This window comes from Mycolicibacterium anyangense (assembly GCF_010731855.1).
GTDB lineage: Bacteria > Actinomycetota > Actinomycetes > Mycobacteriales > Mycobacteriaceae > Mycobacterium > Mycobacterium anyangense.
Genome location: NZ_AP022620.1, coordinates 228,158 through 340,103, shown reverse-complemented (window position 1 = coordinate 340,103; position 111,946 = coordinate 228,158). Strand labels below are relative to the sequence as shown.

Here is a 111,946-nt window from a genome sequence, read left to right as displayed (position 1 = left end):
TGCGGCCAGACTCGGTATGCGCATGCGTCATTCCTCGCGCTGTGGAACGGCCCCGGCGCCGTCGCCGCCAGCGTACCCGTGCTCCGCGGTGGCGGCCGATGCTCTGCACAGGAAGGCCACGGTGCGCTCCGAGGGACCAGCCCCGATGCGGGTGATCACCAGCGATATCGGCAGTGCCCCAGCGGGTCTGAGCCTGCGCCGCAGAGCATCGGGGTCCACATCCACCCCGCGCACCAGGATCTCCAGCGGACCGCAATCGTGCCGGGAAAGGGCTTGACGCAGAACCTTTTCCCGCAGGGGCAGCTCGTCAAGCACCTCGAAGCCCCGCAGCCCGGGTGGCAGCTCGTCACCGGTCAGATAGGCGATGTCGGGGTCCAGTTGCCACAACCCGTGCCGAGCACCGTAGTGGCGTACCAGCCCGGCGCGCACCACGGCGCCGTCCGGGTCGACGATCCAGCGGCCCGGCGGCCCGGCCGGGCAGTCGTCCGGGTCGGCGTCGGTGATCTGCTCGCCGCGGTCCAGCAGCGACGCCCGGCGCCCGACTCCGGGCGTGCCCAGCGGCGCCGACCACAGGCAGGCCTCGCGCACCGACCCGCCTGCCGAGGTCACCTCGATCTCCCCGTCGAACCCCAGGCCGCGCACCGAGTCGAAGTCGATGCCGGGGGCGCACTTGATCACCGTCGCCCGGTCTCGGTAGACGTCGAGGACCTCGTCGAGCGGCGGGGTGTAAGCCCGTGGGTCGAATCGGCGCCGTCCCCCGCTACGCCGGGCGGGGTCGATCAACACCACGGTGTCGCGACTGACCGGTCGCAACGCGTCGGCCCGGCACACCGGCACGTCGGCAACGTTGTTACGGGCCATGGCCAGCCGGACCGGGTCGAGGTCGCTGCCCATCACGAACGCCGTACTGTTGCGCAGGGCGGCCAGTTCGGTGCCGACCGAGCAGGTGGCGTCGTGCACGTCGGCACCGGCCAGTCGGGTGGCACGATGCCGGGCCACCGGCGCCGCGGTGGCCTGCTGCAGTGCCTCGTCGGTGAACAACCACTCCGAGACGTCGGTGAGCCCGGCGAGCTTGGCGGCGGCCTTGCGGCGCAGCAGCGTGGTTTCGATCAGCACCGTGGTGCGCTCGCCGAATCGCCGGCGGATGGCCGCCACGTCGGCGAGCCGATCGGTCAGCGGGTAACCCGCGACCTCGCCCAGCGCGGCGCGGCCGGCGTCGCCGGTCAGATAGGCGACGTCGGCGGCCGTGAAAGTCAGGACGGTTTGACCCCGGTGATCATCACGTTGTAGTACCAGCCCTTGGGCACCACGCGACGCCACAGGTTGTCGTCGACCCAACTCAACGTGATCCAGCTGTTGAACGCGAACTTGGCCCAGCCCCAGCCCAACCGACCGGGCGGCACGGCCGCCTCCAGGGTGCGCAGCGGCCAGCCCAGCATCGCGGCGGTGAATTCGGTGGTGGCGGTGGACACCTCGCGGGCACCGGCATTGCGCGCCATCCGCTCGAGGTCGGCCGGGTCGAAGGTGTGCAAGTCCACCACGGCCTCCAACGCTGCGGCGCGGGAGGACTCGTCGAGCTCGGCCTGCGGCCGGCGCCAGTCGCCCAGGCCGGGCAGCTTGGTGACGTTGGTGGCGACCCGCCAGGTCAGGGTGGACAGCGATCGGGCGTAGGTGTTGCCGACGGTGGTCGGCTCACCGGCGAAGACGAACCGGCCGCCGGGCTTGAGCACCCGGACCACCTCGCGCAGCGACTTCTCCACGTCCGGGATGTGATGCAGCACGGCGTGCCCGACCACGAGGTCGAAAGTGTTGTCCTCGTAGGGAATACCTTCGGCGTCGGCGACCCTGCCGTCGATGTCCAGGCCCAGGTTCTGGCCGTTGCGGGTAGCCACCTTGACCATGCCCGGGGACAGATCGGTGACCGAACCCCGGCGCGCGACGCCGGCCTGGATCAGGTTGAGCAGGAAGAAGCCGCTGCCGCAGCCCAGCTCCAGGGCACGGTCGTAGGGCAGCTCACGCAGTTCCTCGGGCGGCACGGTGGCGTCGAACAAATCGCGGGCGTAGTCCACGCAGCGTTTGTCGTAGGAGATCGACCACTTGTCGTCGTAGGTCTCGGCCTCCCAGTCGTGATACAGGATCTGGGCCAGCTTGCTGTCCTTGAGCGCGGCCTCGACCTGTTCCGCGGTGGCGTGCGGATTGGGGGCGGGGACCCCCGGGTCAGTCGTCGTCATGCAGGGCAGCCTAACCGCCCGCGCCCGCGGAGAAGACCTCACCGTAGCGCTGTGCCTGCTCACCAGCATCGAGTCCACCGTCGATCAGTGCTTTGGCGCCCGCGATGGCGGCCGGCGGAGCATCGACGAACCGGCCGGCCCAGGCGGCCGCGGCGTCGAAGACGTCATCGGGGGCCACCATCTCGTCGATCAGACCGAGCGCCAGGGCCTCCTTGGCGTCGGCGAACCGCCCGCTGAACGCCAACTCCTTGGCCCGGGCTGCTCCGACCGCGCGGGCCAGCCGCTCGCATCCCCCACCGCCGGGCACCAATCCGGCCAGGATCTCGGTGGCCCCGAACTTGACGTTGTCACCACTGACCCGCCAGTCGGCGGCCAGCGCCAGGCTCAGCCCGCTGCCCAACGCGTAGCCGGTGACAGCCGCCACGGTCGGCTTGGGAATGGCAGCCACGGCGTCGATCGCCGCACGGCGCACCCGGTCGGCGGCAACGGCCTCGTCACGGTTGAGGGTGCGCAATTCCGGGACGTCGTCGCCCGTGCAGAACACCTGGTGGCCGCCGTAGACGACGACGGTGGCGATGTCGGCACGCATCCCCACTTCGGCGGCGGCCGCGGCCAGTTCCCGGTAGGCCTGCCGGGTCAGCGCATTGGTCGGGGTTCGGTCCAGCAGCAGCACCCCGACACCGGGGTACTGGTCACCGACGTGGATGCTGACAAACTCACGCACCGCTACTCACTCCCCGCCGCGGACCGGGCTTCGCCGGTTGCGGGCCGCGTTGTAGCGGTCGCTGTCGAAGAACTCGATCTCCCAATTACCCTCGTGCATAGCAAGATTCGGCTGAACTGTGACGATCTGCCGCTCCAGGGCCAGCACCTCATCCACGGTGCGGCCACTCAGCGAGTCCAGCTGCGTCCAGGTCGGGGGCAGCAGGAACGAACGCCCTGCGGCGAAGTCCTCGATCGCCGCCTCCGGGCGAGACCAGGCGGCGTGGTCGGATTCGGTGTTGTGACCATCGGCCCGCTGGCCCTGCGGGAGGGCGCCGACGAAGAAGTAGGTGTCGTAGCGACGGGTCCGCTCCGCCTCCGGGGTCACCCAGTTGGCCCACGGCCGCAGCAAGTCGGCGCGCAGTACCAGGTTCTCCGAACGCAGGAAGTCGGAGAACGACAGGCTGCGGTCCACCAGGTCCGCCCGGGCCCCGTGGTAGACGGAGGCGTCGGCGACGATCCCGTCGGGATCATCAGCCGGGCCGGCGAACAGCACACCGGACTCCTCGAAGGTCTCCCGCGCCGCCGCACAGACCAGCGCCTCGGCGAGGCCCTCATCGATGCCGAACCGTCCGGCCCACCAGTCCGGGCTCGGCCCGTACCAGTCGATATCGGAGTTGCGGTCGCGGTCGTCGACCCCGCCGCCGGGGAACACCATGACGCCGCCGGCGAACTCCATCCCGCGGTGGCGACGCATGAGGAAGACCTCGACACCGCCCTGCGGGGTGTCCTGGATCAGCATCACGGTCGCCGCCGGACGTACCGGGAGCGGTTCGGGCTTGTCGGTCATGCTCGCCTCCTGTGCGCCGCGCGGGTCCGCACCCGCCGCGCGAAGTACCGGCCGTCGATGGTGTCCAGGGCGATGGACTGACCGAACGCCGCCGACAGGTTCTCGGCCGTCAGCGTGTCATGCAGCAGCCCGGCGGCCACCACCTGCCCCTCGGACAGGATCAGGCAATGGCTGAAGCCGGGCGGGATTTCCTCCACGTGGTGAGTCACCAGCACCATGGCCGGTGAATCCGGATCCGCGGCCAAATCGGCGAGCCGGGCCACCAGTTCCTCGCGCCCGCCCAGATCCAGGCCGGCGGCCGGCTCGTCGAGCAGCAGCAGCTCCGGGTCCGTCATCAGCGACCGGGCGATCAGCACCCGCTTGCGTTCGCCCTCGGACAGCGTGCCGTAGGTCCGCTCGGCCAGATGCTCGGCACCGACACTTTCCAGCATGTCGACGGCCTGGGCGTAGTCGACGTCCTCGTAGGTCTCGCGCCAGCGGCCCAACACCGCGTAGCCGGCCGAGACCACCAGGTCGCGGACCACCTCGTCGTCGGGCACCCGCTGCGACAGCGCGGAGCTGCTCAGGCCGACTCGCTGCCGCAGTTCGGACATGTCGACGCGGCCCAGCCGATCACCGAGCACGTAGGCGGTGCCGGACGACGGGTGCTCCATCGCGGCGGCGATACGCAGCAGCGAGGTCTTGCCGGCCCCGTTGGGTCCGATCACCACCCAGCGTTCGTCGAGCTCCACCTGCCAGGTCACCGGCCCGACCAGGGTGCGCCCGCCGCGGCGCAGCGAGACCTTCCGGAAGTCGATCAGCAGGTCGGGATCGGTGTCTTCTACCTCGGCGTCTGGCCTGTCGACTGGCACCCGCTCATCGTAGTCACGCCGATATCGACCAGCCGTGCGCGCCGTTGCCGATCACCCGGTCGGCCACGGCGGCGCTGCTCGCCACCAGCTGCGCGTTGCGTTCGTCGACGGCCTCGACCCAGTCCCGGGCATCTGGGGGGCTCTTGCCGAACTCGACGTGGCGCGCCACCAGCCGGCTGGTTCGCACCGCCTGGTCGGCCGTGACGAGCCACACCTGGTTCATCGTCGCTCTGGCTCGCGACCACAGCGGATGGTCCAGCAACAGGTAGTTCCCTTCGGTGATCACCAGTTCGGCCGACGGCGGCACCACCAGGGCAGCCGACAACGGCTGTTCGAGGTGCCGATCGAAGCCGGGCGCGTAGATCTGCGAATCGGGCTCGGTGCGAACCCGTTCGAGTAGATGGGCGTATCCCAGGGCGTCGAAGGTGTCCGGAGCACCCTTGCGGTTCAACCGCCGCAGACGGCGCAGTTGCGCGTCGGCGAGATGGAAGCCGTCCATCGGCACGTGCGCGACCCAGCCCGGACCCTGCCGGCCTGCGATCCTGCGCAGGAGTTCCTCGACGAGCGTGGACTTGCCGGCCCCGGGACTTCCGGCGATGCCCAGGATCGCCCGCGATGGCGGGCCGGCGATGCCGATCGCATCGTCGGCCAGGCGGTCCAGGACCGCGTCACTGGTCATCCCGCGGTGCTCTCCCTCCGATCGGCCGCTGCGCAGGCATGGGCGAGTCTTACTCCCTCAGTCTGTACCCGGCCGGCTCCGGCGCGGCGCTGGGCCGCGTGCACCGCGGCCCAGCCGCTGACCGCAAGCAGGCGCGGCGGAACCAACCGCAGCACCACCGCAACCAGTGGACCAATGCCGAACGCGTACACGATCGTGCCGACTCCGACGCTGCCACCCAGCAGCCAGCCCAGGCACAGTACGGTGGCCTCGATCCCGGTGCGCACCAGCCGAACCGAAAGCCCGGTCCGCACAACAAGTCCCGTCATCAAGCCGTCGCGCGGTCCCGGACCCAGCCCCGCCCCGACGTAGAGCACGGTGGCCACGGCATTGAGCACCACCGCGGCGACCATGAGCCCGACCCGGCCCGGCAGCGACTGCGGTACCGACAAGATCGCCAGACCGGCGTCGACGGTGACCGCGATGACGATGACATTGGCCACCGTCCCGATACCGGGCCGGTTGCGCAACGGAATCCAGGCCAGCAACACGACCACTCCCACCACTGCCGACGCCATCCCGATCGTCATCGGCGTATGCAGCGACAGGCCCTGGTGGAAGACGTCCCACGGATCCAGGCCCAGGCCGGCGCGGACCATCATCGCCATCGACAGCCCGTAGCAGCACAGCCCTATCAGCAGGGCGCTTGCGCGGGCCAGTGCCGTCATCGGTGGTCGCTGAAGCGCACGCGGATGGCGTCGAGGTCGGCGTGCTGGCGGCGAAGGTCCGCGTCGACGTCACCCCACTCCCGCGATGTCGGGTTCCAGGGGCCGACGGAGGGATCGAGGAGGGCCGCCAGTCGCTCGGCCACTCGGGAAAACCAGGTACTCATGTACACCATGGTTCTGCGGGACTGGCTTGCCAATCAATAGCCAGTTAGCCGATACTGGCCTTCAAATGACGACCTCCATGGCAGCCCGAGCCCTCGATCCGGACCTCTTGGCCCGGGAACTGGGCAACTGGCGTACGTCCAGCCGCAGTGGACCCAGTTATCAGGCCCTCGGCGACGGACTGCGCATGCTCATCGTGGACGGTCGCCTGCCGGTCGGCTCGCGACTGCCCAGCGAGCGCGCACTGGCCGACGCACTGCGGGTATCCCGCACCACGATCACGGCGGCCTACACGGACCTACGCGACACCGGCTACCTGCACGCCCGCCGCGGCGCGCGGGCCACCATCGCATTGCCACACACTCCGGTCGCCATCCCCGCCGAGTCGGCACCGACGGTCAACCTGGCCGTTGCGGCCCTGGCAGCTCCAGCCAGCGCCGTGCAGGAGGCCTTCACTGCCGCCACCCAGCAGGCAGCGGGCTATCTGCAACAGACCGGTCACGATCTGCGCGGCGTGCTGGCACTGCGGTCGGCGATTGCCGAACGGTATTGCGCCAGAGGCCTTCTGACCGATCCCGAACAGATTATGGTGACCAATGGCGCCCAGCACGCCATTGCGCTGATCCTGACCACCTACACCCAGCCCGGTGACCGCGTGCTCGTCGAACAGCCTACGTATCACGGTGCGCTGACTGCGATCTCGACCGCCGGCGCCCGCCCGGTGCCGGTGGCGCTGTCCCGCGACGGCTGGGAACTCGACGCCCTGCACGCTGCGGTTCGCCAACTCGCCCCGACGCTGGCCTACCTGGTGCCCGACAACCACAACCCGACGGGCATGTCGATGTCGGCGGCTGATCGAAAACGGTTGGCGGACATCATCTCCGAGACCCGTACCCGCACCGTCGTTGACGAGACCATGACCGATGTCTGGCTCGACGAACCGACACCGCCGCCGCTGGCCGCGTCGATGCGCTCGCGGACCGATCTGATCATCACGATCGGGTCGCTGTCGAAGTCGTTCTGGGCCGGTCTGCGTATCGGCTGGATCCGTGCCGAGCCGAGCACCCTGGCGACCATCCGCGCCATCCGGCCCGCCATCGACCTGGGTACCTCGGTGATCGAACAGCTCGCTGCTGCATACCTTCTCACCGAACGCGCCGAGGACGTGCTGCCGGAGCGGCGCGAGATCCTGCGGGGCCGTCGCGACCTCCTGCTCAATCTGCTCGACGAACACCTACCGGAGTGGCAGCCACTGCCCGGGGGTGGCGGGATGTCGCTGTGGGTGCGGCTGCCCGCGCCGGTCAGTTCGGCGTTGTGCGCCTCGGCATCCCGGCTCGGGGTGGAACTGCCGCCCGGTCCGCGATTCGGGGTGGACGGCACCTTGGAGCGCTTCGTCCGGATTCCGTTCACCCTGCCCGAGGACCAGCTGACCGAGGCGGTGTCGCTGCTGAGCCGAGCGTGGCGCAGCGTCACCGGATCGGCTACCCCTGATCCGTCGGCTGTGGTCGTGTAGGGCGCTGCGCCCTCCCGCCGAAACCGACACTTCGCAGCGAACGTTCGAGTAACCGCATGCAAAAAGGTCGATCTCGGCATCGTCGACTCGACTACTCCGGACTGTCTCGCTCCTCCTCCGCCTCGTACCTCGGCGGCATCGTCGACTCGACTACTCCGGCGGGATCTCGACCCTGCGCAGCACGCCGTCGACAGCGTCTGCCGCCTCGATCTCGGCGCGGGTGATGCCCAGGATGAACAGCACAGTGTCCAGGTAGGGGTGGCTCAGCGAGGTGTCGGCGACTTCACGCAGCGCAGGCTTGGCATTGAATGCCACGCCCAGCCCGGCGGCGGCCAGCATGTCGATGTCGTTGGCGCCGTCGCCCACGGCAACGGTCTGCTCCATCGGTACCCCGACCGCCTGCGCGAAATCTCGCAGCGCCTTGGCCTTACCCGCCCGGTCGACGACCTGCCCGACCACCCGGCCGGTGAGCCTGTCGTCGACGATCTCCAGTTCGTTGGCGGCGACGAAGTCGAGCATCAGCTCGTGCGCCAGCGGCTCGATCACCTGACGGAAGCCACCGGACACCACACCGCAGTGAAAGCCCAAGCGGCGCAAGGTTCGGATGGTGGTGCGTGCGCCCGCGGTGAGCTCGAGTTGTTCGGCGACGTCGTCGAGCACACTGGCAGGCAGACCGGCCAGCGTAGCCACCCGGGCGTGCAGGGATTCGGCGAAGTCCAGCTCGCCGCGCATGGCGGCCTCGGTGATGGCGGCGACCTTTTCGCCGGCACCGGCCCGATCGGCCAGCATCTCGATGACCTCGCCCTGGATGAGGGTGGAGTCCACGTCGAACACGATGAGTCGCTTGGCCCGCCGCTCCAGGCTGTAGTTCTCCACCGCGATGTCGACGCCCTGCTCGGCGGCTACGCGAGCCAGCACCGTGCGCAGCTCGCCGCCGACACCCCGCGGCACCGACACCCGCAGTTCCAGACCGGTCACCGGATAGTCCGAGACGCCGCGGATGAAGTCGATGTTGACGCCCAGGCCGGCAGCCTCCCTGGCCACCACCCCGAACGCCGCCGCCGTGATCGGCCTGCCCAACACCACGATCGTGTGGGTCGACGGCTCGCCGATGACCGGCACGTCATCGCTCGGCTCGATACTGACATCGAGGCCGACGCGGTGGATCGCCTCGGTGACGTCGGAACGCAATGCCGCGCCGTTGGCCACATCAGGTGATCCCGAGACCAGGACGCCTAGCGTCAACCGGCCCCGGATCACCACCTGTTCGACGTTGAGGAGCTCCACCTGATGCTGGGAGAGCACCTCGAACAGCGCCGAGGTAACCCCGGGCTGATCGACACCGGTGACGGTGATCAGCACCGACACCTTGTGTTTGGTCATACCTGGGGCGCGCTACCTTTCGTGCTAGCTGCGGACGTTCTCGTCCAACCGTGTCACGTCACCGTCAGAGGGACCGTGGGCACGGCCGATGTGCGCCTCGGCGCGCATCCGCTCCACCATATGCGGGTAGTGCAGTTCGAACGCCGGACGCTCCGAACGGATCCGGGGCAGCTCGGTGAAGTTGTGCCGCGGCGGCGGGCAGGACGTGGCCCACTCCAGGGAGTTGCCGTAACCCCACGGATCGTCGACCGTGACGACCTCGCCGTAACGCCAGCTGCGGAAGATGTTCCACAGGAACGGCAGCATCGAGATGCCCAGGATGAAGGCGCCGATGGTCGAGACGATGTTCAGCGTGGTGAACCCGTCGGAGGGCAGGTAGTCGGCGTAGCGGCGGGGCATGCCCTCGTCACCGAGCCAGTGCTGCACCAGGAACGTGGTGTGGAAGCCGATGAAAGTCAGCCAGAAGTGCAGCTTGCCGAGCCGCTCGTCGAGCAGGCGGCCGGTCATCTTCGGGAACCAGAAGTAGATGCCGGCGTAGGTGGCGAACACGATCACGCCGAACAGCACGTAGTGGAAGTGCGCGATGATGAAGTAGCTGTCGCTGACGTGGAAGTCCAGCGGCGGGCTGGCCAGCAGCACGCCCGACAGACCACCGAGCAGGAACGTCACCAGGAAGCCGAGCGAGAACAGCATCGGCGTCTCGAACGTCAGCCGGCCCTTCCACATCGTGCCGATCCAGTTGAAGAACTTGATGCCGGTGGGCACCGCGATCAGGAACGTCATGAACGAGAAGAACGGCAGCAGAACGGCTCCCGTGACGTACATGTGGTGCGCCCACACCGCGATGGACAGGGCCGCGATCGCGATCGTGGCGTAGACCAGGGTGGTGTAGCCGAAGATCGGCTTACGGGAGAACACCGGGAAGATCTCCGAGACGATGCCGAAGAACGGCAGCGCCAGGATGTAGACCTCGGGGTGGCCGAAGAACCAGAACAGGTGCTGGAAGAGCAGGACGCCGCCGTTGGCGGGGTCGTAGATGTGCGCACCCAGATGGCGGTCGGCAGCCAGACCGAACAGTGCCGCGGTCAGCAGCGGGAAGGCGACCAGCACCAGGATCGAGGTGACGAAGATGTTCCAGGTGAAGATCGGCATCCGGAACATCGTCATGCCGGGGCAGCGCATGCAGACCACGGTGGTGATCATGTTGACCGCACCGAGGATGGTGCCCAGACCACCGACGGCCAGACCCAGAACCCAGAGGTCGCCACCGGCGCCCGGTGAGTGCATGGCATCCGACAGCGGGGTGTAGGCCGTCCAGCCGAAGTCGGCCGCACCACCGGGGGTGATGAACCCGGCCAGCGCGATCAGCGCACCGAAGACGAACAGCCAGAACGACAGCGCGTTGAGCCGCGGGAAGGCCACGTCGGGTGCACCGATCTGCAACGGCAGCACCAGGTTGGCGAAGCCGAACACGATCGGCGTCGCATAGAACAGCAGCATCGCCGTGCCGTGCATGGTGAACAGCTGGTTGTACTGCTCGTTGGACAGGAACTGCAGACCCGGTACCGCCAACTCGGCCCGGATGAACAACGCCATCAACCCGCCCATCAGGAAGAAGGCGAAGCAGGCGACGCAATACATGATGCCGATCAGCTTGTGATCGGTCGTGGTCAGCAGCCTGTAGATCAGGTTGCCCTTGGGACCCATGCGCGTCGGAAACGCACGCTTGGCCTCGAGTTCTCCCTGTGAAGGCACAACGGCAGTCAACAGTCCTCCAAAATTCCGTACCCGGTTAGCACCCCGAGAACATGGTGAAGATCCTAACCTCACCCGGGCCTGGACGGAGGGTGGGTCCTACATTGCGTCGTAATACCGTCATGACTACGTCGCGCGCAGCTCAGCGGCGGGTTTGCGGCCAGGTGTTACGGTCGGCGGCGTGCGGTTGCGCAGTCTTCCCCCGGGTGTGGTGATGTCGGCGGCAGCGGTGCTCACCGCCGCCGTGATGACGGTCGTCAGCGGGTGTTCCGGATCCTCGCAGAGCCCGTCTCCTCAGGCCAGTCGCAGCGTGGTGACCAGCACCACCAAGATCGCCAGCGCAGGTGTCCTCGGTAACCAGCGCCGGCCCGACGAATCGTGTGCACCCGACCCGGCCCGGCTCGATCCGGCGCCCCCGCCGCCGGTGCGGCATGCCGCGGGCGAGACGGCGGTGGTGGCCGATCCGCAGCGGATCGTGGTGCTCGCCGGTGACGAGCTGGACGCACTGTGCGCGCTGGGCTTGCAGTCGCGGATCGTGGCCGCCGCGCTGCCCGACGGCGCCACCGGTCAGCCCTCGTATCTGGGGACCGTCATCCACAACGTGCCCGGTGCGGGCACTCGCACCGCACCCGACTTCGCGGCCATCGCCGCGGCCAAACCGGACCTCATCCTGGGCTCGGCGGGGCTGACCCCGCAGGCCTACCCACAACTGGCGGCCATCGCTCCGACGGTGTTCACCGACGCTCCCGGAGCCAGGTGGCAGGACAACCTGCGCACCGTGGGCGCGGCGACGGGCCGCAACGACGCCACGGGCGAATTACTCGCCGGATTCGCCGACCGTGCCCGCCAGGCCGGTGCCGCTAATGACGCGGCGCACTTCCAGGCCTCCATCGTCCAGTTCACCGACACCACGATGCGGGTGTGGGGTGCCGATAACTTCGCGGCCAGCGTCTTGACCGATGTCGGCGTGGATCGCCCTGCGGCACAACGGTTTACCGACAAGCCCTATGTCGAGATCGGGATCACCGATGCCGACCTGGAGCGCTCCCCCGACCTCTCGGCCGCCGACGGCGACATCGTCTACCTGTCCTTCACCTCTCCGGCGGCCAAGGACAGGGCACCCGCGGTGCTCGACAGCCCCGCATGGCGCAAGCTCTCGGCCAACCGGGACAACCGCGTCTTCGTGGTGAACAACGAGATCTGGCAGACCGGGCAGGGCCTGGTCGCCGCCCGCGGGATCATCGACGACCTGCGGTGGCTCAACGCCCCGATCAACTGAGGCGCTCCGCCGTCGAATTTCACGTTTCGCAGGCAAAGTGCGAGTACAGGGCGGCAAACGTGAAACTCGACGGTCCCAGGTAACGTTCGTGTCGTGTTCCATGTGCTGACAATCACGTACGAGAAGCCCCTCGACGAGGTCGACCAGACCCGGCCGGCCCACCTGGCCTTCCTCAACGACGAGGTGGAAGCTGGCCGGCTTCTCCTGGCTGGGCGTAAAGAGGACGGTAGCGGCGGTGTCCTGATCACCGGGGATATCAGCACCGAAGATGCCCAGAGCATCATCGACCGCGACCCCTACACCCTGGCGGGCGTAGCCAGCTATCAGCGGTTATCGTTCAATGGCGGGGTTCGCGCGGCCGGTTTGTAAACCTCGTCACGTCGGGATTACTGACGCGCCCCGGCGGCGTTGTGCACCAAGGTCGCAATGTCGCGGCACCACCTGCATTCACGACGCTCGACTCGATGGTGCTGCCTGAAACGCAAACAAAGAGGACGCGAGGACTACTTATGAGCACAGTTACCGCTTATGCAGCGACATCGGCCACCGAGCCGCTGACCAAGACCACCGTCACCCGCCGCGATGTCGGCCCGCACGACGTCCGCTTCGACATCCACTTCGCCGGCATCTGCCATTCCGACATCCATACCGTCAAAGCCGAATGGGGCCAACCGAATTACCCGGTCGTACCCGGTCACGAGATCGCCGGCGTGGTCACCGAAGTGGGTAGCGATGTCACCGCGTACAAGGTCGGCGACCGGGTGGGCGTGGGCTGTTTCGTCGATTCCTGCCGGGAGTGCGACAACTGCAAGGCCGGTCTGCAGCAGTACTGCACCGGCACCGGAATGGTGGGTACCTACAACGCCGTCGGCCGTGACGGCGAGCCGACGTATGGCGGCTACAGCGGTGAGATCGTGGTCGACGAGAATTACGTCCTGCGTATCCCGGAGGGCATCGGCCTGGACGCCGCAGCGCCGCTGCTGTGCGCCGGCATCACGCTGTACTCGCCGCTGCGGCACTGGAACGCCGGGCCCGGCAAGAAGGTCGCCGTCATCGGCCTCGGCGGTCTGGGGCACATGGGCGTGAAGCTCGCGCACGCCATGGGCGCCGAAGTGACCGTGCTGAGCCAGTCGCTGAAGAAGATGGAAGACGGGCTTCGGCTCGGCGCCGACGCCTACTACGCGACCAGCGATCCGGCTACTTTCAAGAAGCTCGCCGGCCATTTCGACCTGATCCTGAACACCGTGTCGGCAAACCTCGATATGGGCAAGTACCTCGGGCTGCTGGCAGTCGACGGCACGCTGGTCGAACTGGGCATTCCAGAGAAGCCGATGGCGGTACCGGTGTTCCCGCTGGCCGGCGGGCGTCGGAGCCTGTCCGGATCGATGATCGGCGGCATTCCGGAGACCCAGGAAATGCTCGACTTCTGCGCCGAGCACGGTGTCGCCCCGGAGATCGAGGTCATCGAGCCGGACTACATCAACGAAGCCTACGAGCGGGTGTTGGCCAGTGACGTGCGCTACCGGTTCGTGATCGACACGGCATCGCTGCGCGAGGCATAGCGAGTTCTCCTGCCTCGGCGCCCGACGTTCAGCTCAGATCCGGGATCGACGCACCGGTGGCAAGCTCGGCGTACTGCCGCATGAGCCGAAATGCGGTGGTACGGCTCAGTTGTGGATCCCGCGCGACGATTCGGTAGCCGAAGTAGTCCTCCATCGACATCAGCGTCATCGCGATGTCGTGGGCCGGGGCACTGAGGTGAAACACAGCGGCTCGGGCGCCCGCCTCGAGGAGTTCGGCGTAGAGGCCGACCTGCCGGTGGTAGATCCCCTGCACGTCGCGGCGGGTGTCCAGATCAAATCCGGCCGCCAGCACGGCTCGCCAGATGGCCCGCCATTCGGCGTCTTCGGGGCCGGTGGGTAGACCGGCGGCGATGGTCTGGGCGAGTTGGCGGCACGGATCGTCGCTCTCGGTACGCAGCCGAAGCCGGTCGTCGTAGAACCGGACATCGGAGCGCAATGCCAGCTCCGAGAGCAGTTCTGCCATGTCCTTGAAGTAGTACCGCACCGCATTGGTGGTCAGGCCCAGTTCGGCGGCGACATCCGCGAGTTTGAGGGTGGCCAGGTCATGACGTTCGATGAGCCCGATCGCGGCGTCCATGATGTCGCCACGCCGTTCAGCCTGCCGATTCGGACGTGCCATTGCGCGCATCACTCCTGTCGTCGGGCCGATGGGCTCACCTTATTTTGCCTTTCCTCTTGCGTGCTACGTCACACGAGCGCATAGTTCTTTTCCAATCTGGAAAAAAACTATCGGCAAAGCGAGTGTGACCAATGCGTGCCAGAGACCTCGGCGTCGTGATCGGGGACCATCCCACCGGTCCGCACAACGCCATCACCGACGTCATCGGTGTCCAGGTGGGCCATACCACCATCACCTCCGATGACCCCCACACCGTGCGCACCGGAGTGACCGTCGTCATCCCCCATGACCGCATCTGGACGGAGCCGGTGTTCGCCGGCGCGCACCGCCTCAACGGCAGCGGCGAACTGACGGGCCTGGAATGGATTCGCGAGTCCGGCGAACTCACCTCCGCGATCGGGCTCACCAACACCCACAGCGTCGGCGTGGTCCGCGACGAGCTGGTGGCGGCCCAGGTGCGCGCCCGCGGCGAAGGCGCCTACTGGTCACTACCGGTGGTCGGTGAGACCTACGACGGTCTGCTCAACGACATCAACGGTTTTCACGTGCGTCCCGAACATGTGCGGGCCGCGCTGGACAGCGCCTGCAGTGAGCCTCCCGCAGAAGGCAACGTCGGCGGCGGCACGGGCATGATCTGCCACGGCTTCAAAGGCGGCATCGGCACCGCCTCGCGGATCACCGACACCGCCGCGGGCCGATACACCGTCGGCGTCCTGGTACAGGCGAACCATGGCCGGCGGGAACGACTTCGGATCAACGGCGTCCCGGTCGGCGAGCGAATCGACGCCGAAGCCATCCCGCTGCCCGAACTCCCCGCGCGATATGAACCGGGGTCGGGCTCGATCATCGTCATCGTCGCCACCGACGCCCCACTGCTCCCCCACCAATGCCGCCGGGTTGCCCAGCGTTCGGCGCTGGCGGTGAGTCGACTCGGCGGCAGCGGCGAGCAGTACAGCGGTGATCTGATGCTGGCGTTCTCGACCGGCAACCGGGGTATCCCGCCGTACGCGTGGGACGAGGATCCGGCAACCTCGCGCCCCGAGGTCCCGCTGCGAATGGTGGCGCCGCAGTTGATGACTCGATTGTTCGACCTGACCATCGAGGCGACCGAGGAGGCGATCGTCAATGCGATGGTCGCCGCCACCACGATGACCGGTCTCAACGGCTTCACCGCCCACGCACTGGACCATGACCTGCTTGGTCGCGCGATGTCCCCCACTACCCCAACATTTCAGGAGGTCTCATGACCACATCCACCACCACAGAGGGGCGCCGCCTGAGCGGGCGTCTCGGTCCGATCGGCATTGTGTTCATGGTTGTCGCGGCGGCCGCCCCACTGACCGTCATCGGCGGCAACATGCCCCTGGCGATGGGACTGGGCAACGGCGCCGGTGCACCCATGGGATTCGTGATCGCCGCACTGGTGCTCCTGGTCTTCAGCGTCGGATTCGTCACGATGACTCCGTACGTGCCCGAGGCTGGTGCGTTCTTCTCTTATGTGACAGTCGGTCTCGGTGAACGGATGGGCAAGGGCATCGCAGTCGTGGCGCTGATCGCCTACACCGCGATCCAGATCGGCATCTATGGCTATATCGGCTGGGCCATCAACGACACCGTCACGCACTTCCACGGACCGGTAATCCCATGGCCGGTGTACTCCTTCATCGTGCTGGCCATCGTCGCGGTGCTGGGCTACCGGCACATCGAGCTGAGCGCAAAAGTGCTCGGTGTGGCCCTGGCCCTCGAGATCGGCATCGTGGTCATTCTGGACCTGGTGATGGTGTCGCACCCCAGCCCGGCAGGCATCACCTTGAGCTCATTCGATCCCGCCGTGTTCACCGACGGGACGCTGGGCATCGCCGTCCTGTTCGCCCTCACCGGATTCATCGGATTCGAGGCCACCGCGGTGTTCCGTGACGAGGCGCGCGATCCCGAGCGCACCATCCCGATCGCCACCTACGCCGCGGTCATCATCATCGGCGCGTTCTACACGATCACGGTGTGGGCGTTCGTGGTGGCCCTGGGACCCGATCAGGTGGCGGGGGTCGCTCAGAAAACCCTTGCCGGAGAAGGCAATATGCTGCTGGATACCACCGGCGACATGCTCGGGACGATCGGCCGCGACATCGTCAACGTGCTTCTGCTGACCAGTCTGTTCGCCTGCGTGCTGTCATTCCACAACGTGATCGCACGCTACCAGTTCGTGCTCGCCGGAAAGGGTCTGCTGCCGGCCCGACTGGCCGGGGTCCACGACAACCACGAGTCGCCGGCCTTCTCCTCGGTGGTGCAGACCGTCACCGCCGCCGTCATCGTCGGGGTCCTCGCGGTGCTGGGCATCGATCCGCTGGTCGGTGTGTTCGGCTCGATGGCCGGTGTCGCCACGGTGGGCATGGTGGTGTTGATGCTCACCACGTCGATCGCGGTGCTCGCGTTCTTCCTGCGCGGCCGCGCAACGGGATCGTTCTGGGCCACGCGCCTGGCACCGGCACTGGCGGTGCTCGGGCTGCTGGAGAGCCTGTGGCTGGTGCTGTCGAACTTCACCTTGGTCACCGGCGGCAGCGCTACGTTGAGCGCAATCCTGGCCGCGATCCCGTTCGTCGGATTGGTCGCCGGCGCACTGGCGTGGCGGTCCTCCCGACCGTTGGCCTAGCTCTCGGTATCGCCCAGCTCGACACCGGCCAGCGGCCATCCGGCGGCCGCCAGTTTGGCAGCGACCCGCTGGATGTTCTCCGGGCCGGCGTCGTGGTGGGCCACATCCTGGATGAACGTCGCGATCTCGTCATGGTCGATCTCGTGGCCGGCTGGCGCGGAGGCTTCGGCCGCGGCGATCTCGCGCACCACTTCCTTGACCTGCTCCTCGCTTAGCGGGCTGTTACGGAGCAAGGCCAGCAGCGGGACGCGGTCCGGCCCGGGCACACCGCTGGGGTAGCCGGCACGCAGCCAGTTGAGAACCTTCTGGACGAGCGAGGGCGAAGTCACGCTGACAGTGTCGTCGCCGGGGCGTTGGGGCGCCAGCGTCAACCGCACAGTTCGGTGGCGATTCACCGAGCGTTCACCGCGTGTGGGCACCCCGGTCCTCAACGGGAGAAGCACTTCGGCGGCATCACCTGGGGCCGAACGGCCCTAGAGAGTGTTTCCGCACGCGAGGACCTTGAGCTAGGTGGGACGACGACGATCCGCCACGGGCAGGCACCCGTGACCTACCGCGCCGTCTTCCCAGGAGTCGTGCGCGCACTGGAGCGTCCGATGATGGTGTTGAGCCGCATCGGCGACCAGGCGCTGTTCTACGGCAAGGCCATCGGCGGCATCCCTTATGCGGTGCGCTGGTACCGCACCGAGATCATCCGCCTCATCGCCGAGATCAGCATGGGCGCCGGTGTTCTGGCGATGATCGGCGGCACCCTGGTGGTGGTCGGGTTCCTCACCGTGGCCACCGGCGGCACGCTGGCCGTGCAGGGTTATAGCTCGCTGGGCAACATCGGCATCGAAGCGCTCACCGGCTTCCTCGCGGCGTTCATCAACGTACGGATCTCCGCACCGGTGGTCGCCGGGATCGGCCTGGCGGCGACCTTCGGAGCCGGAGTCACCGCCCAACTGGGTGCGATGCGGGTCAGCGAGGAGATCGACGCCCTCGAGGCAATGGCGATCCGGCCGATCGCCTTTCTGGTCAGCACCAGGATCGCCGCCGGGATGACGGCCATCGCACCGCTGTACTCGGTCGCGGTCATCCTGTCGTTTCTGGCCAGCCGCTACACCACAGTCGCGTTGCTCGGCCAGTCGGCGGGCCTCTACGACCACTACTTCTCGACGTTCCTCAACCCGATCGATCTGCTGTGGTCGTTCACCCAGGCCATCCTGATGGCATTGGCAATCCTGTTGATCCACACCTACTTTGGCTTCTTCGCCTCGGGGGGACCCTCAGGCGTCGGAGTCGCCACCGGCGACGCGGTACGCACCTCGCTCGTCGTGGTGGTGTCGGTGACGCTGCTGGTGTCGTTGGCGATCTACGGCCGCGGCGGCGGCTTCAATCTCGCTGGATGAGTCTCTCGGATCGCCAATTGCCGCTGCGCGGGCCAGACTTTGCATACTTGCCAGCCCTGCCCCGGTGGGAGGATCCCGTGAGCCCCAGCAAGCCTGTTGTCGAGTCAGCCGCCGGGACGTTCGTCGGCGTGCAGCACGGACTGATCGCACAGTTCTTGGGCATCCCGTTCGCTCAGCCCCCGATCGGTGAGCTGCGTTTCGCCCTACCCCAGGCGGTGGCGCCGCTGCGCGGGGAATTCGACGCCACGCGATTCGGACCGACACCGCCCGCGTCGATGGAGCTTCCCGAGCCCTTCACCTATCCCTCGATCGAGGGTGACGACTGGTTGACCCTCAACATATGGACGCCGGCGCCGGTGGCTCACGACGCACAACTACCGGTGTACGTATGGTTCTACGGCGGATCCTTCGCGATGGGCAACACCGCGGAAGACATCTTCGACGGCTCGACGTTCGCCCGGGACGGCATCGTCTATGTGTCCGCCAACTACCGGGTCGGCATCGAAGGCTTCACGCACTTTCCCGATGCCCCCGACAACCGCGGGCTCCACGATCAGATTCTGGCGTTGCAGTGGGTGCACGACAATATCGCCAGCTTTGGCGGTGACCCGAATCAGGTGACCATCGGTGGTGAGTCGGCCGGATCGATGAGCGTATCCACCTTGGCGACGACGCGATTCGCGGGAAAGCTGTTCCAGCGGGTGATCTGTGAATCCGGAATCGGCATCGCTCTCGAGCGCGCAGATGCGGCCAAGGCAACCGACTTCGTCGCTGCCGCGTTGCACAAGCTGCCCACCGCGAAATCGGTCGGCACCCTCGAGGCGCGCGAGGCAGGCCGCCGAGTCGCCGACAAGCTGCGAAAGCTGAGTCCGCACAACATCTTGACGGTCTTCGCGCCGGTGATCGACGGAGATCTCCTGCAGGAGTCGCCGGTGGCGTCGCTGTCCGAGCGTCAAGCACCCGTCACGATGATCATCGGCCACAACAAGAGGGAAGCCGACTTCTGGCGGGTGTTCGGCGAGTTTGCGCCTCCCGACGGGGTGCTCGACGCACTGGCACTGGCCCTCACGCCATTTCGGGCCACCCGAGAACTGACCCAGGCCTATGTGGACGCCTATGGCGATACGCTGTCCAAACAGGAGATCTTCGTCGAATTCCTCTCCGACGCAGCGTTTTGCGCACCGAGCCTGGCGGCACAGCGCGGACAGGCCACTACGTGCTATGCGTACCTGTTCACCTGGCCGTCGAGCATCCACACCCGGACCGCGATGCACACCCTCGACCTCGGGTTCGCATTCGACAACATCCACGCTCCCGGTTTCGTCGCCTACGCTGGTCCCGACGCGCCGCAATCCCTCGCCGACGAGATTCACGGCAGCTGGGTCCGGTTCATCAAAACCGGTGTGCCAGATGATGATTGGCAGCCCTACAGGTCGGAGGCAGACCTCAAGATCTTCGGGCCCGCGGGTCAGCGCAATATCGACGTGCTGTCAGCCTGGAAGTATTGACAGCCGCCGCGGACTGAAACCTTAGAAGTCCCAGTCCTCGTCCTCGGTGACCACGGCCTTGCCGATCACGTAGCTCGACCCCGAACCGGAGAAGAAGTCGTGGTTCTCATCGGCATTGGGTGAGAGCGCCGACAGGATGGCCGGGTTCACCTCGGTCTCGTCCTTGGGGAACAGCGCCTCGAAGCCCATGTTCATCAGCGCCTTGTTGGCGTTGTAGCGCAGGTACTTCTTGACGTCCTCGGTGAGCCCGACCGCGTCGTAGAGATCCTGGGTGTACTCGATCTCGTTCTCGTACAACGCGAACAGCAGCTCGTAGGCGTAGTCCTTGAGGTCCTGCTTACGCTCGTCGCTCTGGGTCGCGTAGCCCTTCTGGAACTTATAGCCGATGTAGTAGGCGTGCACCGCCTCGTCGCGGATGATCAAACGGATCAGGTCGGCGGTGTTGGTGAGCTTGGCCCGGCTCGACCAGTACATCGGCAGGTAGAAGCCGGAGTAGAACAGGAAGGCCTCCAGGAACACCGAGGCGATCTTGCGCTTGAGCGGGTCGTCGCCGCGGTAGTAGTCCAGGATGATCTGCGCCTTACGCTGCAGATTGACATTCTCCTCCGACCAGCGGAAGGCCTCGTCGATCTCGGCCGTCGAGCACAGGGTGGAGAAGATCGAGCTGTAGCTCTTGGCGTGCACCGACTCCATGAACGTGATGTTGGTCAGCACCGCTTCTTCGTGGGGCGTCAGCGCATCGGGAATCATGCTGACCGAGCCGACCGTGCTCTGGATGGTGTCGAGCAGCGTCAGGCCGGTGAACACCCGCATCGTCAGCTGCTTCTCGGCGTCGGTGAGGGTGTTCCACGACGGCATGTCGTTGGACAGCGGCACCTTCTCGGGCAACCAGAAGTTGCCGGTCAGCCGGTCCCAGACCTCGGCGTCCTTCTCGTCAATGACACGGTTCCAGTTGATCGCCGTCGCCCGGTCGATCAGCTTCGCACCATCGCTCACCGAAACCCCACTTCACCACGATGTTTTGTCCGTTTCCGGCTGACGCCCAAAACACTACCCCTGGGGTCGGACAACACGTGGCAGCACAACAAGTTGTGTTTCGCCGATCTCGAACGCACAGGTCGGCAGCCCGCCGCGACGACACTCGGCGTGTCGGGGTGGCTCAGTTCGCCGCGGCCCGCCGCCGTAGCCCGAACCGCCGCCGTCGGCCCACCCCGGAGAACCGGTATTCCGATCGTTTGAGCGAACGCGTCGCCAGCCAGTACTGCCACGTCATCCCGCTCCACAGCGTGCGGTTCTTGCCGTGCTCGTCGAGGTACCAGCTGCTACAACCGCCGGTGTTCCACACCGAGCGCTCCAGCGCTTGGTGCAGTTCGTCGTTGAACGCATCTTGGGCCGCGCGCGTCGGCGCCAGCGCCTGAGCGCCGGCCTTGTCGACAGCGGCGATCGCCTGCCCGACATAGCCGATCTGCGACTCGATCATGAACACCACCGAGTTGTGCCCCAGCCCGGTGTTCGGTCCCAACAGGAAGAACAGGTTCGGCATGTCGGCCACCGCGATGCCGCGGTGTGCCTGCACGCCCTCGGTGTTCCACCGATCCACCAGATCCTCGCCGCCGGGCCCCTTGACGTCGACGTAGGTGTAGGAGTCGGTGACGTGGAAGCCGGTGGCGAACACGATGACGTCGACCGCTCGCTCGACGCCGTCGGCGGTGACGATCCCGTCCGCGGTGATGCGGGCGATCCGGTCGGTCACCAGCTCGGACCTGGGCCGGTCAATAGCCCGGAAGTACTTGTCGGAGAACAACACCCGCTTACAGCCGACCCGGTAGTTCGGAGTGAGCCTGCGGCGCAGCTCCGGATCACGGACCTGGTGGCGGATGTTCCACTTGCCGGCCAGCTCGCCGAGGGTGAGTAGTTCGGGCCGCTTGGTCATCGCAAAACCGAGCGCCTCCTGGAACCAGTAGATGCCGGTCCGCAGCGCCGCGCGGGTTCCGGGCACCGTGGCGAAGGCCGCACGCAGCCGGGCCGGGATCGCGTCGTTGCTGCGCGGCAGTACCCACGCCGGAGTGCGCTGGTAGAGCTGCAGCTGGCCGACCTGGTCGACGATCTGCGGCACGATCTGGATGGCGCTGGCGCCGGTCCCGACGACGGCAACGCGCTTGCCGGTCAGGTCGACGCTGTGGTCCCACTGCGCGGAGTGAAAGGCCGCACCACCGAACTCGTCGAGACCGTCGATGTCGGGAATCGACGGGATGTGCAGGGCGCCGGCACCGGAAATGAGGAACTGTGCGACATATTCCTGACCGTCCTTCGTGAAGACGTGCCAGCGGTACTCGGCCTCATCCCAATGCGCCCGGTCGACGTGGGCGCCGAAACGGATGTAGCGGCGCAGTCCGTACTTGTCTGTGACGCCTTCCAGATAGGCCAGGATCTCGGGCTGGAAGGACCACATGTGGCTCCAGTCCGCCTTCGGCTCGAAGGAGAACGAATAGAGATGTGCCGGGATGTCACACGCGCACCCCGGGTAGGTGTTGTCGCGCCAGGTGCCGCCGATCCCGTCGGCCTTCTCCAGGATCAGGAAGTCGACGCCCCGGCGCTGCAGTTCGATACCCATCCCCAACCCGGAGAACCCGGTACCGATGACGAGCGCGCGAGTGTGCACCGGCGCGGCGGTGGACGCGGCGGAATCCTGCGGGGCGACGACGGTCATCCCACCAAAGTACCCAATACCGCCGGTATCGGCTAAGGGTGTGGGTCAGCTGACGGCCGCGCGGCGCGGTACCGCGTCGCGGATGGGCCTGTTCTGGTCGAGTTCGATCCCCAACAGCTCGGCGGTGCCGTTGATGGTGCCCAGCATGATCGTGGTCAGATGATTGACGAAATCCTCCGACGGCATACGGCGAGGACTCGACGGCTCCGGGCCCAGCCACCAATCGGTAGCCGCCGACGCCGAACCGAAGGTCGCCGCGGCGGCCAACTGCAGCGCCGCCGGGTCGAGCTCCATTTCCCGTAGCTCGTGGTTGAACATCTCGGCGATGCCCATGGTGATCTCGCGCCCCTCGTTCAGCGCCCGCACCGTCGACTCGGACTGCTCGGGGAAACGGCCCTGCAGCATGAACCGCAGCACGTTGGGATGCTGGTCGACCAGGTTCACGTACTCCGCGACACTGCGATGCGCCACCTCACGGACCGGATCGGTGGCGAAGTTGACGTTCGGGAAGATCGCGGCCCACAGCATGTCGCGCAGCCGGGCGCCGATCGCGGCGAACAGATCGGACTTGTCTTTGAAATGCCGGTAGATCTTCGGCTTCGCGGTGCCGGCTTCCTCGGCGATCTCACGCAGGCTGACCTCGGGGCCGCGCTTGTCGATGGCCCGGAAGGAGGCGTCGACGATCTCGGCACGCACCTTCTTGCGGTGCTCACGCCAGCGTTCGCTGCGCGCGTCGACCTTGCCCGAATCGCCCCCCGGCCGCGATCGTGTCACTCTGCGCACGTCATGCACTGTACCCGCAGGTATCGGCTGACCAGGACAGACTGTTTGCGAGGTCACCATTTCGTCCGCATTGGGCGGGCTTTCCCCGCGCGAGCAGTTCACCGGTCTCGGCTAGCATCGGACGAGTCGGGCCAAATAGTGAGACGGGGAGTTGTGACCGAGCGATTCGACCTGGTGATTGCCGGCGGCGGTCCGTCGGGATCTGCCGCTGCGTGGCAGGCCGCGCAGACCGGCGCCAAAGTGGTGGTCTTGGACAAGGCCGAGTTTCCCCGAGACAAACCCTGCGGCGACGGCCTGACCGCCCGCGCCGTCAGCTACCTGCAGAAGATGGGCCTGGCCCACGAGGTGTCGCAGTTCCACCGCATCAGCGGCGTGACGGTGTATTCGCCGTCGGAATGGGATCTGTCGTTCCCCAAGCGCCCCGGTATGCCCGATCACGGGCACACCGCCAGCCGCACTGAACTGGACACGCTGCTGCTCAAGCACGCCGAGTCCGCGGGCGCCGTCGTCCGCCAGGGCGCCGAGGTCGCCGGGCCGGAATTCGACGAGCGGGGCCGCGTCGTCGGTGTCGTCCTCAAGAGCGGAGAGAAAGTCCTCGGCGACGCGGTTATCGCGGCCGACGGCGCCTACTCCCCCATCAAGCGCGCGCTGAAGATCGACTCGGACTACAACGGCTACTCCGCGATCGCGATCCGCTCGGAGATGCATGCCAACCGGCCGGATTCCGACCGCTTCGAGATCTACCTCAAGCTGCTGTTCCAGGGGGACCAGCTGCCCGGCTACGGCTGGATCTTCCCGATGGGTGGCGGCCGGTTCAACATCGGCCTCGGCTACGTCAACAGCTACAAGAACTGGCAGTCGATCAACGCCACCCACTTCTTCGGCGACTTCCTGGCCAGCCTGCCGCGCGAGTGGGAGCTGCCCTCGGTCGAGGAGTTGAAGAAGAACAAGACCGTGCGGGCCTGGCGATTGCCGATGGGCTTCACCGCGTGGCCGCCGTGGCGTCCGGGAGTGCTGTTCACCGGCGACTCGCTGGGCGCGGGCAAACCGGTGTCCGGCGCGGGCATCTCCAAGGCTCTGGAGTCCGGCTTGGCCGCCGGCGAGTGCGCGATCGCTGCGCTGGAGAACGGCGGACCCGACGACTTCACCAACTACCAGCTGCGGATGGAAGCCGCCTGGGGCCGGGAGTACAAGCGCGGCCGCTTCTTCAACAAGCTGGCCGGCTACCCCCAGGTCGCCGGGACGGGCCTGAAGCTGCTCGACAACCACACCTTTCGCGATTTCCTGTTGAAGTCGCTGTACAAGAAGCAGCAGAGCCCGTCGCACACCTAAACCGCACACATGCTCGGTGACCGCGGCGAGACGCTGACCCCGGGACTCACCGACGCCGAGTTCACGGGCATCGAAGCCGAGTTCGGTTTCGAGTTCGCCGACGACCATCGGGCGTTTCTGTCAGCTGGCCTGCCGCTCGGGGACTCCTGGCCCGATTGGCGGAATGCGCCGCGGCGGACTCTGCAGCAGCGGCTGCAGTTGCCGGCCGAGGGAATCCTGTTCGCCGTCGAGTGGCGCGATTTCTGGTTCGAGGGATGGGGTGTGCGGCCGGCGCGGATGAAAGACGCGTTGCGCAGCGCGCGCTATCAGCTCGAGCGGGTGCCGCAACTGGTGCCGGTACACGGGAACTGCTATCTGCCTTCCGGTCATGGCAGCTCCGGCAATCCCGTGCTCTCAGTCTATCAATCCGAGGTAAAGTGCTGCGCCGCAGATCTTTTGGCCTATATCGAGGGCGAGGGCGGACAAGCTGAGAAGGTTGTGCCGTTCTGGTCCGAGCTGCTGGGCTGACTGCCGTCAGCTCAGGGCGTACGACGTCATCGACAGTGAGCCCCACTCGCAGCCGTCAGTGAGCACCGTGGCGGTGTCGTCCTGCGCGGCGGCGAGGCCGGCGAAGTACAGCAGCGGGATGAAGTGATCCGGGGTGGGTGCGGCAGCCCGGTAGTCGGCGTCGCCCTGCAGGCGGGCCGCCTGCGCGGGGTCATCGAGGATCTGAGCGCGAGCGACGTCGTCGAACCGCTGAGCCCAGTCGAAACCCAACTCCCCCATCGACGGTTGCATCGCACCGAGATTGTGCACCACGTTTCCGCTACCGACGATCAGGACGCCGCGTGCGCGCAGCGGCGCCAACTTGGCACCGAGTTCGAGGTGGTAGTCCAATGACTTGTAGGCATTGATCGACAGCTGCACCACCGGCACCGAGTGATCCGGGAAGGCGTGCGCCAGCACCGACCAGGTGCCGTGGTCGATACCCCAGCTGTCGACGTCGGCGCCCACCCAGGTGGGCTGGACCACGTCGGCGATCTCGTCGGCGAGCTCCGGCAGACCCGGTGCGGGGTATTGCATCTCGAAGAGCTCTGGCGGGAAGCCGTAGAAGTCGTGAATGGTGCGGGGACGGGCCATCGCGGTGACGGCGGTGGCGTTGATGTACCAGTGCGCGCTGATCGCCAGGATGGCTCGCGGTGCGCCGTGCGACCCAAGTACCGACTGCCCGAACGCGTGCCACGCCTGGGTGTAGCGGTTGGTCTCCAGGGCGTTCATCGGGCTGCCGTGGCCGATGAACGCAGCGGGCATCACGGCGGTCATCCGTTCAGTTAACCGCTGTCGGCCACCAGTGGCCAGTTACGTCACGCAGATCACTGGCTGTGCGTGATCTGGTCTGCGTAAGCCGCGCTGGCATTGCCGGTGAGCTTGGCCGCGTCGAAGCCGTAGCCGACGGCGTCACCGCGGATGGCGCGCAGCGGGTCCTCGAAGTCGCGGAAGTACCCCATAGCCCACGCGCCCTCCTGATAGCCGATCAGCTTCAGCAGGTCGTCGTCGAGTGTGCGAGCGACTTCCGTTGGCACCGAGAGGAATTGGTTCTCCTCCTGACGCACCCATCCGACGCAGTAGTTGACGTTGATCGCGCGGCGCACCGTGTGACTGCGGTTTGCGGCGCCGCTGTGGACGATCTTGCCGGTGTAGAGCAGCACCGAGCCGCGCGACATCTCGGCCTGCAGGCATTCGTCGTCGGCGTAGTCGGTGGGCTTCTGGTCGCCAATCTGGCTGCCCGGCACCACCCGGGTGGCCCCCATCTCGGCGGTGTAGTCCGTCATCGCCCACAGCGTGTTGCACTGCACGTGGTAGTCGTCGGGAAAGGGATAGAAGTCGAAGGCGTTTTGGTCGCGATGCAATGCCTGGTCCGACTCACCGGGTTCGATCGAGATCACCTGGGTCAGCATCAGCTGGAACGTACTGGCGTGCCCCAGGAAGTCCTGGCATACACCGAGGATGGTGGGGTTCTGGATCAGCGTGCGACATGCCGGTGAGCGGGCGACAAGCGCACCGGTACGCCGGGTCTTGGTACCGATCATCGCGTTGTAGCCCGTCGGGCTGGAATCCAGATAGGGGCATAGTTCATCAGTGATGCTGTCCATCAACGACTCTGGGACCAGGTTGTCGATGATGACGTAACCGTCGCGGCGCAGATGGTCGGCGAGGTCGGCCGCCGATGTGGTGGCCGGAACATGCGTCAACTCGGTCATGTCAGCCAGTATCTCGACAACGTGTGTTGACCAGGTAAAACAGCGTCACGCACCCGTTACGCCGATAGGCTGACGGCTATGCCCATGGGCTTTGTGTGCAGGAACCGGATCGCGGTAGCCACCGTAGGCTACGTGACCTACTCGGCGGTGATGCTTCGACTGGATCGTCAGATGCAGGCGACCGGCGGTCCAGGAATCATCCCGTTCGAACTGGCCGGCACCGCCGCCAAAGCCGAGGCCATCATGGCTCAGTGGGGCGAAACTGGGCAACGCGCAGCGCGTCAGTCCATGTGGCTCGACTTCGGATACATGACCAGTTACGGAATTCTGTTGGGCCTGCTGATCGACCGTCGCCGTCGACGTCGCGGTCACCCAGCATGGCTACCAGCCCTGGCCGCCGTTGCGGTGGCAGGCGATGCGGTCGAGGGAGTTGCGCTGATCCGTGTCCTCGACCGGCGAGACATCGCGTTGAACGCGCGCCGTGCCCACGTCGCAGCCTCGATCAAGTTCGCGATTCTCGCCGGGGCGCTCGGTTATCTACTCTGTGGCAAGCAAGCGGAACGTTGAACCAGAACTGAGAGCGAACAATTCGCGGAATTCTCGATCTCAGTTCTGTGTCAACGCACCACGCGCCCGTCCCACACGAATGAGGCCAGGGATGGCGTATCCCTGGCCTTATTCGTCGACTTACTTAGGTCAGCTTACAGCATGCAGCTGACGCAACCCTCCACTTCAGTCCCCTCCAGCGCCATCTGGCGAAGCCGGATGTAGTAGAGCGTCTTGATTCCCTTGCGCCAGGCGTAGATCTGCGCCTTGTTGACCTCGCGGGTGTCGGCGGTGTCCTTGAAGAACAAGGTCAGCGAAAGCCCCTGGTCCACATGCTGAGTGGCCGCGGCATACGTGTCGATGATCTTCTCGTAGCCGATCTCGTACGCGTCCTGGTAGTACTCCAGGTTGTCGTTAGTCATGTAGGGCGCCGGGTAGTAGACGCGGCCGATCTTGCCTTCCTTGCGGATCTCGACCTTGGACGCCACCGGGTGGATCGAGCTGGTGGAGTGGTTGATGTAGGAGATCGAGCCCGTCGGCGGAACCGCCTGCAGGTTCTGGTTGTAGATGCCGTGCTTCTGCACCGACTCCTTCAGCCGCAGCCAGTCGTCCTGATTGGGGATACGGATCCCGGCGTCGGCGAACAGTTGGCGCACCTTCTCGGTGGCCGGCTCCCACACCTGCTCGGTGTACTTGTCGAAGAACTCACCACTGGCGTACTTCGACTTCTCGAAGCCCTTGAACGCTGAGCCGCGCTCGATGGCGATCTTGTTCGACGCCCGCAGCGCGTGATACAGCACCGTGTAGAAGTAGATGTTGGTGAAGTCGATACCTTCTTCGGATCCGTAGAAGATCCGTTCCCGCGCAAGGTATCCGTGCAGGTTCATCTGCCCGAGCCCGATGGCATGAGAGTCGTTGTTGCCCTGTTCGATCGACGGCACCGACCAGATGTGTGTCTGGTCGCTCACCGCGGTCAGGCCGCGAATGGCCACCTCGATGGTCTGCGCGAAGTCCGGCGAATCCATGGCCTTGGCGATGTTCAGTGAGCCCAGGTTGCAGGAGATGTCCTTGCCCACCTTGGCATACGACAGGTCCTCGTTGAACAACGAGGGCGTCGACACCTGCAGGATCTCCGAGCACAGGTTGCTGTGGGTGATCTTGCCCTCGATCGGGTTGGCCCGGTTCACCGTGTCCTCGAACATGATGTAGGGGTAGCCCGATTCGAACTGCAGCTCGGCCAGCGTCTGGAAGAACTCGCGGGCCTTGATCTTGGTCTTGCGGATCCGGGCGTCGTCGACCATCTCGTGGTACTTCTCGGTGACCGAGATGTCGGCGAACGGAACGCCATACACGCGCTCGACGTCATACGGCGAGAACAGGTACATGTCCTCGTTCTTCTTCGCCAGCTCGAACGTGATGTCGGGAATCACCACACCCAGCGAGAGCGTCTTGATGCGGATCTTCTCATCGGCGTTCTCCCGCTTGGTGTCCAGGAAGCGGTAGATGTCGGGGTGATGCGCGTGCAGGTAGACCGCACCGGCACCCTGGCGGGCACCGAGCTGGTTGGCGTAGGAGAACGAGTCTTCCAGCAGCTTCATGATCGGGATGACGCCCGAGCTCTGGTTCTCGATGTTCTTGATCGGGGCGCCGTGCTCACGAATGTTGGTGAGCAGCAACGCCACTCCGCCGCCGCGCTTGGACAGCTGCAGCGCGGAGTTGATCGAACGACCGATGGACTCCATGTTGTCCTCGATGCGCAGCAGGAAGCAACTCACCGGTTCGCCGCGCTGCTTCTTGCCCGAGTTGAGGAAGGTCGGGGTGGCCGGCTGGAATCGGCCGTCGATGATCTCGTCGACCAGCTTCTCGGCCAGGGTCGTGTCACCGGCGGCCAGCGTCAGCGCCACCATCACCACACGGTCTTCGAAGCGCTCGAGGTAGCGCTTCCCGTCGAAGGTCTTCAGCGTGTAGGAGGTGTAGTACTTGAACGCGCCCAGGAAGGTGGGGAACCGGAACTTCTTGGCGTAGGCGCGATCGAGCAGCGTCTTGACGAAATTGCGGGAGTACTGGTCGAGCACCTCGCGCTCGTAGTAATCCTTCTGGATCAGGTAGTCGAGCTTCTCGTCCTGATTGTGGAAGAAGACGGTGTTCTGGTTGACGTGCTGCAAGAAGTACTCGCGAGCCGCCAGAACGTCCTTGTCGAACTGAATCTTGCCGTCTTTGTCGTACAGATTCAGCATCGCGTTGAGCGCGTGGTAGTCAGTCTCCCCCGGCAACGCGTGCGTCGGGGCTACAGGCTCAGCAGCTGTGACCGTTGGTGGCACGTGTCCTCGTCCTTCCAGAATTCAGCCAGTTCCGCACGGACGGCTTCCACGTCCTCTGCGGTTCCCATCATTTCGAAGCGGTGTAGCACCGGCACCTTGCACTTGTGTGCGACCAACGTGGCCGCAAAGCAATACTCGGCACCGAATTGGGTGTTGCCGGCCCCGATCACGCCGCGGATCAGGGACCGATTGTGCGGGTTGTTCAGGAACGCGATGACCTGCTTGGGCACGTACCCCTTGGCGTCGAGGGTCGGGCTGTCGCCACGGCCCTTGCCGTAGGTCGGCAGCAGCAGGACGTACGGGCGCTCAACTTCGATGCGCTCGTGCAGTGGAATCCGGATGGCAGGCAGACCCAGCTTGACCGCGAAGCGATGGGTGTTCTCCGAAACGCTGGAGAAGTACACCAGTCGCGCCGGGCCCTGGTGGAGCGGGCCGCCATCCGGACTCATCACGTTCCCCCAGTAAGGCCCAGGTGGTCAGGCGCTCACCGCGACGCCGGCGAGCGCCTTGATCCGGTCCGGACGGAAGCCCGACCAGTGATCGCTGCCGGCGATGACGACCGGGGCCTGCAGGTAGCCCAGGGCCATCACGTAGTCGCGGGCCTCGGCATCCTCGCTGATGTCGACGACCTCGTAGGCCAGACCTTCTTTGTCGAGGGCCTTGTAGGTCATGTTGCACTGCACGCACGCGGGCTTGGTGTACACGGTGATGGTCATCTTCGGTATGGCTCCTCAGCGAAACGTGGAGATTGACTCAAGTCGGTCACGGGACTGGCTGTGCGCAGGCACTCACGGATATTCAGCACGCCTGCGGACCCCTGGATTCCCGGCTGATGGAGTGGTGCGGATCGGCACTTGCGTCCCGTTTCCAGCACTCCGGCGAACCTGTGAATCTTGTGGCCTTTCGGCTTCCCAGACACTACACCTAGTGGCCGACAACCAGAAGAGCTACAACATGTTCTGAATAACAATTTTGAAATTCCCAGGTCGTAAGCCCTCCGCCACCCTCCCATGCGGCGTGTCGCAGGTCACAACACGCCGATCCGGCAACCCGCACCCCTGGTCTATCACCGGGCACCGACAGATCTGGACGGCCCCGGCAGCCGGGCCCGCACAAACAGCAAAGCCGCCGGCGAGTCGCTGCGACTCACCGGCGGCTTCGGCAGGATCAGGGTCAGCCCACCTCGGCGGCGAGCTTGCCGACGGCGTCACGCACGGCGGCGGCCACCTCGGCGACCTCGCGCGGGTGCTTGCCGTCGAAGGTCGGCGTCGGCAGTGACAGGCTGATCGACTCGACCACGCGGGGGCCGGCAATGCCGAACGACTTGCGGGTCTCGTCATGTGCCCACACGCCGCCGTACTGGCCGAGCGCGGCGCCGATAACCGCCAGCGGCTTGTCCTTCAGCGCGCCGTCGCCGTACGGGCGCGACAGCCAGTCGATGGCGTTCTTCAGCACGCCGGGGATGCTGCCGTTGTATTCGGGAGTGACCACCAGGGTGGCGTCGGCCTCAGCAGCCGCCGCGCGCAGGTCGGCCACCGCGGCCGGAGCGTCCTCGGTATCGAGGTCCTCGTTGTAGAAGGGCACGTCACCGAGCCCCTCGTAGATGGTCAGTGCCACGCCTTCGGGGGCCGACTCGACCGCAACTTCGGCCAGTTGACGATTGACCGATGCCGCCCGCAAGCTGCCAACCAGTACCAGAACCTTGATATCCGCCATGTCTGTTCCTTCCGTAGGTGTTCGGATCTTCGCACGAGTTAACCGGACCGCGGTCCGATTAATTCCACTCTGAGCTAAAGTGGCGGATGTGACAGCGGTCAACGGCGTGGGTGGGTTGCCCATCTCCCCGCCCCAAGAGCGGGGCGATGCCGCGCGCAACCGCCTGCTGCTGCTCGAAGCGGCCCGTACCCTCATCGCCGAACACGGCACCGAGGCGGTCTCGATGGACGACATCGCCTCGGCCGCGGGGGTCGGCAAGGGGACGCTGTTCCGCCGATTCGGCAGTCGCGCGGGCCTGATGATGGTGCTGCTCGACGAGGACGAACGCGCAATGCAGCAGGCCTACCTGTTCGGGCCGCCGCCGCTGGGTCCCGATGCCCCGCCGCTACAACGGCTACTGGCCTTCGGTCGCGAGCGGCTCACGTTCGTTCGGGCTCACCGCGAACTGCTCTCCGAAACCAACCGTGACCCCGATGCTCGCTACAGCGCGCCGTTCGCCGTCATGCGCACCCATATCCGGGTTCTTCTCGAGTCGGCCGGCAGCACCGGCGACCTCGATGCCCAGGCCGACGCCCTGCTGGCGCTGCTGGACCCCGACTACGTCACCCGGGAGCTCGGCCATTCGGGTCGGACGCTGGACAACCTCGCTGACGCCTGGGACAGCGTCGCGACCAAGCTGTGCGGGAAGTGACCGGACCCGAACCTCGCGACTGGGTCCTGCATGTGGACCTCGACCAGTTCCTGGCCTCGGTTGAACTGCGCCGCCACCCTGAACTCGTGGGACTGCCCGTCATCGTCGGCGGCAGCGGTGATCCCACCGAGGCGCGCAAGGTGGTGACCTGCGCCTCCTACGAGGCCCGGGCCTTCGGCGTGCACGCCGGCATGCCGTTGCGCGCTGCAGCGCGACGCTGCCCGGACGCGACCTTCCTACCGTCGGATCCTCCCGCATATGACGAGGCCTCCGATCAGGTGATGGGGGTGCTGCGCGATCTGGGCCACCCCGTCGAGGTGTGGGGCTGGGACGAGGCGTACGTCGGCGCCCGTGTCGCCGATCCGGCGGCGCTGGCCGAGCAGATCCGCACCGAGATCGCCGCAGCGACCGGGCTGGTGTGTTCGGTGGGCATCAGCGACAACAAACAGCGCGCCAAGGTGGCCACCGGGTTCGGTAAGCCCGACGGCATCTATCTCCTCACCGACGCGAACTGGATGGACGTCATGGGCGAACGCCCGGTCGACGCACTCTGGAGCGTCGGGCCCAAGACCGCCAAAAAGCTTGCCGCACTGGAGATCACCACGGTCCGGCAGCTGGCGAACACCGACGCCGAACTGCTCACCACGACCTTCGGTCCGCGCACCGGGCTCTGGCTACTCCTGCTGGCCAAGGGCGGCGGAGACGCGACGGTCAGCGCGCAGCCTTGGGTTCCCCGCTCGCGCAGCCACGTGATCACCTTCCCGCAGGATCTCACCGACCGTTCCGAGATGGACCGCGCCGTCGTGGACCTGGCCGACCGGGCACTGACCGAGGTGGTAGCCGCGGGCCGCGTCGTCGCGAGGGTGGCGGTCACGGTGCGCACCCACACCTTCTACACCCGGACCAAGATCCGCAAACTCGACGAACCCGGCACCGACCGGGACGTCATCACCGCACTGGCATTGCGGGTGCTCGACCTGTTCGAGCTCGACCGGCCGGTACGGCTTTTGGGTGTGCGCCTGGAATTGGCTGCGCTGCAGTGAGATTCAGGCTGGCGGCAGCGGCCGGGCACCGCGCGGCCGCAGCGCGCGGGTGAACAGGACGTTCACCCGCGTCATCGCCGCGCTGTAAGGCCGCCAGGCCAACCGCTTGAACGCGTAGAGGGCGCGGATGTCCGGTGAGGTGTAGATCAGGAATCGATTCTTGGCCACCCCCACCAGGATGCAGGCGGCCACCTTGTCGGCGGTGACCGCGTGACCGCTGAACAGCTTGACCCAGCGCTGCACCGTGGGATGTTCCCGGTCCACCCCGGCGATGTGCACCGTCTGGACCAGCGGTGTGTCGACCGCGCCCGGCACTACCAGCGACACCCCGATGTCGTGGCGGGCCAGGTCGAAGCGCAACACCTCGGACAGACCGCGCAGCCCGAACTTGCTGGCGCTGTAGGCGGCATGCCAGGGCAGCGCCACCAGACCGGCCGCCGAGGAGACGTTGACCAGATGACCGCCCCGCCCCGCGGCCACCATCGGCGGCAGGAACGTCTCGATCACGTGGATCGGTCCCATCAGGTTGACGTCGATCATCGACCGCCAGTGCTGATGCGTCAGCTGTTCGACGGTCCCCCATGCGGAGATGCCGGCGACGTTCATCACCACATCCATCGCGCCGTGGCGGGTGTGGATATCGGCGGCGAAGTGGGCGACGGAGTCGTAATCGGAGATATCCAGGGCGCGGTATTCGCCCACCGTGGCACCGAGCGCACGCACGTCAGCGACCGCCGCCGCCAGCCCGTCGGCATTGATGTCGGTCAGATACAACTCGGCGCCCTTGCGGGCCAGCCGCAGCGCGGTCGCACGGCCGATGCCGCTGGCCGCGCCGGTGACGAGCACCTTCTTGCCTGCGAAATCGCCGGTCATCGGCTCAACCGCCGACCTGTCCGCCCCATAGGGAACGCAGCCACAGCTTCTCCAGGATCCGCACGGCGGCATCCATATCGTGGTCCGGCCCCAGGAACGCGGACTCGCCAGACAGGGTTGACCCGGTGGTGGCCACCAGTGTTCGGACCAGGCGCGGGAGATCGTCGGAGATGGGATCGGCGGTGCCATTGCGGATCTCGGCTTCGACGATCGGCACGATCTGGGCGACGACGGCCTCGTTGTAGTTGTCGAGGATCTCCCGGATCTCGGCGTCGGTGTGGCGGGCGGCATTGCACGCCTTCATCAACGGGTCGTTGTGGGCGTACACCGCCGCCGCGCTGCGGACCATGCGCTCGGCGAAGGCGGTCGGCGTCTCCTCCGGACCGCGCGGGGCGTACGAGTGGGTGAGGTCGTCGAGTTCCTGGCCGGCTTCCCCGACGAGGTGAGCCAGCACCGCGTACTTCGAGTCGAAGTAGAAGTAGAAGCCCGAGCGAGCCACCCCGGCTCGGTCGCTGATCATGCTCACCGACAGCTCGGAGAACGGCTTCTCCTCCAGGAGCTCACGAACGGCCTGGACGATCGCATGCCGCTGCTTGTCGCCGCGGCGACGGGGCGCCTCGACGGGGTGCTGCTGCGTGGTCACCCGTTCACCTTGCACCACGCCGCGCCCGAAGTGAAACTTGACACACGTCAAGTCACGCGGTGAGGATGGTGCTACCCCAGGTACCGACCACACCGGGCGGTCCGCATGATCTCTTCCGACCGTCCTTTCCCTCAGGAGCGTTGATGGCCACGATCAGTACCCCCCATTACCTGCTGGACCAGGCGAAGCGCCGCCTCACCCCGACGCTGAACACCATTCCCGGCATGGGAACGGTGGAGAAGCGCCTGCGGGAGCGGGATTGGCCGCAGTTCGTGCTGGCCGAGCCGCCGGCGGGCAGCGACCTCAAGGCTGTGATGGGCGATTCCGGCCTACCGCTGCTGGGCCACATGATCGAAACCTTCCGCGGTGGCCCCGACTACCTGCTGCAGGTGTACCGCAAGTACGGGCCGATCCACTACGCCTACTCCCCCGCCCTGCCCGCAGTGACCGCGTTGGGGCCGGACGCCACCCAGGCGGTCTTCTCCAACAAGAACAAGGACTTCTCCCAGAAGGGCTGGCACCCGGTCATCGGCCCGTTCTTCAACCGCGGCCTGATGATGCTCGACTTCGACGAGCACATGTTCCACCGGCGCATCATGCAGGAGGCGTTCACCCGCACCCGGCTGTCCGGCTACGTCGAGCACATCGACCGGGTGGCCTCGGCCGTCATCGCCAGCGAGTGGGCCACCAGCGATCCGCGTTTCCTGTTCCACCCGGCCGTCAAGGAACTGACCCTCGACATCGCCTCGGTGGTGTTCATGGGCCACGAGCCCGGCTCGGATCACGAGCTGGTGACCAAGGTGAACCAGGCCTTCACGATGACGACTCGCGCCGGCGGCGCGATCATCCGCACGGCCGTTCCGCCGTTCAAGTGGTGGCGCGGACTGCAGGCCCGCAAGGTGCTCGAGGACTACTTCGTCGAGCGGCTCAAGGAACGCCGCAACGCCGAGGGCACCGACATGCTGACGGTGTTGTGTCACACCGCCGATGACGACGGCAACAAGTTCACCGACGCCGACATCGTCAACCACATGATCTTCCTGATGATGGCGGCGCACGACACCTCGACCTCGACGCTGACCACCATGGCCAACCAGCTCGCCGCGAATCCAGAATGGCAGGAGCGTTGCCGCGAGGAGTCCGACCGGCTCGGCGACGGACCGCTGGACATCGAGGCGCTCGAGAAGCTGGAAACACTCGACCTGGTGATCAACGAGTCGCTGCGGATGGTCACCCCGCTGCCGTTCAACGTTCGCCAAGCGGTGCGCGACACCGAACTGCTGGGCTACTTCATCCCGGCCGGCACCAACGTCAACGTCTGGCCCGGCCTCAACCACCGGCTGCCCGAGCTGTGGACCGATCCTGAGAAGTTCGACCCGGACCGCTTCGCCGAGCCGCGCTCGGAGCACAAGCGGCACCGCTACGCCTTCGCCCCGTTCGGCGGCGGTGCGCACAAGTGCATCGGGATGGTGTTCGGTCAGCTGGAGATCAAAACCGTCATGCACCGACTGCTGCGCCGCTACCGGCTGGAGCTGCCGCACCCCGGTTACCAGCCGCACTACGACTACGCGGGTATGCCGGTGCCGATGGACGGCATGCCGATCGTGTTGCGCCCGCTGCGCTGACGGGTCACCGAGATCGACGAATTGGCTTGATCTACTCGGCTTTTCGCGCCCAATCGGCGGTTTCGGCGGTCGAGAGCAGCCGGTTGGCGCAGGCGATGACGGCGCGCAACGCCGACTGGGTGGCGTCCTCGGCCCAGCCCATCGCCCACTGGTGAGCTCGGCCGTCGCCGCCGCGGACGAAGGTCGCCACCGCGCTACCGGAGCGCAACTGGTGGAAGGACGTCATCTCCACGCCGATACCCCGCTCGTGGAGCATCGCAGTCAGGGCAGCCAGCGGGCCGCTGGCCTGCACGGTGGCGGTGTCGATGCGGTCGCCGACTGCCAGGGTGGCCCGGAAGGTGCACGCCTGCGGGCCCAGCCGGGTCGAGGATCGGCCGGTCTGCTCGGATTCCCAGGCGCCAAGCCGCAACGGACCGCCACTGGGGCTGTATCGCGCGGTGAACGCGTCCCAGGACAGTGCTTCGGCGTCCTCACGCACGCCACGGGGCAACGGGGCGCAGAACTGCGGTGAACGTTCGGCGGCGATGGTGGTGATGGGGTTCATGCTGCGGTCTTCTCGTCGAAGGTGGAGATGACCGACGTCGTCGTAGCTTTCCGACCCACAGCGGGGGGTCGGTCCGGATCAGACCCCGCTGTGGGTTGCTACTACGAGACGCATGCTGTGCACGATCGCCGATGGTAGACCTCGCCGCCGAGGCGCCGCAAGTGAGTTCACCGCCGCCGCGACCTTTATCGGATCTTCATCGAACGTCTAGCGAAAGCCGGGATGACGGTGGCAACCCTCGAGACAAGAGGCACGGCACCTCGTCGTGCGCACCGAGTGAGAGGAAGCATCACGATGAACACCCGTTCCGTGACGGTGGCAGGCGTGGCCATGGCGGCACTGATCACGTTGACCGCATGTGGTGGCGCCGGCAAGACCACCGCGACCGGCAGCGCCCCCGCTTCTGCCAGCGCGGCGGCGAGTTCGACGGCGCCGAACACGGCGGCGCACAACAACTCCGACGTGATGTTCACCCAGCAGATGATCCCGCACCACCAGCAGGCGATCGAGATGAGCGACGACATTCTGGGCAAGCAGGGCATCGATCCACGGGTGGTCACACTGGCCAATCAGATCAAGGCAGCACAGGGGCCGGAGATCCAGCAGATGCAGGGATGGTTGGCGCAGTGGGGCGTGTCCTCGATGCCGATGACGCCCGGGGGCGGAATGGATGACATGCCGGGGATGCCGGGAATGCCCGGCCACGACATGGGCGACATGGGTGCGGGCATGGGGATGATGTCCCAGGCGGATATGGCTGCCTTGCGCGAAGCGCAGGGCACCGCGGCGAGCCGGCTGTTCCTGACTCAGATGATCCAGCACCATCAGGGCGCAATCATCATGGCGCAGAAGGAGATCGGTGCCGGCGAGTACCCGGCCACCGTAGCGCTGGCCAAGTCGATCGCGCAGAGTCAGCAGAAGGAGATCGACCAGATGAACACGATCCTCAGCTCGCTCTAGGACGCGGCCGACTACGAGCTCGCGACGGGAGTGGGGGCCCCCGGCAGTTCGATGGTGAACACGGTGCCGGTTCCCGCTCCGCTGCTGCGGACGGTGATCAGTCCGTCGTGGGCCTCAACGAGTGCTTTCGCGATGGCCAGCCCGATGCCACTTCCACCCTGGGTACGGCCGCGGGCCGGGTCCACCCGGTAGAAACGTTCGAACAGGTGCGGCAGGTGCTCGGCCGCTATCCCTTCCCCGGTGTCGGCGACGGTGATCACGGTCATGCCGTCGGCGGCGCGCACCGTGACGTCGATGCGTCCGCCGGCGGGGGTGTGCCGTAGCGCGTTGTCGAGCAGGTTGCCGACCACCTGACCGAGACGGTCAGCGTCGATCCACAGCCATCGGGCATCGGCGGCGACGCTCGAGTGCAGGCTGATACCGCTGGCGGTGGCACGATCGGCCACCGCCAGCAGCGCCCGGCCCACAAAGGTTTCGGCGTCGACCCGGCCGCGCGAGATCGTCCTGACCTCCTCGGCTTGCGCCAGCGCATTGACGTCCTCGGACAGTCTGACCAGCCGCCCAGCCTGATCGCGCATCACCGACATCGACTCGGCGTCAAGAGGTTTGACGCCGTCTTCAATTGCCTCGAGGTAGGCCTGCAGAACCGACACCGGAGTTCGGATCTCGTGCGCGAGGTCGCCGAGCAGCTGTTTGCGGGTGCTCTCGACAGCTTCCAGCCGTGCCGCCATCGCATTGAAGGCGGCTGCCAGCGAGTCGAAGTCGGCGCCCAGCCGCGGCGGCGACACCGCGACGTCGTAGTGCCCGTCGGCGATGCGGCTGGCCGCCGCCGCAACCTCGGAGAGGGATCGCTGCAGGCGGCGGCTGACGTACCAGGTGACCACCAGCGCGGTCAGCGCCGCGGCGGCGACGGCGACGGCGACCGAAATCGCCGTCGCGTAGGTGTAGGCCTGCTCGGCGTGGAACTGCTCGTGGGAGTCGGTCGGGATGCCGGCGCGCCGAAGGTGTTCGCGGAACAGCGGCGGGCCGACGACGATCGCCACCACCGCGGTCGTCGCGGCGAATGCGACGAGAACCAGTGCCTGGGCCAGCAACAGCCGCCCGGCCAGCCCCCGTGAGCGGCTCATCGACCTGCCCTCTGGGCTCATCAGCCACTGCCCATCCGGTAGCCGACTCCGCGGACCGTCAGCACATACCGCGGACGCCCGGGATCATCGCCGAGCTTGCGGCGCAGATGGCCGATGTGGACGTCGATCAGATGATCGTTGCCCACCCAGTTGTCGCCCCAAACCGCTTCCAGCAGCAGACGGCGGGTGAACACCAGACCAGGGCGACCCGACAAGGCGGCCAGTACGTCGAACTCCGTGCGCGTCAACATGATCGCCTCCGGACCCACCCACACTTCGCGGCCGGCGACGTCGATGCGCAGATCCCCGAAGACCCGCGGCGGCGGTTCGACGGCAGCTGACCCGCCCGATGATGTGCGCGGCCGCCGCAGCATCGCCTGCACCCGGGCAACCAGCTCGCGGGGGCTGAACGGCTTGGTCATGTAGTCGTCGGCACCCACCGACAGTCCGACGATGGTGTCCACCTCGGTGTCCCGAGCAGTCAGCATCACCACGTAGGCGTCGGAGAACGTCCGCAACTGCCGGCAGACCTCGATGCCGTCGATTCCGGGCAGGCTCAGATCCAGGACCACCACGTCGGGGTCGGTCTCCCGGGCCAGCCGCAGCGCGTCTTCCCCTGTCCCGGCCGAGGCGACCTCGAAGTGTTCGCGTTCCAGGTAGTTGGCGACGACGTCGGCCAGGGCGGTCTCGTCGTCGACGACGAGGGCCCGGTGGGCGCAGGTGGATCTAGGAATCACCGAGGGAGTCGATCGCCGACTGCAGTTTGGCGCCCACCTCGTCGGCGACCGCCCGCAATTCAGGCTCGGCGGTGACCTCGACCAGCAGCTGGGGGTTCATCGCTTCGACGACGACCGATCCCTGATGGTCCGGGTCGGTGCGCACCACGACGTTGCAGGGCAGCAGCAAGCCGATCTGGCGGTCGATGCCGACGGCGCGGTGCGCCAGCGGCGGGTTGCAGGCGCCGAGGATGAGGTACTCGCCGAGTTCGTCACCGGCCGCCTCGCCCAGCTTCTTGCTGAACGTGGCCTTCATGTCGATCTCGGTCAGTACGCCGAATCCCTGGGCGGCCAACGCCTCGCGGGTCCGCGCGACGGTGTCGTCGAAGGATCCGCGCACCGTGGTCGACAGCGCGATACCCATGTGTCACTCCCCCTTGAGTTGATGTAGTTCAAGCCAGCGCGAGGAACAGCTTCTCCAGCTCGGCCTCGTTCATCGGGGTGCCGCCGTTGGCCGCGCTTCCGCTGACGCATTCGCGCAGTCCGGTGGCGACGATCTTGAAGCCGGCCCGATCGAGTGCCCGCGACACCGCGGCCAGCTGGGTCACGACGTCCTTGCAGTCGCGGCCCTGCTCGATCATCGAGATGACACCCGAAAGCTGACCCTGCGCGCGGCGCAGCCGGTTGAGCACCGCTGCGATGGCGTCTTCGTCTCCGACCATGACAACCCTCCTGAGGTTCCGTACGTCCAAGCGTACCCGCAGGGGTATAACCGCACGCCGTAGAAATTCATGCCCATGCCGCAACACAGCCGGCACAATACCCCATGGGGTATAATGACCCTACACTGGAGGAGTTCGTGCGACCATTGCCGCGCGTAAAGACACCGCCCACGCATAGCCTTCAGAAGCAGAGGAGTGATCATGTGCTATCCCGTTGAATGCCCGAGTTGCCACAAGACCACCTGGGCCGGCTGCGGCGAACACGTCGCCGACGTCAAGAGTTCCGTGCCGCCGGCCCAGTGGTGCACCTGCGGCGCCAACGACCCGGCTCGCCACTGAGAGCTCACGAATAAGCACTGAAAGCGGCTGGACCAGATAGCTATTCAGCCGCCGACAGGGCGTTGAGGAATACCGGAAGGAATGGCCGGTGGTTGGCCTCTCCCCCACGCCGAAACGGCATGCTGTCGCGCGAGGCGGCGTACCACTGCGCCCGGCTGACCGTGGAGAGGTCCAGCCGGTGACCGCACAGCGCGGCGAGAGTGTGTAGTAGCAGCGTGCCGGTGCGGCCGTTGCCCTCCCGGAACGGGTGCACCTGGTTGTAATCGGCATACCAGCGGGCGAACTCGTAGGCCAACCGTGCGGTGTCGGGCGGGCCGAACTCCCCGGGCAGGCTGCGGGCGCGGATGTCCAGCTCGGCGACCGCAGCTCCGAGGTCGGCCTGCCAGGCGAACACCGTCTCGCCGCGGCGTAACTCGGTGACCCGCACCCGCCCGGCCCAGGCGTAAACGTCGGCGAACACGTGCTGGTGCACGGCGCAGACGTCGAGGTCCGCGACGCTGGCCGCACCGGAGGCAAGATGCTGATGCCACTGGGCGGTGCGCCCGGCGGTGGCGACGAATTCCAGATCGGCCAGCACCTCGGGGGCCTCGGTGCCGAAGTTGTTGCGCAGCATCGTCGTCCCCGGGATCAGGTAGGGCCGCCGCCGCGCCAGGATCCGCCGCCGCGCAGGCTGCGGCGGCGGATGGTGCGCCCGATACTCGGCGAGATATCCGGCGAATGTGCGCTCCCCCGAGAGCAATTCGGCCAAGGCGGCGAGGTGGGCGTCCTCGGGTCGCCAGCCCTCGAGTCGCTGGGCGGCAACGGTTTGCTCCAGGCCGTGACGAAGGTGTGGTGCGAGCCGGTCGCGAGGATCCATCGTCACTGCGGTATCGAGGACAGGAAGTTCAGCTTGCGCCGGATACCGCTGACCTCACGGGACACCGTGCGCAGTGTGGCCCGTTCCTGGGGCGCCAGTTCCGCCATCGACACCACGTCGTCGACCGGCGTTCCCGCCAGCCAGGGCTGGGTGCGCAGGCGCCAGCGGATCCGCGACAGCGCCACGTAGCAATCCCGCAGGCTCGACGCATCATCGGTCTCGAGTACCGAGGCCGCGGCCGCGTCGTTGAGACGTTCCATGGTCGTCAGTGCGTCGGAGTTCGCCGACAGCGCGCCCCAGCGGGCGATCTTCACGATCGGGTCGATCACCGCTGCCTTGAGATCGGCCCGGTCCACCTGGGTCGCGAAGATGCGCAACCGCGACGGGATCGATGCGCGCACAAAGGTGGCGTCCTGCACCATCGACTTGAGCGCGATCGGGTGGCGACGGGCGGCGGCGATCGCGTGTGGACGCAGTCGCTCGTGGCGCTCGGTCTCGGTGACACTCCAGGCATCGGCCAGCAGGCCCAGCATCACCACCCCACGATCCAGGTCGGGTTCGGCGGCCCACCGTTCGATACCGTCGGCCCAGCTGGCGTCGCGTCGGCAGAACCGCAGCCGACTGGCCAGCACGCCGTTGTCGTCCAGTTGCAGCCCGCACGCCTCGAGCAGCGCGTGCACCTCGGCGGCCAGCGTCAACGCGTGGGTTTTGCCCTCGTCGTCGACATCGTCGGCCAGCGCCACCAGCGTCTCGACATCGGACCCGGGCACCGCTTCCCCGCGGCCCACACTGCCGGAGACGAACCACGTCCAGCGCGGCTGCGGCCCCTCGGCCGTCGTGGCGACCAGCCGGGCGGCCGTGGCGACCGTGCTGCGCATCGCCTCCGACCAGCCGGCGGCCAGCGCCAGGGTGGGCATGTGCCGGGCCAGTTCCGCGCCAACCACCTGTTGGGCGCGTTTCACGGCCGCGCGCAGGGTCGCCTCGTCCGCGGCAGCCTCGATCTCGGCGACGGTCGCGACGATGCCGCGGGTGGACTCCGATTCGGCGGGCATGACCATGATTGTCGCCTGGTTGGCCGCGGCCCGGGTGACCTTGGACTGGTCACGCGAATGTGATGTCGACGAAACCGCCCCGACAAACACCTGACCTAAATTTCTGTCACATGACAGTTATTCGCTCCGGGTCAATGGCGATCCGGCCGTCCCCGATTCCCAGGAGTACCCGCACATGACTAGAACCTTCGATCCGGCGATCTCGTCCCAGGAGGACGCCGACACCCTCTCCGAGCTGGGCTATACCCAGGAACTGCACCGCGGTATCGGCGGCTATGCCGCGTTCGCCTCGGGCTTTTCCTTCGTCTCGATCCTGACGACAGTATTCGCTTTCTTCCCGCTGGGCTTCGCGCTCGGCGGCCCGGCCTTCTTCTTCACCTGGCCGATCGTGTTCGTCTGCCAGTTCTGCGTGTGTCTGGTGTTCGCCGAACTGTCCGGCAAGTTCCCCGTCGCAGGGGCGATCTACCAGTGGTCGCGGCGGCTGGCCGGCAACGCGGTCGGCTGGTTCGCCGGTTGGTTCATGCTGATCGGCTACATCGTCAGCATTGCCGCACTGGCGATCGCGATGCAGACCGTGCTGCCGCCGATCTGGAGCGGCTTCCAGCTGGTCGGCACCGACATCGACCCCTTGTCGGTCGACGGTGCCACCAACGGCATCATCCTGGGCTCCATCACGATCATCCTGTGCACGATCATCAGTGCCGCCGGGGTCAAGTTCATGGCCCGTATCACCGTCACCGGTGTCACCATCGAGATCATCGGCGTGGTGCTGATCATCGCCGCGATGTTCTTCACCGCCGAGCGCAGCCCCGCCAAGGCAGTCCTGGACACCGGCGGCCATGGCAGCGGTATCCACTACCTGCCCGCCTTCCTGGCCTCGATGCTCATGGCGGCCTACGTGATGTACGGATTCGACAGCGCCGCAGAGCTTTCCGAGGAAACCAGGGACCCTCGCCGCACCGCCCCCAAGGCGATCGTCAACGCACTTCTGGTGTCCTTCGTCGGCGGCGGTCTGATGATCCTGGCCGCATTGATGTCCGCGCCGGCGCTCGGTGACGACCTGGCCACCGGCGGGATGGCGTGGGTGATCGAGAGCCAGCTCGACACCTGGCTGGGCAAGACGCTGCTGGGCCTGGTCGCCGTTGCGATGTTCTCGGCCACGCTGGCTATCCAGGCGTCGGCATCCCGGGTGATGTTCTCGATGGCCCGCGACAACCGGCTGCCGTTCGGCACCTTCCTGGCCAAGGTCAACAAGCGCACCGGCACCCCGGTCATCACCGGTATCGCGGTCAGCGTGCTGGCTATCGGCGTGCTGCTGGTGAACCTGGGCCAGTCCAGCGTGTTCGCCGCGATCGCCTCGGTCTCGGTGGTGATCGTCTACCTGGCCTACCTGATGGTCACCGTGCCCGCGCTCATCCACCGGCTGCGGGGCACCAGCCTGTCCTACGGACCGCCGGTGATGGACCTGGGCAAATGGGGCATCCCGGTGAACCTGGTCGCCGTGGTCATGGGCGGACTGCTGGTGATCAACATCGGCTGGCCGCGCCAGGAGGTCTACAACCCCGCCGGTGACTCGCTGTTCCTGCAGTACTTCGCGCCGATCTTCACCGTCGCCACCCTCGTGGTCGGCTACCTGGCCTACCGGGTGGTCAAGGACCGCGACGGCGCACCCGACCCGGTGGATGCCCTGGTCGGCAAGAAGAAGTAGCCACCGCGCGCCGAGCAGACGCAAAATCGCACGAAAACGGCTCTGCCAGTGCGATTATGCGTCTGCTCGCGGGTGGGGGTCACTAGCAGATCCGCGGAAGCTGCTCACCCAGTTCGCGTTCGATCACCCGGGTGGTGCCGAATGCGGTGCGTCCCACCACCATTCCGGGATGCTCCTCGACCGCCCGGCCGATGATCACCGCATCGGCGCCCTCCGGCCGCGACCGCATGGCCGCCAGCACCGCCTCGCTGTGGGCCGGGTCGACGAACGCGACGAGTTTGCCTTCGTTCGCCACCTGCAGCGGGTCCAGCCCCAGAAAGCTGCACGCCGAGGACACCGCTTCGGGAACCGGGACCAGGTGCTCGTCGAGTTCCACACCCACACCTGCGCAGCGGGCGATCTCCACCGTCGAGGCGACCAGGCCGCCGCGGGTCGGATCACGCAGCGTGTGAACGACATTCGGGGTGTCGACGGCCGCCAGCATCGCAGCCACCAGACGGTGCAGCGGCGCACTGTCAGTGGTCACGGTGGTGCCGAAGTCGATGCCCTCACGCACACTCATGATCGCCACACCGTGCTCACCGAGATTGCCGGACACGATCACGTGGTCACCGGGGCGGGCCTGATCCGGTCCGACCCGAACTCCCTCGGGCACCACGCCGACGCCGGCGGTGTTGACGAAAAGCCCGTCGGCGCCGCCCTTTCCGACGACCTTGGTGTCACCGGTGACGATACCCACCCCGGCGGCCGCGGCGGCCTTGCCCATGGTCTGCGCAATGGCGCCCAGAACCTCCAGTTCCAAGCCCTCCTCGAGGATGAAACCGGCGGTCAGGCCCAACGGCTGCGCGCCGCTCATGGCCAGATCGTTGATGGTGCCGTTGACGGCCAGATCGCCGATGTTGCCGCCGGGGAAGAACAACGGGTTGACGACGTAGGAGTCGGTGGTCAGGGCGATCCGGCCGCCGGCGACCTCGAGCAGTGCGGAGTCCCGCGCCGGCCCGCCAGAAGATCCGAACGCCGGCAGGAAGAGATTCTCGATCAGCTCCTCGGACAGGATGCCACCGCCACCATGACCCAGCACGATGCGTTTAGTCTCACGCAGCGGCAGCGGGCAGACCCAGTCGGACGGATCGATACCCACCGGCTCAGACATGGGCAGCGGTCTCCAACCGACGGAACTGGTAGTAGGCGGCGCAGGCGCCTTCGCTGGACACCATAGTGGCGCCCAGCGGGGTGCGCGGGGTGCAGCTCGTCCCGAACGCCGGGCACTGGTTGGGCTTGAGCAGACCCTGCAGCACTTCACCGGCATGGCATTCGGCGGACTCGGCCACCGTCAGGTGACCCACCCCGAATCTGCGTTCGGCGTCGAACTGCGCATACCGCGGCGAGAGCGCCCAGCCGGACTCGGGGATCATGCCGATCCCGCGCCACTGCCGGTCGGTCACCGTGAAGACGTCGGCCAGCGCCTGCTGCGCCACGGTATTGCCGGCATCGCTGACCGCGCGCGGGTAGGCGTTGCGCAGTTCGGCCTTGCCGGCCTCCAACAGCTCGACGACCTGACGCACCCCCTCGAGCAGGTCCAGCGGCTCAAAACCGGTGACCACGATCGGCACGTCGTACTTCTCGACCAGCGGACCGTACTCCGAGGTGCCCATCACGCTGCACACATGACCGGCGGCCAGGAAGCCCTGCACGCGGTTGGTCGGCGAGCTGAGGATGGCTGCCATCGCCGGCGGCACCAGCACGTGGGAGATCAGCACCGAGAAGTTGGTCAGTCCGAGGCGCTGGGCGTGCAGCACCGACATCGCATTGGCCGGCGCGGTGGTCTCGAAGCCGACGCCGAAGAAGACAACCTGCTTGTCCGGGTTGTCGGCAGCCACCCGGGTGGCGTCCAGCGGCGAGTACACGATGCGCACGTCGCCGCCGCGGGCCCGCACGCTGAACAAGTCCTGGTGGCTGCCGGGCACCCGCAGCATGTCGCCGAAGGAACAGAAGATGACATCCTCGCGCCCGGCGATCTCCAGCGCCCGGTCGATCATCTCCAGCGGTGTGACGCACACCGGGCAGCCCGGCCCGTGGATGAACTCCACCGCACCGTCCAGGAGCTGGTCGATGCCGTTGCGGATGATCGAATGGGTTTGTCCGCCACAGACTTCCATGATGGTCCAGGGCCTGGTCGCGGTGCGCCGGATGGCATCGACAAGGGCTTTGGCGGCCACCGGATCCCGGAACTCGTCAAGGTATTTCATGCCGGTTCTCTCCTACCCTGTCCTTCGACACCGTTCAGCTCCTCTTCGAGGATGCCGAGGTCTTCGAACATCTTCAGCGTCTCGTGGGCCGAGACCTCATCGAGGCGGGTGATCGCGAAACCCGCATGGACGATGGTGTATTCGCCGATCTGCATGTCGGGCAGATAGGCCAGGCAGACCGTCTTGGTGGTGCCGCCGAAGTCGACGGTGGACATCCGGGTGCCGGCCTCTTCCCAGATCTCGATCACTTTGCCGGGGATTCCGAGGCACATACGCCATTCCTTTCCGGTACTGCCGCCGCGTCGGGGCTGCCGAGCATCGCGGCGGCGATGGCGGCCTGGCCGAGTGCCAGGCCACCGTCATTGCAGGGGACGATTCGATGGCTGAGGACTTCGAAACCACGCTCGGTGAGCGCACACCGAAGACCTTGCAGCAGAATACGATTGGCGAACACACCACCGGTCAGTCCGATCGTCGGAATACCGGCGGCGCGGGCGCACATGGTGGCCGAATCGGCCGTCGCCCGGATCACCGCGTGGTGGAATCCGGCCGCCAGATCAGCGGTAGGCCTACCGGCCCGCAGCCCTGCGACGATCCCGGTGATCACCGGTGCGGGGTCCATCACGCCGTCGGTCACGGCGAACTCGAGGGCCACCGGTGCGCCGGATCGGGCCAGATGCTCGAGTTCGACGGCGGCCTGCCCCTCGTAGGTGACCAGCTGGCACACCCCGAGCAAGCTGGCCACGGCGTCGAACAGCCGGCCCATGCTGGTGGTGGCCACACAACCGAGTCCGCGGGGTATCTGCTGGCGCAGGATGTGCAGCGCGGTGTCATCGAGCGCCGCAACCGGCGGCAGGTCCTCCGACCAGGGCACCCCGGCCCGGGTCAGCAGATCCAGCGCGATCCTGGCGGGCTGGCGGGCCGCACCGTCACCGCCGGGCAGTCCGAAGGGCCGCACATGACCCACCCGGGTGAACCGTGCCGTATCGGTGACCGCCAGAAGCTCGCCGCCCCAGATGGTGCCGTCGGTGCCGTAGCCCGTGCCGTCGTAGGTGACCGCGAGCGCGGGTGTTCCGAGGCGGCCGTGCTCGGCCAGCAGGGAGACGGCGTGCGCGTGGTGATGCTGGACGGCAAGCACGGGACGGCCCGCCCGATGGCGCCGGGCCCATCCGGTGGTGGCGTAGCCCGGGTGCAGATCGCACGCGACGAGGTCGGGCCGACGGTCGGTCATGAAGGCCAGGTGGTCGAGGGCCGCCTCGAAGCAGGTCTGGGTGCGCGGGTCGGCCATGTCGCCGAGGTGCGAGGACAGGTGGGCATGACCGTCCGAGCCCATCAGGCAGAACGTCGTCTTCAGGTCGCCCCCGGTGGCCAGGATGACCCGGTCGGGGCGCGGTGCCACAACCGGCACCGACACCGGCAGCGGTGCGTAGCCGCGGGACCGTCGCAGCGGCAGTTGCTCGCCCCGGTCGTCGATGGTGATCACCGAATCTTCGCAGGGCACGTGGATGGGCCGGTCATGGGTGAGCACCGCGTCGGCCAGACCGTCGATCCAGGTCAGGTCGGCGTCCCGGAACACGATGGGCGATCCACCTTGGTTCGCTGAGGTCATCACCAGCGGCAGCGGGCCGAGCCGGTCGAACAGTTGATGATGCACCGGCGAGTAGGCCAGCATCACCCCGAGCTCGCCCAAACCCGGGGCGACTTCGTCGGCCACCCCGCCCCGGCGGCGCGGGACCAGGACGATCGGCGCAGCTGGGCAACTCAGCGCGGTGCGGGCGGCGGCGTCGAGCAGCGTCACGGCGTCCGCGGCCGTCAGGTCGGCCACCATCACCGCCAGTGGCTTGGCCGGCCGGTTCTTGCGTCTGCGCAATTCGGCGACCGCGGCACCATCATCGGCCCGGCAGGCCAGGTGGTAGCCACCGATGCCCTTGATCGCGACGATCGCTCCGTCGCGCAGGGCGGTCGCTGCCGATCCGATCGGATCGTGCTCGCTGGTGGTTCCGCCCTGCTGCCAGGCCAGACGTGGCCCGCAGTCTGGACAGGCGATGGTCTGGGCGTGGAATCTCCGGTCGGCCGGGTCGTGGTACTCCGCCGCACACGCCAGGCACATCGGGAAATCCGCCATGGTGGTCAACGGTCGGTCATAGGGCAGGTCGGTGATCACCGTGTAGCGCGGCCCGCAGTTGGTGCAGGTGATGAACGGGTGCCCGTATCGCCGGTCGGCCGGATCGCGCATCTCGGCCAGACAATCGGCGCAGACCGCGATGTCGGGCGGCACCAGGGTGCGCGAGTCATCACCGGTCCGGCTGTCGATGATGCGAAAACCGTTGGCGCCCTGGATCTCCAACGTCCGGGAGAGCATGGTGTCGATCCGCGCCATGGGTGGGTGGCGATGCCGGATCGCCGCCACGGCGGCTGCCACGTCCTGCTGGGGACCCTCGAGTTCGACATGCACCGATCCGGCGTCGTTGTAGACGAAGCCACTCAACGCATGCTCGGCGGCGATCCGCGCGACCGCAGGGCGAAATCCGACGCCCTGAACCACGCCGGTGATGTCGAGGCGCACCCGCACATTCATCGGGTCTCCTGAACCTCAGCCCGCCGGCCGCAGGAGTAGAAAGGTGCTCATGAACCTCCGCAGCGCTGACACGACAACCCGCGACGGTGGGCTGTCCGCGCGGGTGGGTGCCGTCCACGCTAGTCCCGGACCCCTATGACCACAATCACTATTTCGCACCGAAACTCTGCGTTTTTCCGCCCTGAAACTCCCCCGTCCGCGCCCTCGCCGGACGTAGGGTGCAGGCCTGCACAAACCGCGGCAACGACGTGAAAGGCAAGGGGCGCGACGGTGCATGAATTGTCGCTGTGCCAAGCGATCGCCGGGGTGGTCAGGCCGTACGCCAAGGACCGTCACATCGATGTCGTGCACGTCCAGATCGGCGCGCTGCGCCAGGTGGTGCCGGAGTCGCTGTCGTTCTGCTGGAGCATGGTCCGTGAACACGAGAGCATGCCCGAAGCCGAACTGGCGCTGGAGTTCGTCACCGCCGCCGTCGGATGCCGCGAATGTGGCCGCCAGTCCGAGATCACCTCTCGGTGGTCGGTCAGCTGCCCAGAGTGCGGAAGTGCCGATGTCGAGGTGCTCCGGGGTGAGGAGTTCCTGGTGACCTCCCTCGACGTGTCCTGACCGACCAGCGAAAGGTCCTGACCATGGGTCGATTTCACCGCCATGACGACGGCACCGTGCACGCGCACGACGACGACCACGCACACGATCACGGCGATCACAGCGGCTACGGCACCGGCTCCCAGCGCATCGAGGTGCTCGAGTCGATCTTCGCCGAGAACGACACCCGTGCCGACATCAACCGGACCGCGTTCGAGACCAACGGCATCCGCGCGCTGAACCTGATGAGTTCCCCGGGTTCGGGAAAGACCACGGTGCTCGCGGCCACTCTCGACGAGCTCGCCGCAGACCTGGCCGTCGGCGTCATCGAAGGTGACATCGCCACCGATATCGACGCCGCCCGGCTCGGCGGCCGGGGCGCCCAGATCTCGCTGCTGAACACCAACAACGGTTTCGGCGGCGAATGCCACCTCGATGCGCCGATGGTCAACCGGGCGCTGCAGGGCCTCGACCTACCGGCGCTGGACCTGGTCATCATCGAGAACGTCGGCAACCTGGTGTGCCCGGCGGAGTTCGACGTCGGCGAGCACGCCAAGGCCATGGTCTACTCGGTCACCGAAGGCGAGGACAAGCCGTTGAAGTACCCGGTGATGTTCCGATCGGTCGACGTGGTGCTGCTCAACAAGATCGATTTGGTGCCGCATCTGGACGTCGATGTCGACACCTACATCGCCCATGTGCGACAGGTCAACCCGACCGCCACGATTCTGCCGGTCAGTGCCCGCACCGGCGAGGGGATGCCGGCATGGTTCGACTGGATCCGCGCCTTCACCGTGGGCTGACGCCGCTCACCTACCGAAACGAACCGCCACCACGCACACGTCGTCGTTGCGCGGCGCCGGTGCCAGCGTCTGCGACAGCCGCTGGCAGGCCTGTGTCAGCGGTTCGTCATCCGACCAGTCCGCGATGAGCTGCTGGGCCCAGCGCAATCCGGTCTCGATGTCCTGCCCGCGCCGCTCGATGAGTCCGTCGGTGTACAGCACCACGATGTCGCCGTCGGCGAGCCGGGTGTACCCCTGCGCGTAGCTGATGGCCTCGACCGGGCCCAGCACCGGACCGTGGCCGGTGGTCAGCCGGGTCACCGCACCGGTGGCGGCGCTGCGTAGCAGCGGCGGCGGGTGTCCCGCCGAGGCATACGACAGCGACCTGTCCTTGGGATCGAAGATCGCCACGCTCATGGTGGCGAATTTGCCCTGGCTGGCGTACCTGGTGAACGTGTTGAGTTCGGCCAGCAGCCGCGCCGGGGACAGGCCCTGCAACGCCAGCGCCCGGGCCGCGCTGCGCAACTGCGCCATGTCCTCCACCGCGGGAAGCCCGTGTCCGACGACATCGCCGACCGCGACATAGGTCCGGCCCTCCCGCAAGGCCAGCGCGTCGTACCAGTCACCGCCCAGACCCTGGACCGTGTCGGCCGGCTCGTAGCTGACCGCCACGTCCATGCCCTCGATCGCCGACGGACTGCTGGGCAGTACCGCTGCCTGCAACACGACAGCACGGGCATGTTCGTCGGCATACACCTGGGCCCGCACCAGAGCCTGACCGGTCATGGTGGCCACCGCGGAGGCGTAGGCCAGCTGAGCGGTGTCCAGGGGCTGCGGAGTGTCCCACACCAGCACCAAGGCACCGATCGCCTTGCCGCCCGGGGTCAGCGGCCAGGCCAGCAGGCTGGTGGCTCCGCTGGCCTCCAGCCATACCGCATTGTCGGGGTAGCGACGGCGGTACTCCTGCGGATTGCGGATGACGACGGGCTGGCCGGTGCGTACGACGTCACTGGCCGCCGTCGGCTCGTCGAGGGCCACCCCGCGCCCGAATCTGGCGACGACCGCCTCGGGATAGCCGGCCATCGTCACCCATGTCAGCGTGCTGCCGTCCGAGGAGACCAGTCCAAAGTGCACGGCCGTGGCGCCGGCATCATTGATGACCTGGGACTGGACCGCGTCGCCGATCTGGTCCTGCGTCAGCGCCCCGGACAGCAGCTGGCCGAGCCGGGCCAAGGTTTCCAGGCGAAGCCGTTCCCGTCGTTCGGCCTGGCGCTGGCGGATGGCGGTGACGCGGCCGGCGGCCTCCTGGGCGGTCAGCATCGCGACCAGGACCACGACGGCAATGGAAGCCTGCGCCACCGCCAGCCGGCCGGCCGGGGACATGTGCAGATGGGCGAATGCGCCGTATCCACCGTCGGTCATGAAGTTGGTGATGAAGGCCACCACCGCTCCAGCCAGGGCGGCACCGAGGACGTCGAGCCGGAAAGCCGCCCAGGCCAGTACCGGGAGGAGGAACAGTGCAGGCGGCAGCTCGCTGAGGAAGGCCACGATGGACAGCCCCACGGTGGCGAGCAGGGTCAGCACCATCTCGGCCTTGCGAGCTGCCAGCACGCGGGACTGCTTGGGCCACAGCAGGATCGGTGCGGCAACCACCAGAACCCCGATGCCGTCGCCGGCCCACCAGTGCAGGGTGGCGTGTGGTAGCCAGACACCGTCGCGCAAGGCGATGACCAGCCCGCCGATGACACCGCCGACCAGCGGACCCGAGACCACCGCACCGACGACGAAGCGGGCCAGGTCGTCGCGCCGTCTCAGGTCCGGCGGCCCCTTGCACCACCGGCGCACCAGCGTCGCGCCGACCAGGGGCTCGATGGTGTTGGCCAACGCGAAGCCGGTCGCGGCGGCCCAACTGAAGTCGTACCGCAGGTCGACGGCGAATTCGGCGAGGAAGATCGCTGCGACGATCACCGGCCACCGCGAGCGTCGTGTCAGCAGCATGGCCGACACCGTCACACCTGCCGCAGGGAAGAACGCCGGCCCGATCTCGGCGCCGAAGGTCTGCCACGACAGCACGGCGCCGCCGATGTAGGCCAGGGCAACCCAACCGAACAAACCCGTGGCCGCACCGAGGCGGTCCAGACGGTTGGAGCCGGTCAAATAGGTTCACCCCGCACTTCGACGGCTCCGCTACCTGGAGCGCACCCGCCGAGCCTAGTCGGCGCGGTGACGCGCGCGCAGGCGAACTATCCGAAGCACACCCCGCGCGCCACGGCCGTCAACCCAATCATCGTGAATAGCGTTGGAGCCGTTCACTTTTCGGCGACGACGAACGTTGCCTCGACTTCGGCGTCCACGTCCACGTCCTGAGGCCGCAGCGAGAATTCATCGCCGCCGCCCTGCGGCGCCGCCTGAGCGAGCATGGCCGCCCGCGGTGTCGGCGCGGGCCGGTTCAGTCCCGTGTCGCTGATGCTGCGCACGACTACCGTGCCCAAGTCCAGGGCATCGGCGTAATCCTGGGCGCGACGGCGCGCATCCTGCACCGCATGCCGGCGGGTGGCGCGTTCCACCTCCAACCGGCGGGTCTCGGTCAGATCCCATTCGAGATGGCTGATCGACAGTCCCTCGACACCGACTGCCGATGCCACCCAGACAGACAGTACGTCGAAATCGGCGAAGGTCGCCTCGACGGACACCGACGCCGTGTGCACGAGCGGCAGCTTCTTGCCGTCCTTGTGCCAGGGCCGGTGGGAGCCCATCCGGACCTGATCGACCGAATATCGGGTCACCGGCCCCTGGCCGGTCTGGTGCCGGGCCTCCAGGGAGGCCTTGACCTCGGTCAACGCGGTCGTGACCGCAAGGAACACCGGCTCGGGCGCCGGCCCTTCCAACGCCAGCGTGACGTGGACGGTTCCGAGTTCGGGCGGCAGGGTCACCGAGTGCGCACCGCGCACATTGATCTCAACGTCGCTCATCACGACCACCCTAGGCAGGCAGCGCGGTCAATGGGGCCCGGTGAGGAGTCCGGTCGAGTTCACTAGGATCGGGCGGGACCGATCTCGCGGAGGCAGAGCCATTTCTTCCACCACTTCCCCCGACACCGCTGACACCCCGGCCACGGCAACGACCCGGCCGTTGTACCTCGGTACCGGCCACGACATCAGCGCGGCGGCCAACGCACTCGATGCCGACCAGCCGTGGTCGTCCTCGGCGGTCGCCGAGTCGGAGTTGCCCGACTTCACCCCGCAACGCCGATGGACCTCGGCGATGCTGGCCGCGGCGGGTATCGTCGCGCTGGCCACGCTGGTGGTCGCGGTGATCACCACGGCCGACAGCTCGTCGCACCCGACCGAGGAACAACCACCGACGCCGCGGTCGGTGGTCGCCTCCACTACCGCGGTACCCGCTCCGTCCTCGTCACCTGCCACGCCGGAGGCTGCCCCGCCAGTTCAGACCTTCTCAAGCGTGACAGCGACGGCGTCGACACTGGCGCCGCCGCCCGTGAAGTCGGGGTTCGGAGACCCCAAACCCGGTGTGCGCCAACGGCTGCATGACCTGTTTCCCCGGCTGTTCCCCGGCCGGTAGCCTGCTACTTGATTAGCGGATCGCGCGGCATACCCAGGATTCGCTCGGCGATCTGGTTGCGCGTGATCTCCGATGTCCCGCCGGCGATCGCCATACCGCGCGCACCCATCGCGGCCCGGGCAGCCAGCGCTGCTTCACCATCGTCGAGCGCCAGTTCCGTGCCGACCAGACTCGCGGCGATCGCGCCCTGTTCCTGGAACTGTTCGGCCAGTTTCAGTTTGGTGATGTTGCCCTCCGGTCCGGGGCCGGCACCTTCGATGCTGCGCACCACTCGGCGCAGATTGAGCAAACGCAGCGCATGATCCTCCGACAGGAAGCGGCCGACCCGCTGCACCGCGCCGACCACCCGGCCACCGTTGCGCTGGGCCAGATCCACGAGCCAGGCTGAGGCGGGTGCGATATCGCCCCCGCCGCCACCGATGCTGACCCGCTCGTTGCCGAGCGTGGCCCGCGCGACGGTCCACCCGGTGTTGGGCTCACCGACCACGTCCTCGTCGGGCACGAAGACGTCGTTGAAGAAGACCTCGTTGAACTCCGAACCACCGGTGATCTGGCGCAACGGCCGGACCTCCACCCCCGGTGCCTCCATGTCGATGATGACCATGGTGATGCCCTGATGCTTCGGCGCGTCCAAATCGGTACGCACCGTGGCCAGCCCGCGCTTGCAGTAGTGCGCCCCGCTGGTCCACACCTTCTGGCCGTTGATCTTCCAGCCACCGTCGACTCGGGTGGCCCGGGTCCTGACTGCGGCGGCGTCCGAGCCCGCCGACGGCTCGGAGAACAGCTGGCACCAGATCTCGTCCTTGCGCAGCGCCTTCTCGACGAATCGTTCGATCTGCGAGGAGGTTCCATGCTGGACGAGGGTCAGGATCACCCACCCGGTGATGGCGTAGTCGGGCCGTTTGACGGCGGCAGCGGCGAACTCCTCCTCGATGAGCACCTGTTCGATCGGCCCGGCAGCTCGGCCCCACGGCTTGGGCCAATGCGGCTGGATGTAACCGGTCGCGATCAGCTCGTCGAGTTGCGCTTTGCCTTCCAGCTTGGCCAATTCAGCTGCATCCGTGCGGATCTGCTCCCGCAGCGCTTCGGCGTCCGGAGGTAGTTCCAGGGTGTTGGCGCGGCCGACTCCGGCGGCGGTCAGGCTGAACACATCGGTGGCAGGGCCGTCGCCGCCGAGCAGCGCCTGCAGGGTGAGTGCCCGGCGTAGATGAAGATGCGCGTCGTGCTCCCAGGTGAACCCGATGCCGCCGTGCACCTGAATGTTCAGCTCGGCGTTGCGAACATAGGCGGGGAAGGCCAGGGTCGCTGCCGCGGCGGCGAGCAGTTCGAACTGTTTGGCATCATCCCCAGCGGCGCGGGCGGCATCCCATACCACCGCGACCACCGACTCGGAGGCCACGATCATATTGGCGCAGTGGTGCTTGACTGCCTGGAAGGTGGCGATCGCGCGGCCGAATTGCTCACGCACCTTGGCATATTCGACAGCAGTGTCCACGCAGTCCGACGCACCGCCGGCCGCCTCGGCGGCAAACAGGGTCCGCGCGTAGGCGACGGCCACCGATCGCGCACCGGGGAACACATCGATGACGGGCGAGTCGCTGAGTGTGACCCGGCCCGACCGGCGGGTGCGGTCAAGGTTCGCGGGTACGTCGATACTCACCCCGTCGCCGTCGCGGGCGACCAGGACCACGTCGTCACCGGCGACGAGCAACAGCAGATCACCGAGTCCGGCGCCCAAGACCACGCCCGCGTCACCGGAGGCGGTGCCGCCGGCCACGGTGATTGATGGGCTCAGACCTAGTGCGGCAGTGACGCTTCCGTCGGTCAGCCCGGGCAGCAGCCGGGCCTTCTGCTCCTCGGAGCCGACTGCGGCGACCACTGCCGACGCGACGACCGTCGGCACGAACGGCCCCGGCGCCACGGCGCGGCCCAATTCGTCGACGACGACGACGAGCTCGGGAAGTCCATACCCCGAGCCGCCGTACTGTTCGTCGACGTGCAGGCCGAGCCAGCCGAGCTCGGCCAGCTCGGCCCAGAACGCCGGACGGGTCTCCTCGTCGGCATCCAACAGTTCCCGTGCAGCCCAACGCGCTTTTTGCGCGGTCAGGAACGAACGGGCCACGTCGCTGAGTTCGCGGTGGTCGTCTGTGAGTGCGATACCCATCAGTGTCCTCTCGGGGCTGCTACCGGATTTCCTAATGCCTTACCACAGCCGGGACCGCCGGCGGGAGGCCGTTCTCACTTGGGCGCGAAGCGCTGTCCCGCGTCCAGGCGGATGCACTGCCCGTTGAGCATCGGGTTCTCGACGATCGCCGAGACCAGCTTGGCGAACTCCTCGGGCTTGCCCAACCGCTTGGGGAAGGCCGCGTCCTTGGTCAGGGCTTTGGCGAACTCGTCGGGAATGCCCTTGGTCAAGCCGGTCGCGAACAGACTCGGCGCGATCGCCAGGGCGCGGATGCCGACGGGCCCCAGGTCGCGCGCCATGGTCAGGGACATGCCTGCGATCCCGGCCTTGGCCGCGGTGTAGGCCACCTGCCCGATCTGGCCTTCGAACGCCGCGATCGAGGCGGTGTTGATGATGACGCCGCGCTCACCGGTCTCCTCGTCCTCGGGCTCGTTGCCGGCCATATGGGCCGCGGCAAGCCGGCTGATGTTGAAGCTGGCGATCAGGTTGAGATCGATCGTGCTGCGGAAGGTCTCCAGGGAATGCGGGCCGTTCTTGCCGAAGGTCTTCTCGGCGACGCCACCACCGGCAGTGGTCAGGATGACGTGCAGGCCGCCCAGTGCGTCGACGGCGTCGGCCAGCACCTTCTCCGTCCCGGCGAAATCGGTGACGTCGATGGCGAAGAACGGCCCACCGACGGCGGCGGCCACCTCGGGGCCGTCGGTGCCCGCACGGTCCAGGATCGCCACCTTGGCCCCGCGCGAGGCCAGCAGCTCCGCACTTGCCCGCCCAAAACCCGATGCGCCGCCCACGACGATCACGTTCTTGCCCGAGATCTCCATCCGTTCCTCCTTCGAGGCCGTCACGGCACCTGCCGTACGGCGTTCAGTTCCTGATCGGTAAGCACGTTACCGCTCGTCATGAGTCGGTAATGACGAGGGTCACCGGTGCGGCGGTAGGTTGATTTCATGCCCCGAACCAGCATCGGTCTGCGGATGGGCGCCGGCATCGCGGCTGCCGCGGTGGCCGTGGGCGTGGCCCAGTTACTGGCCGCGTTCTTCTCCCCCGCCGCAGACGCCCGCACCGCAGTCGGCACCGCCGTGATCAACCTGACGCCGGGTCCGGTCAAGGAATGGGCCATCCAGACCTTCGGCACCGCAGACAAACTGTTCCTGACGGTGATGGTGATCGTGGTGATCGCCGTACTCGCCGCGGTGAGCGCGATCTGGGAGCGATCCCCGGTTCCGACCGGCACGCTGGCAATCCTTGCCGGTGCGGGCGTTGGCAGTGTGGCGGTCATGGGGCGGCCGGGCGCCCAGCTCACCGACATCGTCCCCACGCTGGTCGGTGCGGCCGCCGGGATCGTGGTGCTGCGCTGGTTGACCTCCGGCCGGATCAGTGACGGTAGGGCAACCGCCTCGACCGAGGCGGCCGGCGTGGACCCCGGGCGCCGGCTGTCCCTGGTGACGCTCGGGTTCGCGGGGCTGGGTCTGCTCAGTGGGGTCGGCGGTGCGGTGATCAGCCGCGGCTTGCGCTCGGTGTCCGGCGACCGGGACAGCTTCGCACTGCCTGAGGTGAAGTCGCCGACCCCACCCATCCCCGCCGGGGTGCAGCCCAGTGGCGTGCAGCTGCCGAGTTTCATCACCAGCAACTCCGACTTCTACCGGATCGACACCGCGCTGAGCGTCCCGCAAGTGTCGCGGGCCGACTGGCGGTTGCGGATCCACGGCATGGTGGACCGCGAGATCACCTACACCTTCGAGGATCTGCAGAAGTTCGAGCCGATCGAGAAGGTGGTAACGCTGACCTGTGTGTCGAACCCGGTGGGCGGCGACCTGATCTCCAATGCCACCTGGACCGGCTATCGGGTCCGGGACCTGTTGAAAGACATCGGCATCCACCCTGATGCCGACATGGTGCTGTCGACCTCGATCGACGGATTCACCGCCGGCACCCCGGTCGAGGCGTTGACCGACGGGCGCGATTCCATGCTGGCGATCGGCATGAACGGCGTACCGCTGCCCGTCGAACACGGCTATCCGGCTCGCCTGGTAGTGCCCGGTCTGTACGGCTTCGTCTCGGCCACCAAGTGGGTGACGGACCTCGAGTTGACCCGCTTTGATCGGGTGCAGGCCTACTGGACCAAGCTCGGTTGGTCCGAGCGCGGCCCGATCAAAACCGAGTCGCGCATCGACGTCCCGCGCGACGGACAGAAGGTGGGCAAGGGCCCGGTCACCTTCGGCGGAGTGGCATGGGCCCAGGACCGCGGCGTGAAGTCCGTGCAGGTTCGCATCGACGACGGGCCATGGCAGCCCGCGCAGCTCGGCGCGTCGTACTCCAATGACGCCTGGAGGCTGTGGAGTTTCCCGTGGACGGCCACCCAGGGCGGTCCGCACACCATCACGGTGCGCGCCACCGACAACACCGGCGCGCCCCAGACCGAAGACCAGGCCCTGCCCGCGCCGGACGGCGCCACCGGCTGGCATGCGGTGACGTTCGAGGTGACCTGAGCCCGCTTCGTTCTCGCCGAGACTGTCGTCACGCAGACCCGCACTCGCAATGTGTCTGCATCCGTTCAATCTCGATGTTGTCAGTCGGTCATGCCACCCTGGACTGATGATGCTCGGCGAGGTTGCGGCGGCGTCGACAGAGGTGTCGGCGACGTCGTCACGGCTGGGCAAGGTCGCCCGGCTCGCCAAACTGTTGGCCACGCCGGCGGAGTCGCGCCTTGTTGCGATCGTGGTGTCGTGGTTGTCCGGGGAATTGCCCCAGCGCCAGATCGGCGTCGGCTGGGCGGCGTTGCGCTCGCTACCCGATCCGGCCCCGGCCGCGTCGCTCACCGTGGCCGCGGTCGACGCCACGTTCAGTGCGATCGGCGCGGTCGCAGGCACGGGGTCGCAGTCTCGCCGCAAAGAGCTACTCGGCGCGCTGTTCAGCGCCGCCACCGCTGACGAGCAACTGTTCCTACGCCGGCTGCTGTCCGGCGAACTTCGTCAGGGCGCGCTGGCCGGGGTGATGGTCGACGCGGTGGCCAAGGCCGCCGATCTGCCCGCGACCGCGGTACGCCGCGCCGCCATGCTCGGGGGCGACCTTGCGGCTGTGGCCGCTGCCGCGCTGACGGGTGGGCTGGCCGCTCTTGATGACTTCACCCTCCAGGTCGGCAAGCCGGTCGGACCGATGCTGGCGCAAACGGCGTCCGGAGTGGCCGACGCGCTCGAACGCCTCGGTGGTGAAGCGGTTTTCGAGGCCAAGCTCGACGGAGCGCGGGTTCAGGTTCACCGCAGCGGGGATGACGTCACGGTGTACACCCGAAGTCTCGACGACGTCACCGCACGGCTGCCCGAGGTGGTCGAGGCCACCCGCGCCCTACCGGTGACCGAGCTGATCGCCGACGGTGAAGCGATCGCGCTACGACCCGACAACCGGCCGCACCGCTTCCAGGTCACCGTGTCCCGGTTCGGCAAAAGCCTGGACATCGTCTCAGCGCAAGCGGCCCAACCGCTTTCGGTGTTCTTCTTCGACATCCTGCATCTCGACGGCGCCGACCTGCTCGACGAGCCCACTCACCGCCGGATCGCCACGCTCGACGCCATCGTGCCCGCCAGTCAGCGGGTGGACCGCCTCGTCACCGCTGATCCTCGAGCGGCGCAGGAGTTTCTGGACCGCACCCTGGCAGCCGGACATGAGGGCGTGATGGCCAAGTCGCCGGCCAGCCCGTACGAAGCGGGCCGGCGTGGTGCGGGCTGGCTGAAGGTCAAACCGGTCCACACCCTCGATCTGGTGGTCTTGGCCGTCGAATGGGGGTCGGGCCGGCGCACCGGCAAGCTGTCCAACATCCACCTCGGCGCACGCGATCCGGCCGGTGGCGGCTTCGTCATGCTGGGCAAGACCTTCAAGGGGATGACCGACGCCATGCTGGACTGGCAGACCGCGCGGTTCACCGAGCTCGCGACGGGCCCTCTCGACGGATACGTGGTGCAGGTGCGACCCGAGCAGGTCGTCGAGATCGCCTTCGACGGTGTGCAGGGTTCCAGCCGCTACCCCGGCGGCATGGCACTGCGGTTCGCCCGGGTGCTGCGCTACCGCGACGACAAGAGCCCGGCCGAGGCCGACACCATCGACACTGTGCGCGCCTTCTACGAGACCGGAGCCTAGACGCGCGCGAATTCGGCCTTACCGCGCTCGAATTCGGCGAGCATCTCCGCGGTGAGTGTGGGCCGGATCTCGCCGATCGCGTTCAGGTAGTCCTCGGTGCTGGCCGGCTCCCCCCGGCCGTGGCGCATCTCGCGCTCGAACGCGGCCTGCGATCCCTTGCGCGCGGCGAACTCGATGTCGGCCGGTGTGAAGAACTCCGAGGCGGCAACCAGCCGGTCCACGTCCACCTCGACACCCGCCTTGCCGAGGTAGCGCTGCCAGACCGCCCGGCGCGCCGGCTGATCCGGCGGGCCGACCGGGATGACGTAGTCGAATCGCCCTGGCCGCAGGAAGGCTGTATCCAGGGAGTGCACCGCGTTGGTGGCGCACACCAACAGCCGGCTGTCCTTCTGCCGGAACGCCGGAATCAGCTTCAGCAGTTCGTTGGTGACACCCAGCTCGGCTGTCGAGGCTCCCGATCGCGCGGTCGCGATCTCCTCGACCTCGTCGATGAACAACACCAACTCGTCGAGTTCGGCCAACTCGGCGAAGGCCTCCCGCAGCGAGGCCGCCAATCCCCCGCTCCCACTGGCCAGCCGCGACGGGAACAGTTCGACGAACGGCCAGCCCAGCCGCGACGAGATGGCCTTGGCGAAGCTGGTCTTGCCGGTGCCCGGTGGGCCGAAGAGGATGACCGCCTTCGGTGGCTGGACGCCGTAGCGTTCGGCAACGTCCGGATGCGCTAGCGGGTCGACGATGCGGCGCTCGATGATCTGCTTCTCCTGCTCCATGCCGGCCATCTCGCCGAGCAGGCCCGGCGGCAGCAGTTGGCCACCGAGTTCGTCGAGCAGGTTGGCCTGGTCCAGCCCCAGGTGTTCGAGCATCTCGAAGTACACCAGCCCGTCGCGTCTGGCGTAGCCCGAGTTCTCCAGGGCGGCGGCGCCGGTGGCGCCTTCGGGCATCACCGCGCAGATACGCCGCACCCCTTGTGCCCGTAACCGGCGCTCGAGGTCGCTGAGCAGCGCACTGCCGATGCCGCGATGGCGCCAACGCGAGCTCAGCGCGATGAGCAGGATCCAGGCGCGCTCGCCCTGGGTCTGCGCGACGGCCATCCCGACCACTTCATCGCCGACCTCGGCGACCACGGCAGGCTGCCCGGTGCGCGCGGCGGCCATCACCTCCGCGACGGTGAACACCGGCTCACCGGAACCCGGTGTCCGGCTCTGATCCCAGACCTGGATCGCCTGATCCAGGTCCTCGTCGTGGTAGTCACGTAAGCGCCACGGCGGCATCGCGGACCTCCTTCACGGTCGACGTCAGCCTGCGCGAGCCGACAACCCCTGGCATCCCCCAATCGGTGGTTTTCGGGTGTGGTTGCCCAGCACCGCTCCCCCTGCGCCGCAGGCACCGGCGCCAAACGCAGCGCCCGGGCTGGGTGTGGATGCGATGATGTGCACTTTCCGAGCAGAAAGCGAGTCGATGAGCACTACCGAGGCTGACCTGGTCGACGGTGTCCCCCGCAGCCGGATCGTCGTCGCCTCGATGGTGGGCACCACCATCGAGTTCTACGACTTCTACATCTATGCCACCGCCGCGGTTCTGGTCTTCCCTCAGCTGTTCTTTCCCAAGGGCAATCCGACCACCGCACTGCTGGCGTCGCTGGCGACATTCGGCTTGGCCTTCGTCGCCCGTCCGCTGGGATCGATTCTGTTCGGGCACTTCGGCGATCGCGCCGGACGCAAGGTCACTCTGGTCGGGTCCCTGCTGACGATGGGAATAGCCACCTTCGCCATCGGCCTGTTGCCCACCTATCCCCAGGTTGGCATCGCCGCGCCGATCGCGTTGGCCGTGATGCGTTTCAGCCAGGGCCTGGCGCTCGGTGGCGAGTGGAGCGGCGCCGCCTTGCTGGCCACCGAGACCGCCAAACCCGGCCGGCGCGGATGGGCGGCGATGTGGCCGCAGTTGGGTGCACCCTTCGGCTTTCTGTTGGCCAACGGCCTCTTCCTGATTCTCATCCTGTGGCTCGGCAACGGAAGCGCCAAACCCGACCCCCAGGGTGCCTTCATGACGTGGGGATGGCGCGTCCCATTCCTGTTGAGCGCGATCATGGTCGCTGTCGGCCTCTACGTGCGGCTGCGCCTGACCGAGACCCCCGTGTTCCGGCGTGCGCTGGAACGCGGCGAACGGGTCAAGACACCATTGGCCGAGTTGTTCCGCACCAGTTGGCGGCAACTGATCATCGGCACCTTCGTCATGCTGGCCACCTACACGCTGTTCTATGTGGTGACCACGTGGGCGCTGAGCTACGGCACCGGCAAGCGGCCGCCGGGCGGAACCGGACTGGGCTTCGGCTACGTGGACTTCCTGCGCCTGCAGCTGGTCGCGGTGCTGTTCTTCGCAGCGCTGATCCCGGTGGCCGGGCGGTTGGCCGACGTCTTCGGCCGGCGGCGCACCTTGTTGGTCATCACCGGGGCGATCATGGCCTACGGGGCGACGTTCGGATTCCTGCTGTCGCCCGACCGTGCCTCGCACACCACGATGCTGCAGTTCCTGGTTCTCGGCATGGCTCTGATGGGTCTGACCTTCGGGCCGATGAGTGCCGTCCTGCCAGAACTGTTCCCCACCAATGTCCGCTACACCGGCTCGGGCATCGCCTACAACGCCGCCAGCATTCTCGGTGCCGCCGTCGCACCGTTCATCGCGACGTGGCTGGCCACCAGCTATGGGGTCGGCTGGGTTGGTGTGTACCTGATGGTTGCCGGGGCGTTGACGTTCGTCGCGCTGCTGGTCATGCACGAAACCAAGGACGCGTCACTGGATTCCGAGCCGGTGGAAGATCACCTCGGCGACAGCCTGCATCCGGGCTGATCCCACCGTGATGCCGCGCCAAGTGGCCACATGAGACCCGCTTCTCGGCAATCTGGCGTACGCAACTGGCCGCTGGGCCGTACCTGATAAGACGAGAGGCCCGGTCGCTTGTACAGGGACCGAGCCTCTCCGTGTCACGTCTGTCCGCACCCCACGGCTTGTGTGACCATTCCCCGCGCGGCCGCAACTCAAACCCCATTGCGCGCAAAGATAGGTCACGGTTTACCTTCTTCTGATAACGGCCGTGTCCAGATAGGGGTGGTGGATGGATCTGTCCTGGTCAGCTGAGGATCTGGAGTTCCGCGACGAGGTCCGCACCTTTCTGGAGGCGAAACTCACCCCCGAGTTGCGCCAGGCCGGCCTGCTGATGACCAGCGTCTACGCCGACCACGAGGCCAGCATGGCCTGGCAGGCGATCTTGCACGAACGAGGCTGGGCCGCACCGGCCTGGCCGGTGGAGTACGGCGGCTGTGGCTGGTCGTTGACCCAGCACTACATCTTCAGCCGCGAATCCACTCTGGCCGGTGCACCGGCGCTGTCACCGATGGGCATCCGGATGGTGGCCCACGCCATCATCGCCTTCGGCACCGACGAGCAGAAGGACTTCTTCCTGCCCCGGATCCTGACCGGCGAGGTGTTCTTCTGCCAGGGCTACTCCGAGCCGGAGGCCGGCTCGGATCTTGCGGCGCTGTCGATGGCGGCCATCGACGATGGCGACCATCTGGTCTGCACCGGCAGCAAGATCTGGACCACCCACGCGACCGAGGCGAATTGGATTTTCGCCCTGGTCCGCACCTCCCGGTCGGCCAAGAAACAGCAGGGCATCACGTTCGTTCTCATCGACATGACGACGCCGGGTATCGAGATCCGGCCGCTGGTGATGACCTCGGGCGAGAAGGTGCAGAACCAGATATTCTTCGACGCGGTCCGGGTGCCGAAGGCCAATGTCGTGGGCCGGATCGACGACGGCTGGACGGTCGCCAAGTACCTGCTGGAGTTCGAACGGGGCGGTGGCGCGACAGCACCGGGGCTTCAGGTCATGGCGGAGTCGGTCGCCACCGAAGCCCGCAACCAGCCCGGTCCGGCGGGCGGTGTGCTGATCGAGGATCCGGCGTTCGCCGCGAAACTCGCCGACATAAGAATCCGGACGGAGGTTCTCGAGATCCTCGAATACCGGGTGCTGGCAACGGTTGCCGAGGGTAAGAACCCAGGCGCGGCGTCGTCGATGCTGAAGATCCTGTCCACCGAGCTCTCGCAGGCCATCACCGAACTGGCGCTGGAAGCCGCCGGCCCGCGCGGCCGGGTCTACCAGCCACACGCCACCCGCCCCGGCGGACCGGTGCAGGATTTCGAGCCGCCCGGCGACGGCTACGTCAGCGGACAGCCGTGGCAGGCCGTGGCCCCGCTGCGCTACTTCAACGACCGGGCCGGCTCGATCTACGCCGGCTCCAATGAGATTCAGCGCAATATCCTGGCCAAAGCGACCTTGGGGCTGTAAATGGACTTCAACCTGAGCACCGAGCAAGAGCTGTTGCGCGACGGGCTGGGTAAGTTCCTGGCCACCCGTTACGAGCTGGAGGAAAGCCGCACCGCCGCGAAGGTCGGGCTCGGCTGGCAGCCTGAGATCTGGCGCGGTTTCGCCGAGGAACTCGGCATCCTGGGCGCCGCCCTGCCCGAGTCCGCCGGCGGGATCGGCGGTGGACCTACCGAAATCATGGTCATCGCAGAGGAACTCGGCCGCGCACTGGTGATCGAGCCGTTCATCGACACCGCCGTGGTGGCCGCCGGCCTGCTGCAGCGCGCCGACGGACCGGCATCCACCGCCTTGCTGGAACGTATCGTCGACGGCTCGGCGATCATCGCGGTGGCCGCCGCCGAACCGGGCTCCGGGGACCGCTGGAACTGCGTGTCCACCAAGGCTGTCCGCGACGGCGCCGACTGGGTTCTGTCCGGAAGCAAGGCCGTCGTCATTGGCGCGCCCATCGCCACCCACCTACTGGTGACCGCCAGAACCTCCGGGCAACCCGATGAACCCGAAGGGATTTCGCTGTTCCTCGTCGACTTCGATCCGGCCGCTCCACCGCGCGCAGTGACGGTGCACGGCTACCGCACCATTGATGACCGGCGGGCCGCCGACCTCGAGTTCGACGGGTTGCGACTGCCGGTCGACGCCCTGCTCGACGACAACGTCTGGCCGTCGCTGGCCCAGGCCCGCGACGAGGGCGCGGCCGCGGTGTGCGCCGAGGCCGTGGGTGCGATGCGCAAGGTGCTCGCCGACACCGTCGACTACTGCAAACAGCGCCAGCAGTTCGGCCAGCCGATCGGGTCGTTCCAGGTTCTGCAGCACCGGATGGTGGACATGCACATGGAACTCGAGCAGGCGGTTTCCGCGGTCTACCTGGCGGTACTCAATCTGGCGGCCGAGGCACATGTGCGGGCCAGGGCGGTGTCGGCGGCCAAGGTCACCGTCGGGCGCGCCGCCCGCTTCATCGGCCAGAACGCCGTCCAGTTGCACGGCGGCATGGGCATGACCGAGGAACTGGCGATCGGCCACTACTTCAAGCGGCTGACCGCGGTGCAGTACGAATTCGGCTCCACCGACTCTCATCGCAGCCGCTACGCGAAACTGTCTGGCTCCTAAGCCTTTTGGGCAGCCCTACGGACTCGCTCGCGCATGGAGGCGATCACCCCACCGTCGTTGAGGATGTCGGTCCCGGTGAGATAGCCGGCCCGGTCGCTGACGCAGAACGCGAACAGCTCGGCCATCTCCTGTGCACTGCCCCACCGCGGCACCGCGAAATCGGCGACCATCGCGCCGGCGCCGTTGTTCTCTTCCAGCAGCCCCATCTCGGTGTCGACCGAGCCGGGTGATACCGAGACGATGCGCAGACCGCGGCTGTTGAACCGTTCAGCTTGAGCGCAGCTGTACCACCGCACGAAGTACTTGCTCAGGCTGTAGGCCAGCCCGGAGCGCATCGCCTCGCCCGCCAGGTCGCAGGCCGCCAGCATCTCGGCGAGGAACCGGTCCGCATCGGTGAAGGCCAGGTTGAAGTGCTCGATGGGGACGATCTCGTCGGGCAGCATGTGGGAGGCCATCGATGCGACGTTGACGATCGCGGCGCCCGGCGCGGCAGCACCGAAGAACATCTCGTTGACCTGCAGCGTGCCCAGCGCGTTGGTGGTCACGATGTAGTCGGCTCCGCCCATGCTGGGACTCACTCCGGCGGCGTGCACCACCGAGGCGATCGGCCCCAGCGCGGCGGCCGTCTCGAACAATCCGGTGACCGCGCGGCGGTCGGTGACATCACAGCGAACCGCCGTCGCTCTCACGCCGGCCTCGCGCAGGCTCGTGACGGCGTGGTCGAGCCGATCACCCCGCACGTCGCAGAGCACCACCGTGTGGTCACGTCCGATGATCCCGGCGGTGGCCAGGCCCATGCCGCCTGCCGCACCGGTGATCACCGAGACCCGCGTCATGCCAGGAGGGTATCTGAGCACACGCACAGCGGAACTGCGCGCAGGTGCCCTGCGTTAGAAAGTCGTCACCGGCGAGCGCCTGACAGATGACTCACCATTGGCTTGACTGGAGTGGGAAAGGAGAGCGGCCATGCTCAACAAGATTGCCAGTGCGGTCACGCAGGTCGCCGAAGCCGGCGGCTCCATCGTCGGGATCCGGCACGGCACCGAGGAACCTGATTTCACCGTGGTGCGGGAGATCGACGGCATCCAGATCCGTCGCTATGGAACGCGGATCGCCGCCGAGACCACCGTCGACGCCGCGAACGAGGAGTCCAGCCGCAACGAGGGCTTCCGCAGGCTGGCCCGCTTCATCTTCGGGTCGAATTCGGCCAAGGACAAGATCGCGATGACGGCCCCGGTCGCCCAGCAGCAGAGCCAGAAGATCGCCATGACCGCCCCGGTGGCCACCCAGCGCGGGGCGACCGGCGACTGGGTCATCCAGTTCTTCATGCCGTCGAAGTACACGATGGACACGCTGCCAACGCCCAAGGACGAGCGGGTCCGACTGGTCGAGGTACCCGGGGAGACCGTCGCCGTGCTGCGCTTCAACGGTTCCTACAGTCCGGATGCCGTCGCGGACAAGGCCAGCCAGCTGTTGGATACGTTGCGCCGCAATGACATCGAGCCGATAGGTGACACCAGGTCGTGGTTCTACGACCCGCCGTGGACGGTTCCGTTCCTGCGTCGCAACGAGGTTCTCGTCACGGTGGCCGATACCGCGGCCTAAGCTCGTCCCGGCATCCCGGGAATCCCGGCGCAGACGATGTCACAATTCCGGGCGTGCGCACTGTCTCGCCCTGGCTGATCCCCGCCATCCGGCCCTACCAGCTGCGCTGGCTGCGGGCCGACATCGTGGCCGGGCTCAGCACCGGCGCAGTGGTGATCCCGTTGGCGATGGCCTACGCCACCGTCGCCAACGTGCCGGTGCAGATGGGTCTGTACACCTGCATTTTCCCGGTGATCGTGTACGCCTTCCTCGGCGGCGCCCGCGCGGTCAGTATCAGCACCACCTCGACGGTGTCGACCCTGACCGCGTCGACCATGCTCGCCGGTGGAATCCTCATCGGCTCCACCGACCAGCGCGGCGATCTGGTCACGCTCACCCTCCTGGTGGGCGTTTTCCTGTTGGTAGCCAGGGTTTTTCGGCTCGGCATGCTGGTGGACAACATCAGCGACATGACGCTTGTCGGTATCAAGATCGCCGTCGGCCTGACTGTCGCGGCGGCCCAGCTGCCGCGACTGCTCGGCGTGCCACCGCATCCCAACACCACCGGATTCATCCGGGTCGCCTGGGCTGCGCTGGCCCAGATCCGGCAAGCCAGTCCGGTGACCGTCGGCATCTCGGCGGTGAGCATCGTCGTGCTGGTGGCGTTGGCCCGGTTCGCCCCGCGGGTGCCCGGACCGCTGGTGGTGATCGCCGCGGGCATCGCGGCGAGTGGCGCGCTTGCGCTGCCCGCTCATGGTGTGGCCCTCATCCCGCCGGTGCCGTCCGGGTTCCCGCTGCCAGAACTGCCCCATCTCGACCATCACATCGTGCCCTTGCTTCCCGGGGCGCTCGCGATAGCCGTGATGGCATTCCTGGAGTCCATCGCCGTCGCCCGCACCTCGCGGCGCGCCGGTGAGGCACCGATCGAGCCCGATCGTGAACTACTGGCCCTCGGTGTGGCCGCAGTCGCCGGTTCCTTCTTCCACTCGCTGCCACCGGCCGGGGGGTTCGCCCAGACCGCGGTAAATCTGCGGGCCGGAGCGCGCAGCCAGATCAGCGGTCTGGTGCTCGCGGCGCTGGCGGTTCTGGTGGCTTTGGTCGTCGCCCCGATACTCGACCGTCTTCCGCAAGCGGTGCTCGGCGCGGTCGTGGTGGTGGCGGTGTCGCGCCTGGTCGACATCGAGGCGCTGCGCCGGCTGTACCGGATCAATCCGCGAGAGTGCTTGGGCGCCATCGCGGTTGCGGCTCTCGGGCTGGCGTTCGGATTGATCGTGGCGGTCGTCGTGGCGGTGGCGGCGACCCTGCTGATGGTGCTGCACGTGGTCAACAGCCCGCACGTGGTTCAGGTACTCCGCCGCGACAACGGTGCCTGGCAGGAGGAACCGGAGAACGCGCCGCTGACGCCGGCCGAACCGCTGGTACTGCGCTGCCTTGTTCCGCTCTATGCGGCCAACGTGCGACCCAACATCGCGATGATCCGCAATGCGGCTCTGGAAGCCGAGATCACGCCGGCGGTGGTGATCCTGGATCTGGTCCGCCAGACCGTGTTGGAGTCGACGGTGCTGCACATCCTGGTGGAACTCGATCTGGAGATGTCCGGCTCAGGTGTGCGGTTGGTCTTCACCGGGTTGCCGGAGCGGGCCCTGCGTACCGTAGCGCGCACCCGGTGGTGGCATCAGGTCGAGGCCGACGGGCGCTACCACTCCGACCTGCACCGCGCCGTGCAGGCTGTCGAGCAGCACTAGTTGCGTTCCGGTCAGGGGCTGACCGGGGCCTCGGGTGCCGCAGTCGCGGCCGCCGGAGCCGAGGATCCGACCGGACCGGACGGCGTCGCGGACTGGCCGGGTGCCGCAGTCGAGCTCATCGGCCGCTGAGCCAGCAACAACAGCGCGTCACTCATCGTCACGTCCTGGGTCTGCATGGCGTGCCAGATCTCGCGCAGGTAGCCAAGGTTCCGGGTTTGCGGCGGAGTGTCGGTGGTGCCCGGCGGCAGATTGTCGGGGCTGGGCAGGTGCGGCACGCCGTCGGCGAGCTGGGTCGAGGCGGGCACCGGGGCCGCAGTACCCGGATCAGCGGGGGTCACCGGCGCCGTGGGTGCCGGGGCGGGGACGTCGGCCGGCTCGGCCATGGCGGTAGGTGCACCGACAAGGGCCAGCCCGGCCCCCAGCGCCGCCAGTCCCAGGCAGGCGCGACGCGCCAGGGTGTTCGTCATGGTTCCTCCGCGGTCGTTCCGGACGGGGAAGCCTTGGTCGATATCGGCCGGTCAGCGCCCCTCTACCGGTGATTGTCGATAACACGTCCATTTCGTTACATCTGTCACTGCAGTCACGGTGGTCTCACTCCGTGACGCGTCCGCTCGCCGACACTGCACACAGATCGCCGACACGCCGAAGGGGCCCATCCTGAGCGCAGTCTCGGTGCCGCAGGGACGGCAACGAGGCCCCGGCTTGAAACCAGCCTCGGCCGGGTGTAAAACTTCCATGCCCGCAGAACCTGGGATACCGGGGGTTCTGGCGCGCCTGAAGTTCCGAAATTTCTCAGCTGATGCGGCCGTTCCGACTAGAAATGGCGAACAGAATGCTGTTCGGGCGAGGGGTATCGCGATGCAGGTTCCGGCTGACGAGCCACCGACCGGGGATGCTGGCGGTGCTCGCGACGAGCCCGGCGGTCCTCAGCGGGTCGGCTGGTTCCGGTTCTTTTTCGACGACGACCGCTGGGAGTGGTCACCCGAGGTCCAGCTGCTGCACGGTTACCAGCCCGGCACCGTCTCTCCCACTACCGAGCTGGTCTTGTCGCACAAGCACCCCGACGACTATCAGGCCGTCGCCGCCACCCTCGATGAGGTTCGGCGCCAGCACCAGGCGTTCAGCACCCGGCACCGGATCATCGATACCGCCGGCCACATCCACCACGTCATCGTCGTGGCCGACAAGCTGCTCGACGACGACGGCGAGGTGATCGGCACCCACGGGTTCTACGTCGATGTCAGCCCCACCGAGGACCATCAGCAGCAGCGCCTCAGCCAGGCGATCGCCGAGATCGCCGAGAACCGGGCGGCGATCGAACAGGCCAAGGGCATGCTCATGGTCATTTACGGAATCGACGCTGACGCCGCATTCGACCTGCTCAGGTGGCGCTCTCAGGAGGCCAACGTGAAGCTGCGCCTGCTCGCCGAGCAGGTCGTCACCGACTTCGTCCATCTCACCCAGGGCGAGAAGGCCCCACCCCGGTCGGCCTACGACAACCTGCTGCTGACCGCCGACCGGCGGATCGGCAGTTCACCCGAGCCGCAACGGTACTGAACCGCGCCTATGCTCCGGTGATGCCTGAGCGCACCGTCCCGGCGCGGCTGGCCGAGATGCTGCGTGCCCGGCCACTCGTCTGGTTCTTCGTCCTGTCCTATGGGGTGACCTGGCTGCTGTGGGCGCCGCTGGTGTTCGCCGGGGTGCCGGCGTTCTCCGAAACCACCCACACCCCGTCGTGGTACGCGTTGCCCGGCGTGGCGATCGGCGTGACGGGGACGGCGTTCTTCATGACCGCGGTGACGCAGGGGCGCGCCGGCGTGCAGCGGCTCCTGCGGCGCCTGACGCAGTGGCGGGTCGCGCCGGTCTGGTTTGCCGTGGCGATCCTGCTCGTCCCGGTCGGTCAGGTTCTCGTCACCGCGGCGCTGGTGAGTCCTGACGCCCTGCGGGCGTTGACACCGTCGGCACTGGCGATCTACCCGACGTCCTATCTCGCCCACTTCGTCTTCGGTCCACTGTTCGAGGAGTCCGGGTGGCGCGGCTTCGCATTGCCGCGGATGCAGCACCGGTTCGGACCGGTGCGCGCGACCCTTCTGCTCGGATTGCTCTGGAGCGGGTGGCACTTCTTCCTCTACGCCCCGTCCTGGTTTGCCGGCGGAGCAGTCAATGGTGTTGTGGGCGTCGGCATTTTCGTGGTGTTCACCACCAGCATCAGCTTCCTGTTCACCTGGTTGTCCAACAACACCGGAGCCAGTCTGCTGCTGGCCATCCTGCTGCACGGGTCGGTCGACGGCACCGCCACCTATCTGGAGCGGCTGGGCGACAAGGGGGTGATCTCCTCGGATGTCGCCACGTTCTCCGGCCAGTTCGGCGTGCTGATCCTGTGCCTGCTCACGGCCGTGGTTCTGGTGGTGGCGACCCGACGGCAGCTGGGCTATCTGCGGTATCGCGGTGGTCCCGAGCAGCTGGACATCGCCGGGACACGCTGACCGACAGGCACAATGCTGTGATGCGTTCCTTCGCCCAGCGTCACGCCAGGGTGGTCACGGTCACGGGTCTGGCCGTGGCCGCGGTCCTGTCCCCTACCGTGCTCGCCAGCCCCGACGGGGGCGTGCCACCGGTGAGCCCGCAGGCGGCCGCGGCGGGGTTCGTCGACGTCCGCACGGTGGTTCCGGACGCGATCATCGATATGCGGTACGCGACACCGAACAACTTCACCGGCGTTGCGCTCTACCCTCCCGACGCACGCTGCCTGGTTCACCAGTCGATGGTGGCCGGTCTAGCCGCGGCCGCCGACGCGCTGCGCGCCCAGGGCGATCAACTGGTGTTCTGGGACTGCTACCGGCCCCACGATGTGCAGGTCCGGATGTTCGACGTGGTCTCGAACCCGGCCTGGGTGGCCAAACCCGGGCCGTATGCGCGCAGCCACGAGACCGGCAGGTCGGTGGACGTGACGCTGGCCGAACAGGGCCACCTGCTGGACATGGGCACCGGGTTCGACGACTTCTCCCCGCGCGCCACGGCGTACGCCACCGATGGGGTGAGCCCGCAGGCCCAGGCCAATCGGGCCCGGTTGCGCTCGGCCATGACGGCCGGCGGACTCGCTCCGTACTCCGGCGAGTGGTGGCATTTCGATGGGCCCGGCGCCGGCGTGCAGCGTCCGATCCTCGACGTCCCGGTCGACTGATCGCTCAGGCCGAGGAGGCCGATCGCGCGGTGATCGCCGCCCGTCCGGCTTCCAGCCGCGCCACCGGCAACCGGAACGGCGAGCACGACACGTAATCCAGCCCGGTGCGGTGGAAGAAGTGGATGGACTCGGGGTCACCGCCGTGCTCGCCGCAGACCCCGAGTTTGATGTGCGGCTTGGTTGTGCGGCCCTCGTGCGCGGCGATCTCGACCAGCCGGCCCACACCGTCGGCATCGATCGTCTCGAACGGCGAGATGGTGAACACACCCTTTTCGAGATAGGCGGCGAACACCGTCGACTCGACGTCGTCGCGGGAGAATCCCCAGGTCGTCTGGGTCAGGTCGTTGGTACCGAAGGAGAAGAAATCCGCGGCGTCGGCGATGCGGTGAGCGGTGAGCGCGGCCCGCGGCAACTCGATCATCGTGCCGATCGGGGCGCTCAGCGAAACACCGTTCGCAGCAGCGACGTCGGCCAGGATCCGCTCGGCTTCGTCGCGCACCAGATGCAACTCCATGACCGAGCCGACCAGTGGGACCATGATCTCGAACCGGGGGTCCTTGCCCGCGAGGAGCTGATGGCAGGCTGCCTCGCTGAGCGCCCGCACCTGCAGGGCGAACAGACCCGGGGTCAGCAGACCGAGTCGCACGCCGCGCAGCCCCAGCATCGGGTTGGATTCGTGCAGTCGCTCGACGGCCGCCAGCAGCTTGCGGTCGGCGTCCAGTTCCGGGCCGCTGTCACCACGGGCTTCGGCCAGGGCCACCTTGACCGCCAATTCGGTTCGGTCCGGCAGGAACTCGTGCAGCGGCGGGTCGAGCAGCCGGATCGTCACCGGCAACCCGTCCATGGTGTCGAGCAGTTCGGTGAAATCCTCGCGCTGCAGCGTCAAGAGGGCCGCCAGCGCCTCGTCGCGCTCCGCCGCGGATCCGGCCAGGATCACCCGTTCGATCAACACCCGACGGTCCCCGAGGAACATGTGTTCGGTGCGGCACAACCCGATACCTTGTGCACCAAGCGATCTCGCCCGGGCCGCATCGGCGGCGGTGTCCGCGTTGGCGCGCACGGCCAGGCGCCGCCGAGCATCGGCGTGGGTCAGCAACCGGTCGACGGCCCGGACCAGCCCGGCCGTCTCGTCGTCGGCGCCGACCAGAGCGGCTTCGACACCGGATTCGAGGTAGGTTTCGACCGGCGAGGGCACCACGGGCATCGCCCCCAGGAAGATCTCACCCGTCGAGCCGTCGATGCTGATTTCATCGCCCTCGTTGATCACGATCGAACCGATGCGCGCGGTGCGGCTGGTGTTGTCGACGTCGAGTTCCTCTGCCCCGCAGACGCAGGTCTTGCCCATGCCGCGCGCCACCACGGCGGCGTGCGACGTCTTCCCACCCCGAGCAGTCAGAATCCCGTTTGCGGCGATCATGCCTTCGAGGTCGTCGGGGTTGGTCTCGCGCCGAACCAGAACCACGTGCTCGCCACGGTCCGCCCACGCCTTGGCGGTGGCCGAGTCGAAGACCGCGCGCCCCACCGCGGCACCCGGCGAGGCCGCCATTCCCTTGGTCAGCAGATCACGCGGGGCCGACCGATCGAACTGCGGGAACATCAACAACGCGAGCTGAGAGCCCGACACTCGGGACAGCGCCTCGTCCATGGTGATCAGATTCTCGTCGACCAATGTCGAGGCGATGCGGAAAGCCGCTGCGGCAGTGCGCTTTCCGACGCGCGTCTGCAACATCCACAGCGTGCCGCGCTCGATGGTGAACTCGATGTCGCACAGGTCTCGATAGTGCGTCTCGAGCCGGCGCATCACCTTGAGCAGCTGCTTGTGCGACTTGGGGTCCAGCTCCTTGAGGTCGTCCAGCGACAGCGTGTTGCGGATGCCGGCGACGACGTCCTCGCCCTGGGCGTTGGCCAGGTAGTCGCCGTAGGCACCGGTGCGCCCGGTGGCCGGGTCCCGGGTGAAGGCCACGCCGGTGCCGCTGGAGGACCCGAGGTTGCCGAATACCATGGTGCAGATGTTCACCGCGGTACCCAGGTGCTGCGGGATGCGCTCGCGGCGGCGATACAGCCGGGCCCGGTCGGTGTTCCAGGAATCGAAGACGGCATCGATGGCCATGTCGAGTTGTTCGCGCGGATGCTGGGGGAAGTCCTGCCCACAGTGCTGGCGGACGGCGTCCTTGAAGACGGTGACCAGGGCCTGAAGATCGTCGACGTCGAGGTCGACGTCGCTGGCCACCCCCTTGGCCGACTTCGCCTTGTCCAGGGCGTCGGAGAACACTTCGCCGGGGATCTCCAGCACGGTCTTGCCGAACATCTGGATCAGCCGACGGTAGGAGTCCCAGGCGAAGCGGTCGTCCCCGGACTCCTCGGCCAGCCCCTTGACGCTGGCGTCGTTGAGCCCGATGTTGAGCACCGTCTCCATCATCCCCGGCATCGAAAACGCCGCACCGGAACGCACACTCACCAGCAACGGGTCGTGCCGGTCACCCAGTCGGCGGCCCAGGTGATCCTCAAGTTGGCGCAACGCCATGGTGACCTGCACGCGCAGCTCGCCCGGGGCGCTACCGTGGGCAAGGTACTCGCGGCAGGCCTCGGTGGTGATGGTGAACCCGGGCGGCACCGGCAGCCCCAGCTTGGTCATCTCGGCCAGGTTCGCGCCTTTCCCGCCGAGCAGATCCTTCTGATCCTTATCGCCCTCGGTGAAGTCGTACACGTACTTGGTCATCGGGTGTCCTCCTCGCTGCCGGCCCATCAAACGGTAGGCCGCGAAGCCATCCGGTTCGGGCGGTTCGGCGAATAGTCCTGGCTCAGCGGGCCGATGCGCCGCCGATGAGGTCGAGGGCGATATCGACGAGCATGTCCTCCTGGCCGCCCACCATGCCTCGCCGGCCGGCTTCCTCGAGCAGAGTGCGGGCGTCGACGTCATAGCGTGCGGCGGCCGCCTCGGCGTGCCGCAGGAAGCTGGAGTACACCCCGGCGTAGCCGAGAGTCAGTGTCTCGCGGTCGACTCGAACCGGCCGGTCCTGCAACGGGCGCACCAGATCGTCGGCGGCGTCCTGTAGCGCGTGCAGGTTGCAGCCGTGCCGGTAATCCATCCGGCTGGCAGCAGCGATGAACACCTCGAGTGGGGCGTTGCCCGCTCCGGCGCCCATCCCGGCCAGTGACGCGTCGACCCGGTTGGCGCCATGTTCGACGGCCACGATCGAGTTGGCGACGCCCAGCGAGAGGTTGTGATGGGCGTGAATTCCGATTTCCGTTGTCGGCAGCAATGTTTGGCGCAGTGCATCCACGCGTTGCGCGACATCGCGCATCACCATGGCACCACCGGAGTCGACGACATAGACGCAGGTGGCGCCGTACCCTTCCATCAGTTTGGCTTGCCGCGCCAGCGAATCGGGGGGCGTCAGGTGGCTCATCATCAGGAAGCCGACGGCATCCATCCCGAGTTCTCTTGCCGCGGCGAGATGTTCGGCGGCGATGTCGGCCTCGGTGCAATGAGTGGCCACCCGCACCACCGTCGCACCGGCCCGGTTGGCTTCGGTGAGGTTGCGCACCGTACCGATTCCGGGCAGTAGCAGGGTGGCGACTCTGGCCGAACGCACCACGGCGGCAACGGCCTCGATCCACTCCAGGTCGGTGTGCGCGCCGAAGCCGTAGGTGCAGGTCGATCCGGCCAGGCCGTCGCCGTGCGCCACCTCGATGGAGTCGACGCCCGCGGCGTCGAGCGCGCCGGCGATCGCCACCACCTGTTCGATGCTGTACTGGTGGCGGACGGCGTGCATCCCATCCCGCAGGGTGACGTCACTGATGTAGAGGTCGTGAGTCATGGCGCGACTCCGGCAGTCCGGCCGGCGTGGACGGCGATACGCTCGGCGGTGGCCTTGGCCGCCGAGGTCATGATGTCGAGGTTGCCCGCGTAGGCCGGCAGATAGTCCGCCGCGCCGGCCACCTCCAGCAGAGCGGTGACCCGGCTACCGGTGAACGTGCCGGTTTCCGGAATGTAGAGCGGGTTGTGAGTGGTGAATCGCTCGAACTGCAGGCGTTGCTTGAGCCGGTAGCCGGGCACGTAGGCGGCGACCTTGTCGACCATGGCCTGCACCGATTGTTCGACCGCCTCGTGGTCGACGTCCCCGTCCACCAGGCAGTGCACCGTGTTGCGCATGAGGACCGGCGGGTCGGCCGGGTTGAGCACCACCACTGCCCGGGCACGCTGCGCGCCACCGACGGTGCACAGAGCCGACGAGGTGGTTTCGGTGAACTCGTCGATACTGGCCCGGGTCCCCGGGCCTGCCGACTTCGCCGAGATCGCGGAGACGATCTCGGCGTAGGAGACTAAGCCAACCTGGCCGACCGCGGCGACGATCGGCACGGTGGCCTGTCCCCCGCAGGTCACCATGTTGAGGTTGACCGCGTCGAGGTGTTCATCGAGGTTCACCACCGGGATGCAGTACGGACCGATGGCGGCCGGGGTGAGGTCCAGCATCCGCACACCGGTGCGCTCGAGTGTGGCCCAATTGGCCCGGTGACCGCCCGCCGAAGTGGCGTCGAAGACGATCTTGATGTCGGCGAAGCCGGGCATCGCCAGTAATCCGTCGACACCGTGGACGCTGACCGGTACGCCCATCCGCCGCGCGCGGGCCACACCGTCGGATGCCGGGTCGATGCCGACCATGGCAGCCATCGTCAGTGGGCCGTCGCTGCGCAGGATCTTGATCATCAGATCGGTGCCGATGTTGCCCGATCCGATGATCGCGACCGGCCAGTTCTGTTGTGACGTCATGATGTTCCTCAGGTGAAGGTCAACGACACGGTTCCCAGGCCGCTGATGGCGGCCGACGCGCCGTCACCCGGGTGGACGAACGCGGCAGTGGTGAACGATCCGGACATGATGAACTGGCCGGGAAGGATCTCGGTTCCGAACGGTGCGAGGGCATTGGCCAGCCAGGCCACCGCCGCGGCAGGATCGCCGAGCACGGCCGAGCCCACGCCCGAGTCGACTTCGGTTCCGTTGAGCCGCAACGATGCTCGGGCATTGATCAGGTCGACGTCGTCGGTGAACGCTATCCACTCGCCCAGCACCACCGCACCCGAGCTGGCGTTGTCGGCGACCGTGTCATGCAGTGTCAGCTTCCAGTCGGCGATACGGCTGTCGACGATCTCCAACGCGACGGCCACCGCCTCGGTGGCAGCGCGAACGTCGGCGACGGTGACCCCCGGCCCGCGCAGCGGATCACGAAGCAAGAACGCCACTTCCGGCTCGACGCGTGGTGCACAGAACCGGCTGCGCGGTACCGCCGCACCGTCGGCCACCACCATGTCATCGAGGATGTAGCCGAAGTCGGGTTCGTCGACGCCGAGCAGGGTCTGCATCGGTTCGGAGGTCAAGCCGATCTTGTGACCGACCAGCCGGGCGCCGTTTCCGAGCCGCCGGGTCATGTTGAGCTGCTGGACGGCGTAGGCGTCGGCGAGGTCCAGCCCCGGGTACCGCTCGGTGAGCGGGCCGATCGGCCGGCGATCGGCATCGGCGGTGAACAACAGGTCGGCGGCCTCGCCGAGGCTCGCGGCGGGCAGTCTCGTCGGGTTCGTCATGGGGTGTCGTTCTCCTCGATCATCCGCAGGGCAGTGTCGTACAGGGCGCGGCCGTGAATGGCGAAGAGAGCGCCCAGGTCAACGCTGTCTCCGCCGACCTCCTTGGCGATGAACAACCCGTCGGCCCCGGCGATCGCGTAGGTCGCCAGCTGCCGCGTCTGTTCGGCGGACAAGCCCGGGGCCAGTGCGCCGAGGCTCTGGGTCAGGGCTTCGAAGGCTTGATCGCGCACCTGGATGTACATCGCCCGGGCCCGGGGTTCGACGGGCCGGCGCTCGAGCGCCAGCATCAGTCCGAGACGCAGGAAGTCCGGTGAGTCCGCGACCGCCTTGGCCGTACGGGCGGCCACCTCCATCAGCCGCTCGCGGGCGACCAGATCGTCCGGCAGCTGCCAGACCTGCAACCAGTTGCCGAAGCTGCGCTCGATGACGGCGGCGATCAAGTCGTCCTTGTCCTTGAAATGCCAGTAGATGGAGCTGGCCGGCAGCCCACACTTGGCGCTCACCGCTCCGATGCTGGTGCCCTCGTAACCACGTTCGGCGGCAATCTCGGTCGCCGCGTCCAGGATCCGGTTGCGGGACTGCTCACCGTCCGCGCGCCGCTGCCGACGCTTGGGCGCCTCGTTGCCGACCATTCGACCCCTACCTCTTGACTCTGTAGCGATCACTACACTACCGTATCGATCACTACAGAACAAGTCCCCGGTCAACGCGGACACGGACGACGAATGAGAGAAAGTCATGAGTTCAACCGACGACCTCGAGGCGGCTGCTTACGACGTCGCGATCGTGGGATACGGACCGGTCGGCGCCACCGCCGCCAACCTCCTCGGCCAGATGGGCCTTCGGGTTGTCGTCATCGAGCGCGATCCGGACATCTACTTCCGGGCCCGTGCCATCTCCACCGACGAGGAAGTGCTGCGGATCTGGCAGCAGGTGGGCCTGGCCGACCGGCTCAACGCCGACATGCAACCCGGGGCCGGCGCGAATTTCGTCGATCCCGACGGCGTCCCGATCATCCGGTTGCTCCCCGCGGACCGCGGCAACGGCCACCCGCCGCAACAGTTCATCTACCAACCCGCGGTGGACACCGTCCTGCGGGAGGGTGTCGAGCGCTTCGCGGGCGTCTCGGTTCTGCTCGAGCACGAATGCCTGCGGCTCATCCAGCATCCTGACTGCGTCGAATTGATGTTGGCCGACCTGATGCGCGACGAGTTCAAACGAATCCGCGCCTCTTATGTGATCGCCGCCGACGGCGGTTCCAGTGCGATTCGCGGCCAGTTGGGTATCGGATTCGGTGGCCGCACCTTCTCTGAGCGCTGGATCGTGATCGACACCAAGGTCATTCGGGAATGGCCCGGGCATGACAAGTTGCGCTTCCACTGCAATCCGCTGCGGCCGACGGTGGACTGCCCGACTCCGCTGGGACACCATCGCTGGGAATTCCCGGTGCGCGACGAGGAAGACGAGAAGGCTCTGCTGACCGATGAGGCGATCTGGGAGGTCCTCAACCACCAGGGGATCACCGCCGCCAACGTCGAGATCATCGGGTTCGCCTGCTACAGCCACCACGTGCGGTTCGCCGATCGGTGGCGGGTCGGGCGGATCTTCCTGGCCGGCGATGCGGCACACGCGATGCCGCCGTGGATCGGGCAGGGCATGTGCGCCGGGGTTCGGGATGTCGCGAACCTGTGCTGGAAGCTGCAGGCCGTCCTGTCCGGATCGCTGCCCGAGTCGGTACTGGATTCCTATCAGGCTGAGCGGCTTCCGCACGTCAAGGAGGTCACCAGTCGGGCCGTCAAGGTCGGCAAAATCATCGTCGACCGTAATCCGTTGCGCGCCAAGGTACGTCGGCACGTGTTCCGCACGGCGAACAAGCTTCCGGGATTCAGCACCTGGTTGCGCAACCATCGATGGCTCCCGCCGGCACACTATGACGCGGGACTGCTTGCCCACAACGGCAACCCCGCCGTCGGGTGGCTGATCCCACAGCCGTGGGTCATCGACGGCAACGGCGACCGGGTGCGGTTCGACGACGTCGTCGGCGGTACCTGGTCGGTGTTGCACGTCGGCCCGGACCTGTTGCCGCGGGCCTGGCGCTCGGCCGGGGTGCCGGTCATCCAGATCGCGGCCCCGGGCAGCGCTGCGGGCCCCGACCGGATCGTCGACTGCGACGGCACGCTGACCCGGTGGCTGCAGAACAAGAAGACGTCGGTCGTCGCGTTGCGCCCCGACGGGTTCGTCTATGCCGGCGGAACCACCGACAAGCCACTCCCCCCTCCGCCCGCCGGATTCGTCGCGGCGTCCCACCGAGTGAAGGATCACGCATGACCACCGTTGAACTGACCGAGCATGTCGTCACCGTCGGCGGCAGGCAGATCTTCGTCGCCGAGAAGGGCTCCGGCCCGGTGGTTGTCATGCTGCACGGCGGTGGACCGGGAGCGTCCGGGGTGTCCAACTATGGACGCAACATCGACGTGCTGGCCCAGTCGTGCCGCGTCATCGTCCCCGACATGCCCGGCTACGGCCGCTCGAGCAAGCACGTCGACCACAGCGATCCATTCGGCTATCTGGCCGACTCCATCCGTGGTCTGCTCGACCACATGGGCATCGACACCGCCCATCTGGTCGGGAACTCCTATGGTGGCGCGGCAGCGCTGCGGCTCGCTCTAGATACCCCGCACCGGGCCGGCAAACTGGTACTGATGGGCCCGGGCGGCATCGGCACCACTCGTGGGCTGCCCACCGAGGGCCTCAAGGCGCTGCTGTCGTACTACGGCGGTGACGGCCCGAATCGCGCGAAACTGGCGTCGTTCATCCGCACCTATCTTGTCTACGACGGCGCCGCCGTTCCCGACGATCTCATCGACCTGCGCTACCAGGCGTCGCTGGACCCCGAGGTGGTGGCCAATCCACCGCTGCAGCGCCCCTCAGGGTTGCGCACGCTGTGGCGGATGGACCTGACCCGCGACCGTCGGCTCCGCACGCTGCCCAACCGCACCCTGGTGCTGTGGGGCCGCGACGACAAGGTGAACCGGCCGGCCGGCGGACCACTGCTGCTCAACCTCATGCCCAACGCCGAGCTCGTCATGACCTCGCACACCGGGCATTGGATGCAGTGGGAGCGCGCTGAGCTGTTCAACCAGCTCGTCACCGAATTCCTTTCGCCAGAATCACGATTGGCGGTGTCATGACCGACGTCTTCGGCAAGGTCCACCTCGGCTACCTCGTCATCGAGACCGAGAAGTTCGACGATTGGCGGCGTTTCGGCCGCGACGCGATCGGCATGCATCTCGACGAGACGCTGCCCGATGTGCTGCGCTTCCGCCTCGACGACAACGAGTGCCGGTTCCTACTGCAACGCGGACCGGCCGAGGACACCACAGCACTGGGCTGGGAACTCGACGACCACGCCACCTTCGACACCATCGAAAAGCGGATCCGCGACCGGGGTGTCCCGGTCGTCGAGGGCCGTAACGAGGACGCGGCTCTGCGTGGCGTCGAGCGATTCATCCGCTTCCCGGGCCCCAATGGCCTGGCCCAGGAGATGTATGTGCGCGCCCACCGCGCAGCGCAACCGCTGAACCTGGCTGCCCGCGGCGGATTCGTCACCGGCGCCGACGGCATGGGCCACGTGGCCATCGCCACCAAGAAGCCCCACCAGATGCGTGGCTACTACTCCACCGTGTTCGATGCCCGGCTGTCGGACTACATCGACGAGACCATCAGCGGGCTGAAGTTCAAGATTCGATTCCTGCGGGTCAACGAACGCCACCACAGTGTCGCGATCGCCGCGGTGAATCGGCTGCCGATCAACCCCATCCGGACCAGGATCCAGCACTGCAACGTCCAGGTCGCCGAGCTCGACGACATGACGCAGGCCTACCAGCGGGTCAAGCAGCTCGGTTTCGACATGGCCCTGTCCATCGGTCAGCACACCAATGACAAGGAACTGTCCTTCTACGCGGTGACACCGTCGGGCTTCGAATGGGAACTGGGCTGGAACCCGATCGTCGTCGACGAGTCGACCTGGGCGCCGACGACCCACCAGGGCATCAGCATCTGGGGTCATACCCCGGAAGGGCAGACCGTCGTCGAACTGCTCGAGCGGTTCAAGACCGGCGCCCAATCGGTGCTGCACCGGGAAGACCCGGTGCCCGCACTGGCCGGCGCCGGGATCGCCGACACCTGATCGGCTACCGGCGCGGGTCGTGCAGGTAGGTGCTGAACGTCGGCGGGGATGGCCTTGCCGGCCTCAAGCACCCGCGCGGGCCAGGAAGGGCAGCAGGCGGTCGGCGAACCGGCTGGGACATTCGATCTGGGGCATGTGGCCGACACCGGAGAGCAGGTGCACTTCGGCATGCGGGTAGACCCGCTGCGCCTCGCGGATGTGGTGTGCGGGTAGCACCCGGTCCTTGCTGCCCCACATGATCAGCGTGGGTCGCGGATTGGCGGCGACCGCCGCGGCCAGGTCCCGTCGCCATTGTGCTTTGACACCGCGCGGCGTCCCGAGCGACAGGGTGGTTTCCCGCAGCACGGCCCCGGCGTGGGGTTGCCGGGCGACGGCGTAGGCGTGGTCGATGCGCTCCTTGGTGGCCACCGCCTTGTCGGCGTGGATCAGCCGCTCCAGCAGCACGGCGTTGAGCCGGGAAGGCTTGCGGACGGTCAGCTCACCCAGGACGGGCACGGTCAGCATCCGCAGCAGTGGGGTGACCTCGGTACCGAAACCGGCGCTGTTGATCAGCGCCATGCTGGCCACCCGGTCCGGCTGGCTGGCCAGCATCTGCTGGGCGATCGCGCCGCCCAGCGAGTTGCCGACGATGTGCACCGGGCGGGTCTCGCCGAGCTCGTCGAGGGTGCGACTGACGCCGCGGGCCAACACGGCCAGGGTGATGGCCTCCTGCGGGCGATCGGAGAACCCGAACCCAGGCACATCCAGGGAGATCACCCGATGGTTCTGGGCGAGCCGCTCGTGTTGCGGCGCCCAGTCTTCGAGGCTGCGACCGATGCCGTGGACGAGCAGGACCGGTGCGCGGTCAGGGTCGCCGTCGACCCTGACCCGAGTGCGACGGCCGTCCACCTCGATGAAGGCGGGCCTGCTCATGCCGTGGCGAAGTCCGGCTTGGCGGTCACCGGCGCGACCGTGCTGAATCGCAGGGCGGCATTGTCGACCGGGCCCTTGCGCAGTCGTTCGTGGTCGGACTTGTAGTCCATTTCCACGGTCCACGGGCCGGTGGTGCCCTGCTGCGGGAAGTCGTCGAGCGCGCGCAGGATGTAGCCGGCCGGGAAGTCCAGCAGCGGGCGCCGCGGGATCGTCGGATCGTCGACCACCGGCACCACCGTGGTGTAGCCGTGTTGATCCATGTAGGCCAACATCCGGCACAGGTGCTCGCACACCAAGTCGACCTTCAGGGTCCACGACGAGTTGGTGTAGCCGATCGCGAAGGCGAAGTTGGGCAGACCGGACAGCATGAAGCTCTTGTAGGCCAGGCTGTCGTGCAGGTCGACCGACTGTCCGTCGATGGTCAGCTGGATGCCGCCGAAGGCCTGCAGCTTCAGACCCGTCGCGGTCACGATGATGTCGGCCTCGATCTCCTTGCCGGATTCGAGCAGGATGCCGGTCTTGGTGAACCGGGCGATGCGGTCGGTGACCACCGAAGCCTTGCCCGCCGAGATCGCCTTGAAAAGATCCGAGTCCGGCACCGCGCACATCCGCTGGTCCCACGGGTTGTACGTCGGATTGAAGTGGGTGTCGACGTCGTAGCCCTCGGGAAGTGCTTTGACGTTGAGGGCGCGGATGATGCGGCGCACCTGCTTCGGGTACTTCTGGCTCGCACCGTAGATCAGTCGCTGCCGACCGACATTGAGCTTGCGGGTGATCCGGTAGGCCAGTTTCTCGGGCAGCGCCTTGCGCAGCGAGTTGGCGATGGGGTCCTTGCGCGGCAACGGCATCACGTAGGACGGCGAGCGCTGCAGCATGGTGATGTGGGCGGTGTCGTCGGCCATGGCCGGGATGAGGGTGACGGCGGTGGCACCGGATCCGATGACCACCACCTTCTTGCCGCGGTAGTCGAGGTCCTCGGGCCACTGCTGCGGGTGCACGATCACACCTGCGAACTCGCTCTCGCCCTCGAATTCGGGCCGGTACCCGCCGGCGTAGTCGTAATAGCCCGCGGCGGAGAACAGCCAGTCACAGGTGACGACGGTCTGCTCGCCGCCGGTCTCCACGGTGACGCGCCACTGAGCGGTCCCGGAGTCGAAGTCGGCTCCGATCACCTTGTGCTGCAGATAGATTCGGCGAGCCAGGCCGTCTTCGGAGATGACCTCGTGCAGGTAGTCGATGATCTCGTGGGCATCGGCGATCGCGTTGTCCGATGTCCACGGCTTGAACTCGTAACCGAAGGTGTGCAGATCGGAATCGGAGCGGATACCCGGGTAACGGAACAGATCCCAGGTACCGCCGATGGCTTCGCGGCCGTCCACGATCGCGAAGGTCTTGCCCGGCTGCTTGGTGACCAGGTGGTGACCGAGGCCGATCCCGGAGATGCCGGCGCCGACGATCAACACGTTGACGTGGCCGCTGAGCGGCTGCTTCGGGCGGGCCTGGTGGAACGAGGTGACGGTCATCGAGAACACTCCACATCGAGTGAGAAACTATAACGCGAATAGTGTTATAGTTTACCGATCAGCTGTCAAGAGGTTGCGGAGAAGGGACGTCGATGACCACGGTGGCGGTTGCGAGACGGGCTCCGGTGCAGGCCCGGTCTCGGCAGACCGTGGAGCGCATCCTCGATGCCGCCACGGCGATCGCCGATGAAGACGGGATCGACGCCGTCACCACCCGCGCCATCGCCGACCGCGCCGGGGTGGCCTACCCCTCGCTGTACCGGTTCTTCGCCGACCGTGACGCCATCCTCGACGAACTCATGGAGCGGCACTGCGCCGAGATCGACGCTATTTGTGTCGCGGCCGAGCAGACCTGGGAGATCACCTCGTTCGCCGAGTTGTTCACCAACGAGATCGCTCTGCACGTCGCGTATTACCGTCAGCACCCCAGTGCGGCGAGCCTGTGGATGGGCGGGCGCACCTCCCCCACCGTGACCAAGCACATCCACCTGCGGATGCAGACGCTGGCCAATCGGCTGCACGACATCCTGGTCGATCGCGCGTTGATGCCCGCCGCCACCGACCGGCGCAACATGCTGGTGGCCGTCGAGATGGCAGACCGCGTGCTGGAATTGTCCTACCGCGACAACAGCGACTTCGACGAGGACATCCTCGCTGTCGGCCGCACCGCTTTGGTCGCCTTCGGCGAGACACTCGCGCGTTCCTGATCTTTGGCCGAGCCTACACACTCGTAGCTCACTGCCGCTCGAAGTGCTGATAGTCGATCGGGTCGTGCCAGCTGCCACCCCAGGTCCAGCCGCGGTCGGTGAAGGCCCGCACCGCGGGATCACCGGCGTGCAGCAGACCGAGGTCGGCGCGCGTTCGGTCCAGATAGGCGGCGGCCGTTTTCGGCTGCAAGTCACCCGATTTGGTGATGTACGGGTTGATCAGAGGGTTCACGTCGATGGCTCGACCGTAGGCGTGCTGTGACCACGCGCGCCCCGACGGAAGCGGGCGGCAGTTGAAAGCCGAGGTGTTGTTGTCCTCCATCGACAACTCGTCATCGGCATTGCGGTAATGCTCGGCGGTCTGCATCTTCGCAATCGGATAGTGCTGCGCCAGAAGGTCATCGAAGATCGCGACCACGTCGGGCACGAGCGCCTCGTCGATCACCAGGGCGCCGCGATGGATCATGTGATCTAAACCCAGATAGTCGAGCTCGACCCGACGCAGTTGCTGGGGCGCAACCGGACAGTCCGGGTGCCAGGTGGCCCCCAGATCCGCGGCGGTCACCTGGCGGACGACGGCGGGCTGCCACTGCTCGGCCGTCGAGGTAGGCACGGCCGCCGGTGCCGACGTGATCGCGGGGCCGGGCGTCTGCGCGCACGACGCCAGCAGGAGGGACGCGGCGACCAAGCCGAGCGCGGCACGCAATGCTCTCTGCAGACCCCGCGTCTAGAGCGTCGCCGTGAACGGGCCGAGGATCTGACACGGCGGCGATGCGGGCTGCAGCGCCCACGCCGCACAGCCACGCCCGGTGGCCACATAGGTGGTGCCCGGGCGATAGGGCACCACGATCGTCGCCGGATCGGCACCATGAGCCTGGTTGCACTGAATGACCGAGTCCCTGTCCAACGGCTGGATGCAGGCGACCGCCGAGTACGGGCCCGCCGCGGGACCGCATCCGGCGATTACCGCCGTGGCGCTCACCTGCCCGTCCGCGATCTCCGGCGGTGACAGCGTGTAGGTGCACGGCGCGTCCGGGCCGGCCTGCGCAACACCGCCGCCGCCCACGGCGCCGCCAAGGACTGTCAGACAGAGCGTCGACATCACCAGGGCTGGCCGGATCATGGCCGAATCGTAGAACAACACGAACGGCGCGAGGATGGCTTTACACTGACCCGCATGACCATTGTTTCAGCGACGACGGCTCGGCTTCTTGTGGTGGGTGCCGCCGCGGTGGGTACTGCCCTCGCCGGTCTGGCCGGTGCACCGACCGCCAGCGCAGACAGCGTCGGCTATCTGGTGAACGTCACGGTGCGGCCGGGGTACAACTTCCCCAACGCCGACGCGGCGCTGTCCTACGGGTACGGCTTGTGCGACCAGATCGCCGCGGGCACGAGCTTCACCCAGATGGTCAACACGGTCAAGACAGACTTCAACACCGGGGACGACTTCCAGGCGACCTACCTGCTCAGCCAGGCGTCGCAGGAGCTATGCCCCGCCCAGATCTGGCAGCTCCGAAAGTCGGCGGCGGGCTGGGTGCCGTCTGCACAGTGAGGACGGCGTCGATGCCCACCTTGACCCGGCTCACCACCTCGGTCAGCGCTGCCACCGTGCTCGCCGTGGCGTTCGCCCCGGCCGCACATGCCGATAACTCGCGGCTCAACAACAGCGTGGTCGCCAACGTCTATACCGTGCAGCACCAGGCCGGCTGCAGCACCGACATCAAACGCAACCCGGCACTGACGCTGGCTGCGCAGTGGCACGCCGATGACGTCCTGAACAACCGATCGCTGGACGGCGACCTTGGATCGGACGGCTCGACCGCCCAAAGTCGCGCTGCCGCAGCAGGTTTCACCGGCAAGGTCACCCAGACCGTAGCGATCAACCCGGCACTGTCCATCAACAACCTCGATGTGATCAATCAGTGGTACTACAACCCGGTCGATTTCGGGATCATGTCGGACTGCGCCAACACCGCGATCGGGGTGTGGTCGGAGAACAGCCTGGACCGCTCGGTCGTGGTGGCTGTCTACGGCCAGCCGGCCTGAGCGCCCAGCAACCAACCACCGCGCCGACCGAGGACAGTCGTCGCAGCGGCCGTACGCCCCAGGCCAGCCCACCCCCTCCTTACCTTCCACAATCGCCTGGAACCGACGGCGGACTTCTTGCCCCATTCTTTAGTTGAAGATAGATTAAATTATCACCTGGCGCCGGCGCGCGTTCGGTGCATCTGCACGTTGCGTGGCTAAGCGCAGCGGGCGACCCGGTACCTGAAGTGCGGCAAACTCCATCAGCATCTTGAACAACGGACAAAATCTGTTGTACGTTCTTAAAGCCCGAATGGTGCGACCCAGATCACATCACCGACACCAAGCCACCGCCGATCGGAGGTCAGGATGGAGCAAGCCGCTGCTGTATCGCCTCCCCGCACTGCTGGCAGGGCGGCCTCATCGGCACTGAAGCCGGCCGCGGCGGTGGGCGGGTTCGTCGCGATGTCCGTCGACACCTTCATCCTGATGTTCAAGCCGCCGTTCGCCTGGCGTGAGTTCCTGCTGCAGAGCTGGTTCGTGGCCCGAGTCTCATTGGTACCGACCATCATGCTGTCGATTCCCTTCACCGTGCTGACCGTGTTCGTACTGAATGTTCTGCTCATCGAGTTCGGTGCCGCCGACTTCTCGGGTACCGGGACCGCGCTGGGGGCCATCACCCAGATCGGCCCGGTGGTCACCGTTCTCGTGGTGGCAGGAGCCGGCGCGACGGCGATGTGCGCCGACCTCGGAGCCCGAACAATCCGTGAGGAGCTCGACGCACTGCGGGTCCTCGGCATCAATCCCATCCAGTCCCTGGTGGTCCCGCGGGTACTGGCCGCCACTGTTGTTGCCCTGCTGCTGAATTCGATCGTGTCGGTGATCGGACTGGGCGGCGGTTTCCTGTTCTCGGTATTCGTCCAACACGTCACCCCCGGGGCGTTCGCCGCGGGTATGACCATCCTGACCGGCCCCGTCGAAGTGATCGTGGCGCTGACCAAGGCCGCAGTGTTCGGTCTGGCAGCGAGTCTGATCGCCTGCTACAAGGGCATTTCGGTGGGCGGCGGCCCGGCCGGTGTCGGCAATGCCGTCAACGAAACCGTGGTGCTCTCTTTCATGGCGCTGTTCTTCATCAACGTGATCGCCACCGCCATCGGCGTCCAGGTGGCCCAGTGACCGCCGCCGGACCCAGCCGACGACTGAACCGGCTCAATCGCTTTGCGAAGCAGTTCAGCAGAGGTTGGGAGGCCGTCGGATTCCAGATGGCCTTCTATAGCCGGACGATCGCCGAGATCCGAAACGCCTTCGCACACTACAAGTTGGAGATCGTCCGGCTGATCGCGCAGATGAGCCTGGGCACCGGCGCGCTGGCCGTCATCGGCGGAACCGTGGTGATCATCGGGTTCCTCACCTTGTCGGCTGGCGCGATCATCGCCGTCCAGGGCTACAACTCGCTGGCAGGTATCGGTGTCGAAGCACTGACCGGCTTCATCTCGGCCTATGCCAACGTTCGCATCATCGCCCCGGTCGTGGCCGGAATCGGATTAGCCGCCACCATCGGCGCCGGTGCAACCGCTCAACTCGGGGCGATGCGCATCAGCGAGGAGATCGATGCACTCGAGGTGATGGGAATCCGCTCGATTGCCTACCTCGCCTCAACCCGAGTCGTGGCCGGCATCATCGTCGTGATGCCGCTGTACTGCATCGCGGTGATCGCGTCCTTCTTCGCGGCGAGGATGGGTACCACCTTCGGTTACGGCCAGTCCACCGGTGTCTATGACCACTACTTCAACACGTTCCTGCACTCGACGGATCTGATCTGGTCGTTCTTCCAGGCCGTGATGATCGGGATCGTCGTGATGCTGGTGCACACCTATTACGGCTACACCGCCTCTGGCGGCCCGGCGGGGGTGGGCGAAGCAGTCGGCCGTGCGGTGCGAACCTCCCTCATCGCCGCGGCGTTCGTCTCCGTCATCATCACCCTGTCCGTGTATGGACAGTCCGGCAACTTCGACTTGGCCGGGTAGCGATGTTCGACGACCGCATGGACATGCGTATCAAGCCGGCCTGGTGGACAGCCATCTTCCTGGCTCTTGTCGTTGGTCTGGTCTTCATGACCATCGCCTTGTTCACCGGGGCGTTCCGTGACTTCGTACCGGTGACGCTGACCTCGGAGCGCTCGGGTCTGATCCTCGAGTCGGGCGGCAAGGTGAAGCTGCGAGGCGTACAAGTCGGCCGCGTCGCCTCGGTGACCGGCACCGGCCGCAATGTCACCGTGCTCCTGAACATCTTTCCCGACGCGGCCGCCGACATCCCGCAGAACGTCGGTGCGCAGATCAAGGCGACGACGGCATTCGGTGCCAAGTACGTCGACCTCATCTACCCGGATAATCCGAGTCCGCAACACATCGCACCGGGCACGGTGCTGGTCTCACGCAATGTCAGCACCGAGGTCAATACTGTCTTCGAGAACCTGAGCCGGTTCATTTCGAAGCTGGACCCGATGAAGCTCAACTCCACCCTCACCGCACTGGCCGACGGGGTGCGCGGGCAAGGTGAGCGCATCGGTGAGGCCACCGTCGACGCCAACCAGGTTCTGCTCGCGATCAATCCGCGTATGGATACCGTCGCCGCGGACTGGCGGGCACTCAAGGGATTCTCCGACGCCTACGGCAGCGCCGCGCCGGACCTCATGAAGATCCTGGATTCAGCGTCGGCGACCAGCACGACGATCACCGACCATGCCGCGCAACTGGATGCGGCCCTGCTCGGCACCATCGGGTTGGCTCAGACCGGTACAAATGTCCTGGGCCGCAATGCCAATGACCTCATCCATCTGATGGGTGCCCTGGTGCCCACGACGGATCTGCTGCACAAATACGACCCGACGTTCACCTGCGCCCTGCAGGGTGCCAATTGGTTCATGAAGAACGGCGGCAACGTGGCAATGGGCGGTAACGGCAAGTCGGTCATCCTGGACGCTGCCCTGCTGCCCGGCGACGACCCGTACAAGTACCCCGACAATCTGCCCATCGTGGCAGCCAAGGGCGGACCCGGCGGAAAGCCGTCGTGCGGATCGCTGCCCGACCCGAGCAAAAACTTCCCGGTCCGCCAATTGGTGACGAACACCGGTTGGGGCACCGGGCTGGACTGGCGGCCCAACCCCGGAATCGGCCATCCATGGTTGTACAACTGGTTCCCGATCACCAAAGGTGTGCCTGAGTCGCCCAAGGCCCACGGCGACGGACCACCGGCCATCGGCCCGGTGCCCTACCCAGGAGCACCGCCGTACGGCGCCCCGCTCTACGGTCCCGACGGCACACCCCTCTATCCCCCAGGCCCCTGAGCCGACCGAGACGAAAGCTCACACAAGGAGACTTGCGGTGCGAGACAACCTGGCAGGCGCGGTGTGGCGGCTCGCCATCTTCGTGATGGTCTGCCTCCTGGGCATTTTCGCGATCTTCGCGATCTTCGCGCAGCTTCGATTCCAGGACGAGAACACCTATCGAGCCGAGTTCACCGACATCACCGGCCTGAAATCGGGCGACTTCGTCCGGATCGCTGGCGTCGAAGTCGGCAAGGTCAGCAATATCGCCATTCGTCCCGACACCATCGTCACCGTCGACTTCACCACCGATCAGTCAGTCGTCCTGACGCACGGTTCGCGGGCGATCATCCGCTGGGACAACCCGATCGGCGATCGTTATCTTGAACTTCAAGAAGGTGCCGGTGATGCCAAGCGCCTGATGCCCGGGCAGACCATCCCGGTCAGCCAGACCGAGCCCTCTGTCGACCTCGACGCGCTCATCGGCGGATTCCGGCCGTTGTTCCGGGCGCTCGACCCCGAACAGGTCAATGCCCTTACCGGCCAACTGATCCAGGTGTTCCAGGGACAAGGCGGCACGATCAGTTCGTTCCTGAGCCAGACCGCGCAGTTCACCAGCACGCTGTCCGACCGTGACGACCTCATCGGTCAGGTCATCCACAATCTCAACGTCGTGCTCGGCTCGCTGGCCGATCAGAACAAGCAGTTCACCACGGCGATCTCGTCGGTGTCGGAACTGGTCAAGGGGTTGTCCGCCCGCCGCGACGACATCACCAACGGTCTGGCTTACACCGACGCCGCCGCAGCGTCGATCGCCGATCTGATGGCCGCAGCCCGTCCGGCCCTGCACGACACTGTCCAGCAGACCGACCGGGTGGCGGGGTTGGCGATGGCCGATTACGCCTTCCTCGATCACACATTGGCCACTCTGCCCGACGCCTACCGCGCGCTGGCCCGGCAAGGCATCTATGGCGACTTCTTCAGCTTCTACCTGTGCGATCTGTTCCTCAAGGTGAATGGCAAAGGCGGCCAACCCGTGTACGTCAAGCTCGCCGGCCAAGACACCGGGAGGTGCACGCCGAAGTGAAGATGATCTCCGAGCGCAATCCGGTGATCGTTGGTGTCATCGGCATCGCCGTGGCCGCAGCCCTCGTGGTCGGCGCGCTGCAATACAAGAACCTGCCGTTCTTCGACAACGGCAAAACCTACTCTGCGTACTTCAGTGAAGCGGGCGGCCTGGCGGTGGGCGCCCCGGTACAGGTCTCGGGTTTCAAGGTCGGTCAGGTCACCGACCTCGATCTCGATGGGAACCGTGTCCTGGTCACCTTCGACGTGGACAAGGACATGCCGCTTGGCGACCGCACCGAAGCGGCCATCAAGACGAGGACACTGCTGGGATCGAAGATCCTCGAGATCAGGCCCCGCGGCCAAGGCAGGCTTGACGGTCCCATCCCGGTGGATCGAACCACTCCGCCCTACCAACTTCCCGACGCCCTCGGCGACGTCGCCTCGGCGATCAGCGGGTTGGACACCAACCAGTTGTCCGACTCCCTGTCCACCCTTGCCGCGACGTTCAAGGACACCCCGCCCGATCTCCAGGTGGCGGTAGCCGGTGTCGCGAAGTTCTCCGATACCCTGGGCAAACGCGACCAAGAGCTGCGCAGCCTGCTCGCCAACGCCGAGAAGGCGACTGGTGTTCTGTCACAACGCAGTTCCGATATCGCCGGCTTGGTCAACGACACCAACACTCTGTTGAGTAGCCTGCAGAGCCAGAGCGGCTCGCTGGACGCGATCGCCGGTCACCTGTCAGCAGTTTCCCGTCAGCTGTCCGGCTTCGTTGCCGATAACAGCGGCAAACTCAAGCCCGCACTCGACAAGCTCAACGGCGTCTTGGCTCTGGTCAACAAGTACCGGGCGAATCTGACGGAGTCGCTGAAACTGTTGAACGCCTATGCGATGTCCTTCGGCGAGACCTTGTCGTCAGGCCCGTTCTTCAAGGCATACCTCGCCAATCTGCTTCCCGGACAATTCGTTCAGCCCTTCGTCGACGCGGCATTCTCCGATCTCGGGCTGGACCCGAACGTGAAGCTGCCCTCACAGCTGAGCGACCCACAGGTCGGCCAGCCCGGAACACCGCCGCTGCCGATGCCATTCCCGCGCACCGGCCAGGGCGGCGAGCCGAATACGTCACTCCCGGAAGCCATCACCGGTAACCCGGGTGACCCGCGCTACCCATACCGCCCGCCGCTGCCCGCTCCGCCGCCCGGTGGTCCTCCCCCGGGTCCGCCCGCGGTCTCTGCACCTGACCCGACGCCCCAGCCCGTCCTCGTCGAACCGGAGCAGCCATGACGCGGCGCACGGCCAAACTACTGATAGCGGTCCCGCTGGTTCTGGCGTTGATCGCCGGCGCCGCAATGCTGGTCAGATCCACGTTGTCGGCGAACCGACTCCACCTCACCGCCTATTTCGACAACAGCAACGGCATCTTTCCGGGCGACGAGATCCGGATCCTCGGCGTCCCGGTCGGCAAGATCGAGTCCATCCAGCCGCAGCCGCAGGGCGTGAAGATCGCGTTCTGGGTGAACAAGAAGTACAGGGTGCCCGAAGACGTCCACGCGGCGATCCTGGCACCGTCGCTGGTGACCGCACGGGCCATCCAACTGACGCCCGCCTACACCGGCGGTCCGGTCATCAAGACCGGAGCGGTGATTCCGCTGAACCGCACCATCGTTCCGGTCGAGTGGGATGATCTGCGCGAGCAACTCGAAAAGCTCACGCAGACACTGCAGCCCAGCGCGGCGGGCGGTGTGAGCCCCTTGGGGGCCTTCATCAACACCACTGCGGACAATCTGCGGGGCCAGGGCGCTGAGATCCGCCAGGCCGTCATCAAGATGTCCGAGGCGTTCTCCGCTCTCGGCGATCACAGCAAGGACATCTTCGGCACGGTCAAGAGTCTCTCGACGCTCGTCACGGCGCTTCAGTCGAGTACCGATGTGATGCGAATGCTCAATGGCAACCTCGCGACAGTCACCGGCCTGTTCGCCAACTCTCCCAACGAGATCGGCCAAGCGATGGCCGACCTCAATGTCGCGGTACGGGATGTCCGCGCCTTCCTCACCGAGAACACCGAGGCGATCGGAACCACATCCGAGCAGTTGGCCGGGGTGGCTGCTGCCCTGGGTGAAAGCCACGACGAGATCGAGCAGTTCCTGCACATCGGCCCGACCACGATCCAGAACTTCCTCAACATCTATCAGCCCGCCCAGAACGCCCTGACCGGCGTTCTGGCTTTGAACAACTTCGCCAATCCGGTGTCCTTCCTCTGCGGCGCGATACAAGCCGCTTCCCGGCTCAACGCCGAGCAGTCCGCCAAGCTGTGCGTGCAATACCTCGCTCCGATCGTCAAGAACAGGCAGTACAACTTCCTGCCGTTCGGCGCGAACCCGTTCGTCGGTGCCTCAGCTCGCCCCAACGAGCTGACCTACAGCGAGGATTGGCTGCGGCCCGACTATCGGCCCGCACCTGCTCCGGTTCCGGCCGAAACACCCGGGTCGTCCACTCCGTCTCCCGGTGCGGCCCCGCCACCCCCGCTTCCGGCCGAAGCGGTGCCGACGAACCCCGACGCAGGCCTGAGCGGCTTGATGACCCCGCCGGCAGGTGGATCGTGAAGCGCACCATCGTCACCATGGTCGGCACCGTCGTGATCGCGGCGCTGGCCGGCACCACATCCGGCTGCGCGCACTGGGAGGGCGCCAACTCACTACCGCTGCCCGGCACGGAAGGGAACGGCCCCGGCTCGTTCGAGGTGCGGGCCCAGATGCCCGACGTCACCAATATCCAACGCAACCAACGTGTTCGGGTCGGCGACGTCACCGTCGGGCATATCACCGACATCGAGCGGCAAGGCTGGCACGCCCTGGTCACCATGCGGCTCAACGGTGACGTCGACCTGCCGGAGAACGCCACCGCCAAGGTCGGTATGACGAGCTTGCTGGGCACCCTGCACGTCGAGCTCGCGGCGCCGACCGATCAACCGCCCCGCGGACACCTGCACCAGGGATCGCTGATACCGCTGTCCGCATCAGGCGCCTATCCCACCACGGAACAAACCCTGGGGTCGCTGTCGCTGCTGTTGAACGGTGGCGGCATCGGTCAACTCCAGGACATCACCAAGGCATTCGCCACCGCCTTCACCGGTCGAGAAGCCGATCTTCGCAGCTTCATCGACCAGCTCAACATCTTCATCGGCAAGCTCAACGACCAATCCACCGACATCATCGAGGCCAACACCAGTCTCAACAGTCTGGTCGGGCAGATCGCGGACCAGAAGCCGGTGCTCGACACAGCACTCAAGACCATTCCGAATGCGATCGCCGAACTGAGCAGGCAGCGTGACAAGCTGATCGAGGCGGTCGACACATTCGGCAAGTTCAGTGCCATAGCAGCCGACCTGAGCCATCAGACCCGGGACAGCTTGGTGGCTAACCTGCGCAACATCGCGCCCGTGCTCAAATCGCTGGCGGACGCGGGACCCGACATGACCCAGTCGCTGGGTCTACTGGCCACCTACCCGTGGCCGAAAGAGAACCTGCTCAAGTGGTTCCGCGGCGACTACGCGAACCTGACCGCCATCATCGACCTGACGCTGAGTCGGATCGACGCGTCGCTCTTCACCGGCACCCGCTGGGAGGGCAACCTCACCGAGCTCGAAATGCAGTGGGGGCGAACCATCGGACAGATGCCAAGTCCGTACACCGCCGCCAACCCCCTGATAGTTCCCTACCACCTCGACCAAGGACCGTAGATGCACCTGTCCAGAGGCATCAAGATCCAGCTTGCCGTCTTCAGTTTCGTCAGCCTGATCGCCGCACTGATCATGGTGTTCGGCTACATCAGACTCCCGGTGCTGCTGTTCGGGGTCGGCCGCTACACCGTCACTGTGGAACTGCCCCGATCCGGCGGGCTCTACGCCAGTGGCAATGTGACCTATCGCGGTGTCGAGGTCGGCCGCATCGACACTGTGAAAGTCACCCCCAAGGGCGTGGCGGCCACATTGTCGCTGAAGTCGGGGATCGACATTCCCTCTGATGTCAAGGCCGAGGTACACAGCGTCTCGGCGGTCGGCGAGCAGTACGTCGCGCTCATCCCGCGCAGCCCCAATGGCGCTCCCCTGAAAGACGGTGACGTGATACCGATGGCGGACACCTCGGTTCCGCCCGACATCAACAGCCTGCTCGACTCGGCGAATACCGGACTGGAAGCCATCCCCGGCGACGCGCTGAACACCGTGGTCAACGAGAGTTACACGGCGGTAGGCGGTTTGGGACCCGAGCTGTCCCGGATCGTCAAAGGGTCGACAGCCCTGGCCATCGATGCTCACCAGAACCTCGACTCGATCACCTCGCTGATCGACGGGGCGAAGCCGGTTCTGGACAGTCAATCCGACACCGCCCCGGCCATCGACGCGTGGGCCGCCCAGCTCGCCGACATCACCACCCAGCTCAAGACCCAAGACAGCGCCGTGGCCGGCCTGATCGACAACGCCGGTCCAGCTGCCACTGCGGCACAGCAGCTGTTCGACAAGCTCAACCCCACCCTGCCGACAATCCTGGCCAATCTCGCCGGGATCGCCGACGTCGCCGTGACGTACAACGCGAGTGTGGAACAGCTCCTGGTTCTGGTTCCGCAGAGCCTGGCCGTCGAAGCTGCGCTCGCCGTGCCGAACCTCAACACCGAGCAGAAGCTGCGCGGCCTCTACCTGAGCTTCAATCTCAATATCAACGTGCCACCGGCCTGCACCACGGGATATCTGCCCACCCAGCAGCAGCGCACACCGGACCAGCTCGACTTTCCCGCGCGTCCCGCGGGTGACTTGTACTGCCGGACATCACAGGACGCGACATTCGGCGTCCGCGGTGTGAAGAACACCCCGTGCCCGACCAAGCCCGGAAAGCGCGCTCCCACAGCGAAGATGTGCGAGAGCGACGAGCAGTACGTGCCACTCAACGACGGCGACAACTGGAAGGGCGACCCGAATGCGACATTGTCGGGACAGCCGATTCCCCAGCCGCACATCGGGACCACGCCCGACACAGCTACGACGCCGGCGGCCCCGCAGCCCATGGCCGCCGTACCGTACGATCCGGCGACCGGGTCTTATGTGGGTCCTGATGGCAAGACCTACGTCCAGAGCGATCTCGGACAGGACGCCCCGGAGCACAAGACGTGGCAGACGATGTTGACGCCGTCGGGTTAGGCCGGCGGCTGAGAGCCACTCCGCGGCCAGTCAGTCACGGCCCCGCAGGAGCGCTGACTCCGGCGGGCAGGAAGGCCGGTAGCACGAACGACCGCAGCATGGCGCGGTGCCCGGGGTCGTCGGATCGGACGAAATCGAGACGACCGACGAGGATCAACTGGACGAGGGCCAACCACTCCGCTACATCAGCCATCTCGAGGTCTGCACGAATCTCGCCCCGCTCAACTGCCTTCTCCAGGATCGGTGCCCACATCTCACCGGTCAGTGCGGACGCGAGCCCGGCGCCACCCACCAGCGTGTTGGCCAATTCCATCCGTTCCGGACTGACCAGGATTCGGACGATCGGATCCTTGCGGCCGTGATCGACAAGATAGATCAACCCCTCGACGAGTTGCTCGGCAAATGTCTCATGGCTGCCAATAAAGCTACGAGCGCGTTCGAACAGCATTCGCGATCGACGCTCGATGAGCGCGCTCAACAGTGAGTCGCGGTCAACGAAATAGCGATACACGGTAGGGCGTGAAATTCCCACCGCCTTGGCGATGTCGTCCATCGTGGTCTTGTCGACGCCGTATCGCAGAATCACCTCTTCAGCAGCGCCGAGGATCTGCTGGCGCGCCTCGTCGGCATCCGCACTGAGCCCAGTGCCGCCCCGTCGGCGAGCCATCTCATCTCCTGTTCACTGAAGGGCTCGACACAATGATGTCCGACCCCTCGCGTCAATTTTACAATAGTCCTTTATTGTCAGTTGTCAGATCGACAATTATCAGCGAGCGCCGGCTTCGGCGACGGACTGCCCGGGGGCACCTGCGCACCCGGCACCTTCGGTTCGCGCACCTCACGACGCTAGTGCGCCAGGAGCGAGTCACCGCCTGGGTTTTTGTCGGCAATCATGCTGCAGCCCAACCGAAATCGATGGTCGCGGACTTCGCTTTGCGGATAGCAGCCCCGCTGCGCCACGCCGGCCGCCAGGCGATACCGACCGCGTCAAGGCCGGGACACGTGCCCCGAAACCGGGCAGCGTCTCTCGTGGGATAAACGGTAGCCATACAATTGAAATATGGCTAAAAAACCCCGGGGCGCCGCCCGGTCGGAAGCCGAGCCCGAATCCAAGTCGCAGCGAACCCGTCAGCGGATTCTGGACGCAGCGGCGCACGTACTGAGCGTCAAGGGCTTCGCCGGCACCCGACTCAACGATGTGGCCCAGTACGCCGAGTTGCAGGCCCCGGCCATCTATTACTACTTCCCTTCCCGCGAGAGCCTCATCGAAGAGGTGATGTACTGCGGGATCAGCGAGATGCGGCAGTACCTGCAGGAGACGCTGGACGCGCTACCCGACGGAACCGCACCGCTGGACCGAATCCTGGTCGCCGTGGAGGCGCATCTGCGTCATGAACTCGAGCTCTCCGACTACGCGACCGCCTCGATCCGCAATTCCGGCCAGATCCCCGAGCACCTGCGCACCCGCGAGCGTAAGGAGAGCGCCGCGTACAGCCGGATGTGGCAGCGGCTGTTCGACGATGCGGCAACCGAGGGTGAGATCCGTGACGACCTTGACCCGCGAATCGTGCAAGGGTTGGTGCTGGGCGCCTTGAACTGGGCCGCGGAGTGGTGGGATCCCAAACGCGGCACGTTGGACACCATGGTCACCAGTGCGCAGGCACTGGTGCGCAGCGGCATTGCGGCGACGCCGACCAAGCCCGCACGCCGCAAGCGCAGTACCCCGCCAACCGCCTGATCGCGGCAGCCTCGGTCGAGGGCTCCATCATCTCTGACTGGGCTCACAGTCCAGCTTCGGCGCGACAAGAAGCCGGCCCAACAGTCCGACGGTACTGGCGATGCCTCCGACCACCGTGAGGGCCGCGAGGTGGACGAGGACCATCGACGGGTGATCCACCGAATGGCGCACAGACAGGTACAGGATCCCGGATCCGAACAACCCGGCCGCGAAGGCCATCGGCACCACCGGTATCAGGCAAAGAAGGGCGAATCCGCTCAGCATGGGCGCAAGACGATAGATCACGATACCGCTGACCAACGCCGACATCGCATTGGTGAAGCCCAGGAAGAGCGGGTAGCCAAGCACGACGAATGGCTGACTGTCCTGGTATTCGTAGACTTTCAGCACGGCGATGTAGGTGATCTCCGCAGCGATCGCCATCACCACGATGAACCCGTACATCGTCCACACCGTGCGCATCGCCGGGTTCTTGGCGATGGCACGGGCGATGTAGACGGTCGCGCCGCCGTAGAAAGTCAGGTACGCCGCGGGCACCCAGACAGGTTGGTGACTGCCAAAAGTTGTGTAGAGATGCCACTGCCCGGCTTCTCTGAACCACAGCCCGTACAGGTGGTCGAAAAGCGGCTCCATCAGGCAGGTCAGCGTTCCGCTGATCAGTACGACCAGCGGCCAGACGAGCTTTTCACGACGGCACAGGCGCCCTACCGAAATCAGGACGAGGATCGCCAGCCCGAAAGTCAGGGCAGTGGCGATCAATTGACCAGTCGGCCACACCGGCGTATCGATCCCGACGGTCGTTACGGGCGCCATCACATTCTCCGATCAACCGGGCAGCAGGTAGCTGGGCAGGTGGGCGTGCGAGGTGCCGATGAGACCGAGCCAGTTGAACGGCAGGTGATACCCGAACACGAGAGTCACCATGCAGAATCCCAAGACCGCGAAGTTGCGCACGTGGGGACGCAGTGACGGTCGCCAGCGATCGGCGCCGAATTCGATCGGCGACTCTCCCGGCGGTCGTTCCCCGGCCTCCATTCGGGCCCAGGTGAAGACACAACCGACGAATGCCACCAGAACCGACTCGTAGATCGGGAACTGATGCACCTGACCGGCCCATAGCGTAAGCGGCTCATAGGTCTTCGCGAAGGCGTAGGCGTGAGTAGTCCGGATCACGACGTTCTCGACAACAAAATCGAAGATGAATTCGAATATGAAAACACAAACAAATAGTCGAAACTTGGACAGAGCCGGCCACCGACGCCGCACGCGCTTTGCCTCGTGGCAGGCCACGATCGCCACGCCGGCGCAGAAATAGATGTACATGGGCGGGCCCCAGATCAACGACTCCGCATAGCGACTAGGCGCGTCCGGGTTGTGGAACGGCAGAAATCGCACCCAGACACCGCGATTGACGTTCGCACTGTTCCACGCGAACAGATACTGCTGGACGTTGAGGAAGGCATCGGCCACAAAGCAGACGACGCCGCCGATGACGAACTTGCCGTCCAGACTCAAGGTGCCGGTCTCGCGTAACGGCTTGACCACGCAGTACCAGATGAACGCCGCCATGACTGCCAGACTGACCGCCTCGAAGACCCGCAGGGCAATCAGCCGCCAATCCTCCATGACATCGGGACCCACCCTCGGCGCCGGCGTGAACTGTTCACCCGACGTCACCCATCGCACAATGACTTCCACGCAGATGGCGAACCACACGACGCCGACGAGGGCCAGGAAGGTCGCCGGGCCCTGGCGCCCAAGGGGAGGCAGGTCGGACCCCGAGCGCGCTTCGACGACGATCCCACCGGGACCAGGGGTCAAGGACATGGACGACCTCCTTGGTTGACAAAATGGCCACTTTGTAACCACGGCGGCTATGATGACGCTATGACTGGATCTATGTCAACCGTCACCCGTCGCTCCGGCAGGTCGCCGATATGACACCGGAACCACGGTCTGCTGCACGCCGTCGCATCGTGGCGGCCGCGCGAGAACTGTTCCGCACCAAGGGCGTACGGTCGGTGACCATGGCCGACGTCGCCAACGGTGCCGGCTACAGCCGACAGATGGTGTACAAGGTGTTCTTCGACCGTCGCGAATTGGTACTGGCCGCCATCATCGAGCGGATCGTGGAGATCGCCGATTCCGCTGCACCGGACGCGACGGTTCCGGATGCCGGCTTCACCGAGTCGTTCGTCGAACTGTCCGTCCGGATCATCGAAACGCTACGCAACGACCCGGAGTTGTCCGCGCTGCTCGGCGAAGGTAGCCCGGTGACCGCACATGAGGCGCTGTGGGAGCCCGAACTGGTGGAGCGGGCCGTGCGCTTCTGGCAGCCCTGGCTCGACATCGGCCGCACCCGGCACCTGCTCCGCGACGATCTATCCAATCGCGATCTCGCCGATTGGTTGCACACTGTCTACGCGTCGATCATCCTGCGCCGCAACATACCTCAAGAGGAGGAGCGGGTGATGATCGAGCGCTTCGTGATGACATCGCTGGCGATGGCGAGCGCCGCGCACCGCTGACATTCGAGTTTCACGTTTCGTGGCGTGGCACTCGAACTTTCGCTGCACAACGTGAAAACTCGAACGCTCACTTGCCGTAAAGCGTGCCGTTCCACATGGTCACCAGGGGGGCGACCATCGACTCCTCGTCGGTGAGCTCAGGATCGACGCCCATACCGGCGATGTGCAGCACCCGTTCGGTACTCCAGAACAGAGTGGCAGCCAAGGTCCGGCTCGGCAGATCGGAGGTGATGAGGCCGGCCTCCCGTTCGCGATCGATCTCGATGGCGCCGGCGGCGACGAACCGCTCCACCACGGCCAACCAGAGGGCGCGCAGCGACGGTTCGCTGTGCCAGTGCTGATTGGCGGCCTGCAGCACCGCGCGGTGCCGATGCCAGGCCTGGGTCACTGCACGGATACTGCGTTCCAATGCGATCGGCGGGCGATCGGCCGGCGAACGCTCCAGGAAAGGCTGCACCGTCTCGAAGATGTCTTCCATCGCCGATTCCAAGAGACCGGACAGCACGGAGAACTTCGACGAGAAGTAGAAGTAGAACGTTGCCCGGGAAACGTTCGCCTCGGTCAGGATGTGCGCCACGCTGATATCGGCGAACGCTTCGCGCTCCATCAGCCGAGCTGTCGCGGCATACATGGCATCGACCGCAGGGACTCCGTTGAGATCCACCGATCGTGGCCGACGCGTGGGCTCCGTCATCTGAGTCACCTTACCGTCGCTCCGGGCGCGCCCTGCGCAGCGCGGAGACAAATCTAATCCAATTTCAAACAAGGTATACACAATGTCTAGACATGGTGTTAGTGTGACCCGGTACACAGCAGCTGGCAACAGCGCGTACCGGCCGGCGCATAGAAACCACAGGTCTGCGGGCTGTAAGCACGACATCACAAGGAGAGGTCTCTGATGAGTCCCATGTTGAGCGCGACGTGGTCGCCCCTGGTTCAGGGCCAGGGCTGGCCGCCCAATATCCAACCGGCCCCAGGCAACTTCAGCGTCAGTCTGGGCGCCGAGATCGCCTTCTTCCTGATCGCCGGCGCCTTGGTCATGGTCCTTGCACTGCCCTGGGCGATCAGGGCAGCGGTGAAGAGCCGTAACTTCATCCCGCTGATCGTGATAGCCAGCGGTCTGATCTGCAGCCTGCTCGAGCCGATGCTCGACCTGCTCGGCCATCTGCACTGGGCCAACAACCTCATGCCCGCCTTCACCAACTTCGGTATCACTGTGCCGCTGCTGATCCCGCCGTGCTACGTGGCATTTCTCGGGCTCGAGGCGTACTTCTGCTACTTCGTGATCCGCAATGGCGCCCATGCCCGTCACTTTGTGATGCTGCTCGGGATGGGAATCGTCACCGACGCCATCATGGAAACCGCCGGTATCAACCTCGGCACCTACCTCTACTACGGCGTGCAACCGTTCAGCTTCCTGAACTTCCCGTACTGGTGGGGCTTCATCAATGGCGGCTCGTTCGTCACCATCGGCGCGATCCTGGCCTTCGCCGTTCCGAGACTCAAAGGTGCGCAACAACTTCTGCTGCTGCTGGTGGCCCCGTTCGGCATGATGGTCGCCTACTTCGGCGTGGGCTTCCCGCACATCCTGATCCACAACTCCACCCTGCCCACTCCGGTGCGCTGGGCGGGCGCCGCCCTCATGATGGCCATGATGGTCGGCTGGATGTTCATCCTGCACCGGCTCGTCGGCGTGCCCAACGACCAGCCCGCCCCCAGGTGGACCTTCTGGCGGGTGTTCGCCTACGGCAAGTTCACCCCTACCCGCAAAGCGCGCCAAGACATGTGGCGCAAGATGTGCGAGGAGGGCGGCGTCAAGCCGGGTGACGGGATCGCCGTCGACCCCGAGGATCCTGCACAAGCCCTTGTTCTCGGCCCGTCGATCGTCCTGCACGCCGGACCGCGCAAGCACGAGCCCGCGGCGTCGATCTAACCCATAACGCGATGAGCCGGACGCGGGCACGATCGTTCCGGCTCATCGCGTTGTGTTCCACCACAACCCGTTTGAGCACTACCTGCTGAGGATGATTCATGCCTGAAAACGCCCAGACCCCACGTGAAGCCGATGTCGTTGTGGTCGGATCCGGCCACAACGGCCTAGTGGCAGCGGCCTACCTGGCCAAGGCCGGGCTCAACGTCCTGGTCGTGGAAGCAGCCGCCACTGCAGGCGGTATGACCTCGACGAATTCGTTCGCGCCGGAGGCCCCGGAATACACCATCAACGAGGCGTCCATCCAGGCCTCACTCTTCCGCACCACGACGATCAACGACGACCTCGAGCTGTCCACCCGGTATGGGCTGCGGCAGACAGTGATCGACCCCGCACACTTCCAACTGGCTGCTGACGGTAGTTCACTGGGCCTGTGGCGTGATCCGCGCAAGACCGCGGCCGAGTTGGAGTACTTCTCCAAGAAGGACGCGCGCGCCCTCATCGAGCTCTACGAAGTCATCGACGCGGCCGTCGAGATCGGCCTGCCGATGATGCAGACGAATGTCGTGACACCCGATATCTCCGCAATCCTCAAGGCCGCCAAGGGTGTTGCCAAGAACCGCAAGCAACTCACCGCCATCGGGCGGTGGATGGCAAGCTCGCAGACCGAAGCCGTCGAAGAGAGCTTCGAACACGACATGATCCGGGCTCCCCTACTCACGTCGCTGCCGTTTATGCCGTTCGACGCCGATCTCTCCGGCTGGTCGCTGATCTATCTGGGCGTCCTCTCGAAGTACGGCGTCGCCATGTTCCACGGCGGGACCGGTTCCCTCCCAAAGGCACTCATCTCGGTGATCAAGGACAACGGTGGAGACATCATCACGAACTCCCCTGTCGAAGAGCTCATCGTTGAGCACAACCGTTGCACCGGAGTGCGAGTCCGCGGTGGTGCCGAGATTCGCGCCAGACGGGGTGTGCTGACCGCATGCAGCCCGAAGACCACCCTGACCAAGCTGCTACCGCGCGGCATCCTCAAGCACAAGGAGCAGGTCGCCGCCGACCACATCCCGACCCGCAAGCGCGGCATCGCCGACGCGAAGGTCAATGTCGCACTGTCCGGTCGGGTGGACATGTCCAAGCACGAGAAGTGGCGCGGTGACGGTATCGATCTGCGCCTGGCCTGCAACTGCTACCACACCTACGAGCAGGCCAAAGCGGCCGCCGAGGCGTGCGTGCGCGGGCAGGTGCCCGACGCGATCCCAGGCCTGGCACAGGTGACCAACGCCTTCGATCCCTCGATGTCGCCCCCCGGCAAGGATCTCTGGTGGTTCTGGACCGGGCTCACGCCATCCTTCCCTGAGGAGGGTTGGGACGTGGCCCGCAAGAAGATCACTGACAGCATCATCAAGGACGCCGACGAGTACTACAAGGGTGTCGAGGATCTGCAGGTCGCAGTCCGACCGCTGGTCCTGCCCGACATCGAGGAACGCTTCTGGGCCATCGACGGCTCGGTATACCACGTGGATCCGACCATCAGCAGGTTCGGGCCGAACAAGCCGGTTGCTGGCTTTGCCGGCTACCGCACTCCGGTGGAAGGGTTGTTCCTGACCGGCTCAGGAACCCACCCGGTCGCCGGAATCAGCGGCATGCCCGGCCAGAACGCGGCTCGTACGATGCTCAAGCAGTTCCGCCTCGAGGACAAGGGCGGACGGCTGGGTGCACTGGCCGACCGGCTACGGCGTGAGCGCCGCCGAGCGGCGCTCGTCAGCGATCCGTACTCCAGCGGACAGAATGACCCGTTTCCGGCCGACATCTGATCCGATCGTCTGACAACACACGCGGGAAAGTGTTGTCGGCGGAACGCCTCGGCGTGCTGCCGACAACACTTCCTGCATAGCCGTGCGCACGGCCAGATCGACGAAAGCCCCCTCCGCCAGCCACCCGCGCCGCTAATCTAGTCTCGATTAAATTATGGAAGGGCTGTTCTCATGACCCGTGGCGTTGAACGCACCATGGCGATCTCTGGTGCGGCATTTGCGCTACTGCTGTTTCCTGCGATCCTCATGACCGGCTTGTTACCGCCGATATCTCCGATGAAGACGGCCGATCAAGTCGCGCAGTTCTGGTCCACGAATACCGCGCTCAAGCGCACGGGTCTGGTCGTCATGCTGGCAGCCTCAGGGTTGCAGGCACCGTTCGGGGCACTGATCGCCATCCGAATTCGGCAAATGGAGAACTCCAAACACTCTGCGATGGCCTACACCCAGCTGATTGCGACGGGCATGGCCGTGATGGCGATCGTCTTGCCGACGTTCGCTTTTGCTGCCGCCTCTTATCGGCCCGAACGTGATCCGCAGATCACCCAGGCTCTCAATGACCTTGGCTGGTTGCCCTTCGTGATGAACTGGCCGGCGGCGACGTTACAGTGCCTGGTGATCGGGTTCGCGATATTCGGTGCCGCACAGCCGCTGTGGCCGCGCTGGCTAGGATACGTCAACGTGTGGTTCGCCTTCATCTTCGCCGCAGGAGGGTTGGTTGTCTTGTTCAAGGACGGCGTGTTCGCGTGGAACGGGCTGCTGGCCTTTTGGATGGTCGCACCGTTGTTCGGCGCCTGGTTCCTCCTGATGGCGTGGCAGTTGTGGGTCACTGTTCCGGCGGACTCCGACGAGCCCACCCAGCTGGCAAGGGTCTGATGACCGTCCAGAGCGCAACAGTCGATCACAGCCCCCGCAGACTTCCCGGCGAAGAGGGCATCTGGGTCTTCGTCCTGGGCGACATGACGGTGTTCGCGCTGTTCTTCGGCACCTTCATGTTCTCGCGCGGCAAGAACCCGGAGGCCTTCGCCCACGCCCACACGGAGCTGCACCTAGCCCTCGGCACCGTCAACACAGTTCTTCTGTTGACCAGTTCGCTCCTGGTCGCCATCGCTGTGCATCAGGTGCTGGCCGGCCGAAAGGACGAGGCACCAAGACTCTTCACCGGTGCGTTGTGCTGTGGCCTCGGCTTCATCGTCGTCAAGGCCGTCGAGTGGACGGCCCTGTTCCGGGCGGGCAAGGGTGTCGGTAGCGGCGAGTTCTTCTCCTACTACTTCGTCTTCACCGGCATCCACCTGGTGCACGTCATCATCGGTCTGGTGATCTTGAGCCGATTGATTGTCCTGACGCGCAAGCCCGAGCTCGAGGCAAAGCAGGTACAGCTGTGCGAAACGGGCGGAATCTTCTGGCACATGGTCGACCTGCTGTGGGTCGTCCTGTTCGCACTCTTCTACCTGGTGAGGTGATGATGACAACCAGTCGCCGACTGACGTTGGTATGGGTTGTCCTGCTGGCGTTGACTTTCGGCTCGTTCGCGGTCGGCATCGAGCAAGGAGCCCGCTTCGCAGACGTCGCCGCGATCGCGATCATTGCGATCGCCCTGGTCAAGGTCCGCCTGATCGGCCTGCACTTCATGGACGTACGCGATGCGCCGATAGCGCTGCGAGCCGTGTTCGAGGGCTATGTCCTCGTCGTCTTCGTGGCCCTGGTGGCCCTCGACCTCGTGGTCCGGCCCTGAAACTTCGACACAGCAATGCCCGGAGGTGTTGCCGGGCAGGCGCGTTGGAATGAACGCCTCAGCCGTGCACGACTCCGTAGAGGAAGCTGCGGATCCGCTCGGCGAAGAGTTCCTTGGCGCTGAGCTCGTTGGCCGCCAGCGCCTTGGTGAGGTGCGGATGCTCGACCGGATCGGCAGCCGAGAAGGCGGCCTGCCGGCCCCTCGGCCCGCGCACAGCCTCGACCAGGACCGCACCGATGCACAGCGTCTCGATACCGTCGAGGATCTCGACATGAAGCTCCACCGGAACTCCGGCGTCGCTGAGGAACTGGGCGGCGTCCTCGAAGCTGCCGATCAGCGTCTCCCGGGGGAGATACTCGACCAGGATCGGCGCGGCGTTGCGGTGCCGCAGAACAGACTGCCGGAAGTTCAGTCCCAGCGTGACGAAGTACTCCGGCCAGTCCGCCCCCGGCGCGCGGCGCGGCTTGGTGACCGACTTGCCGCCGATATAGCGCGCAATCGCGTTGAGGATCTCGGTCTTGTCGGCGAAATGGTGGTACAGCGAAGGCGCCTGAACACCCATGTGTTTGGCCAGCCGGGGCAAACTGAAGGCGTCCAAACCCTGGCTGTCGATGATCTCGATGGAGGCTTGAACCGCTGCCGCGCGGCTGATCAGCGGCTTGGATGGTCGCGCCATGATCAGCTCACCAAGCCCGCCCGCGCCATCGGGTCAGTATAGGTGCGGGACGACCGCAACTGAGTCATCGTCCCGGCCGGCCCAGACGACGTCGCCAGTCGTGCGCACCCAGCATTCGGGCGGCTTTGGCGATCAGCCGAGACTTGACCGGCCCCACCGGATACCACAGCGGTTCGGACTTCAGCGCGAAACGTTCCTCCACCACCGACTGCTCGCGGCAGTACTTCAGCACCCCGCGCGCTCCACCGAAACGGGTGCCCACGCCGGAGTTCTTCCAACCCCCCATCGGGATGGGGAGCTGGAAAGTGGCAACCAGAGCATTGTTGACCGAGACCGATCCCGCCTCGATACGGCGGGCCAATCGCTGCGCCTTGCGTGGATCACGGGTCCACACACTCGAACTCAATCCATACTCGCTGTCGTTGGCGAGGGCGATCGCCTCGTCCTCGTCTCTGACCGCCATGATGGCCACGGTGGGGCCGAACGTCTCTTCACGCATACACGCCATCGAGTGATCGACATCGACCAGCACCGTGGGTTCGAAGAATCTGCCACCTGGCTTCATGGAGCCGCCCAACAGCAGTCGTGCACCTTTGGCCACCGCGTCATCGACCTGGCGCTGCACGATGTCAGCCTGGCTCGCCGTCACCATGGCACCGATGTCGCAGCTGAAACTGCCCGGAGCGTCCATGCCTTGACGCAGGCCGGCGGCCTTCTCCGTCACCAACGACACGAATGTGTCATAGACAGGCGCCTCGACATACACCCGCTCCACGCTGATACACGCCTGGCCGGCGTTGGTCATCGACCCCCAGACGGCGGCACTCGATGCTCGTTCCAGATCGGCGTCGGCGAGCACGATCATCGGATCCTTGCCGCCGAGTTCGAGGCTGCAGGGGATCAGCCGTTCGGCACAGCGCACCGCGATGGCCCGGCCGGTGCGCACCGATCCGGTGAACATGACCATGTCGGCGTTGTCGACTACCGCGGCGCCGGCAGCCGCTGCCCCGGTGACACACGCCAGAACCGGTGGCGCCTCGACCTCATCCCGCCAGCCGCGCGTCACCTCGGCCCACGTCAGCGGTGTCACCTCAGACGGCTTGGAGACGACCGCTGCTCCGGCGACGAGCGCTCCGACGACGTCCATCATCGGGCCCCCGAGTGGACCGTTCCATGGAGTGATCAGACCGACAAGTGGATAGGGCCGCACCTGGACCCTCAGCCGGCGTACGGAGTTGGCGATACCGGCGGGTTTGACCACCCGGTCGGCCAGGAACTTTTCGGCGTTCTTGGCGAAGTAGTTGATGACATCGATGGCTACCGCCATCTCCATCGATGCGTCCGCCCAAGACTTTCCGGTCTCGGACTGCACCATCTCCAACAGCCGCTGTTCATTGTCGAGCAGCCAGTCCAGCCACCGCAGCAGCCATGTCGCGCGGCCGGCCGGCCCCATCTCCTCCCAGGCCGGTTGAGCACTGCGCAACTGTGTACACACGTCGCCGATCGCCGCCGCGCCCATGTCAGTAACCGTGCCGACCAGGCGCCCGTCGCCGGGGCAGTACACGTTGATGCCGGTTGGCGTATCGATGCTCGCCGTCATGGCCACCACCTCGTTGATTCAGACCCGCGGACCGTTACCCAGCGACTCTATTACCTACATCGATAAGTTTTGTAGCACTTCGCCATCACCGGATCCGGACACCGTCGTCAACCCCGCTTGAAACCTAATTTCTGTAGGTTTATATTCGCTGTCAACAAGGGAGAGAAGGCATGAGAATCAGCCTGGAATCAGCCAAGTGCAACGGCCACGCACTGTGCCACGCCGCGGCTCCGGACCTGTTCCCGATCGACGACGAGGGTTACTGCACCCTCGAAGCGCACACCGTGGCGCCGGGCGACGAAGAACTCGCCCGAGCCGGCGCGGCGGCTTGCCCCGAGGCTGCCCTGTTCATCTCGGGGACCGATGATTGACGCACTAAACCTATAGGCGTAAGGTTTCTGGGACGGGGTGTCCCAGATCACACCGCCGGACCCAATCCAATCGCGACGGGCGTCGACTCGGCAGAGCGCGACACCGGTCATCCATGAGGAGCAGACCAGGGCATGAGACTCGAAGGCAAAGTCGCCGTCATCACCGGAGCCGGTTCAGGCCTGGGACGGCAGTGCGCACAACTGTTCACCGCCGAAGGCGCCAAGGTGGCCATCATCGATATCGACGGCGACCGCGCTGAGCAGACTCTCAAGTTGGTCTCGGAGGACGGCGGCGACGCCATCGCGATCACCGCCGACGTATCGGACAAGGCGCAGATCACCGACGCCGTCAACCAGGCCGCCGCCCACTACGGCAAGCTCGACATCGTCTGGGCCAACGCAGGCATCGTGTCCCGCGGCGGCGCGGCCGCGCTCGGACTCGAAGAGGAAGTCCTCTTCGAGGACATGACCGAGGATGACTGGAACGCGGTCCTCGGGGTCAACCTCAGTGGGGTCATCTACACGGCACAGGCCGCGGTCCCCCATCTGAAAGCCAACGGTGGCGGCACCATTCTGGCCACCTCCTCAGCAGCATCGCTGGCCGCCTACCCGAACATCCCCATGTACTGCGCCACCAAGGCCGGAGTCAACGGACTGGTGCGCGCCCTGAGCCTGGATCTCGGACGGTATGGGATCCGGGTGAACGCGATCGCCCCGACCCACGGCATGTCCCCCAACTTCCTGTTGCCGCCGGGCTCTCCGGTGGTCGGAATGTCCTACGAGGAGTCCGCCGGTGAGTGGAACCCGACAGTCTCGCCCATCCCGCTCAAGCTCAAGCGGCCGCCGTCGCTCGCCGACAACGCGAAGGTGGCACTGTTCCTGGTCTCCGACGACTCGGCGTACATGTCAGGGGTGACCCTGGGCTCCACCGATGGCGGCACCCTGTCCCGGGTCGGCATGTGGTTCCCGCAGGACCTCAACCCCGAACCGATCGCCTGAGGAGCCCTGGATGACGACGACCGAGAAAGTCCCAGCCCACCTCGTCACCGAATTCGACGTGTACGACCCTGCACTGGCCGAGCCGGTCGACGTCATGCAGGAGAAGATGGCCGAACTCGCAGCCATCGGGCCGGTGGTGTACTCGACTGCGCACGGCGGGCACTGGATCATCACCCGCTACAAGGAAATCCACGATGTCCTGACCGACACGGACACCTTCTCCAGCTATCCGAACAATCTGGTCACACCGGCCGACTTCGGCAAATTCATCCCGCTGGAACTCGACCCACCAGAGCACACCGCCTACCGCCACGCCCTGCAGCCGCTGTTCAGCCCACAGCGGATGAAGCGGCTGGGCGACGAGATCCGCGACGTGGTCAACGAGTTGATCGACGGCTTCGCCGCCAAAGGCCATGCCGAGTTCGTCGAGGAGTTCGCCCATGAGCTGCCCGCCAGAGTCTTTCTGGCACTGATGGATTGGCCCCTCTCCGACGCGCCGATGTTCACCGAGGCCACCGACACAGTGCTGTTCGGCAAGCCGGGTGGCACCAAGGAGGAGTCCGACCAGGCCATCATGATGGCGGCGATGACGATCGCCGGCTACTTCAGCACGATCATCGCCGATCGCCGGGCCAATCCCGGCGACGATGCCACCTCGAAGCTGATCCACACCGAGGTTGAACTTCCCGACGGTACCCGGCTGCTCACCGACGAAGAACTGTTCCGGATGTTCTTCCTGCTGCTCATGGGTGGCCTGCACACCGTTCAGGGATCCCTGGCCTGGTCGATCGTGCATTTCGTCAACAACCCCGACCAACGGCAGGCGGTCATCGACGATCCGGCGCTGATTCCCAAGGCGGTCGAGGAGATTCTGCGCATCGAGGCCGCTGTGACAGCCGGCCGTCGCGTCACCCGCGACACCGAACTGGCCGGGGTCAAGCTGTCCGAGGATGATCAGCTGATCGTGCTGCTGTGTACCGCGAACCGGGACCCAGACTACTTCGACTCCCCCGCCACCTTCGATGTCGAGCGCAGCCCCAACCGGCATCTGTCCTTCGGCTCCGGACCACACCGCTGTCTGGGGTCCCACCTCGGCCGCATCGAGCTGACCGTAGCGCTGGAGGAATTGCACCGCCGCATCCCCGACTACCGGCTCGTCGACGCCGACCCGCCGGTCTTCCACTCCACCCAGGTGCGCGGATGCCGCCGGATGCCGATCACCTTCACCCCCGAGAAGTGAGGCCGCGATGACCACGTCACTGCCCCGCCAGGACCGTATCCGCCGGGCGATCGAACTGCTGCGCCATGACACCACCGACAAGTTCGACGACGTCGTCGGATTCACCGCACAGGAGTTCATCGACCCGGTGCTGGCCCAGGAGGAGCGCGACTACGTCTTCGGGCAGGTGCCGTCGATCGTGGCGCATGGTTCGGAGATCGCCAAACCGTACGACTTCCTCACCGTCACGATGCCCCGTAACAACGTCCTGGTGGTACGCCAGAAGGACGGCAGCGTCAAAGCTTTC

General features: G+C 66.4%; 112 protein-coding genes (2 of these 112 cut by a window edge). 55 read left to right on the top strand and 57 right to left on the bottom strand.

What is annotated here, in order from left to right; genetic code table 11:
- The 9 genes in view from G6N35_RS01575 to G6N35_RS01535 are tightly spaced (at most 13 nt apart) and all read right to left on the bottom strand, a layout consistent with a single transcriptional unit that may run on beyond the window.
- A protein-coding gene (locus G6N35_RS01575; RefSeq protein WP_163802643.1) for an esterase crosses the window boundary here: on the bottom strand, window positions 1-24 show its 5' end (the start). Its footprint begins 654 nt before the window's first position; only the first 24 of its 678 coding nucleotides appear in the window; it begins with the start codon at window positions 22-24; its stop codon lies off the left edge, out of view.
- Between the two features lie 3 nt (window positions 25-27).
- On the bottom strand, window positions 28-1,296 hold the full coding sequence (locus tag G6N35_RS01570; RefSeq protein ID WP_407664594.1) for a THUMP-like domain-containing protein: 1,269 nt from the start codon (window positions 1,294-1,296) through the stop codon (window positions 28-30).
- Window positions 1,254-2,231 carry a class I SAM-dependent methyltransferase gene (locus tag G6N35_RS01565; RefSeq protein ID WP_163802641.1) on the bottom strand — a complete coding sequence of 326 codons (978 nt, stop codon included), beginning with the start codon at window positions 2,229-2,231 and terminating at the stop codon, window positions 1,254-1,256. The genes G6N35_RS01570 and G6N35_RS01565 overlap by 43 nt, the downstream gene beginning before the upstream one ends.
- 10 nt (window positions 2,232-2,241) lie before the next feature.
- Complete coding sequence (locus G6N35_RS01560; protein WP_163802639.1) at window positions 2,242-2,955, bottom strand: enoyl-CoA hydratase; 714 nt, start codon at window positions 2,953-2,955, stop codon at window positions 2,242-2,244.
- A 6-nt stretch (window positions 2,956-2,961) separates the two neighbouring features.
- Complete coding sequence (locus G6N35_RS01555; RefSeq protein ID WP_163802637.1) at window positions 2,962-3,783, bottom strand: NUDIX hydrolase; 822 nt, start codon at window positions 3,781-3,783, stop codon at window positions 2,962-2,964.
- Complete coding sequence (locus G6N35_RS01550) at window positions 3,780-4,634, bottom strand: ABC transporter ATP-binding protein (RefSeq protein WP_163802635.1); 855 nt, start codon at window positions 4,632-4,634, stop codon at window positions 3,780-3,782. Before G6N35_RS01550 ends, G6N35_RS01555 begins: the two co-directional genes overlap by 4 nt.
- A gap of 13 nt (window positions 4,635-4,647) precedes the next feature.
- Window positions 4,648-5,313: a nucleoside/nucleotide kinase family protein gene (locus tag G6N35_RS01545; RefSeq protein WP_163802633.1), complete on the bottom strand. Its 666-nt coding sequence runs from the start codon at window positions 5,311-5,313 to the stop codon at window positions 4,648-4,650.
- On the bottom strand, window positions 5,310-6,020 hold the full coding sequence (yczE, locus tag G6N35_RS01540) for a membrane protein YczE (protein ID WP_163802631.1): 711 nt from the start codon (window positions 6,018-6,020) through the stop codon (window positions 5,310-5,312). The genes G6N35_RS01545 and yczE overlap by 4 nt, the downstream gene beginning before the upstream one ends.
- A complete protein-coding gene (locus tag G6N35_RS01535; RefSeq protein ID WP_163802230.1) occupies window positions 6,017-6,184 on the bottom strand; it encodes a hypothetical protein in 168 nt (55 codons plus the stop codon). Before G6N35_RS01535 ends, yczE begins: the two co-directional genes overlap by 4 nt.
- A 65-nt stretch (window positions 6,185-6,249) precedes the next feature.
- Between G6N35_RS01535 and yczR the strand changes: the two genes are divergently transcribed.
- Window positions 6,250-7,695, top strand: a complete 1,446-nt coding sequence (gene yczR, locus G6N35_RS01530; RefSeq protein WP_163802630.1) for a MocR-like transcription factor YczR — start codon at window positions 6,250-6,252, stop codon at window positions 7,693-7,695.
- Between the two features lie 150 nt (window positions 7,696-7,845).
- On the opposite strand, the gene serB is transcribed toward yczR, so the two are convergent.
- Window positions 7,846-9,078: a phosphoserine phosphatase SerB gene (gene serB, locus G6N35_RS01525; protein WP_163802627.1), complete on the bottom strand. Its 1,233-nt coding sequence runs from the start codon at window positions 9,076-9,078 to the stop codon at window positions 7,846-7,848.
- 24 nt (window positions 9,079-9,102) lie between these two features.
- On the bottom strand, window positions 9,103-10,785 hold the full coding sequence (gene ctaD, locus G6N35_RS01520) for an aa3-type cytochrome oxidase subunit I (RefSeq protein WP_163807399.1): 1,683 nt from the start codon (window positions 10,783-10,785) through the stop codon (window positions 9,103-9,105).
- Window positions 10,786-11,047: 262 nt separating this feature from the next.
- On the opposite strand from ctaD, the gene G6N35_RS01515 reads away from it, so the two are divergent.
- The 3 genes from G6N35_RS01515 (at window position 11,048) to G6N35_RS01505 (ending at window position 13,674) form a co-directional block, all read left to right on the top strand.
- On the top strand, window positions 11,048-12,112 hold the full coding sequence (locus G6N35_RS01515) for an iron-siderophore ABC transporter substrate-binding protein (RefSeq protein ID WP_163807398.1): 1,065 nt from the start codon (window positions 11,048-11,050) through the stop codon (window positions 12,110-12,112).
- Window positions 12,113-12,205: 93 nt separating this feature from the next.
- Entirely contained in the window at window positions 12,206-12,481 is a 276-nt protein-coding gene (locus G6N35_RS01510; RefSeq protein WP_163802626.1) for a YciI family protein, read from the top strand.
- Between the two features lie 140 nt (window positions 12,482-12,621).
- A complete protein-coding gene (locus tag G6N35_RS01505; protein ID WP_163802624.1) occupies window positions 12,622-13,674 on the top strand; it encodes an NAD(P)-dependent alcohol dehydrogenase in 1,053 nt (350 codons plus the stop codon).
- Window positions 13,675-13,702: 28 nt separating this feature from the next.
- Here G6N35_RS01505 and G6N35_RS01500 read toward each other — a convergent pair whose 3' ends face one another.
- Window positions 13,703-14,314, bottom strand: a complete 612-nt coding sequence (locus tag G6N35_RS01500; protein ID WP_163802622.1) for a TetR/AcrR family transcriptional regulator — start codon at window positions 14,312-14,314, stop codon at window positions 13,703-13,705.
- A gap of 131 nt (window positions 14,315-14,445) precedes the next feature.
- Here G6N35_RS01500 and G6N35_RS01495 point away from each other — a divergent pair, with 131 nt between their 5' ends.
- The gene (locus tag G6N35_RS01495) at window positions 14,446-15,561 is read left to right on the top strand and encodes a DmpA family aminopeptidase (RefSeq protein WP_163802620.1); all 1,116 of its coding nucleotides are present in this window, start codon (window positions 14,446-14,448) and stop codon (window positions 15,559-15,561) included.
- Window positions 15,558-16,964 (top strand): APC family permease, encoded by a 1,407-nt coding sequence (locus G6N35_RS01490; protein WP_163802618.1) that lies wholly within the window; start codon window positions 15,558-15,560, stop codon window positions 16,962-16,964. Before G6N35_RS01495 ends, G6N35_RS01490 begins: the two co-directional genes overlap by 4 nt.
- Here the strand turns inward: G6N35_RS01490 and G6N35_RS01485 are convergent.
- Window positions 16,961-17,293 carry a DUF3349 domain-containing protein gene (locus tag G6N35_RS01485; protein WP_163802616.1) on the bottom strand — a complete coding sequence of 111 codons (333 nt, stop codon included), beginning with the start codon at window positions 17,291-17,293 and terminating at the stop codon, window positions 16,961-16,963. The genes G6N35_RS01490 and G6N35_RS01485 overlap by 4 nt on opposite strands.
- A 267-nt stretch (window positions 17,294-17,560) precedes the next feature.
- Between G6N35_RS01485 and G6N35_RS01480 the strand changes: the two genes are divergently transcribed.
- Entirely contained in the window at window positions 17,561-18,355 is a 795-nt protein-coding gene (locus G6N35_RS01480; RefSeq protein ID WP_163807397.1) for an MlaE family ABC transporter permease, read from the top strand.
- A gap of 77 nt (window positions 18,356-18,432) precedes the next feature.
- On the top strand, window positions 18,433-19,863 hold the full coding sequence (locus G6N35_RS01475) for a carboxylesterase/lipase family protein (RefSeq protein WP_163802614.1): 1,431 nt from the start codon (window positions 18,433-18,435) through the stop codon (window positions 19,861-19,863).
- A 21-nt stretch (window positions 19,864-19,884) separates the two neighbouring features.
- On the opposite strand, the gene nrdF is transcribed toward G6N35_RS01475, so the two are convergent.
- The 3 genes from nrdF to G6N35_RS01460 form a co-directional block, all read right to left on the bottom strand.
- The gene (gene nrdF, locus G6N35_RS01470; protein ID WP_163802612.1) at window positions 19,885-20,859 is read right to left on the bottom strand and encodes a class 1b ribonucleoside-diphosphate reductase subunit beta; all 975 of its coding nucleotides are present in this window, start codon (window positions 20,857-20,859) and stop codon (window positions 19,885-19,887) included.
- A 163-nt stretch (window positions 20,860-21,022) separates the two neighbouring features.
- A complete protein-coding gene (locus G6N35_RS01465; RefSeq protein WP_163802610.1) occupies window positions 21,023-22,573 on the bottom strand; it encodes a flavin-containing monooxygenase in 1,551 nt (516 codons plus the stop codon).
- Between the two features lie 45 nt (window positions 22,574-22,618).
- Complete coding sequence (locus G6N35_RS01460; RefSeq protein WP_246224164.1) at window positions 22,619-23,356, bottom strand: TetR/AcrR family transcriptional regulator; 738 nt, start codon at window positions 23,354-23,356, stop codon at window positions 22,619-22,621.
- Window positions 23,357-23,509: 153 nt separating this feature from the next.
- Between G6N35_RS01460 and G6N35_RS01455 the strand changes: the two genes are divergently transcribed.
- Window positions 23,510-24,688, top strand: coding sequence for a geranylgeranyl reductase family protein (locus tag G6N35_RS01455; protein ID WP_163802606.1), 1,179 nt, complete (start codon window positions 23,510-23,512; stop codon window positions 24,686-24,688).
- A 9-nt stretch (window positions 24,689-24,697) separates the two neighbouring features.
- On the top strand, window positions 24,698-25,195 hold the full coding sequence (locus G6N35_RS01450) for a hypothetical protein (RefSeq protein WP_163802604.1): 498 nt from the start codon (window positions 24,698-24,700) through the stop codon (window positions 25,193-25,195).
- A 6-nt stretch (window positions 25,196-25,201) separates the two neighbouring features.
- Here the strand turns inward: G6N35_RS01450 and ygiD are convergent, their stop codons facing one another.
- Both ygiD and G6N35_RS01440 read right to left on the bottom strand, forming a co-directional pair.
- Window positions 25,202-25,978 (bottom strand): 4,5-DOPA-extradiol-dioxygenase, encoded by a 777-nt coding sequence (gene ygiD, locus G6N35_RS01445; protein WP_163807396.1) that lies wholly within the window; start codon window positions 25,976-25,978, stop codon window positions 25,202-25,204.
- A 62-nt stretch (window positions 25,979-26,040) separates the two neighbouring features.
- Entirely contained in the window at window positions 26,041-26,928 is an 888-nt protein-coding gene (locus G6N35_RS01440) for a phytanoyl-CoA dioxygenase family protein (protein ID WP_163802602.1), read from the bottom strand.
- 171 nt (window positions 26,929-27,099) lie between these two features.
- Between G6N35_RS01440 and G6N35_RS01435 the strand changes: the two genes are divergently transcribed.
- Window positions 27,100-27,495, top strand: coding sequence for a hypothetical protein (locus tag G6N35_RS01435; protein ID WP_163802600.1), 396 nt, complete (start codon window positions 27,100-27,102; stop codon window positions 27,493-27,495).
- A 134-nt stretch (window positions 27,496-27,629) separates the two neighbouring features.
- On the opposite strand, the gene nrdE is transcribed toward G6N35_RS01435, so the two are convergent.
- The 4 genes from nrdE to G6N35_RS01415 form a co-directional block, all read right to left on the bottom strand.
- The gene (gene nrdE, locus G6N35_RS01430; protein ID WP_163802598.1) at window positions 27,630-29,795 is read right to left on the bottom strand and encodes a class 1b ribonucleoside-diphosphate reductase subunit alpha; all 2,166 of its coding nucleotides are present in this window, start codon (window positions 29,793-29,795) and stop codon (window positions 27,630-27,632) included.
- Window positions 29,762-30,244, bottom strand: a complete 483-nt coding sequence (gene nrdI, locus G6N35_RS01425; RefSeq protein ID WP_163802596.1) for a class Ib ribonucleoside-diphosphate reductase assembly flavoprotein NrdI — start codon at window positions 30,242-30,244, stop codon at window positions 29,762-29,764. The genes nrdE and nrdI overlap by 34 nt, the downstream gene beginning before the upstream one ends.
- Before the next feature lie 27 nt (window positions 30,245-30,271).
- Window positions 30,272-30,511: a redoxin NrdH gene (locus G6N35_RS01420; RefSeq protein ID WP_163802594.1), complete on the bottom strand. Its 240-nt coding sequence runs from the start codon at window positions 30,509-30,511 to the stop codon at window positions 30,272-30,274.
- Between the two features lie 457 nt (window positions 30,512-30,968).
- Window positions 30,969-31,511 (bottom strand): NAD(P)H-dependent oxidoreductase, encoded by a 543-nt coding sequence (locus G6N35_RS01415; RefSeq protein ID WP_163802592.1) that lies wholly within the window; start codon window positions 31,509-31,511, stop codon window positions 30,969-30,971.
- Between the two features lie 88 nt (window positions 31,512-31,599).
- On the opposite strand from G6N35_RS01415, the gene G6N35_RS01410 reads away from it, so the two are divergent.
- Both G6N35_RS01410 and G6N35_RS01405 read left to right on the top strand, forming a co-directional pair.
- A complete protein-coding gene (locus G6N35_RS01410; protein WP_163802590.1) occupies window positions 31,600-32,202 on the top strand; it encodes a TetR/AcrR family transcriptional regulator in 603 nt (200 codons plus the stop codon).
- Window positions 32,199-33,245 carry a DNA polymerase IV gene (locus tag G6N35_RS01405; RefSeq protein ID WP_163802588.1) on the top strand — a complete coding sequence of 349 codons (1,047 nt, stop codon included), beginning with the start codon at window positions 32,199-32,201 and terminating at the stop codon, window positions 33,243-33,245. Before G6N35_RS01410 ends, G6N35_RS01405 begins: the two co-directional genes overlap by 4 nt.
- A gap of 3 nt (window positions 33,246-33,248) precedes the next feature.
- Here G6N35_RS01405 and G6N35_RS01400 read toward each other — a convergent pair whose 3' ends face one another.
- Window positions 33,249-34,118: an SDR family oxidoreductase gene (locus tag G6N35_RS01400; protein WP_163802586.1), complete on the bottom strand. Its 870-nt coding sequence runs from the start codon at window positions 34,116-34,118 to the stop codon at window positions 33,249-33,251.
- A 4-nt stretch (window positions 34,119-34,122) separates the two neighbouring features.
- On the bottom strand, window positions 34,123-34,761 hold the full coding sequence (locus G6N35_RS01395; protein WP_163802584.1) for a TetR/AcrR family transcriptional regulator: 639 nt from the start codon (window positions 34,759-34,761) through the stop codon (window positions 34,123-34,125).
- Window positions 34,762-34,901: 140 nt separating this feature from the next.
- Between G6N35_RS01395 and G6N35_RS01390 the strand changes: the two genes are divergently transcribed.
- A complete protein-coding gene (locus G6N35_RS01390; protein WP_163807395.1) occupies window positions 34,902-36,386 on the top strand; it encodes a cytochrome P450 in 1,485 nt (494 codons plus the stop codon).
- Between the two features lie 31 nt (window positions 36,387-36,417).
- On the opposite strand, the gene G6N35_RS01385 is transcribed toward G6N35_RS01390, so the two are convergent.
- Window positions 36,418-36,930, bottom strand: a complete 513-nt coding sequence (locus G6N35_RS01385) for a 2-isopropylmalate synthase (RefSeq protein WP_163802581.1) — start codon at window positions 36,928-36,930, stop codon at window positions 36,418-36,420.
- Between the two features lie 294 nt (window positions 36,931-37,224).
- Between G6N35_RS01385 and G6N35_RS01380 the strand changes: the two genes are divergently transcribed.
- A complete protein-coding gene (locus G6N35_RS01380) occupies window positions 37,225-37,890 on the top strand; it encodes a DUF305 domain-containing protein (RefSeq protein WP_163802579.1) in 666 nt (221 codons plus the stop codon).
- 11 nt (window positions 37,891-37,901) lie between these two features.
- On the opposite strand, the gene G6N35_RS01375 is transcribed toward G6N35_RS01380, so the two are convergent.
- From G6N35_RS01375 to G6N35_RS01360, 4 genes are read right to left on the bottom strand one after another with little or no spacing between them, the layout of a single operon-like run.
- A complete protein-coding gene (locus tag G6N35_RS01375) occupies window positions 37,902-39,017 on the bottom strand; it encodes a sensor histidine kinase (RefSeq protein ID WP_163802578.1) in 1,116 nt (371 codons plus the stop codon).
- A gap of 20 nt (window positions 39,018-39,037) precedes the next feature.
- Window positions 39,038-39,754, bottom strand: coding sequence for a response regulator (locus G6N35_RS01370; RefSeq protein ID WP_163802576.1), 717 nt, complete (start codon window positions 39,752-39,754; stop codon window positions 39,038-39,040).
- Complete coding sequence (locus G6N35_RS01365; RefSeq protein ID WP_163802574.1) at window positions 39,744-40,157, bottom strand: DUF302 domain-containing protein; 414 nt, start codon at window positions 40,155-40,157, stop codon at window positions 39,744-39,746. The genes G6N35_RS01370 and G6N35_RS01365 overlap by 11 nt, the downstream gene beginning before the upstream one ends.
- Window positions 40,158-40,185: 28 nt before the next feature.
- Window positions 40,186-40,455, bottom strand: a complete 270-nt coding sequence (locus tag G6N35_RS01360) for a metal-sensitive transcriptional regulator (protein ID WP_163802571.1) — start codon at window positions 40,453-40,455, stop codon at window positions 40,186-40,188.
- Window positions 40,456-40,656: 201 nt separating this feature from the next.
- On the opposite strand from G6N35_RS01360, the gene G6N35_RS26855 reads away from it, so the two are divergent.
- Complete coding sequence (locus G6N35_RS26855; RefSeq protein ID WP_170313104.1) at window positions 40,657-40,794, top strand: DUF8730 family Cys-rich protein; 138 nt, start codon at window positions 40,657-40,659, stop codon at window positions 40,792-40,794.
- 40 nt (window positions 40,795-40,834) lie between these two features.
- On the opposite strand, the gene G6N35_RS01355 is transcribed toward G6N35_RS26855, so the two are convergent.
- Window positions 40,835-41,650, bottom strand: a complete 816-nt coding sequence (locus tag G6N35_RS01355) for a Fic/DOC family protein (RefSeq protein ID WP_163802569.1) — start codon at window positions 41,648-41,650, stop codon at window positions 40,835-40,837.
- Window positions 41,651-41,652: 2 nt separating this feature from the next.
- The gene (locus G6N35_RS01350; protein WP_163802567.1) at window positions 41,653-42,702 is read right to left on the bottom strand and encodes a putative nucleotidyltransferase substrate binding domain-containing protein; all 1,050 of its coding nucleotides are present in this window, start codon (window positions 42,700-42,702) and stop codon (window positions 41,653-41,655) included.
- 175 nt (window positions 42,703-42,877) lie between these two features.
- Between G6N35_RS01350 and G6N35_RS01345 the strand changes: the two genes are divergently transcribed.
- Window positions 42,878-44,410: an amino acid permease gene (locus G6N35_RS01345; RefSeq protein WP_163802566.1), complete on the top strand. Its 1,533-nt coding sequence runs from the start codon at window positions 42,878-42,880 to the stop codon at window positions 44,408-44,410.
- An 82-nt stretch (window positions 44,411-44,492) separates the two neighbouring features.
- Here the strand turns inward: G6N35_RS01345 and hypE are convergent, their stop codons facing one another.
- Genes hypE through hypF form a run of 4 tightly spaced genes read right to left on the bottom strand, consistent with a single transcriptional unit; the run spans window position 44,493 to window position 49,237 of the window.
- Complete coding sequence (gene hypE, locus G6N35_RS01340) at window positions 44,493-45,563, bottom strand: hydrogenase expression/formation protein HypE (protein ID WP_163802564.1); 1,071 nt, start codon at window positions 45,561-45,563, stop codon at window positions 44,493-44,495.
- Entirely contained in the window at window positions 45,556-46,659 is a 1,104-nt protein-coding gene (gene hypD, locus G6N35_RS01335) for a hydrogenase formation protein HypD (RefSeq protein ID WP_163802562.1), read from the bottom strand. The genes hypE and hypD overlap by 8 nt, the downstream gene beginning before the upstream one ends.
- On the bottom strand, window positions 46,656-46,931 hold the full coding sequence (locus G6N35_RS01330) for a HypC/HybG/HupF family hydrogenase formation chaperone (protein WP_163802560.1): 276 nt from the start codon (window positions 46,929-46,931) through the stop codon (window positions 46,656-46,658). Before G6N35_RS01330 ends, hypD begins: the two co-directional genes overlap by 4 nt.
- Window positions 46,904-49,237, bottom strand: a complete 2,334-nt coding sequence (hypF, locus tag G6N35_RS01325) for a carbamoyltransferase HypF (protein WP_163802557.1) — start codon at window positions 49,235-49,237, stop codon at window positions 46,904-46,906. Before hypF ends, G6N35_RS01330 begins: the two co-directional genes overlap by 28 nt.
- A gap of 270 nt (window positions 49,238-49,507) precedes the next feature.
- Here hypF and G6N35_RS01320 point away from each other — a divergent pair, with 270 nt between their 5' ends.
- Window positions 49,508-49,843 (top strand): hydrogenase maturation nickel metallochaperone HypA/HybF, encoded by a 336-nt coding sequence (locus tag G6N35_RS01320; RefSeq protein WP_163802555.1) that lies wholly within the window; start codon window positions 49,508-49,510, stop codon window positions 49,841-49,843.
- A 23-nt stretch (window positions 49,844-49,866) separates the two neighbouring features.
- Window positions 49,867-50,625: a hydrogenase nickel incorporation protein HypB gene (hypB, locus tag G6N35_RS01315; protein ID WP_163802553.1), complete on the top strand. Its 759-nt coding sequence runs from the start codon at window positions 49,867-49,869 to the stop codon at window positions 50,623-50,625.
- 6 nt (window positions 50,626-50,631) lie between these two features.
- On the opposite strand, the gene G6N35_RS01310 is transcribed toward hypB, so the two are convergent.
- Both G6N35_RS01310 and G6N35_RS01305 read right to left on the bottom strand, forming a co-directional pair.
- Entirely contained in the window at window positions 50,632-52,761 is a 2,130-nt protein-coding gene (locus G6N35_RS01310; RefSeq protein ID WP_163802551.1) for a SpoIIE family protein phosphatase, read from the bottom strand.
- A gap of 152 nt (window positions 52,762-52,913) precedes the next feature.
- The gene (locus G6N35_RS01305; protein ID WP_163802549.1) at window positions 52,914-53,576 is read right to left on the bottom strand and encodes an SIMPL domain-containing protein; all 663 of its coding nucleotides are present in this window, start codon (window positions 53,574-53,576) and stop codon (window positions 52,914-52,916) included.
- 160 nt (window positions 53,577-53,736) lie between these two features.
- Here G6N35_RS01305 and G6N35_RS01300 point away from each other — a divergent pair, with 160 nt between their 5' ends.
- Window positions 53,737-54,186, top strand: a complete 450-nt coding sequence (locus G6N35_RS01300) for a hypothetical protein (RefSeq protein WP_163802547.1) — start codon at window positions 53,737-53,739, stop codon at window positions 54,184-54,186.
- A gap of 4 nt (window positions 54,187-54,190) precedes the next feature.
- On the opposite strand, the gene G6N35_RS01295 is transcribed toward G6N35_RS01300, so the two are convergent.
- Window positions 54,191-56,350 (bottom strand): acyl-CoA dehydrogenase family protein, encoded by a 2,160-nt coding sequence (locus tag G6N35_RS01295; RefSeq protein WP_163802545.1) that lies wholly within the window; start codon window positions 56,348-56,350, stop codon window positions 54,191-54,193.
- A 74-nt stretch (window positions 56,351-56,424) separates the two neighbouring features.
- Window positions 56,425-57,192, bottom strand: a complete 768-nt coding sequence (locus G6N35_RS01290) for an SDR family NAD(P)-dependent oxidoreductase (protein ID WP_163807394.1) — start codon at window positions 57,190-57,192, stop codon at window positions 56,425-56,427.
- 126 nt (window positions 57,193-57,318) lie between these two features.
- Here G6N35_RS01290 and G6N35_RS01285 point away from each other — a divergent pair, with 126 nt between their 5' ends.
- Window positions 57,319-58,860 (top strand): molybdopterin-dependent oxidoreductase, encoded by a 1,542-nt coding sequence (locus G6N35_RS01285; RefSeq protein WP_163802543.1) that lies wholly within the window; start codon window positions 57,319-57,321, stop codon window positions 58,858-58,860.
- A 106-nt stretch (window positions 58,861-58,966) separates the two neighbouring features.
- Window positions 58,967-60,505: an ATP-dependent DNA ligase gene (locus tag G6N35_RS01280; RefSeq protein WP_163802541.1), complete on the top strand. Its 1,539-nt coding sequence runs from the start codon at window positions 58,967-58,969 to the stop codon at window positions 60,503-60,505.
- On the opposite strand, the gene G6N35_RS01275 is transcribed toward G6N35_RS01280, so the two are convergent.
- Window positions 60,502-61,776: an ATP-binding protein gene (locus tag G6N35_RS01275; RefSeq protein ID WP_163802539.1), complete on the bottom strand. Its 1,275-nt coding sequence runs from the start codon at window positions 61,774-61,776 to the stop codon at window positions 60,502-60,504. The genes G6N35_RS01280 and G6N35_RS01275 overlap by 4 nt on opposite strands.
- A 187-nt stretch (window positions 61,777-61,963) precedes the next feature.
- Between G6N35_RS01275 and G6N35_RS01270 the strand changes: the two genes are divergently transcribed.
- The 3 genes from G6N35_RS01270 (at window position 61,964) to G6N35_RS01260 (ending at window position 65,993) form a co-directional block, all read left to right on the top strand.
- Window positions 61,964-63,352 (top strand): MFS transporter, encoded by a 1,389-nt coding sequence (locus G6N35_RS01270; RefSeq protein ID WP_163802537.1) that lies wholly within the window; start codon window positions 61,964-61,966, stop codon window positions 63,350-63,352.
- 265 nt (window positions 63,353-63,617) lie between these two features.
- Entirely contained in the window at window positions 63,618-64,850 is a 1,233-nt protein-coding gene (locus tag G6N35_RS01265; RefSeq protein WP_163802535.1) for an acyl-CoA dehydrogenase family protein, read from the top strand.
- The gene (locus G6N35_RS01260) at window positions 64,851-65,993 is read left to right on the top strand and encodes an acyl-CoA dehydrogenase family protein (protein ID WP_163802533.1); all 1,143 of its coding nucleotides are present in this window, start codon (window positions 64,851-64,853) and stop codon (window positions 65,991-65,993) included.
- On the opposite strand, the gene G6N35_RS01255 is transcribed toward G6N35_RS01260, so the two are convergent.
- Window positions 65,990-66,829: an SDR family oxidoreductase gene (locus G6N35_RS01255; protein WP_163802531.1), complete on the bottom strand. Its 840-nt coding sequence runs from the start codon at window positions 66,827-66,829 to the stop codon at window positions 65,990-65,992. The genes G6N35_RS01260 and G6N35_RS01255 overlap by 4 nt on opposite strands.
- A 130-nt stretch (window positions 66,830-66,959) precedes the next feature.
- On the opposite strand from G6N35_RS01255, the gene G6N35_RS01250 reads away from it, so the two are divergent.
- Together G6N35_RS01250 and G6N35_RS01245 are read left to right on the top strand one after the other, a co-directional pair.
- Entirely contained in the window at window positions 66,960-67,598 is a 639-nt protein-coding gene (locus G6N35_RS01250) for an SOUL family heme-binding protein (protein ID WP_163802529.1), read from the top strand.
- A 53-nt stretch (window positions 67,599-67,651) separates the two neighbouring features.
- Entirely contained in the window at window positions 67,652-69,322 is a 1,671-nt protein-coding gene (locus tag G6N35_RS01245) for a SulP family inorganic anion transporter (protein ID WP_163802527.1), read from the top strand.
- Window positions 69,323-69,333: 11 nt separating this feature from the next.
- Here the strand turns inward: G6N35_RS01245 and G6N35_RS01240 are convergent, their stop codons facing one another.
- Complete coding sequence (locus G6N35_RS01240; RefSeq protein WP_163802525.1) at window positions 69,334-69,789, bottom strand: DUF2894 domain-containing protein; 456 nt, start codon at window positions 69,787-69,789, stop codon at window positions 69,334-69,336.
- A 391-nt stretch (window positions 69,790-70,180) separates the two neighbouring features.
- Here G6N35_RS01240 and G6N35_RS01235 point away from each other — a divergent pair, with 391 nt between their 5' ends.
- The 3 genes from G6N35_RS01235 to G6N35_RS01225 are packed head-to-tail and all read left to right on the top strand — an operon-like array spanning window position 70,181 to window position 72,506.
- Entirely contained in the window at window positions 70,181-70,879 is a 699-nt protein-coding gene (locus G6N35_RS01235) for a PAS and ANTAR domain-containing protein (protein WP_163802523.1), read from the top strand.
- Between the two features lie 20 nt (window positions 70,880-70,899).
- On the top strand, window positions 70,900-71,808 hold the full coding sequence (locus G6N35_RS01230; RefSeq protein WP_163802521.1) for a CPBP family intramembrane glutamic endopeptidase: 909 nt from the start codon (window positions 70,900-70,902) through the stop codon (window positions 71,806-71,808).
- Window positions 71,809-71,828: 20 nt separating this feature from the next.
- Window positions 71,829-72,506 carry a M15 family metallopeptidase gene (locus G6N35_RS01225; protein WP_163802519.1) on the top strand — a complete coding sequence of 226 codons (678 nt, stop codon included), beginning with the start codon at window positions 71,829-71,831 and terminating at the stop codon, window positions 72,504-72,506.
- A 4-nt stretch (window positions 72,507-72,510) separates the two neighbouring features.
- On the opposite strand, the gene ppdK is transcribed toward G6N35_RS01225, so the two are convergent.
- From ppdK to G6N35_RS01200, 5 genes are all read right to left on the bottom strand, one after another.
- Window positions 72,511-75,225, bottom strand: a complete 2,715-nt coding sequence (gene ppdK / locus G6N35_RS01220) for a pyruvate, phosphate dikinase (RefSeq protein ID WP_163802517.1) — start codon at window positions 75,223-75,225, stop codon at window positions 72,511-72,513.
- 82 nt (window positions 75,226-75,307) lie between these two features.
- Window positions 75,308-76,327 carry a 4-hydroxy-2-oxovalerate aldolase gene (gene dmpG / locus G6N35_RS01215; RefSeq protein ID WP_163802515.1) on the bottom strand — a complete coding sequence of 340 codons (1,020 nt, stop codon included), beginning with the start codon at window positions 76,325-76,327 and terminating at the stop codon, window positions 75,308-75,310.
- Entirely contained in the window at window positions 76,324-77,280 is a 957-nt protein-coding gene (locus tag G6N35_RS01210) for an acetaldehyde dehydrogenase (acetylating) (protein ID WP_163802513.1), read from the bottom strand. The genes dmpG and G6N35_RS01210 overlap by 4 nt, the downstream gene beginning before the upstream one ends.
- Before the next feature lie 8 nt (window positions 77,281-77,288).
- A complete protein-coding gene (locus G6N35_RS01205; protein WP_163802511.1) occupies window positions 77,289-78,089 on the bottom strand; it encodes a 2-keto-4-pentenoate hydratase in 801 nt (266 codons plus the stop codon).
- Window positions 78,086-78,721, bottom strand: coding sequence for a TetR/AcrR family transcriptional regulator (locus G6N35_RS01200; RefSeq protein ID WP_163802509.1), 636 nt, complete (start codon window positions 78,719-78,721; stop codon window positions 78,086-78,088). Before G6N35_RS01200 ends, G6N35_RS01205 begins: the two co-directional genes overlap by 4 nt.
- A 106-nt stretch (window positions 78,722-78,827) precedes the next feature.
- Here G6N35_RS01200 and G6N35_RS01195 point away from each other — a divergent pair, with 106 nt between their 5' ends.
- Genes G6N35_RS01195 through G6N35_RS01185 form a run of 3 tightly spaced genes read left to right on the top strand, consistent with a single transcriptional unit; the run spans window position 78,828 to window position 82,278 of the window.
- Window positions 78,828-80,417 (top strand): bifunctional 3-(3-hydroxy-phenyl)propionate/3-hydroxycinnamic acid hydroxylase, encoded by a 1,590-nt coding sequence (locus G6N35_RS01195; protein ID WP_163802507.1) that lies wholly within the window; start codon window positions 78,828-78,830, stop codon window positions 80,415-80,417.
- Entirely contained in the window at window positions 80,414-81,280 is an 867-nt protein-coding gene (locus G6N35_RS01190) for an alpha/beta fold hydrolase (protein WP_163802505.1), read from the top strand. Before G6N35_RS01195 ends, G6N35_RS01190 begins: the two co-directional genes overlap by 4 nt.
- Window positions 81,277-82,278 (top strand): VOC family protein, encoded by a 1,002-nt coding sequence (locus tag G6N35_RS01185; RefSeq protein ID WP_163802503.1) that lies wholly within the window; start codon window positions 81,277-81,279, stop codon window positions 82,276-82,278. Before G6N35_RS01190 ends, G6N35_RS01185 begins: the two co-directional genes overlap by 4 nt.
- A 63-nt stretch (window positions 82,279-82,341) precedes the next feature.
- On the opposite strand, the gene G6N35_RS01180 is transcribed toward G6N35_RS01185, so the two are convergent.
- Both G6N35_RS01180 and G6N35_RS01175 read right to left on the bottom strand, forming a co-directional pair.
- Window positions 82,342-83,190 (bottom strand): alpha/beta fold hydrolase, encoded by an 849-nt coding sequence (locus G6N35_RS01180; RefSeq protein WP_163802501.1) that lies wholly within the window; start codon window positions 83,188-83,190, stop codon window positions 82,342-82,344.
- Window positions 83,187-84,713: a flavin-containing monooxygenase gene (locus tag G6N35_RS01175; protein WP_163802499.1), complete on the bottom strand. Its 1,527-nt coding sequence runs from the start codon at window positions 84,711-84,713 to the stop codon at window positions 83,187-83,189. Before G6N35_RS01175 ends, G6N35_RS01180 begins: the two co-directional genes overlap by 4 nt.
- Before the next feature lie 92 nt (window positions 84,714-84,805).
- Between G6N35_RS01175 and G6N35_RS01170 the strand changes: the two genes are divergently transcribed.
- Window positions 84,806-85,420 carry a TetR/AcrR family transcriptional regulator gene (locus tag G6N35_RS01170; RefSeq protein WP_163802496.1) on the top strand — a complete coding sequence of 205 codons (615 nt, stop codon included), beginning with the start codon at window positions 84,806-84,808 and terminating at the stop codon, window positions 85,418-85,420.
- A gap of 28 nt (window positions 85,421-85,448) precedes the next feature.
- Here the strand turns inward: G6N35_RS01170 and G6N35_RS01165 are convergent, their stop codons facing one another.
- Both G6N35_RS01165 and G6N35_RS01160 read right to left on the bottom strand, forming a co-directional pair.
- Window positions 85,449-86,126 carry a M15 family metallopeptidase gene (locus tag G6N35_RS01165; protein WP_246224163.1) on the bottom strand — a complete coding sequence of 226 codons (678 nt, stop codon included), beginning with the start codon at window positions 86,124-86,126 and terminating at the stop codon, window positions 85,449-85,451.
- Between the two features lie 21 nt (window positions 86,127-86,147).
- A complete protein-coding gene (locus G6N35_RS01160; RefSeq protein ID WP_163802494.1) occupies window positions 86,148-86,543 on the bottom strand; it encodes a hypothetical protein in 396 nt (131 codons plus the stop codon).
- Window positions 86,544-86,597: 54 nt separating this feature from the next.
- On the opposite strand from G6N35_RS01160, the gene G6N35_RS01155 reads away from it, so the two are divergent.
- The 10 genes from G6N35_RS01155 to G6N35_RS01110 all read left to right on the top strand — a co-directional run bounded on the left by G6N35_RS01155 (window position 86,598) and on the right by G6N35_RS01110 (window position 97,026).
- Window positions 86,598-86,972: a DUF732 domain-containing protein gene (locus G6N35_RS01155; protein ID WP_163802492.1), complete on the top strand. Its 375-nt coding sequence runs from the start codon at window positions 86,598-86,600 to the stop codon at window positions 86,970-86,972.
- A gap of 11 nt (window positions 86,973-86,983) precedes the next feature.
- The gene (locus G6N35_RS01150; RefSeq protein ID WP_163802490.1) at window positions 86,984-87,466 is read left to right on the top strand and encodes a CAP domain-containing protein; all 483 of its coding nucleotides are present in this window, start codon (window positions 86,984-86,986) and stop codon (window positions 87,464-87,466) included.
- A gap of 348 nt (window positions 87,467-87,814) precedes the next feature.
- Window positions 87,815-88,621: an MlaE family ABC transporter permease gene (locus G6N35_RS01145; protein ID WP_163802488.1), complete on the top strand. Its 807-nt coding sequence runs from the start codon at window positions 87,815-87,817 to the stop codon at window positions 88,619-88,621.
- Window positions 88,618-89,472, top strand: coding sequence for an ABC transporter permease (locus tag G6N35_RS01140; RefSeq protein WP_163802486.1), 855 nt, complete (start codon window positions 88,618-88,620; stop codon window positions 89,470-89,472). The genes G6N35_RS01145 and G6N35_RS01140 overlap by 4 nt, the downstream gene beginning before the upstream one ends.
- A gap of 2 nt (window positions 89,473-89,474) precedes the next feature.
- Window positions 89,475-90,791: an MCE family protein gene (locus G6N35_RS01135; RefSeq protein ID WP_163802484.1), complete on the top strand. Its 1,317-nt coding sequence runs from the start codon at window positions 89,475-89,477 to the stop codon at window positions 90,789-90,791.
- Between the two features lie 37 nt (window positions 90,792-90,828).
- Complete coding sequence (locus G6N35_RS01130) at window positions 90,829-91,857, top strand: MCE family protein (protein ID WP_163802477.1); 1,029 nt, start codon at window positions 90,829-90,831, stop codon at window positions 91,855-91,857.
- A complete protein-coding gene (locus G6N35_RS01125) occupies window positions 91,854-93,119 on the top strand; it encodes an MCE family protein (protein ID WP_163802475.1) in 1,266 nt (421 codons plus the stop codon). Before G6N35_RS01130 ends, G6N35_RS01125 begins: the two co-directional genes overlap by 4 nt.
- Complete coding sequence (locus G6N35_RS01120; RefSeq protein WP_163802473.1) at window positions 93,116-94,438, top strand: MCE family protein; 1,323 nt, start codon at window positions 93,116-93,118, stop codon at window positions 94,436-94,438. The genes G6N35_RS01125 and G6N35_RS01120 overlap by 4 nt, the downstream gene beginning before the upstream one ends.
- Window positions 94,439-94,455: 17 nt before the next feature.
- Window positions 94,456-95,574, top strand: coding sequence for an MCE family protein (locus tag G6N35_RS01115; protein ID WP_163807392.1), 1,119 nt, complete (start codon window positions 94,456-94,458; stop codon window positions 95,572-95,574).
- Window positions 95,575-97,026, top strand: a complete 1,452-nt coding sequence (locus G6N35_RS01110) for an MCE family protein (RefSeq protein ID WP_163802471.1) — start codon at window positions 95,575-95,577, stop codon at window positions 97,024-97,026.
- 34 nt (window positions 97,027-97,060) lie between these two features.
- Here the strand turns inward: G6N35_RS01110 and G6N35_RS01105 are convergent, their stop codons facing one another.
- Window positions 97,061-97,693: a TetR/AcrR family transcriptional regulator gene (locus G6N35_RS01105; protein WP_163802469.1), complete on the bottom strand. Its 633-nt coding sequence runs from the start codon at window positions 97,691-97,693 to the stop codon at window positions 97,061-97,063.
- Window positions 97,694-98,086: 393 nt separating this feature from the next.
- Here G6N35_RS01105 and G6N35_RS01100 point away from each other — a divergent pair, with 393 nt between their 5' ends.
- The gene (locus G6N35_RS01100; protein WP_163802467.1) at window positions 98,087-98,764 is read left to right on the top strand and encodes a TetR/AcrR family transcriptional regulator; all 678 of its coding nucleotides are present in this window, start codon (window positions 98,087-98,089) and stop codon (window positions 98,762-98,764) included.
- 27 nt (window positions 98,765-98,791) lie between these two features.
- Here G6N35_RS01100 and G6N35_RS01095 read toward each other — a convergent pair whose 3' ends face one another.
- Both G6N35_RS01095 and G6N35_RS01090 read right to left on the bottom strand, forming a co-directional pair.
- Window positions 98,792-99,577, bottom strand: coding sequence for a hypothetical protein (locus G6N35_RS01095; RefSeq protein ID WP_163802465.1), 786 nt, complete (start codon window positions 99,575-99,577; stop codon window positions 98,792-98,794).
- 12 nt (window positions 99,578-99,589) lie between these two features.
- Window positions 99,590-100,480 (bottom strand): spirocyclase AveC family protein, encoded by an 891-nt coding sequence (locus G6N35_RS01090; RefSeq protein WP_246224162.1) that lies wholly within the window; start codon window positions 100,478-100,480, stop codon window positions 99,590-99,592.
- Window positions 100,481-100,701: 221 nt separating this feature from the next.
- On the opposite strand from G6N35_RS01090, the gene G6N35_RS01085 reads away from it, so the two are divergent.
- Window positions 100,702-101,292, top strand: a complete 591-nt coding sequence (locus G6N35_RS01085; protein ID WP_163802463.1) for a TetR/AcrR family transcriptional regulator — start codon at window positions 100,702-100,704, stop codon at window positions 101,290-101,292.
- A 67-nt stretch (window positions 101,293-101,359) separates the two neighbouring features.
- Here G6N35_RS01085 and G6N35_RS01080 read toward each other — a convergent pair whose 3' ends face one another.
- A complete protein-coding gene (locus G6N35_RS01080; RefSeq protein WP_163802461.1) occupies window positions 101,360-101,986 on the bottom strand; it encodes a TetR/AcrR family transcriptional regulator in 627 nt (208 codons plus the stop codon).
- A gap of 213 nt (window positions 101,987-102,199) precedes the next feature.
- Between G6N35_RS01080 and G6N35_RS01075 the strand changes: the two genes are divergently transcribed.
- From G6N35_RS01075 to G6N35_RS01055, 5 genes are all read left to right on the top strand, one after another.
- The gene (locus G6N35_RS01075; protein ID WP_407664593.1) at window positions 102,200-103,225 is read left to right on the top strand and encodes a hypothetical protein; all 1,026 of its coding nucleotides are present in this window, start codon (window positions 102,200-102,202) and stop codon (window positions 103,223-103,225) included.
- A 98-nt stretch (window positions 103,226-103,323) separates the two neighbouring features.
- Entirely contained in the window at window positions 103,324-105,039 is a 1,716-nt protein-coding gene (locus G6N35_RS01070) for a phytoene desaturase family protein (protein WP_163802457.1), read from the top strand.
- A gap of 171 nt (window positions 105,040-105,210) precedes the next feature.
- Entirely contained in the window at window positions 105,211-105,915 is a 705-nt protein-coding gene (locus tag G6N35_RS01065) for a hypothetical protein (RefSeq protein WP_163802455.1), read from the top strand.
- Window positions 105,915-106,502 (top strand): cytochrome c oxidase subunit 3, encoded by a 588-nt coding sequence (locus tag G6N35_RS01060; protein WP_163802453.1) that lies wholly within the window; start codon window positions 105,915-105,917, stop codon window positions 106,500-106,502. The genes G6N35_RS01065 and G6N35_RS01060 overlap by 1 nt, the downstream gene beginning before the upstream one ends.
- Window positions 106,502-106,774 (top strand): cytochrome C oxidase subunit IV family protein, encoded by a 273-nt coding sequence (locus tag G6N35_RS01055; RefSeq protein WP_246224161.1) that lies wholly within the window; start codon window positions 106,502-106,504, stop codon window positions 106,772-106,774. The genes G6N35_RS01060 and G6N35_RS01055 overlap by 1 nt, the downstream gene beginning before the upstream one ends.
- 58 nt (window positions 106,775-106,832) lie before the next feature.
- Here the strand turns inward: G6N35_RS01055 and G6N35_RS01050 are convergent, their stop codons facing one another.
- Window positions 106,833-107,450: a TetR family transcriptional regulator gene (locus G6N35_RS01050; RefSeq protein WP_163802449.1), complete on the bottom strand. Its 618-nt coding sequence runs from the start codon at window positions 107,448-107,450 to the stop codon at window positions 106,833-106,835.
- A 64-nt stretch (window positions 107,451-107,514) separates the two neighbouring features.
- Window positions 107,515-109,050 carry an aldehyde dehydrogenase family protein gene (locus tag G6N35_RS01045; RefSeq protein WP_163802447.1) on the bottom strand — a complete coding sequence of 512 codons (1,536 nt, stop codon included), beginning with the start codon at window positions 109,048-109,050 and terminating at the stop codon, window positions 107,515-107,517.
- A 170-nt stretch (window positions 109,051-109,220) separates the two neighbouring features.
- On the opposite strand from G6N35_RS01045, the gene G6N35_RS01040 reads away from it, so the two are divergent.
- The 4 genes from G6N35_RS01040 to G6N35_RS01025 all read left to right on the top strand — a co-directional run.
- Window positions 109,221-109,421 carry a ferredoxin gene (locus G6N35_RS01040; RefSeq protein WP_163802445.1) on the top strand — a complete coding sequence of 67 codons (201 nt, stop codon included), beginning with the start codon at window positions 109,221-109,223 and terminating at the stop codon, window positions 109,419-109,421.
- A gap of 132 nt (window positions 109,422-109,553) precedes the next feature.
- Entirely contained in the window at window positions 109,554-110,420 is an 867-nt protein-coding gene (locus G6N35_RS01035; RefSeq protein WP_163802443.1) for an SDR family NAD(P)-dependent oxidoreductase, read from the top strand.
- A 10-nt stretch (window positions 110,421-110,430) separates the two neighbouring features.
- Window positions 110,431-111,660: a cytochrome P450 gene (locus G6N35_RS01030; protein WP_163802441.1), complete on the top strand. Its 1,230-nt coding sequence runs from the start codon at window positions 110,431-110,433 to the stop codon at window positions 111,658-111,660.
- Between the two features lie 7 nt (window positions 111,661-111,667).
- Window positions 111,668-111,946, top strand: the 5' end (the start) of a protein-coding gene (locus tag G6N35_RS01025; protein ID WP_163802439.1) for an aromatic ring-hydroxylating oxygenase subunit alpha. It continues 900 nt past the right edge of the window; 279 of the gene's 1,179 nt are visible here — the first part of the coding sequence; the start codon lies at window positions 111,668-111,670; its stop codon lies off the right edge, out of view.

What these genes read in the sequence shown, in the direction of transcription:
- G6N35_RS01480 (WP_163807397.1), top strand. Translation starts at nt 17,561, where the DNA reads ATGATGGTGTTGAGCCGCATCGGCGACCAGGCGCTGTTCTACGGCAAG.
- G6N35_RS01060 (WP_163802453.1), top strand. Translation starts at nt 105,915, where the DNA reads ATGACCGTCCAGAGCGCAACAGTCGATCACAGCCCCCGCAGACTTCCC.
- hypE (WP_163802564.1), bottom strand. Translation starts at nt 45,563, where the DNA reads ATGTCTGAGCCGGTGGGTATCGATCCGTCCGACTGGGTCTGCCCGCTG.
- G6N35_RS01175 (WP_163802499.1), bottom strand. Translation starts at nt 84,713, where the DNA reads ATGACCGTCACCTCGTTCCACCAGGCCCGCCCGAAGCAGCCGCTCAGC.
- G6N35_RS01355 (WP_163802569.1), bottom strand. Translation starts at nt 41,650, where the DNA reads ATGGATCCTCGCGACCGGCTCGCACCACACCTTCGTCACGGCCTGGAG.
- G6N35_RS01075 (WP_407664593.1), top strand. Translation starts at nt 102,200, where the DNA reads ATGTTGAGCGCGACGTGGTCGCCCCTGGTTCAGGGCCAGGGCTGGCCG.
- G6N35_RS01035 (WP_163802443.1), top strand. Translation starts at nt 109,554, where the DNA reads ATGAGACTCGAAGGCAAAGTCGCCGTCATCACCGGAGCCGGTTCAGGC.
- G6N35_RS01535 (WP_163802230.1), bottom strand. Translation starts at nt 6,184, where the DNA reads ATGAGTACCTGGTTTTCCCGAGTGGCCGAGCGACTGGCGGCCCTCCTC.
- G6N35_RS01235 (WP_163802523.1), top strand. Translation starts at nt 70,181, where the DNA reads ATGCAGGTTCCGGCTGACGAGCCACCGACCGGGGATGCTGGCGGTGCT.
- G6N35_RS01180 (WP_163802501.1), bottom strand. Translation starts at nt 83,190, where the DNA reads ATGAGCAGGCCCGCCTTCATCGAGGTGGACGGCCGTCGCACTCGGGTC.
- ppdK (WP_163802517.1), bottom strand. Translation starts at nt 75,225, where the DNA reads ATGACCAAGTACGTGTACGACTTCACCGAGGGCGATAAGGATCAGAAG.
- G6N35_RS01495 (WP_163802620.1), top strand. Translation starts at nt 14,446, where the DNA reads ATGCGTGCCAGAGACCTCGGCGTCGTGATCGGGGACCATCCCACCGGT.
- G6N35_RS01055 (WP_246224161.1), top strand. Translation starts at nt 106,502, where the DNA reads ATGATGACAACCAGTCGCCGACTGACGTTGGTATGGGTTGTCCTGCTG.
- G6N35_RS01295 (WP_163802545.1), bottom strand. Translation starts at nt 56,350, where the DNA reads ATGGGTATCGCACTCACAGACGACCACCGCGAACTCAGCGACGTGGCC.
- G6N35_RS01030 (WP_163802441.1), top strand. Translation starts at nt 110,431, where the DNA reads ATGACGACGACCGAGAAAGTCCCAGCCCACCTCGTCACCGAATTCGAC.
- hypF (WP_163802557.1), bottom strand. Translation starts at nt 49,237, where the DNA reads ATGAATGTGCGGGTGCGCCTCGACATCACCGGCGTGGTTCAGGGCGTC.
- ygiD (WP_163807396.1), bottom strand. Translation starts at nt 25,978, where the DNA reads ATGCCCGCTGCGTTCATCGGCCACGGCAGCCCGATGAACGCCCTGGAG.
- G6N35_RS01080 (WP_163802461.1), bottom strand. Translation starts at nt 101,986, where the DNA reads ATGACGGAGCCCACGCGTCGGCCACGATCGGTGGATCTCAACGGAGTC.
- G6N35_RS01240 (WP_163802525.1), bottom strand. Translation starts at nt 69,789, where the DNA reads ATGACGAACACCCTGGCGCGTCGCGCCTGCCTGGGACTGGCGGCGCTG.
- G6N35_RS01375 (WP_163802578.1), bottom strand. Translation starts at nt 39,017, where the DNA reads ATGAGCCGCTCACGGGGGCTGGCCGGGCGGCTGTTGCTGGCCCAGGCA.
- G6N35_RS01435 (WP_163802600.1), top strand. Translation starts at nt 27,100, where the DNA reads ATGCAGGCGACCGGCGGTCCAGGAATCATCCCGTTCGAACTGGCCGGC.
- G6N35_RS01380 (WP_163802579.1), top strand. Translation starts at nt 37,225, where the DNA reads ATGAACACCCGTTCCGTGACGGTGGCAGGCGTGGCCATGGCGGCACTG.
- G6N35_RS01555 (WP_163802637.1), bottom strand. Translation starts at nt 3,783, where the DNA reads ATGACCGACAAGCCCGAACCGCTCCCGGTACGTCCGGCGGCGACCGTG.
- G6N35_RS01280 (WP_163802541.1), top strand. Translation starts at nt 58,967, where the DNA reads ATGATGCTCGGCGAGGTTGCGGCGGCGTCGACAGAGGTGTCGGCGACG.
- G6N35_RS01545 (WP_163802633.1), bottom strand. Translation starts at nt 5,313, where the DNA reads ATGACCAGTGACGCGGTCCTGGACCGCCTGGCCGACGATGCGATCGGC.
- G6N35_RS01345 (WP_163802566.1), top strand. Translation starts at nt 42,878, where the DNA reads ATGACTAGAACCTTCGATCCGGCGATCTCGTCCCAGGAGGACGCCGAC.
- G6N35_RS01110 (WP_163802471.1), top strand. Translation starts at nt 95,575, where the DNA reads ATGCACCTGTCCAGAGGCATCAAGATCCAGCTTGCCGTCTTCAGTTTC.
- G6N35_RS01365 (WP_163802574.1), bottom strand. Translation starts at nt 40,157, where the DNA reads ATGGGTATCGCGCTGTCGACCACGGTGCGCGGATCCTTCGACGACACC.
- G6N35_RS01190 (WP_163802505.1), top strand. Translation starts at nt 80,414, where the DNA reads ATGACCACCGTTGAACTGACCGAGCATGTCGTCACCGTCGGCGGCAGG.
- G6N35_RS01505 (WP_163802624.1), top strand. Translation starts at nt 12,622, where the DNA reads ATGAGCACAGTTACCGCTTATGCAGCGACATCGGCCACCGAGCCGCTG.
- G6N35_RS01155 (WP_163802492.1), top strand. Translation starts at nt 86,598, where the DNA reads ATGACCATTGTTTCAGCGACGACGGCTCGGCTTCTTGTGGTGGGTGCC.
- G6N35_RS01360 (WP_163802571.1), bottom strand. Translation starts at nt 40,455, where the DNA reads ATGGTCGGAGACGAAGACGCCATCGCAGCGGTGCTCAACCGGCTGCGC.
- G6N35_RS01385 (WP_163802581.1), bottom strand. Translation starts at nt 36,930, where the DNA reads ATGAACCCCATCACCACCATCGCCGCCGAACGTTCACCGCAGTTCTGC.
- G6N35_RS01330 (WP_163802560.1), bottom strand. Translation starts at nt 46,931, where the DNA reads ATGTGCCTCGGAATCCCCGGCAAAGTGATCGAGATCTGGGAAGAGGCC.
- G6N35_RS01350 (WP_163802567.1), bottom strand. Translation starts at nt 42,702, where the DNA reads ATGCCCGCCGAATCGGAGTCCACCCGCGGCATCGTCGCGACCGTCGCC.
- G6N35_RS01290 (WP_163807394.1), bottom strand. Translation starts at nt 57,192, where the DNA reads ATGGAGATCTCGGGCAAGAACGTGATCGTCGTGGGCGGCGCATCGGGT.
- G6N35_RS01095 (WP_163802465.1), bottom strand. Translation starts at nt 99,577, where the DNA reads ATGGCGCCCGTAACGACCGTCGGGATCGATACGCCGGTGTGGCCGACT.
- ctaD (WP_163807399.1), bottom strand. Translation starts at nt 10,785, where the DNA reads ATGGGTCCCAAGGGCAACCTGATCTACAGGCTGCTGACCACGACCGAT.
- G6N35_RS01400 (WP_163802586.1), bottom strand. Translation starts at nt 34,118, where the DNA reads ATGACCGGCGATTTCGCAGGCAAGAAGGTGCTCGTCACCGGCGCGGCC.
- serB (WP_163802627.1), bottom strand. Translation starts at nt 9,078, where the DNA reads ATGACCAAACACAAGGTGTCGGTGCTGATCACCGTCACCGGTGTCGAT.
- G6N35_RS26855 (WP_170313104.1), top strand. Translation starts at nt 40,657, where the DNA reads ATGTGCTATCCCGTTGAATGCCCGAGTTGCCACAAGACCACCTGGGCC.
- hypB (WP_163802553.1), top strand. Translation starts at nt 49,867, where the DNA reads ATGGGTCGATTTCACCGCCATGACGACGGCACCGTGCACGCGCACGAC.
- G6N35_RS01120 (WP_163802473.1), top strand. Translation starts at nt 93,116, where the DNA reads ATGACGCGGCGCACGGCCAAACTACTGATAGCGGTCCCGCTGGTTCTG.
- G6N35_RS01250 (WP_163802529.1), top strand. Translation starts at nt 66,960, where the DNA reads ATGCTCAACAAGATTGCCAGTGCGGTCACGCAGGTCGCCGAAGCCGGC.
- nrdI (WP_163802596.1), bottom strand. Translation starts at nt 30,244, where the DNA reads ATGAGTCCGGATGGCGGCCCGCTCCACCAGGGCCCGGCGCGACTGGTG.
- G6N35_RS01135 (WP_163802484.1), top strand. Translation starts at nt 89,475, where the DNA reads ATGTTCGACGACCGCATGGACATGCGTATCAAGCCGGCCTGGTGGACA.
- G6N35_RS01195 (WP_163802507.1), top strand. Translation starts at nt 78,828, where the DNA reads ATGAGTTCAACCGACGACCTCGAGGCGGCTGCTTACGACGTCGCGATC.
- G6N35_RS01040 (WP_163802445.1), top strand. Translation starts at nt 109,221, where the DNA reads ATGAGAATCAGCCTGGAATCAGCCAAGTGCAACGGCCACGCACTGTGC.
- G6N35_RS01260 (WP_163802533.1), top strand. Translation starts at nt 64,851, where the DNA reads ATGGACTTCAACCTGAGCACCGAGCAAGAGCTGTTGCGCGACGGGCTG.
- G6N35_RS01515 (WP_163807398.1), top strand. Translation starts at nt 11,048, where the DNA reads ATGTCGGCGGCAGCGGTGCTCACCGCCGCCGTGATGACGGTCGTCAGC.
- G6N35_RS01440 (WP_163802602.1), bottom strand. Translation starts at nt 26,928, where the DNA reads ATGACCGAGTTGACGCATGTTCCGGCCACCACATCGGCGGCCGACCTC.
- G6N35_RS01045 (WP_163802447.1), bottom strand. Translation starts at nt 109,050, where the DNA reads ATGACGGCGAGCATCGATACGCCAACCGGCATCAACGTGTACTGCCCC.
- G6N35_RS01105 (WP_163802469.1), bottom strand. Translation starts at nt 97,693, where the DNA reads ATGGCTCGCCGACGGGGCGGCACTGGGCTCAGTGCGGATGCCGACGAG.
- G6N35_RS01205 (WP_163802511.1), bottom strand. Translation starts at nt 78,089, where the DNA reads ATGACGAACCCGACGAGACTGCCCGCCGCGAGCCTCGGCGAGGCCGCC.
- G6N35_RS01230 (WP_163802521.1), top strand. Translation starts at nt 70,900, where the DNA reads ATGCCTGAGCGCACCGTCCCGGCGCGGCTGGCCGAGATGCTGCGTGCC.
- G6N35_RS01500 (WP_163802622.1), bottom strand. Translation starts at nt 14,314, where the DNA reads ATGGCACGTCCGAATCGGCAGGCTGAACGGCGTGGCGACATCATGGAC.
- G6N35_RS01415 (WP_163802592.1), bottom strand. Translation starts at nt 31,511, where the DNA reads ATGGCGGATATCAAGGTTCTGGTACTGGTTGGCAGCTTGCGGGCGGCA.
- G6N35_RS01490 (WP_163802618.1), top strand. Translation starts at nt 15,558, where the DNA reads ATGACCACATCCACCACCACAGAGGGGCGCCGCCTGAGCGGGCGTCTC.
- G6N35_RS01200 (WP_163802509.1), bottom strand. Translation starts at nt 78,721, where the DNA reads ATGGTCGGCAACGAGGCGCCCAAGCGTCGGCAGCGGCGCGCGGACGGT.
- G6N35_RS01305 (WP_163802549.1), bottom strand. Translation starts at nt 53,576, where the DNA reads ATGAGCGACGTTGAGATCAATGTGCGCGGTGCGCACTCGGTGACCCTG.
- G6N35_RS01085 (WP_163802463.1), top strand. Translation starts at nt 100,702, where the DNA reads ATGACACCGGAACCACGGTCTGCTGCACGCCGTCGCATCGTGGCGGCC.
- G6N35_RS01100 (WP_163802467.1), top strand. Translation starts at nt 98,087, where the DNA reads ATGGCTAAAAAACCCCGGGGCGCCGCCCGGTCGGAAGCCGAGCCCGAA.
- G6N35_RS01225 (WP_163802519.1), top strand. Translation starts at nt 71,829, where the DNA reads ATGCGTTCCTTCGCCCAGCGTCACGCCAGGGTGGTCACGGTCACGGGT.
- hypD (WP_163802562.1), bottom strand. Translation starts at nt 46,659, where the DNA reads ATGAAATACCTTGACGAGTTCCGGGATCCGGTGGCCGCCAAAGCCCTT.
- G6N35_RS01070 (WP_163802457.1), top strand. Translation starts at nt 103,324, where the DNA reads ATGCCTGAAAACGCCCAGACCCCACGTGAAGCCGATGTCGTTGTGGTC.
- G6N35_RS01420 (WP_163802594.1), bottom strand. Translation starts at nt 30,511, where the DNA reads ATGACCATCACCGTGTACACCAAGCCCGCGTGCGTGCAGTGCAACATG.
- G6N35_RS01270 (WP_163802537.1), top strand. Translation starts at nt 61,964, where the DNA reads ATGAGCACTACCGAGGCTGACCTGGTCGACGGTGTCCCCCGCAGCCGG.
- G6N35_RS01265 (WP_163802535.1), top strand. Translation starts at nt 63,618, where the DNA reads ATGGATCTGTCCTGGTCAGCTGAGGATCTGGAGTTCCGCGACGAGGTC.
- G6N35_RS01160 (WP_163802494.1), bottom strand. Translation starts at nt 86,543, where the DNA reads ATGATCCGGCCAGCCCTGGTGATGTCGACGCTCTGTCTGACAGTCCTT.
- G6N35_RS01185 (WP_163802503.1), top strand. Translation starts at nt 81,277, where the DNA reads ATGACCGACGTCTTCGGCAAGGTCCACCTCGGCTACCTCGTCATCGAG.
- G6N35_RS01465 (WP_163802610.1), bottom strand. Translation starts at nt 22,573, where the DNA reads ATGACCGTCGTCGCCCCGCAGGATTCCGCCGCGTCCACCGCCGCGCCG.
- dmpG (WP_163802515.1), bottom strand. Translation starts at nt 76,327, where the DNA reads ATGACTCACGACCTCTACATCAGTGACGTCACCCTGCGGGATGGGATG.
- G6N35_RS01065 (WP_163802455.1), top strand. Translation starts at nt 105,211, where the DNA reads ATGACCCGTGGCGTTGAACGCACCATGGCGATCTCTGGTGCGGCATTT.
- G6N35_RS01450 (WP_163802604.1), top strand. Translation starts at nt 24,698, where the DNA reads ATGCTCGGTGACCGCGGCGAGACGCTGACCCCGGGACTCACCGACGCC.
- yczR (WP_163802630.1), top strand. Translation starts at nt 6,250, where the DNA reads ATGACGACCTCCATGGCAGCCCGAGCCCTCGATCCGGACCTCTTGGCC.
- G6N35_RS01275 (WP_163802539.1), bottom strand. Translation starts at nt 61,776, where the DNA reads ATGCCGCCGTGGCGCTTACGTGACTACCACGACGAGGACCTGGATCAG.
- G6N35_RS01255 (WP_163802531.1), bottom strand. Translation starts at nt 66,829, where the DNA reads ATGACGCGGGTCTCGGTGATCACCGGTGCGGCAGGCGGCATGGGCCTG.
- G6N35_RS01210 (WP_163802513.1), bottom strand. Translation starts at nt 77,280, where the DNA reads ATGACGTCACAACAGAACTGGCCGGTCGCGATCATCGGATCGGGCAAC.
- yczE (WP_163802631.1), bottom strand. Translation starts at nt 6,020, where the DNA reads ATGACGGCACTGGCCCGCGCAAGCGCCCTGCTGATAGGGCTGTGCTGC.
- G6N35_RS01115 (WP_163807392.1), top strand. Translation starts at nt 94,456, where the DNA reads ATGGTCGGCACCGTCGTGATCGCGGCGCTGGCCGGCACCACATCCGGC.
- G6N35_RS01285 (WP_163802543.1), top strand. Translation starts at nt 57,319, where the DNA reads ATGCCCCGAACCAGCATCGGTCTGCGGATGGGCGCCGGCATCGCGGCT.
- G6N35_RS01145 (WP_163802488.1), top strand. Translation starts at nt 87,815, where the DNA reads ATGGAGCAAGCCGCTGCTGTATCGCCTCCCCGCACTGCTGGCAGGGCG.
- G6N35_RS01150 (WP_163802490.1), top strand. Translation starts at nt 86,984, where the DNA reads ATGCCCACCTTGACCCGGCTCACCACCTCGGTCAGCGCTGCCACCGTG.
- G6N35_RS01565 (WP_163802641.1), bottom strand. Translation starts at nt 2,231, where the DNA reads ATGACGACGACTGACCCGGGGGTCCCCGCCCCCAATCCGCACGCCACC.
- G6N35_RS01050 (WP_163802449.1), bottom strand. Translation starts at nt 107,450, where the DNA reads ATGGCGCGACCATCCAAGCCGCTGATCAGCCGCGCGGCAGCGGTTCAA.
- G6N35_RS01170 (WP_163802496.1), top strand. Translation starts at nt 84,806, where the DNA reads ATGACCACGGTGGCGGTTGCGAGACGGGCTCCGGTGCAGGCCCGGTCT.